This is a genomic window from Myxococcus sp. SDU36 (assembly GCF_030168875.1).
In the GTDB taxonomy this organism is placed as follows: domain Bacteria; phylum Myxococcota; class Myxococcia; order Myxococcales; family Myxococcaceae; genus Myxococcus; species Myxococcus vastator.
In genome coordinates this window covers 7,194,695-7,310,037 of the sequence record NZ_CP077414.1, presented here as the reverse complement: position 1 = coordinate 7,310,037, position 115,343 = coordinate 7,194,695, and the positions used below count along the sequence as shown (strand labels likewise).

The 115,343-nt window shown below is 69.5% G+C and carries 87 protein-coding genes, 2 pseudogenes and 1 CRISPR repeat array (1 of these 90 cut by a window edge); of the genes and pseudogenes, 38 read left to right on the top strand and 51 right to left on the bottom strand.

Features of this window, described 5'->3' with window-relative positions:
• The first annotated feature begins 423 nt into the window (after positions 1-423).
• From KGD87_RS29795 to KGD87_RS29780, 4 genes are all read left to right on the top strand, one after another.
• A complete protein-coding gene (locus tag KGD87_RS29795) occupies positions 424-2,076 on the top strand; it encodes a mechanosensitive ion channel family protein (protein WP_284664335.1) in 1,653 nt (550 codons plus the stop codon).
• A gap of 128 nt (positions 2,077-2,204) precedes the next feature.
• Positions 2,205-2,501: a hypothetical protein gene (locus tag KGD87_RS29790; protein ID WP_284664334.1), complete on the top strand. Its 297-nt coding sequence runs from the start codon at positions 2,205-2,207 to the stop codon at positions 2,499-2,501.
• 252 nt (positions 2,502-2,753) lie between these two features.
• On the top strand, positions 2,754-3,248 hold the full coding sequence (locus KGD87_RS29785; RefSeq protein ID WP_284664333.1) for a hypothetical protein: 495 nt from the start codon (positions 2,754-2,756) through the stop codon (positions 3,246-3,248).
• A gap of 3 nt (positions 3,249-3,251) precedes the next feature.
• Positions 3,252-3,779: a hypothetical protein gene (locus tag KGD87_RS29780; RefSeq protein ID WP_284664332.1), complete on the top strand. Its 528-nt coding sequence runs from the start codon at positions 3,252-3,254 to the stop codon at positions 3,777-3,779.
• Between the two features lie 16 nt (positions 3,780-3,795).
• Here KGD87_RS29780 and KGD87_RS29775 read toward each other — a convergent pair whose 3' ends face one another.
• Positions 3,796-4,869 (bottom strand): hypothetical protein, encoded by a 1,074-nt coding sequence (locus tag KGD87_RS29775; protein WP_350102617.1) that lies wholly within the window; start codon positions 4,867-4,869, stop codon positions 3,796-3,798.
• Between the two features lie 96 nt (positions 4,870-4,965).
• Between KGD87_RS29775 and KGD87_RS29770 the strand changes: the two genes are divergently transcribed.
• From KGD87_RS29770 to KGD87_RS29760, 3 genes are all read left to right on the top strand, one after another.
• On the top strand, positions 4,966-7,899 hold the full coding sequence (locus tag KGD87_RS29770) for a sigma-54-dependent transcriptional regulator (protein WP_284664330.1): 2,934 nt from the start codon (positions 4,966-4,968) through the stop codon (positions 7,897-7,899).
• Between the two features lie 456 nt (positions 7,900-8,355).
• A complete protein-coding gene (locus tag KGD87_RS29765) occupies positions 8,356-9,327 on the top strand; it encodes a COX15/CtaA family protein (RefSeq protein ID WP_284664329.1) in 972 nt (323 codons plus the stop codon).
• A gap of 86 nt (positions 9,328-9,413) precedes the next feature.
• A complete protein-coding gene (locus tag KGD87_RS29760) occupies positions 9,414-9,791 on the top strand; it encodes a DUSAM domain-containing protein (protein WP_284664328.1) in 378 nt (125 codons plus the stop codon).
• Positions 9,792-9,956: 165 nt separating this feature from the next.
• Here KGD87_RS29760 and KGD87_RS29755 read toward each other — a convergent pair whose 3' ends face one another.
• The 6 genes from KGD87_RS29755 to KGD87_RS29730 all read right to left on the bottom strand — a co-directional run bounded on the left by KGD87_RS29755 (position 9,957) and on the right by KGD87_RS29730 (position 17,929).
• Positions 9,957-11,111: a serine/threonine protein kinase gene (locus KGD87_RS29755; protein ID WP_284664327.1), complete on the bottom strand. Its 1,155-nt coding sequence runs from the start codon at positions 11,109-11,111 to the stop codon at positions 9,957-9,959.
• 164 nt (positions 11,112-11,275) lie between these two features.
• On the bottom strand, positions 11,276-13,096 hold the full coding sequence (locus KGD87_RS29750) for a serine/threonine protein kinase (protein WP_284664326.1): 1,821 nt from the start codon (positions 13,094-13,096) through the stop codon (positions 11,276-11,278).
• Positions 13,093-13,962 carry a DUF2381 family protein gene (locus KGD87_RS29745; RefSeq protein ID WP_284664325.1) on the bottom strand — a complete coding sequence of 290 codons (870 nt, stop codon included), beginning with the start codon at positions 13,960-13,962 and terminating at the stop codon, positions 13,093-13,095. Before KGD87_RS29745 ends, KGD87_RS29750 begins: the two co-directional genes overlap by 4 nt.
• Positions 13,963-13,989: 27 nt before the next feature.
• Positions 13,990-14,229 carry a DUF2379 family protein gene (locus KGD87_RS37105; RefSeq protein ID WP_502887967.1) on the bottom strand — a complete coding sequence of 80 codons (240 nt, stop codon included), beginning with the start codon at positions 14,227-14,229 and terminating at the stop codon, positions 13,990-13,992.
• Between the two features lie 595 nt (positions 14,230-14,824).
• On the bottom strand, positions 14,825-16,669 hold the full coding sequence (locus KGD87_RS29735) for a Z1 domain-containing protein (RefSeq protein WP_284664324.1): 1,845 nt from the start codon (positions 16,667-16,669) through the stop codon (positions 14,825-14,827).
• Between the two features lie 18 nt (positions 16,670-16,687).
• Positions 16,688-17,929, bottom strand: coding sequence for a hypothetical protein (locus tag KGD87_RS29730; protein ID WP_284664323.1), 1,242 nt, complete (start codon positions 17,927-17,929; stop codon positions 16,688-16,690).
• A gap of 461 nt (positions 17,930-18,390) precedes the next feature.
• Here KGD87_RS29730 and KGD87_RS29725 point away from each other — a divergent pair, with 461 nt between their 5' ends.
• Complete coding sequence (locus tag KGD87_RS29725; RefSeq protein WP_284664322.1) at positions 18,391-18,741, top strand: SMI1/KNR4 family protein; 351 nt, start codon at positions 18,391-18,393, stop codon at positions 18,739-18,741.
• A 207-nt stretch (positions 18,742-18,948) separates the two neighbouring features.
• On the opposite strand, the gene KGD87_RS29720 is transcribed toward KGD87_RS29725, so the two are convergent.
• The 16 genes from KGD87_RS29720 to infC form a co-directional block, all read right to left on the bottom strand.
• Entirely contained in the window at positions 18,949-20,466 is a 1,518-nt protein-coding gene (locus tag KGD87_RS29720; RefSeq protein ID WP_284664321.1) for an ABC transporter permease/substrate-binding protein, read from the bottom strand.
• Complete coding sequence (locus tag KGD87_RS29715) at positions 20,463-21,221, bottom strand: ATP-binding cassette domain-containing protein (protein ID WP_284664320.1); 759 nt, start codon at positions 21,219-21,221, stop codon at positions 20,463-20,465. Before KGD87_RS29715 ends, KGD87_RS29720 begins: the two co-directional genes overlap by 4 nt.
• Before the next feature lie 21 nt (positions 21,222-21,242).
• Entirely contained in the window at positions 21,243-22,196 is a 954-nt protein-coding gene (locus tag KGD87_RS29710; RefSeq protein ID WP_284664319.1) for a hypothetical protein, read from the bottom strand.
• Between the two features lie 67 nt (positions 22,197-22,263).
• Positions 22,264-22,935, bottom strand: coding sequence for a DUF4142 domain-containing protein (locus KGD87_RS29705; RefSeq protein ID WP_284664318.1), 672 nt, complete (start codon positions 22,933-22,935; stop codon positions 22,264-22,266).
• Between the two features lie 107 nt (positions 22,936-23,042).
• Positions 23,043-24,692 carry a mechanosensitive ion channel family protein gene (locus KGD87_RS29700; RefSeq protein ID WP_284664317.1) on the bottom strand — a complete coding sequence of 550 codons (1,650 nt, stop codon included), beginning with the start codon at positions 24,690-24,692 and terminating at the stop codon, positions 23,043-23,045.
• Positions 24,693-24,921: 229 nt separating this feature from the next.
• A complete protein-coding gene (locus tag KGD87_RS29695) occupies positions 24,922-25,653 on the bottom strand; it encodes a hypothetical protein (protein ID WP_284664316.1) in 732 nt (243 codons plus the stop codon).
• Between the two features lie 53 nt (positions 25,654-25,706).
• Positions 25,707-27,488 (bottom strand): hypothetical protein, encoded by a 1,782-nt coding sequence (locus KGD87_RS29690; RefSeq protein ID WP_284664315.1) that lies wholly within the window; start codon positions 27,486-27,488, stop codon positions 25,707-25,709.
• Positions 27,489-27,528: 40 nt separating this feature from the next.
• On the bottom strand, positions 27,529-29,451 hold the full coding sequence (locus KGD87_RS29685; protein ID WP_284664314.1) for a HEAT repeat domain-containing protein: 1,923 nt from the start codon (positions 29,449-29,451) through the stop codon (positions 27,529-27,531).
• 80 nt (positions 29,452-29,531) lie between these two features.
• A complete protein-coding gene (locus KGD87_RS29680; protein ID WP_284664313.1) occupies positions 29,532-31,712 on the bottom strand; it encodes a hypothetical protein in 2,181 nt (726 codons plus the stop codon).
• A gap of 215 nt (positions 31,713-31,927) precedes the next feature.
• Positions 31,928-33,595, bottom strand: coding sequence for a trypsin-like serine protease (locus tag KGD87_RS29675; RefSeq protein WP_284664312.1), 1,668 nt, complete (start codon positions 33,593-33,595; stop codon positions 31,928-31,930).
• A 127-nt stretch (positions 33,596-33,722) separates the two neighbouring features.
• Positions 33,723-35,942: a SpoIID/LytB domain-containing protein gene (locus tag KGD87_RS29670; RefSeq protein WP_284664311.1), complete on the bottom strand. Its 2,220-nt coding sequence runs from the start codon at positions 35,940-35,942 to the stop codon at positions 33,723-33,725.
• Between the two features lie 3 nt (positions 35,943-35,945).
• Positions 35,946-40,664 (bottom strand): alpha-2-macroglobulin family protein, encoded by a 4,719-nt coding sequence (locus KGD87_RS29665; protein ID WP_284664310.1) that lies wholly within the window; start codon positions 40,662-40,664, stop codon positions 35,946-35,948.
• On the bottom strand, positions 40,661-42,229 hold the full coding sequence (locus KGD87_RS29660) for a hypothetical protein (protein WP_284664309.1): 1,569 nt from the start codon (positions 42,227-42,229) through the stop codon (positions 40,661-40,663). The genes KGD87_RS29665 and KGD87_RS29660 overlap by 4 nt, the downstream gene beginning before the upstream one ends.
• The gene (locus tag KGD87_RS29655; protein ID WP_284664308.1) at positions 42,226-42,936 is read right to left on the bottom strand and encodes a DUF1175 family protein; all 711 of its coding nucleotides are present in this window, start codon (positions 42,934-42,936) and stop codon (positions 42,226-42,228) included. Before KGD87_RS29655 ends, KGD87_RS29660 begins: the two co-directional genes overlap by 4 nt.
• Positions 42,937-42,964: 28 nt before the next feature.
• On the bottom strand, positions 42,965-43,849 hold the full coding sequence (locus tag KGD87_RS29650) for a DUF2135 domain-containing protein (protein WP_163784203.1): 885 nt from the start codon (positions 43,847-43,849) through the stop codon (positions 42,965-42,967).
• A gap of 175 nt (positions 43,850-44,024) precedes the next feature.
• Complete coding sequence (infC, locus tag KGD87_RS29645) at positions 44,025-44,813, bottom strand: translation initiation factor IF-3 (RefSeq protein WP_350102615.1); 789 nt, start codon at positions 44,811-44,813, stop codon at positions 44,025-44,027.
• Between the two features lie 529 nt (positions 44,814-45,342).
• Here infC and KGD87_RS29640 point away from each other — a divergent pair.
• From KGD87_RS29640 to KGD87_RS29630, 3 genes are all read left to right on the top strand, one after another.
• Positions 45,343-46,404 carry an ATPase, T2SS/T4P/T4SS family gene (locus KGD87_RS29640; protein ID WP_284664307.1) on the top strand — a complete coding sequence of 354 codons (1,062 nt, stop codon included), beginning with the start codon at positions 45,343-45,345 and terminating at the stop codon, positions 46,402-46,404.
• 79 nt (positions 46,405-46,483) lie between these two features.
• Complete coding sequence (locus tag KGD87_RS29635) at positions 46,484-47,098, top strand: DUF938 domain-containing protein (protein WP_284664306.1); 615 nt, start codon at positions 46,484-46,486, stop codon at positions 47,096-47,098.
• A gap of 130 nt (positions 47,099-47,228) precedes the next feature.
• Positions 47,229-48,050 (top strand): TonB family protein, encoded by an 822-nt coding sequence (locus tag KGD87_RS29630; protein ID WP_284664305.1) that lies wholly within the window; start codon positions 47,229-47,231, stop codon positions 48,048-48,050.
• A gap of 18 nt (positions 48,051-48,068) precedes the next feature.
• Here KGD87_RS29630 and KGD87_RS29625 read toward each other — a convergent pair whose 3' ends face one another.
• The 7 genes from KGD87_RS29625 to KGD87_RS29595 all read right to left on the bottom strand — a co-directional run bounded on the left by KGD87_RS29625 (position 48,069) and on the right by KGD87_RS29595 (position 56,860).
• Positions 48,069-48,476, bottom strand: a complete 408-nt coding sequence (locus KGD87_RS29625; protein ID WP_163786827.1) for an arsenate-mycothiol transferase ArsC — start codon at positions 48,474-48,476, stop codon at positions 48,069-48,071.
• 296 nt (positions 48,477-48,772) lie between these two features.
• Positions 48,773-49,603 (bottom strand): hypothetical protein, encoded by an 831-nt coding sequence (locus KGD87_RS29620; RefSeq protein WP_284664304.1) that lies wholly within the window; start codon positions 49,601-49,603, stop codon positions 48,773-48,775.
• Positions 49,604-49,672: 69 nt separating this feature from the next.
• Positions 49,673-51,931, bottom strand: a complete 2,259-nt coding sequence (locus tag KGD87_RS29615; RefSeq protein WP_284664303.1) for a PAS domain-containing sensor histidine kinase — start codon at positions 51,929-51,931, stop codon at positions 49,673-49,675.
• A gap of 222 nt (positions 51,932-52,153) precedes the next feature.
• Positions 52,154-52,627 (bottom strand): thermonuclease family protein, encoded by a 474-nt coding sequence (locus tag KGD87_RS29610; protein WP_163787414.1) that lies wholly within the window; start codon positions 52,625-52,627, stop codon positions 52,154-52,156.
• Positions 52,627-54,438, bottom strand: a complete 1,812-nt coding sequence (locus tag KGD87_RS29605) for a lamin tail domain-containing protein (RefSeq protein WP_284668707.1) — start codon at positions 54,436-54,438, stop codon at positions 52,627-52,629. Before KGD87_RS29605 ends, KGD87_RS29610 begins: the two co-directional genes overlap by 1 nt.
• 26 nt (positions 54,439-54,464) lie before the next feature.
• Positions 54,465-56,594 carry a hypothetical protein gene (locus KGD87_RS29600; RefSeq protein ID WP_502887966.1) on the bottom strand — a complete coding sequence of 710 codons (2,130 nt, stop codon included), beginning with the start codon at positions 56,592-56,594 and terminating at the stop codon, positions 54,465-54,467.
• A gap of 74 nt (positions 56,595-56,668) precedes the next feature.
• A complete protein-coding gene (locus tag KGD87_RS29595) occupies positions 56,669-56,860 on the bottom strand; it encodes a hypothetical protein (protein WP_163782776.1) in 192 nt (63 codons plus the stop codon).
• Between the two features lie 131 nt (positions 56,861-56,991).
• On the opposite strand from KGD87_RS29595, the gene KGD87_RS29590 reads away from it, so the two are divergent.
• Together KGD87_RS29590 and KGD87_RS29585 are read left to right on the top strand one after the other, a co-directional pair.
• Positions 56,992-57,765 carry an alpha/beta hydrolase gene (locus tag KGD87_RS29590; RefSeq protein WP_163782777.1) on the top strand — a complete coding sequence of 258 codons (774 nt, stop codon included), beginning with the start codon at positions 56,992-56,994 and terminating at the stop codon, positions 57,763-57,765.
• Between the two features lie 10 nt (positions 57,766-57,775).
• Complete coding sequence (locus KGD87_RS29585; RefSeq protein ID WP_176420135.1) at positions 57,776-58,348, top strand: DUF2378 family protein; 573 nt, start codon at positions 57,776-57,778, stop codon at positions 58,346-58,348.
• 9 nt (positions 58,349-58,357) lie between these two features.
• On the opposite strand, the gene KGD87_RS29580 is transcribed toward KGD87_RS29585, so the two are convergent.
• The 4 genes from KGD87_RS29580 to htpX all read right to left on the bottom strand — a co-directional run bounded on the left by KGD87_RS29580 (position 58,358) and on the right by htpX (position 63,988).
• Complete coding sequence (locus tag KGD87_RS29580; RefSeq protein ID WP_284664300.1) at positions 58,358-59,521, bottom strand: ATP-grasp domain-containing protein; 1,164 nt, start codon at positions 59,519-59,521, stop codon at positions 58,358-58,360.
• A 150-nt stretch (positions 59,522-59,671) separates the two neighbouring features.
• Complete coding sequence (locus KGD87_RS29575) at positions 59,672-61,351, bottom strand: LysM peptidoglycan-binding domain-containing protein (protein WP_284664299.1); 1,680 nt, start codon at positions 61,349-61,351, stop codon at positions 59,672-59,674.
• A gap of 185 nt (positions 61,352-61,536) precedes the next feature.
• On the bottom strand, positions 61,537-62,871 hold the full coding sequence (locus tag KGD87_RS29570; RefSeq protein WP_284664298.1) for a porin: 1,335 nt from the start codon (positions 62,869-62,871) through the stop codon (positions 61,537-61,539).
• A 199-nt stretch (positions 62,872-63,070) separates the two neighbouring features.
• Positions 63,071-63,988: a protease HtpX gene (gene htpX, locus KGD87_RS29565; RefSeq protein WP_163782782.1), complete on the bottom strand. Its 918-nt coding sequence runs from the start codon at positions 63,986-63,988 to the stop codon at positions 63,071-63,073.
• A 527-nt stretch (positions 63,989-64,515) separates the two neighbouring features.
• On the opposite strand from htpX, the gene KGD87_RS29560 reads away from it, so the two are divergent.
• Positions 64,516-65,424 carry a peptidoglycan-binding protein gene (locus KGD87_RS29560; RefSeq protein WP_284664297.1) on the top strand — a complete coding sequence of 303 codons (909 nt, stop codon included), beginning with the start codon at positions 64,516-64,518 and terminating at the stop codon, positions 65,422-65,424.
• A gap of 14 nt (positions 65,425-65,438) precedes the next feature.
• The gene (locus tag KGD87_RS29555; protein WP_284664296.1) at positions 65,439-65,684 is read left to right on the top strand and encodes a hypothetical protein; all 246 of its coding nucleotides are present in this window, start codon (positions 65,439-65,441) and stop codon (positions 65,682-65,684) included.
• A 12-nt stretch (positions 65,685-65,696) separates the two neighbouring features.
• Here KGD87_RS29555 and KGD87_RS29550 read toward each other — a convergent pair whose 3' ends face one another.
• The 5 genes from KGD87_RS29550 to KGD87_RS29530 form a co-directional block, all read right to left on the bottom strand.
• Entirely contained in the window at positions 65,697-66,458 is a 762-nt protein-coding gene (locus tag KGD87_RS29550; protein WP_284664295.1) for a hypothetical protein, read from the bottom strand.
• Positions 66,451-67,659, bottom strand: coding sequence for an AAA family ATPase (locus tag KGD87_RS29545; protein ID WP_284664294.1), 1,209 nt, complete (start codon positions 67,657-67,659; stop codon positions 66,451-66,453). The genes KGD87_RS29550 and KGD87_RS29545 overlap by 8 nt, the downstream gene beginning before the upstream one ends.
• A gap of 69 nt (positions 67,660-67,728) precedes the next feature.
• Positions 67,729-69,408 carry an energy-dependent translational throttle protein EttA gene (ettA, locus tag KGD87_RS29540; RefSeq protein WP_284664293.1) on the bottom strand — a complete coding sequence of 560 codons (1,680 nt, stop codon included), beginning with the start codon at positions 69,406-69,408 and terminating at the stop codon, positions 67,729-67,731.
• A gap of 255 nt (positions 69,409-69,663) precedes the next feature.
• The gene (locus KGD87_RS29535) at positions 69,664-71,631 is read right to left on the bottom strand and encodes a serine/threonine protein kinase (RefSeq protein WP_284664292.1); all 1,968 of its coding nucleotides are present in this window, start codon (positions 71,629-71,631) and stop codon (positions 69,664-69,666) included.
• An 8-nt stretch (positions 71,632-71,639) separates the two neighbouring features.
• Positions 71,640-72,569, bottom strand: a complete 930-nt coding sequence (locus KGD87_RS29530) for a DUF2381 family protein (protein ID WP_284664291.1) — start codon at positions 72,567-72,569, stop codon at positions 71,640-71,642.
• Positions 72,570-72,761: 192 nt separating this feature from the next.
• Here KGD87_RS29530 and cas3 point away from each other — a divergent pair, with 192 nt between their 5' ends.
• Genes cas3 through cas7c form a run of 4 tightly spaced genes read left to right on the top strand, consistent with a single transcriptional unit; the run spans position 72,762 to position 78,428 of the window.
• Positions 72,762-75,032 (top strand): CRISPR-associated helicase Cas3', encoded by a 2,271-nt coding sequence (gene cas3 / locus KGD87_RS29525; protein WP_284664290.1) that lies wholly within the window; start codon positions 72,762-72,764, stop codon positions 75,030-75,032.
• A 54-nt stretch (positions 75,033-75,086) separates the two neighbouring features.
• Positions 75,087-75,761 carry a type I-C CRISPR-associated protein Cas5c gene (gene cas5c / locus KGD87_RS29520; RefSeq protein WP_284664289.1) on the top strand — a complete coding sequence of 225 codons (675 nt, stop codon included), beginning with the start codon at positions 75,087-75,089 and terminating at the stop codon, positions 75,759-75,761.
• Positions 75,758-77,563, top strand: coding sequence for a type I-C CRISPR-associated protein Cas8c/Csd1 (gene cas8c, locus KGD87_RS29515; protein WP_284664288.1), 1,806 nt, complete (start codon positions 75,758-75,760; stop codon positions 77,561-77,563). The genes cas5c and cas8c overlap by 4 nt, the downstream gene beginning before the upstream one ends.
• 1 nt (position 77,564) lies before the next feature.
• Positions 77,565-78,428, top strand: coding sequence for a type I-C CRISPR-associated protein Cas7/Csd2 (cas7c, locus tag KGD87_RS29510; RefSeq protein WP_284664287.1), 864 nt, complete (start codon positions 77,565-77,567; stop codon positions 78,426-78,428).
• Between the two features lie 540 nt (positions 78,429-78,968).
• Positions 78,969-82,415: direct repeats of the CRISPR family, unit length 37 nt; unit sequence GTCGCTCCCCGTGAACGCGGGGAGCGTGGGTTGAAAC.
• A 120-nt stretch (positions 82,416-82,535) separates the two neighbouring features.
• Here the strand turns inward: cas7c and KGD87_RS29505 are convergent.
• From KGD87_RS29505 to KGD87_RS29495, 3 genes are all read right to left on the bottom strand, one after another.
• Positions 82,536-82,865: a DUSAM domain-containing protein gene (locus KGD87_RS29505; RefSeq protein WP_284664286.1), complete on the bottom strand. Its 330-nt coding sequence runs from the start codon at positions 82,863-82,865 to the stop codon at positions 82,536-82,538.
• 63 nt (positions 82,866-82,928) lie between these two features.
• A complete protein-coding gene (locus KGD87_RS29500; RefSeq protein WP_284664285.1) occupies positions 82,929-84,266 on the bottom strand; it encodes a hypothetical protein in 1,338 nt (445 codons plus the stop codon).
• Positions 84,263-85,459, bottom strand: a complete 1,197-nt coding sequence (locus KGD87_RS29495) for a hypothetical protein (protein ID WP_350100286.1) — start codon at positions 85,457-85,459, stop codon at positions 84,263-84,265. The genes KGD87_RS29500 and KGD87_RS29495 overlap by 4 nt, the downstream gene beginning before the upstream one ends.
• A gap of 86 nt (positions 85,460-85,545) precedes the next feature.
• Here KGD87_RS29495 and tnpA point away from each other — a divergent pair, with 86 nt between their 5' ends.
• The 6 genes and pseudogenes from tnpA (at position 85,546) to KGD87_RS29470 (ending at position 88,371) form a co-directional block, all read left to right on the top strand.
• Complete coding sequence (gene tnpA, locus KGD87_RS29490) at positions 85,546-85,932, top strand: IS66 family insertion sequence element accessory protein TnpA (RefSeq protein ID WP_284662560.1); 387 nt, start codon at positions 85,546-85,548, stop codon at positions 85,930-85,932.
• Entirely contained in the window at positions 85,933-86,304 is a 372-nt protein-coding gene (gene tnpB / locus KGD87_RS29485) for an IS66 family insertion sequence element accessory protein TnpB (protein ID WP_095959537.1), read from the top strand.
• 58 nt (positions 86,305-86,362) lie between these two features.
• Positions 86,363-87,157: an IS66 family transposase zinc-finger binding domain-containing protein gene (locus tag KGD87_RS29480; protein ID WP_284664284.1), complete on the top strand. Its 795-nt coding sequence runs from the start codon at positions 86,363-86,365 to the stop codon at positions 87,155-87,157.
• Entirely contained in the window at positions 87,085-87,333 is a 249-nt protein-coding gene (locus tag KGD87_RS29475) for an IS66 family transposase (RefSeq protein WP_350100282.1), read from the top strand. Before KGD87_RS29480 ends, KGD87_RS29475 begins: the two co-directional genes overlap by 73 nt.
• Before the next feature lie 11 nt (positions 87,334-87,344).
• A pseudogene (locus KGD87_RS36980) lies at positions 87,345-87,815 on the top strand (IS66 family transposase); the annotation flags it as partial.
• Positions 87,816-88,089: 274 nt separating this feature from the next.
• On the top strand, positions 88,090-88,371 hold the full coding sequence (locus KGD87_RS29470) for a hypothetical protein (protein ID WP_284662566.1): 282 nt from the start codon (positions 88,090-88,092) through the stop codon (positions 88,369-88,371).
• A gap of 91 nt (positions 88,372-88,462) precedes the next feature.
• Here the strand turns inward: KGD87_RS29470 and KGD87_RS29465 are convergent.
• Both KGD87_RS29465 and KGD87_RS29460 read right to left on the bottom strand, forming a co-directional pair.
• Positions 88,463-89,458 (bottom strand): annotated as a pseudogene (locus KGD87_RS29465) (hypothetical protein); the annotation flags it as partial.
• On the bottom strand, positions 89,448-90,815 hold the full coding sequence (locus tag KGD87_RS29460; protein ID WP_284664282.1) for a hypothetical protein: 1,368 nt from the start codon (positions 90,813-90,815) through the stop codon (positions 89,448-89,450). The pseudogene KGD87_RS29465 and the gene KGD87_RS29460, both read right to left, overlap by 11 nt.
• A 388-nt stretch (positions 90,816-91,203) precedes the next feature.
• Between KGD87_RS29460 and KGD87_RS29455 the strand changes: the two genes are divergently transcribed.
• The 6 genes from KGD87_RS29455 to KGD87_RS29430 all read left to right on the top strand — a co-directional run bounded on the left by KGD87_RS29455 (position 91,204) and on the right by KGD87_RS29430 (position 97,554).
• Positions 91,204-92,136, top strand: a complete 933-nt coding sequence (locus KGD87_RS29455) for an ABC transporter ATP-binding protein (RefSeq protein WP_284664281.1) — start codon at positions 91,204-91,206, stop codon at positions 92,134-92,136.
• 24 nt (positions 92,137-92,160) lie between these two features.
• On the top strand, positions 92,161-92,907 hold the full coding sequence (locus KGD87_RS29450) for an ABC transporter permease (protein ID WP_284664280.1): 747 nt from the start codon (positions 92,161-92,163) through the stop codon (positions 92,905-92,907).
• Positions 92,908-93,029: 122 nt separating this feature from the next.
• Positions 93,030-94,703, top strand: coding sequence for a serine/threonine protein kinase (locus KGD87_RS29445; protein ID WP_284664279.1), 1,674 nt, complete (start codon positions 93,030-93,032; stop codon positions 94,701-94,703).
• Between the two features lie 95 nt (positions 94,704-94,798).
• Positions 94,799-96,007: a hypothetical protein gene (locus KGD87_RS29440; protein ID WP_284664278.1), complete on the top strand. Its 1,209-nt coding sequence runs from the start codon at positions 94,799-94,801 to the stop codon at positions 96,005-96,007.
• 14 nt (positions 96,008-96,021) lie between these two features.
• Complete coding sequence (locus KGD87_RS29435; protein WP_284664277.1) at positions 96,022-96,996, top strand: HEAT repeat domain-containing protein; 975 nt, start codon at positions 96,022-96,024, stop codon at positions 96,994-96,996.
• A gap of 27 nt (positions 96,997-97,023) precedes the next feature.
• On the top strand, positions 97,024-97,554 hold the full coding sequence (locus KGD87_RS29430; protein ID WP_284664276.1) for a hypothetical protein: 531 nt from the start codon (positions 97,024-97,026) through the stop codon (positions 97,552-97,554).
• A gap of 147 nt (positions 97,555-97,701) precedes the next feature.
• Here KGD87_RS29430 and KGD87_RS29425 read toward each other — a convergent pair whose 3' ends face one another.
• Positions 97,702-98,274, bottom strand: a complete 573-nt coding sequence (locus KGD87_RS29425) for a glutathione S-transferase family protein (RefSeq protein ID WP_284664275.1) — start codon at positions 98,272-98,274, stop codon at positions 97,702-97,704.
• Between the two features lie 102 nt (positions 98,275-98,376).
• Here KGD87_RS29425 and KGD87_RS29420 point away from each other — a divergent pair, with 102 nt between their 5' ends.
• The 4 genes from KGD87_RS29420 (at position 98,377) to KGD87_RS29405 (ending at position 103,134) form a co-directional block, all read left to right on the top strand.
• Positions 98,377-99,567, top strand: coding sequence for a hypothetical protein (locus KGD87_RS29420; protein WP_284664274.1), 1,191 nt, complete (start codon positions 98,377-98,379; stop codon positions 99,565-99,567).
• Positions 99,568-99,570: 3 nt separating this feature from the next.
• On the top strand, positions 99,571-100,881 hold the full coding sequence (locus KGD87_RS29415; protein ID WP_284664273.1) for a JmjC domain-containing protein: 1,311 nt from the start codon (positions 99,571-99,573) through the stop codon (positions 100,879-100,881).
• A gap of 63 nt (positions 100,882-100,944) precedes the next feature.
• Entirely contained in the window at positions 100,945-101,088 is a 144-nt protein-coding gene (locus KGD87_RS29410) for a hypothetical protein (RefSeq protein ID WP_284664272.1), read from the top strand.
• 120 nt (positions 101,089-101,208) lie between these two features.
• Entirely contained in the window at positions 101,209-103,134 is a 1,926-nt protein-coding gene (locus KGD87_RS29405; protein WP_284664271.1) for a DUF4135 domain-containing protein, read from the top strand.
• Here the strand turns inward: KGD87_RS29405 and KGD87_RS29400 are convergent.
• The 3 genes from KGD87_RS29400 to treZ all read right to left on the bottom strand — a co-directional run bounded on the left by KGD87_RS29400 (position 103,124) and on the right by treZ (position 108,196).
• On the bottom strand, positions 103,124-104,560 hold the full coding sequence (locus KGD87_RS29400) for a M20 family metallopeptidase (RefSeq protein WP_284664270.1): 1,437 nt from the start codon (positions 104,558-104,560) through the stop codon (positions 103,124-103,126). The genes KGD87_RS29405 and KGD87_RS29400 overlap by 11 nt on opposite strands.
• Before the next feature lie 127 nt (positions 104,561-104,687).
• Positions 104,688-106,031 carry a discoidin domain-containing protein gene (locus KGD87_RS29395; protein ID WP_284664269.1) on the bottom strand — a complete coding sequence of 448 codons (1,344 nt, stop codon included), beginning with the start codon at positions 106,029-106,031 and terminating at the stop codon, positions 104,688-104,690.
• A 305-nt stretch (positions 106,032-106,336) separates the two neighbouring features.
• Positions 106,337-108,196, bottom strand: coding sequence for a malto-oligosyltrehalose trehalohydrolase (gene treZ, locus KGD87_RS29390; protein ID WP_284664268.1), 1,860 nt, complete (start codon positions 108,194-108,196; stop codon positions 106,337-106,339).
• A gap of 237 nt (positions 108,197-108,433) precedes the next feature.
• Between treZ and KGD87_RS29385 the strand changes: the two genes are divergently transcribed.
• Together KGD87_RS29385 and KGD87_RS29380 are read left to right on the top strand one after the other, a co-directional pair.
• A complete protein-coding gene (locus KGD87_RS29385; RefSeq protein WP_284664267.1) occupies positions 108,434-109,579 on the top strand; it encodes an AAA family ATPase in 1,146 nt (381 codons plus the stop codon).
• A 136-nt stretch (positions 109,580-109,715) separates the two neighbouring features.
• Positions 109,716-110,096 carry a DUF5335 family protein gene (locus KGD87_RS29380; RefSeq protein ID WP_284664266.1) on the top strand — a complete coding sequence of 127 codons (381 nt, stop codon included), beginning with the start codon at positions 109,716-109,718 and terminating at the stop codon, positions 110,094-110,096.
• 128 nt (positions 110,097-110,224) lie between these two features.
• On the opposite strand, the gene KGD87_RS29375 is transcribed toward KGD87_RS29380, so the two are convergent.
• Complete coding sequence (locus KGD87_RS29375) at positions 110,225-111,055, bottom strand: M57 family metalloprotease (protein WP_284664265.1); 831 nt, start codon at positions 111,053-111,055, stop codon at positions 110,225-110,227.
• A gap of 538 nt (positions 111,056-111,593) precedes the next feature.
• Here KGD87_RS29375 and KGD87_RS29370 point away from each other — a divergent pair.
• Entirely contained in the window at positions 111,594-113,054 is a 1,461-nt protein-coding gene (locus KGD87_RS29370) for a phospholipase D-like domain-containing protein (protein ID WP_284664264.1), read from the top strand.
• Here KGD87_RS29370 and KGD87_RS29365 read toward each other — a convergent pair.
• A complete protein-coding gene (locus tag KGD87_RS29365; protein WP_284664263.1) occupies positions 113,051-114,463 on the bottom strand; it encodes an MBL fold metallo-hydrolase in 1,413 nt (470 codons plus the stop codon). The two genes, KGD87_RS29370 and KGD87_RS29365, sit on opposite strands and share 4 nt — an antisense overlap.
• A gap of 249 nt (positions 114,464-114,712) precedes the next feature.
• Positions 114,713-115,343: the end of a DNA topoisomerase 3 gene (locus tag KGD87_RS29360; RefSeq protein WP_284668706.1), read on the bottom strand. The gene runs 3,914 nt beyond the window's last position; only the last 631 of its 4,545 coding nucleotides appear in the window; its start codon lies off the right edge, out of view; its stop codon occupies positions 114,713-114,715.

Sequence of the window (115,343 nt, the reverse complement as noted above, 5' to 3'; positions counted from 1 at the left end):
CCCTCCTGGCGGGCTCGGTGCATGCCCCCGGCGCGGCCTCCAGCGCCGCCTCCATGGTGTCGTGGTGCGGTCCCAACCGCGCGGCGATGGCGCCCACCGGCCAACCTTCCGCGTGGTGCAGCCGGCGAACTCGGGCGCTTGCCTCAAGGCCAACCATCCTCGCACCTCCACATGCAGGGCAGCGCCGCCAGCGCGGGCCCCTTCGGGTACGCGCCAGGGTGGTGTGTTGCAAGAAGGGGTTGCCTCAGACGCCACGCTCGCCTTTTCCGCACTTGACGTGGGACCACCGCGAACAGCTCGCGGCCTTCCTGCGTGACGAGCAATTGAAACCGCTGTTCCTCATGGGCGCAGGAGCGCGGCGTGTTCGTTGGCGTGATATGCCACCGTCGCATGGGAATCTTCCGGCTTGCGGATACGGTCGAGTTGAACAACGCATGGCTCGTCGGCCTGAGCGTGACATTGCTGCTGCTCGCGCTCTGGGCCGTCCTCGTGGCCTCCAGTGCGCTGCTGTACCAGGGCATCCGGCTGGTGGGGGTGAAGGCGCTGGAGCAGGCGGCCGACACCCTTCGCAAGCGCGCCCGGCTGAGCGCCGCCCTCCTGTCCTTCGTGGTGGTCGTCGCTGGCATCGCCGTGCTGGGCATTTCCCTGTGGGCGAAGAAGGACCTGGCCCCCCACTTCAATGCCTTGCTCGCGGACGTGACGGTGGAAGGGCTTGCGGCCCTGGGGCGTGGAGCGGGGCTGCTGGTGCTGTTGCTGGTGGCCGTCCTGGTGCTGGAGCGAGCGGCGCGCCGGCTCCTGGTGCGGCTCGGACGCAGGTTGGACGCGTGGCAACTGCCCCCAGAACACAAAGCACATGCGCAGAAGGCGATGGAGCAGGGGCCCGGCTTCATCAAGCTGTTGCTGGCCTACTTCGCGGTGGGCATGGCGGTCACCTCGCTGCAGCCCCCGGCCGCGTTCGCGTGGCTCATTGACACCACCCTCTTCGTGCTGCTGGCCATCAGTGGTGGGCGCCTGGCGGTGTCCTTGCTGCACCTGATGTCTGGGCGGCTGGTCGGGTCCTGGGCGGCGAAGGGCACGGCCACGAAGTACGAGGAGTACTTCATGGCCCTCAGCCGGCTGCTCCCGGTGGGGCAGAAGAGCCTGGAGGCCATCGTCTACATCTCGGTGGCGACCCTCATCATCCGCCGGTTCCAGAACCTGGAGCCCTTTGCACCGTACGGGCCGGTGCTCATCCGCGTCATCGCCCTGTTCTTCGCCGCCAGCGTCGTCGTGGAGTTCGTCCGGCTGCTCATCGCCCGGGCATTCAAGGTGGACGGCTCCGACCTGGATGATGCGGCCCGGCGGCGCAACACCTTCGTCGCCCTCATCCAGAGCGCCTCCAAGTACCTGGTCTATTTCCTGGTGGGGATGATGGTGCTCAGCGACCTTGGCGTGGACCCCACCCCCATCCTCGCGGGCGCCGGCATCGTCGGTCTCACCGTGGGCTTGGGCTCGCAGGCCATCGTCACGGACCTGGTCAACGGCGTCTTCCTGCTCTTCGAAGACCAGATATTGAACGGCGACTACATCCGCATCGACGATACAGAGGGCGTGGTGGAGGAGATAACTCCCCGCGTCACCCGCATTCGCGACCGCTTCGGACGCCTTCACATCCTCCGCAATGGCGAAATCAAGAATGTCATCAACTACAGCCGAGGCTGGACGCTGGCGGTCGTGGACATGGCCGTGGCCTATGAGTGCGACTTGAAGAAGGTGATGGATGTGATTGGCCAGGTCTGCGAGCAGGTGCCCATGCTGTCGCAGGGCAAGGTGTCCGAGATGCCCAAGCTGCTCGGTATCGAGAGCATGGACGAGAGCTGGATGACCGTGCGCATTGAAGCCAAGGTGCAGCCAGGGACACACTTCGACGTGAAGCGGCTGCTCAACCGACTGCTGTTCGAGGCCTTCACCGCCAACGGCCTGGAAATCCCCTACCCCAAGGCGGTGGAATACGAGGGGGCCGCGTTGCTCCCCGCCACCTCCGCGCCGCCGCAGGAGGAGCCCCAGGCGCTCGCCGCTTCGGATCGGTACCGATAGATGTGGCGACCCAGAATTCGGGCGCTGCGTCGTGGGCGCATCAAACGAGAAAACTCCAGACATTGCCATTTTCAAGAGCGCGATGAAAGATGCGACGCGGCAATCCCTCTCTCCCTGGAGTCCGTCCCATGAAGAAAGCCTTCCTCGTCGCCCTGTCCCTGTCCTTTCCCGCGTTCGCGGCTCCCGACTTCGATTCGGAGGCGCTGTCGGTGGACGTGGACCCCGAGGAGCTCGTGAGCCGGGAGGATGTCGACGAGGCCGACCTGGGCCCGACGCTGCTCCCGTTCTGCTGGAACCTCAACTACACGTCGTGCTCCCGCCCAGGCACGACGCAGCAGTGTACGGACGGCATCTGGAGCGATTACGTCTGCACCTGCCGCCCCCTGGGCACGCGCAACGTCTGGGACTGCCCCGAGGTCCGCTGAGCGCGGGCGCCGTCCTCCTCAGGGGCCCCGGCTGACATTGACGCCACCCGCCCCCTGACATGGAAGTCGCGGCTTCCTCCAAGCGCGGCACGGCGCTCCCTCGGAGCAACCACGGCACGGGGGTTGCTCTAACGCATCCGCAACCACGCATCAGGGGGCACCGTGCATTCCTCGCAGTCCGTCATCTCACCTGACTCACGACTCCGGAGCTGGTCCATCCGCGCGGGGTTGCTCCTCGCCTGCGTTGCAACCGTGGCGACCTCCGAAGACAACTCCGTGCAGGTCACCCAATCCGGGGCCCCCTTCGCCCTCACGACCGAGCAGATAAAGACGACACGCCACGTCACGGTGCGCATCGCGCCCCAGAGTTACGAACTCTCCACCAGCTTATTCGTAACGACAGGCATCACGGCCCAATGGGTTCCCGACACCCCTGTCCCAGGTCAGAGGCCCACGCTCCAGGTGCAATGGCCTGTCGTGGAGCCCCACGGCAACTCCCATCGCGAACGCATTCTCCTCGCGGAGAACGACACGACCCCCGTTGAAGGAGCCGCGTACTCTCATCACGACATCCGTTGCGACGCCCGGCAGGAGTGCGTGTGGGAGGGGGAGCTGGAGTTCAGCATCGACAGCGAAAACCCGGGCACCGTCGACATGCAAGCCTGGAGCGTGGAAGTCTCAATCGATCCAAACAGCGGCAAGAGGTTGTCCGAGCGTGACATCTCCATCGTCATCTCGGAGCGCTGAAGCATGACCACCGCCAGGCGCCCCTCGCCGGGCAGCGCGATGCGGCATCCCATCACCCTCGCGGCGGTGGCCCTGCTCATCCTCAACGACCATGTGCTCAAGGCGCAGTGGCCGTCCTGGTGGACAGGAAAGCTGTCGGACGTGGCGGGGCTCGCCATGTTCCCGCTGCTGCTCCAAGGGCTGTGGGAGCACCTCGGCACGCGCAACCGCGAGGACTTCGAGCCATCCCGCGCGGTGCTCCACGGCTGCGTCCTGGTGACGGGGCTGTGCTTCTCCGCCATCCAGGTCTCCGAGCTCGCCGGAGATGGCTGGCGCCATGGCCTGGGCCTCCTTCAATGGCCCCCGAGAGCAACATGGGCCCTCCTCACGGACGCACCCCGGCTTCCGCGCGTGCTCCCCGTCGCGCACGTCGCGGATGCCGAGGACCTCCTGACGCTGCCCGCGCTGCTGGTGGCCCTGAAGGTGGGCGGTTCGCGGTGCGCACCGCGAACCGCGTCCCGCATGGGCGCGCCGGACAGCACCCCGGCTTGATACACGCGCATGGCGTCTACCGCATCCGCGTCCGGCCACCGCCGCCGGGCGCGGCGTGGACCTCCTCCAGCGCCTGCGTCGCCGCCTCCACCTCCGCGCCGAGCTGCTCCACGCTCTGCCGCAGCCCCAGCCCGGCGATGTCCTCTCCCGCGGTGTCCGCCGAGCGCACCCGCAGCACCTGCGCGTAGAGGCTCTCCAGGGTGTAGTAGAGGCGCATGTGCTCGGCCTCGAGCCGCGCCGCCGCGGTGGCCAGCTCCGCGCGCTGGCGCCGCTGCGCCTCCAGCGCGACCAGCGCTCCGGCCAGCCGCTCCCGCACCACCGCGTCCTCTTCCGAGGCCACCCGCGCCGCCAACGTGTCCCGCTCGGCGTCCAGCCGCTGGGCCTCATCCGGTGGCGCCAGCGCCCGCAGCTCCCGCTCGCGGCGCACCAGTGCATGACAACCCTGTCGCAGGGCCTCCACCGTGCGCTCCGGCGCATGCACCAGCTCGCGCAGCACCGCGGGCCCCTCGCGCAGGGCCTCCATCAACCGGGCGCAGAGGGCGTCCACCTTCGCCACCCGGGGGTCCGCATCCCCCACGGGCGCCCGCTCCGGCGTCCCGGCGTCGCGCGCGCGGGCCTCGTCACGCCGGGGACGCTCCAGGTGCTTCAACGATGCCAGGAAGAAGCCCAGGGCCACGAAAATCAGCCACCACAGCCGGCGGGGCTGCGCCAGGGCAATCAACACACACGTCATCGACGCCGTGACATAGGCGCCGCCCCGCGCCGGGTTGCGCGAGCGGGGGGACAGCACCTCCCGCTCGGCGCGGCGGGCGGCGCGCTTCGCCTCCCGCTGCCACTGCTTCTCCCACTTCCGGCGGACCTTCCGGGGCGGCAGCTGCCCGGTGCGGCGCACCCAGGCCTCCACCGCCGCGTCCTCACGCGCGCGGCCCTCCGAGAGCGCGTCCTCCAACCTGAGCAGGCGTTCATGTTGGAGACGGGAAGGTGGGGAAACCGGAGGCTGGGAACGTCCGCGAGGCACGGGGTGACGATAACGACGACACGCCTCCTCAGGGAGGGGAAGCGCGCCATTCGTCGCCTGCTGCATATGCAGCGTGCAACAAACGGAAATGCTCAACCGTTTGCATTCGCCCCGGGAAACTCCGTAGAGAATGTGCCCTGGCGGGGGGCGAAAAAGGGGGCAGGTGCCGTGGAGTTACCGGAGGAGAAGGGGGAGAGCGCCGGGTGGGAACCCGAGAGCATCCGCGCCCTGCGGGGTGAGCAGAGCCGCGCGGCGTTCGCACGCCTGCTGGGCGTCACCCCTCTCACCGTCTACCGCTGGGAGCTGCCGAGCGAAGCCCCCCAGGCCCGCCGTCCGCGTGGCCGCGTGGCGGTGGCGCTCCGCCAGCTCGCCGCGCGAGGCGGAGCCCCCACGCCCGCCGGCTCCGCGTCCCGGCGGCAGGAGCTGCACCCCGAGGAGCTGGCCCGCATCCTCTCCTGCGTCACCCACCTGACGCGGGCCGAGTGGCGAGCCGCGGAAGAAGAGCTGCTGTCGCTGCTGGCCTCGGGCCTGCTGCGCACCCCGGGCGCGCGGGCCATGGCCGCGGTGGGACTGGCCTATCTCCAGCGCTGGGGCCGCGAGGACAGCCGGGGCGCCTTCACCACGCTGCTGCCCCACCTGGCCTTCGCCGACGCCGGCATCCTCCCGGAGGAGGTGGAGCTGCGCGTGCTCGCCATGGCGGCCACCCTCTACGCGTCCCCGGACGGGAAGCTGTTCGACGCGAACAAGTCCGCCGCGTACGTGGCGCGCGCGGAGGCGCTGCTGGCCAACCACGACGACCCGGAGGTCCGCTGTCAGCTGCGCATGGCCGAGGTCGCCTGCGGCTTCTACCTGGGCGAGGCGGAGCGCATCACCCACGGCTCCGGGCGGCTGGCGGATGCGCTCGTGGGGGTGAAGGACCCGGCCCTGCGGCTGCTCGCCGAGGACGCCTGCGCCCACGAGGCGGCCCTGCGCGGCGAGGCCACCCTGGCCACGCGCCGCTTCCGCGAGGTGGCGCAGGGCGCGGCGCGGATGGGGTACGCCTTCCTGGAGGCGCGCAACCTGGCCTTCCTGGCCCAGCGCCGGCTGGACGAGGCCTGCGAGCCCTCCGAGGCGCTGCAGTTGGTGCGCCGCGCGCGGGAGGCCGCGTATGGCGGGCGCATGGTCCGCGGCTTCTCCTTCATCTTCGCCGCGCGCGCGGAGGCCGAGGCCCTGCTGCGGCTGGCGCGCTTCGCGGAAGCCGAGGCCGTGCTGGATGAAGCGGACGCGGTGGTGGAGGAGCTGCGCTGGACGCCGCTGTACCTGACGGTGACGCGCGCGCGGCTGTACCTGCTCAGCGGCCGGTACCCGGGACTGCGCAAGCTGGCGCGGCACCTGACGGCCTACGACGGCACCATCCAGCGGGCCCTCACCGGCGCCTATGCCCAGTTCGCGGAGTCGCTGGCCGACCTCGCCGAGGGCAACGCGCCTCGCGCGGCGGAGGGCTTCGCCGCAGCCGGGCAGCGCACCATGGAGCTGGGCGGCTGGCCCTACCTGCGCCGCGAATGCCTGCTGTATGAGACGTATGCGCGCGTCTACGCCTGCCAGCGCGACCAGGGCCGGGTGCTGCTGCGGCGGGCGCGCGCCTTCCTGGAGCGCATGCCGTCCGCGTGGCACTCCGCCCTGCTCCACCGCTTCGAGGCCTTGCTGCACGTCCTGGACGGGCGCACCGCGGAGGCCCGGTCGCTGCTGGAGGCCGCGCTGGGCACCTTCAGCCTCACGGGCGACTTGTGCATGGCCGTCTACACGCGCCACCTGCTGGCGCTGCTGGCGCGGATGGAGGGTGACCCCGCCGCTGGCGAGCTGCTGGCCGCCAGCGAGGCGGAGCTGCACCGCGTGGGCATGGTGGTGCACCCGCAGCACTTCGTGCACGACGCCGCCCGCGAGCCCCACGCCACCTCCCGCGACGCCGAGGGCGCCCCTCGCCTGGGCGCGGAGGCCCTGGTGGTGCCCTTCGAGCGGCTGTCGGTGCGCGGCATGGGCGCGCCCCTCATCCAGCGTGAGCTGCTGGCCGTGGTGGAGGGGCTCTTCCCCCACGGCGCGCCCCGGCTGGAGGAGCTGGACTCGCAGGGCCGGGCCACGCCGCTGGGCGGCGACGCCTCCGTGCCCGCAACCGAGGCCGTGGAGTTCGGGGACGGCTGTGGCCGGCGGCTCCGCCTGGGCGTCGCGGGCCACCTGCCCTCGGACGGCCGCGCGCTGCTGACGGCGCTGTCCCGGCTGGGCGGCTTCGCGCTGGAGGTCGCCACCCTGCGAGGCTTCGCCCCGGTGGACGTGCCCGCCCTCGCCAGTGACGACGCGGACGCGCGGGACGCGGACATGCCGGGCTTCATCGCCGCCTCGTCGGCCATGCGGCGGCTGCGCTCGGAGCTGGCGAGCCTGTCCTCCAGCCGCGCCACCGTCATCGTCACCGGCGAGTCCGGCTCCGGCAAGGAGGTGGTGGCGCGGGCGCTGCACGCCTTGTCCGCGCGCTCGCAGCGGCCCTACGTGGCCTTCAACTGCGCCGCGGTGCCCCGGGACCTCTTCGAAGGGCAGCTCTTCGGCTACCGGCGCGGCGCGTACACCGGCGCGGCCACGGACCACCCCGGCGTCATCCGCGCCGCGCACGGCGGCACCCTCTTCCTGGACGAGATTGGCGAGCTCCCCCTGGAGGTACAGCCCAAGCTGCTGCGCTTCCTGGAGAACGGCGAAGTCTTCCCGCTGGGGGAGATACGGCCGGTGGAGGTGGACGTGCGGGTGGTGGCGGCCACGCACCGGGATTTGGGCCAACTGGTGCGGGAGGGCCGCTTCCGAGAGGACCTCTACTACCGCCTCCAGGTGGTGCCGGTGCGCGTGCCCCCGCTGCGCGAGCGGCGCGAGGACGTGATGGCGCTGGCCCGGCACTTCGTCCGGCAGCTCACGCCCCAGGGCCTGGAGCCGCCGCGGCTGGGGCCGGACGCCATCGCCGCGCTGATGTCACACCCGTGGCCCGGCAACGTGCGAGAGCTGCGGAACGTGATTGAGCGGTCCATGGCCTACGGGCCGTTCCCCGCCGTGCTGGGCGCGGAGCAGATGCGCATCGCGGGCTGAAGTCAGAGGAGTTTCCCCAGCCCGCGATGCGCTCCGCCCTGTTTCCCCACACCCCTGTGGGAAGCGGCTCCAGAGGTGCGTGCCTCTGGAAGAACACACCCTCGGGTCGGAGAGGGGGGAAACTCCGGCCCGGGGTGCCGAGGCCACCGAAGCGACCTCATGCGAAAGGTGTGTGTCTCCGGCGCCCACCGCGGCACCGGATGCACTGTGGGAGGTGTTAAGCACCCGGCGTGCCAATGCCCGGGAGGGTGATTGACTCAAACGGAAATCATCCGCGCGCCCGGACAGGGGGCGGGCATATCCAATGGATGCACCCCGGCATCCATCTGAATCATTCCGGATACACTGGATGTCCAGCCGGCCCGCCAGCCGAGCAGCCTCGCTGATGGCCAGGGTGAGCGCCCCCGGGGCGTGTGGGACAGCGGCGGCGGTGGAAGTGGGTTAATGGGGAGCGCGATGATCCACGCTGCCTCGTCCCGCCGGTTCCAGGCCTTCGGCCTGGGGGTGCTCGCCTTCACGCTGGTCGTGATTCTGTGGGGCGCCTTCGTGCGCGCCACGGGCTCGGGTGCTGGCTGCGGAGACCACTGGCCGGTGTGCAACGGCGAGGTCATCCCCCGAGCCCCCAGCGTCCAGACGCTCATCGAATACACGCACCGGCTGACGAGCGGCCTGGCGATGATTCTGGCGGTGGCGCTCTTCGTCTGGGCCCGGAAGGGGCACGCCCAGGGCCACCCGGCGCGGCGCGCGGCGGCGTGGGCCCTGTTCTTCATGATGACGGAGGCGCTCGTCGGCGCGGGAATCGTCCTGCTGAAGTACGTGGCGGACAACGCCTCCGTGGGCCGGGCCCTGTGGATGGGCGTGCACCTGGTGAACACCTTCCTGCTGGTGGGCGCGCAGACGCTGGTCATCTGGTTCTCCCGGGGGCGGGCCCCGTTGAGCCTGCGGGGCCAGGGGCTGCCGGGCACGCTGATGGGCCTGAGCCTCCTGGGGCTGCTGGTGCTGGGGGTGAGTGGCGCCATCGCGGCGCTGGGGGACACGCTGTTCCCGTCCACGACGCTGGCGGAGGGGCTGCGTCAGGATGTTTCGGAGACGGCGCACATCCTCATCAAGCTGCGGGTGCTGCACCCGCTGCTGGCGGTGAGCATTGGCGCGTTCCTGATGCTGGCGTCACGGTGGGTGGCGCGGGTGCGTCCATCGGAGGACGTGCGGCGCGCGGCGTCCGCCATCACCGTGCTCTACGCGGTGCAGCTGGGCGCGGGCGTCACCAATCTGCTGCTGCTGGCGCCGGTGTGGATGCAGCTCGTGCACCTGCTGCTGGCGGACTTCGTGTGGATGGCGGTGGTGGTGCTGTGCGCGGGGGGACTGGCCGCGGATGCGCCCCGGGTGGTGGCGGAGACGTCGCCCGCTTCGCGCGCCGAGCCGGTCTGACGGCGTTCGCCGCTGTATTGGGGTCCTCCAGCCGCGCAACAGGCACGGCCAGATATCGCCCCCGCCGGGGCAAGAGATAACAAGGCATGGCGGATGAACTTGAATGGGAGCCAGTCCGAGCCCTGGCGCGGCGCGTGCGGGACGGTGAACGCCTGACGCTCACGGCGGACGTGAGGGACCTGCTGGAACGCACCGGGTCGGAGGTAGGCATCGGCGAAGCTGACGCGGCAGCAGCCCTTGGCACGGCCGAAGAGGCGGAAGCCCTTCTGCTGGAATGCGCGCGCCGCATCAAGGAAGGCTCCGACCGCATTGTCGACGCGCTTCATCGCGCCAGGCGCCACCGGAAGGCAGGAGACTTCGACAGCGCCCGCCAGGAAATGCGGGGGGTGCTCGCCGTCGAAGCGGTGCCGCTCTATCGCGAAATCGCGGAAGGCCAGCTCGAAGACATGGCAGAGGGTCCGTAATTCAGTTCTCTGACTTGATGCCAACTGCCCTGCTTTGGCGGGGAGTCGTCCTGAGTTGCCATTGGTTCCGTCCCACACATCGTCGGGATGTACGCGGAAGCCTCGCCTGCGGTGACACCGCACGCGCTGGCCGACACGGGGCGTTCGTGCCGATTTCGTGGGCCCCTAATTCGTGCTGAAGTCCTCCTGGATATCAGCGGCGCCACGCGGACGCCGGATACCCAGCTCGATGAACGCCTCACCCGCCTGCTTCGCGACGGAGCACAGCTCGGCTTCCGCTTCCGCAGTGCCATAGAGCCCGCCCTCCCCCAGCCAGCGGCACAGGTCGGCGGCCAGCTCGCGCGCGCTTTGATAGCGGGCGGCGGGTGACGGCTGAAGGAGCCGGCACAACGTCACGCGCAGCCCCTGAGGAAGCCCCTCCGTCAATGCCTCCAGGTCCACGCGCGTGTAGGTCGCCGCGCGCCAGATGGCGTCCTCCACCGTGGGCAGGCTCTTCGCCAGCCGAGCCCTCCGGATGGCCCGGCGGACGCGCACGCGCTGCCGGACCGACAGCGCGCCCTTCACGTCCTCCGTGAGGGAGTCCGGGGCATCAAGCAGGTTCTTCCCCGTCGCCAGCTCGAGCATGACGACGCCGAGCGCGAACAGGTCCGAGCGCGCGTCCACGCGGCCAGAGAGGAGCATCTCCGGCGAGGAATAGAACGCATCCCCCAGGGGACGGCGCACCGTGGACGCGACGCGCCCCGGCAGGCTCGAAAGCGCGAGGCCGAAGTCGGCGATTCGCACCGCGCCCTTCCAACTCACGAAGACGTGCGCCATGTCGATGGCCCGGTGAACGATATGGAGGGCACGGCCCTCGTCGTCCCTCGCCTCGTGGGCATGCGCCAGGGCCTCGGCCACCTTCGCGCCCACGTACATCGCGAACAGCGGCGAGAACCGGCGCCTGCCCGCCCCGGCGAGCGTCAACAGGTCTCCCACGCAGTGGCCGGACGGGTGCTCGGTGATGACGTACCAGCAGCCCTCCACCTTGTGCAGCCCGTGGACACGCAGAATCCCCGGGTGGTCGAGGAAGGTCGCCAGGCGCACCTGCTCCTCCAGCTTCGCCCGCGCGCGCTTGAGGCGCGACAACTCCTCATCCAGCGGCATGCCCACCGCCTTGAGCAGCACCTTCCCACGCAGGTGCCCCTCGAGCGTGCGGCGCCGCGCCAGGAAGAGGCTCAGCCCGTGATGCGCTTCCCCCAGGTCCGCGCGGAACTCGTACTGGAAGCCGCCCGCCGTGAAGAGAATCGCCCCGCGTGGAACCCTGAACTCGATTGCCGACATGCGCGCTCCTGCTTCCATTCGCGCGGCCGGGAGGGCCAGCGCACCGAAGGGAGGAGCTTACCCATGAGATTGGCCAGAATTGAACGACCCTCAGAGGTAGTGTCACCATGCGCGCCGGACCCGGCGAAATCGGACACCTACCCGCCACGTCATCCGCGACGCGCTCAGGGCCAGCGGAACACAGTCACTCCGGCCTGCGCGTTCCTTGCCTTCACGCGGCCATCCTTGACCTCGAGGACCGATTGCTCCACCACGAAACAGACCGGCTGCTCGTCCTGTCCTGGCAGCTTCACGCGATCATATCGAATGACGAGCGCTGGCGTCGGCAGCGAGGGGTCGCGCCCCAGTTTTTCGGACAGGTAGTAGGCCTTCCCGTAGAAGCGGGTCCCATGCGGCGTGTATTCCACCTGCCGCCGGATTTGTACGCCCTTGGGAACGATGCCCACCACTTCAGCGCCCGTGGTGAACCAGACCTCTTCGTCAGACTCGTACCGGGCGTCCAGGTTGAGGACAAAACGCTCGGGGATACTCCAACGGAGGTGTTCGCTCATGGCTTCCAGCGAAGCCTCCGGACAGGTGAACGGCTCGGGGCGGACCTGGGCTCCCGGGCAGCCCGCCGACAGGGCCGCTGCGAGCGAAAGAGACGCGCACTCCACGGCAATGGCAGCCTTCTTCTTGAGCGCGCGCGGCGGGCGTCCTTGAGTCGTGACTTCAGGCGACGGGGTCTTCACGGTTGAACCTTCCTTCTGGACGGCGGCGCTCGCCGGGCCCGGGACTGCCACGGGCGAGGGGCCAGAGCCAGGGGGTGACATAGCAGGGGCGGACACCGCGAGCGGCGCCGAATGGGCAGCCCCAGGTGGAGCGCTCATCACACTGGCGCGAGGTTCGACGGGACGCGTGGGCACCGCCCCCCAGAGCGTCGCGGCCAGGGCCAGGGCGGCGACGCCAGCGCCCGCCGCGAGCCACCTTCCAGCCCGGCGCGGAGTGGCTGCCTGGGCGCCATGCCGCTCGCCGGACGCCGGGGGATGCGGCAACGCGGACAAGGCGCCATGGGCCTCCAGCGCGGACCGCCGCTGCTCCGAGGGAGGATGCACCGGCACGTCATACCTGGCGACGGGGTCGGCCTGGAGCTCCGCGAGCTCGCGGCGCAGCGCCTCGGTGTCGACGGGGCGCATCCCCGGGGTCCGCGACAGCAGGCTCTCAACGAGGTCGCTCAACTGCTCCGGGACGCGACCGTTCACCTCCCGGGCCGGTAGGGGCTCCACCTGCGGATAGTTCAGGTCCAAGCGCGGGTGGAAGGCCGTGGGGCGCGGCTCGGTCAGCAGCTCATGCAGCATGACGCCCACCGCGAAGAGCTCATCAGCTACCTGGAAGGCATAACGGGCCCGGTGCTCGTCCCTGTGCTCGCGCAGGAACTGGAACTGCTCGGGCGCGCGGTAGCTGTCTGTTCCCGGCGGCAAGCCGTCATTCGTCAGGCGCTCCGCCAGCGCGTGGACCGCGCAACTGAAGTCAATGAGGATGGGTTCGCCGTCACGCTTCCGGACCAGGACATTGGACAGCTTCAAGTCGCGATGAAGGATGCCCCGGCCGTGCATGTATGAGAGCGCGGCGGCGAGCTTCTCGAAGACGGCCAGGAGCTCGCGCACGGTCGGGTGCTTGCGCTCCGCCCACTCCGCGAGCGTCCAGCCCTCCACGTAGTCCAGCGCGAGGTAGACATTGCCGCTCTCCGTGAAACCATGCCCCTGCACCCTGACGATGTTGGGGTGCTCCAACAGCAGGAGCGCCGTCAGCTCACGCATCGTCCGCGCATGGGTCTGCCGGATGTCGCCGCTGGCCTCCCGGTGACGCGCCACCTTGATGGCGCTCCGCCGGCCCTGCTTCTCCCCCAGGAAGACGCGCGCGAAGCCCCCTTCGCCCAGCTCCCTGACCACCTGCCACCCGTCAATGCACGCGCCTGGGTCCAGCTTGAGCGGCACCGGGGTCATGGCGTCCCTCCGGCGATGGGACGCTGGAACCGCACGTCCGGAATCACGATGCGGCGTCCGTCCGTCCCACGCACCTCCAGCGTGAGGACCTGATTCGCGTCATTTTCGGGCAACTCCGCGACCGCGATGACACGCTCCGTGCCGCTAGGCGGAATCGCCCCCGTCCCCACCAGCGCGAGCCGCGCTCGCAGGGGCATGCCGGCGCGCCCCGTGAACGCCGCTTCGCGCGGAGTCCAGACGGGCCGCTGCGCACGATTCTGGAGTGGCACATCCACCAGGATCCACCCCTTGCCCCTGTAGGACACGCCCCGATAGGCGCGCAGGCCCTGGGCACCATCGTCCTTCTCTGGGGTAGCAGCGGCCGTGACGCCGCCCTCCCCCATGTAGCCCCGCAGCAGGAAGTCCTCGGGCTTCGGTGCCACGTCCTGAGCGCCCGCCGGACAGGGGGCGACGGGTGGCTCGGAGCGCTGCACGTCGATTCGCGTGTCCACTTCGGCGGAGTCATTCACGAGCACGAAGGTCGCCCGCGCTGGCGCCGTGCCGTCGGCGAAGAACACGCCCACCTGCTGACGTTCGCCCTCCGCCAGGTCGGTCACGGGCTGGACGATGATGGAGCGCTCGCCCGCGTCCACGACGCGGATCCGCGCCTCGTCGAAGGTGAGCATCCGCTTCTGGATGGGCGACGAGAAGAGCAACAGCGTGGGTGTGTCCCGGGCGACCCGGACGATGGGGAGCGGTTCGTCGGTGCTGCCAGCGACTGTCACGGTCCGCTCGCGCCGGGTGCGCGCTTCTGGCATCGGCTCGGCCACCGCCGCGGCTCGCCACAGGAGCGCGCAGGTCAGAGCCAATCTGAACGGTTGGAACACGGGTAGGTGACCTCCAGAATGGTCAACCTAGCATCGGGAGCGCCCGCGCAGCCGCTTGATTTCCCAAGGACGACAGCACTGGAAGAGCCTGTGAACAGGGGGAACGTGGTGGCACGCCAGCGCTTCAAGGCGCCGGGGCGACGACGTCGCCCCGCTCGCATACGGCTCGTCGTTCATATCGTCCAGTTGGCCCTGTGCCAGTTCGCGGTAGTACGACACGACTTCGATAGCCAGCACGTCACGCATCAACTGGTTGGCCGGACGCATACCGACTCACGCCTCCAGCTCAGCCGCTGAATAGCCCACTCGTCGCGTCGCTCGCCGAACACGGCCCCCGTCCGCATGCAACCTCTCACGCCACGTCACCAGCCAGACGCTTACTTTCTACGCGCAGGCACGCCGTCCGACTTGCGTAGCCGCTCAATGCAACTCACGAGAGGCTCAAGGCCGCTAGCGCGCTTGTACGGCAGGGGCCCTGCATTTCCAGAGATACAATACTGCTCACGCCGCCTTCGATCAACGCGAATCCAAGGATGGGCAGAAGTTGCGTCAACCGTCAATCGACTAGCCTCATCAAGCGTGAGCGTCACCAAGCCATCAAGCCTACAAACCAATACAACAAATGTCGTCTCCAAACCAGAACCAACCTCCAAGAACTGCAAAGCCGACTCAGCACCAAATCCAAACAACCATGGACGCAATCGAGCAGTGGAGTGCTTAACAAGCAGTCCAACCCGATCATCCAGCACATAAAAATCACTCCTGCGTCCCCTGGGCAGGGATCTCAACGACACACCAGCAAGACGCTGCTCGACAACCAATCGAAACAGCACCAAGCCATGATACATGCCATACTCCGACATCATTTCGTATTCTTTATAAACTGAATCGAACCTTCGAATTTATAAAAAAGCCGCGCCTTTCCTGTCTTTGAATTAAAGAACACCTTCAAATGATGTACGGCAGTCGTAGAGTTCGCCGCATCTTTCTGGGAGTTTCCAAAGAAACCCTTCTTACGAGATATCTCCACGGTATCAGCATCATTATAGTTCGCAATATCAGTGGGACTATGGACTGCCACGGCCACATCAGCATTAGTTGTCGACGCAATGAAGTCGCGAAGAAACTGCGGGAATCCAGGCTCACCAATTCTCTTCACTAGCTTATTCATTTTCTCAGCGTTCGAAATCGAAAGTTTCGGAATCGTCGAGAGTTCCTGCACATAGGGGAATAGCGGGAAAGACATCTCGCCTCGGTTCAGGTCAACAGTCGATCGATCAATACTGGGACTCGATGCAACCGCAATCCGATTATCACCAATCCAAACAGGGGAACCCAGCTTCTTCCTAATGGCAGTGAGCGAGAGCCTATGAAAAACAAAACACCTATGCCAATCAACATACAACGCACTCGGCATAGTCAATTCAAAATACGAAAGATAATCACCTCGGCTCCCAAACATCCTTGCGCGCTGAATATAAGTGTCCTGCTGAATCTTATGCTTCACATCACGCGTAAAGAACATCGAGATGAGATTATCCAAAGTAACACCGCGCGAGACAATATTGCCTCCAATTATGATTGTAAATAGACTCGTCGGACTTGTCGCGGCCGACGAGTTATCTTTCCAGTCGCGCTCACTATTCAACACAACGATGGCATTTCGGCCGACATTCTCAACCACAAACCCCGCAATCTCGTCCGGGTCAAAATCCGGATAGAGTTCCCTTGCAATCTCCCACAACTGCTTAACATACTTATCAAAATCCTTACTATCCTTATCCGTAAGCGCATTGAGCGCCTTGTACATTGTGGACCAATCAGACTTGTGGTCCGCTTTCTTTCCGCTGGTATGAACAAGAAATGAGTAGTTCTTTTCTACATGCGGATGAACATGCAGATTCAGGTGCGCTACCGTCGCGAGAAACCTGAGAAGCGCGGCTCGTGCGTGCTTAGGGTCGCTGCCCTGATCGCTCAGAAGCTCGCGCCTATATTGCACCGGCCCGGCCAACGGAAAGAAAACATCCTGACCCGTATATTTTCCATGTGGCGGAAAATCAACCCAGGCCTCATTGTCATTGTTAAATGTATTATTAAGATCGAGGCGAGCAGGTGTCGCCGTCACACCAATGTACACACCGGTCGTCCCCAGGAGTTCCTGAATGAGTTCATTGATTGGGGTTCGCCCACCCTTATTGACCTTGGAGTTGGGCGACGCATAGTCAGCCTCATCATCTATAACGACAATGCCGCTAAGATTTCCAACCTTATCAATAAGGTTCTGCAAATCTCGAGCATTTTTCTTACAAAAAACAACGTGGGTTTGTCCCTTTATTTTAACTACAGGGTCAATAATTTCCGAAAAATTCCGAGCCCCTGGCGACAGTCCAGATGACTTGAATCGCGTAAGGTTCTGACCTAACAAATCGACACTGTCATTAAGCAAATGCAGCACGAACTTGTACCCGCTATCAACAAGACGAGCGGTCAAGCAAATCATCATCTCGGTTTTTCCGCTCTGTGGCTCACCATAAATCACAAACGACCTTGAACCTGCCTGCAAGTTGGCAACTGCGCTATCGACAGCCTGGGCAATCTGCTTTGTGCCCTTGCCTGCGCTCTTTAGACGGTTCAACTGTCGTCCATATTGGGAGGACTGTTTGGCCGTCTTGCTCTTGAACTTCGTCACATCGAATGTATCACCCATGACGTGTCCGTCTCCGGTCTAATGAATGGACTTCTGAAAACGCAGAACAACTTCCGTTCGCATTCTCGCATTAAGATCAGTGCGACCATTCGAGGGCGGCGGCAGATATCTGCGGTTTGCAGGCAGAATTCGACGATTATGCTTTAGGGGTGTTAACCCGTGGCGCTTTGCCAATGCGTCTAATCCAGAAGAATTCCTGATTCGAACTCCGCGAACAGCGCAATCCCCAATGACAAGAATCACTCTGCCGCCTGGAACCAAGACGCGGGAGAACTCACGAAAGACCCGATTCATATCATCTACGTATCGAAACAATAGCCGTTGCTGCCTTTGCGGAAGCGTTCCGATAGCGCCCATGGCCTTTGCTACGTCGTCGTAGGCATCTGCAAGCGCCTGCCCTTGCACCTCCGTTCCTATCAACTGGCTTCTGGTTCTGCGCAGAGAACTGAGCGGGTGCCCCTGCCAAACGAGTGTGAACTTGCTAGTCCTGATGTAGTCAATTGCATTCAGATACGGCGGCGACGTGACTATGGCATCGATCGAACTCGATTGTATATCTGCAAGATCACGGGCATCACCCCGACGGATTCTTGCTTCACTCAGGGGCCTGCCGCTTGCCGATTGCTCGACCGACTGGAGTGCTTGCAGCACCTTTTCAATCTCGCGAAGATAGATATTTAGAGGCCGCTCGGGCTCCTTTAACACCTTATGTGGCCGGCTGTGCGCAAGGTCGCGTGCCCAGGAAACGCCAGCCTCTTTCGTAATAATAAGTCGAGAGAAGGCAATCCACAATACCCGCTGAATGTCCGGCTCATCGATCTGTCCGATCGAATCAGCGAATGCGCGAAGTTGGCGACGGTTTGTGATGTCAAACCAATAGCGGACAAACTTTCGTGTCTCGTCATCCGCATCTTGCGGATAGGTTTCGTCACCGCGCAGGCTCTTCCACCTGTCGGATACTTGCTTCAAAATGCTAGCGGCGCTCATTCGGACAGCCGCAGCCGAGATGGCCGTGCACCATCCTTGAGCCAGCTGAACGGCAAGCGGATCCATGTCCATACCTATCGCTTCATGTCCGAGGATTCGCGCGATCACCGCAGCAGTTCCTGAACCCGCCATTGGATCTAGGACACGAAGGGGAGTTGGTGACTGAAGTTCATCCCACGGAATTGATGCCGCCATCCGGGCAGGAAAGGGATGGATCGGTCGCGGAAACGGCGAAGAACGCATAAGGTCCCATTTTGGGTCAGCGGCAATCATCTGTACAGTCCCTAACACTACTCGTACAGATGAATTGGGCGCGGTAACATCCAGCCGAAGGAGCATGGCGCCTACGCAAGGTCGACTGCGGAGTCTTCGAGTACTTGGACTCACCGACAGCGCACCAAGCTGCGGTGCGCTCTGAGCAGCTACGTCACGGGCCTCATATTGGCTGGGGAGCAGGAACATCGGGTTCTTGACGGCACGTCTGGCCCAGACGGCCGACCAACCTGAAGCCCTCCGGCAGCGGCTGCAGCAGTGTGCCTCCGGTGCACTTTGGGGTGAAGCCCAGCTGCGCGTCCGGCTGTCCCAGATGACGGAGGGCACCCGGCGGCGCCAGACAACGTACTGCCGGTGCCTCCGCTCGTGCATGACACCTTCAACGGAGCCTACCCGACTTGCTATAGCTGCGGTAGTGGGTGGAGCGCCGTGGGACCCAACAGGCCCTATATGGATTGACCATGACCATCGGGTCCCTGCTGACCAAAATCGTGCGTGCGCATTTCCCACATTCCCCTACGACAGCAGCGAGGATTGCGACCTTCGAGGCGCAGCTGGGCTGGCGACTGGATGATGACCGGCGCGCCTTCTACCTGCACTGCGATGGAGCGGAGTTGTTTAGGAGGCTTCCTGACGCGAGCTACGTAACCGACCGACGGCCGGTGTTCGGTGCGCACACCGGTGCCCGTGCGCAGCGTGGTCATCGCGCTCATCTGTTAAGGGCCCGCGTCGCCGAGCTACAGCATCCTCTCGCTGGAGGGGACTGCAGCATCGACTCTCAGATTGCGCCAGCGTGCCCAGGGAGCGAGTGAGGCCGCGTCTTTGTACCCACTCGTGGACTGCCAGGACTCCGACTTCGTCCTCGTGAACGTGGCGCATCCTGGCGGCCCGTACCCGCTATTCGATGCCTATCACGATACGTACCCCCGTGAAGTTCGGAAGATTGCCGACTCGTTCAGCGACTTTCTTGAACCTGCCCTCGCGAGCGGCAACCAACTCTGCTGGCTCACCGAGCAAGGCTACCGCGTCGAACGCGCCGCCATGCCCAGCCGCAGCCCCTGGGGCACCACCACGCGCTCCACGACGTCGAACAGGCCGCTGGCGACCAGTGCCAACGCCGCCGCAGGAACCGCGCCCTCCAGGATGAGCCGCACGTCATCCAACCGGATGCCCGTGAGAATGGGCTGGCCGTAGCCCCCTGCCCCCACCAGCGCGCCCAACGTGGCGGTGCCCACGTTGATGACCGCGGCCGTCTGGATGCCCGCCAGGATGGACGGCGCCGCCATGGGCAACTCAATGCGCCACAGCCGCGCCCGCGCGGGCAGACCCAGCGCCTCCGCGGACTCGCGAACCTCGAGCGGGATTCCCGCCAGCCCCGCCGCCGTGTTCCGGACGATGGGCAACAGGCTGTAGAGGAACAACGCGGCAATCGCCGGACGCGAGCCAATCCCCAGCAGCGGAATCATCACCACCAGCAGCGCCAGCGACGGCACCGTCTGGATGACCCCCGTCAACCCCAGCACGCCCCGCCCCAGCCGAGGCCGCCGCGCGGCCAGCACGCCCAAGGGCACCGCGAGCGCCATCGCCGCCAGCAGTGACACCCCCACGAGGAACAGGTGCTCACGCGTCCGCGTCCACACGCGAGCGGCCAGCCCGTCCCCACGCACCTCCGAGCTGACCCCCAGCGCCGTGGCCAGGAAGCCCGACGCCACACGCCCCTCCGACACGCGCTCCAGCCGGGCCCGCGCGTTGAGCTTCACCATGCCCTCCTCGGACACGCGGCCCTCCAGCCGAAGCATCGCGGCCAGGGCCTCGGGCGCCCGCGCCTCCAGGTCGTCGCGATACAGCAGCACCGCGTCATACGCGGGGAAGTGGCGCAGGTCGTCCTCCAGCACGCGCAACCCGTAGGCTTCAATCTCCGCATCGGTGGAGTACAGGTCCGTGAGCTGGAGCGACCCGCTCTCCAGCCCCCGGTACGCCAAATCATGGTCCAGCCCGCGCACGTCCCGCTGCGGCAACGCGTAGCTGTCTCGCAAGGCGGGCCAGCCGTCCGCGCGGTCCATGAACTCGTTGCTGAACCCCAGACGCAGCGAAGGATGGGCACGCAAATCAGAGATGCGCCGGATGCCCAGCCGCTCGGCCTCCGCTTCCTTCATGCCCAGCGCATACGTGTTGTTGAAGCCCAGCGGCTCGCTCATCCGCAACCCCGCCTCGGCCAGGGCCTCACGCAGCGCCGCGTCGTCCGGCAGGTGGCGCCCGGACAGCAGCTCCTGGCGCAACGTGCCCGTGTACTCGGGATACACGTCGAGCGCTCCCCGGCGCAGCGCCTCCCAGAGCACGGCCGTGCCGCCCAGCTCCCGCCGATGCGTGACACGCGCACCGGTGCTCCGCGCGAGCTGCGCCGCCGCTTCTCCCAGGATGACGGACTCAGTGAACTTCTTGGAGCCCACGCGCACCTCGGGCACGCCGTCCCCAGCCGCGGACGCCCCGCCACACGCGCACACGAGCAGCGACGCCAGGAGCCACACGCCCCTCACGCCTCGCCTCCCGCCCCGCCGCTGGGAAGGGGCCGCTGCGCCTGGATGAACCGGGTGACGAACGCGTCCGCGGGCCGCGCCTCCAAATCCGCGAGCCGCCCCTGCTGCACCACGCGGCCCTCCCGCATGAGCAGGATGCTGTCTCCCAGGAAGCCCGCCTCCGCCAGGTCATGCGTCACCAGCACCACCGTCTTGCGCAGCCGGGCGAAGATGCCGCGCAAATCACCTTGCAACTCGTGACGGACCAGGGGGTCCAGCGCGCCCAGGGGCTCGTCCAGCAGCAACACGTCCGGGTCCAACATCAACGCGCGCATCAGCGCCACCCGCTGACGCTGACCACCGGAGAGCTGCGAGGGGTAGCGCGCCAGCGCGTCCGTGGGAAAGCGCGTCAACTCCACCAGCGCCTCCAGCCGCGCGCGCGTCTTCGCCGCGGGCCAGCGCAGGTGGCTCGCCATGAGGGTGACGTTCTCCTCGCCCGTGAGGTGCGGAAAGAGGCCGCCCCCCTGGAGCGCGTACCCCACGCGATGGCGCACCGCGAGCAGCGCGTCGCCACCCACGGGCAGCGGCTCGCCATCGAAGAGGACGCGCCCGGTGTCGCACGGCAGCAGCCCGTTGAGCAGCCGCAGCAGCGTGGACTTGCCACATCCGCTGGGCCCCAGCAGCACCGTGGTGCGCCCTGTCGGCAGGCTCAAGCTGAGCGGATGCAAGGCCTGCAGGGCCCCGTAGCATTTGGAGACGTCCTGGAGCTCGTACACGAGGTGTCGTCCTTCGCGGCATCAAGGCAGGCTGAACGCGCCGTTGCAGACGGCGGGATACGGCGGCTCGGAGGCCAGGTGGCTGCACGCGGCGAAGAGCGCCCGGTCCTCCCACGTCACGGCCGCGGCCCACACGCGCAGCGGCCCCTCGGGAGAGGGTACCGTGAAGCGCGCGCAGCGCGTGTCCAGGTTCTCCAGCCGGCAGGGCACCTCCTCCACGGGCCCCGCGCCCGGCAGCGAATCCACCAACTCCGCCACGCTCCGCGAGCGCCAGCGCTCCGTCACCTGGGCCTGGGCCGGCTCATGGAGGCTCCACGACAGCGCCGCCCTTTCGCAGCGGATGCGCCCCGCGCGCGCCGTGGACGCGGCGAGCTGACAACCGTCCGGCACGGCCAGGGCCCGCCACGGCAGGCGCGGCGGGACGAGCAGCGCCTCGCGTCCCAGCGTCTCACCTTCAGGGCTGCCATTCGAGGCGAGGGACTCGAGCAGCTCCAGGCAGCGCGCCAGCAGGGGCCTCACGGGCGCGCGGACGACGCACCCGAGCTGCCGCACCCGCCCCAGCGCCCCGGCGACCGCGGAGGCATACCCGGCGGCGCGACAGGCCTCCGCCTCGCACGCCTCCACTCGGACCGAGGGCCACGGACTTCCCGCCAGCGGCAGTGCCTCCTCCACCACCGTGGCACCGGGCCCCAGCCGTTGACTGATTCGAGCCCGGGCCTCCTGCAGGGCCTGCTCGCGCGTCATGCCCTCCCGCTCGGTCAGCCACACCGTCACGCCGTCGCAGCGGTAGCGCCGCGAGTCGGCTCGGTCCGGAACCAGCGTGCAGCCCTCGAACAAGGCGCGGGCTTCAGGGAGGAAGGGCCCCACGGGCGTCGCCCCCTCGGGGGCCACGGGCGACACCCGAGACGCGGGCGCGGCGCACGAGCCCAAGGCTCCAGCCAGATACACCCACAGCAGCCTCGCGGCGGTCCTCATGCCGCCGGAGTTAGGCGTCCCCGCTTCGTCACGTCAACCCGGCGAGCCAGTCGACGGGACGGCGCGTTCACTCGAAGGACTCTTTCAGCCCCTGGGCCCGCTGCAGGTGACGGTCCGCGAGGTTGCCCGTCCTGTCGAGCATGAGGGTGAAGGCCCTGTCGTTCCTGTACGTCGCCCGTGCCTGCTTCACGAGCCGCAGGCCGCCCTCCTGGTCATCGACGACGCGCTTCAGGAAGGCCTCGTCGAAGTCCCGGCCCTGCGCCTCGCGGAGCACCTCCAGGTCTTGCTGGGCATACGCCACGGCCTGCACCAGGCGGGCGTCCGCGCGCTGCATGGACAGACTCGGCCCCGGGAGGAGCCCCCCGTCCTTGCTCCCCGAGCCGCCCATCCCCGCCGTGACCCGGGGCTGCGTGAGGTCCGCCACCACCCTATCCATGGACGACGAGCCGCCCCACGCCTTCAAGTCCTGGAGGTGCCGGCGGTGGTCCTCCACCAGCCGCAGCGCGAACTGCCGCACCTGCGGGTTGGCCGACTTCTCCAGCGCCAGGTTGCCCGCCGCGATGGCCGTCGCGTCGAAGAGGGCGAGCTGCGCCAGGAGCAGGTCCCGCTCCGACAGGGACTCACGCGTCTGCCCGGCCTGGGCCGCCTCCGCCCGGGCGGTGAGCCCCACCAGGGGGCCCGTGCCCCACAGGGCCGCCAGGAGCACCGCGCCGCCTGCTCTGCCAAGCCTTCCAGCCATGTCCACCTCCCGACGAAGCGATGTCCGAAGGTGGGCCTCACATGGCGCTCACGGCAAACACGGCCTGCCCGGCGGGGCCTCCCCGTGGGGCCCCGTGGACACGACGCTCAGTCCTGGCGCTTGGCCGCCACCATGACGTTGGCACCAGCGGGGCTGCCCAGCGGCACCACGCCCAGCGTGACGGCGGCGCCGTCCTGGACGTTCGCGTGGGTGGCCTCGGCGCGCAGCAGCGGCAGGCCATGCGGCTGCTTCTGGAGGAACTCGATGAGCTTCTCGCGGACGACGCACCGCAAGTCCCACGCCTTGCCCGAATCCGCCGCGCTCACCAGCGCGCGCAGCTTCATGGTCCGCTCGGTGCAGTCCGTCACCTGGAGCCCCGCCACCTTGCCGTCCCAGAGCGCGGCGCCGTCCGTCTCGCAGATGCGCCGCAGCTCGGCGCGCACGGCCGGCACGTCCGTCCGGAAGTCCGCGAAGATTTCCGCCGTGCCCATGATGTCCGGCGACACCTTGCTCCAGTTCTGGAAGGGCTTGTCCAGGAAGTGGCTCATCGGCACCACCAGCCGGCGCAAGTCCCACACCTTCACGACGATGTACGTGAGGGTGATTTCCTCCACCCAGCCCCACTCGTTCTCCACGATGACGGTGTCGCCAATGCGCACCGGCTGGGTGATGGAGAGCTGGATGCCCGCCAGCAGCGTGGAGATGGACTTCTGCGCGGCCAGGCCCAGCACCAGGCCGGCGATGCCCGCGGAGGCCAGCAGCGACACGCCCACGTTGCGCACCGCCTCGAACTGGAGCAGCAGCAGCGAGCTCGCCACCAGCACCACGGTGGACTCGATGACCCGGCGCATGACGGCCAGCTGCGTGCGCAGCCCGCGCACCCGCGCCACGTCCGGGCCCTCCGTGCCCACGCGGTGCTCCAGGAAGCCCGCCGCCAGCTTCACGAAGCGCATGAGGAACCACGCCAGCGACGCGATGACGACCGAGCGCGCCACCAGGTCCACCAGGTGCTGCGCGGGCGGAGGAAGCAGCAGCATCCGCGTGCCAGAGGCCACCACCGCCGCCGCCAGGGGGTGCCGCAACGGCCCCTTCCCCGCCGCCACCAGCTGGTCATCCCACCCCGACTGCGTCATGCCCGTCGCCCGCGCGCCCACGCGCAGCGCCACCGCCTCCAGCAGCCGACCCGCCAGCCACGCGCCCATCAGCAGCAGCCCCAGGCCCAGCCACTGCCACAGCTCCAGCACCCACACCGGCCGCATGAAGAGCAGCGGCGGCAGCTTCTCCAGCACCGGCGAGCCGTACAAAGTGAAGAGCGTGTCGATGGCGCGCACCGTGTCCTCGCTGACCACCCAGACAGCCCCCTCCGGGCGCTCCACGCGCTGCAGGCGGATGTCCACCGCGCCGCGCGGCAGCGGAATCTGTCCCAGCGAGTCGTAGACGGGGTCGGCCGCGTCCCCCTCCGGCTTCTGGCTGATGTTCGAGAAGTCCAGCCACAACATCCGGTCCAGCACGAACACCAGCCGCCGCGCCAGCCGCAGCCCCTCTTCGGCCTGCTGCTCCGGCGGCACGTGGGACAGCCACAGGTAGTGGGGCGCGCGCGCCGCGTCCCGCGCGTGGGCCGCGTCCAGGAAGCCCGCCGCCGTCGCCATGGGCGTGCGCCGGTCCACATCCGCCGGGGGCTCGCCCAGCCCTCCGTTCAGCGCGAACCCCGGCATGGGCAGCAGCAACATCAGGAGCAGGGCGAGGCGACGGCGCATGTCGTTTCCTTCGAGGATGGAAGGGAGATGATTGGCTTCCCAACAATCACGAACGACACGGGCTGTCCAGGGTCCACGTCACGCCGCGTCACGGCGGAGTGCCCGTGGGGCGGGCGAGCGGAGGCGCGCGGCTCCGCTGGGCACCATGGCGAGGCGCCTTGCGACATGACACGGGGCGGAGCGTCCCCCTCCGAGCGCTCCGCCCCGCATCCGTCCCCCCCGGCCTGCCTCAGGGCGTGCAGGCCCCGTGCGTCACGCTGGTGCACGGGTCGCTGGCGCCACACCGCGTCCAGCGCGCGCAGCGAAGCGCGTTGTAGTCCTCGAACGCCTGCACGCTCGTGGTGCGCCGCCCCTGGCTCTCCGACTCCAGGCACAGCTCGTAGTCGGTGATGGGAGTGTTGGGGATGTCATAGACAGTCTCATCCGCCGCCAGCATCCCGCTGGCGGTGGCACACTGCAGCGCGTTCGCGGGCGAGCTCGCGCGGACCTCCACCACGCGCCGGGCGCACAGGTTCGTGTCCTGGATGCCCACGGAGTACACGGTGCCGTCCGGGTCGCAGGTGTGCGCCGCCACGGACTGGCAGCTCCCGCTCACGCACACGGCGTTCGCGCGGCAGAACTGGCTGCTCCCTGAAGAGACGCAGCACGCCTCGCCCACCTCGCCGCAGTTGCGGCAGCGCTCGCCCGCGGCCTCCATCACACACGTCAACGTGCCATTGCAGGACGTGGTGCCCGCGCTGACGCAGCAAGCGCCGCCTTCGCTGCCACACGGCTCACAGTTGCCGCTGCGGCAGACCAGCCCGGCGTTGCAGCTGGCGGAGTCCGTCCTGCAGGCACAGCCGTTGGTTCCATACTGGCTGGGGGAGCACGACGAGGAGCTGCTCTGGCAACCGCCGCAGCCCGCCAGGATGGCCATGAACACCATCATCAGCCCTCGGATGAGGGAGAGGTTCGATTTCACGAGGAAGGTCCTTGTTTGTGGAAGCATGGAAGTCACGCTGGCCGGGACACGGCTCACGGGCTCAGCACCAGGTGGACGCGCTGGCCCTGCTCATCCTGGGCCTGCACCAGCACGCTGAAGTCATCGGCGAGCGCGAGCGCACTCAGGACGCGGTAGCCGGCCTTCTTCAGCTCCTCCGGCAGCATCGACTCCAACGGCGTGGCCGTCTCCCCGTCGGGCGAGGCGAGGAAGGGCACCTGCGTCTTGCCGTCCTCGGCGGTGGCGGTGCCCAGCACCCAGCCTCCGTCGTTGATGGCCACGGCCTTCGCGGCCACGACGCCCTTGGGCACGGACAGCCACCGGACCCCCTCCTGCTGCCGCGACCAGATGAAGGGACGGAGGCGCTTGTTCGAATCGAGCGCGGTGCCCGCGAACTCGCCCACGTCGTTCAGCGCGGTGACTTCGGACTCGCTGTCCAGCAGCACCTTCACGTCCTTGCCGTAGACGCGCGCGGCGCGGGGCCCCTTCTCCGTCTCCAGCGTCACCGCCACCTCCCCCAGCGCGTTGAAGAGGACGCGGCGCTGCGGCAGCTCGTCCAGGCCGGGGTGCCTGGCGGGCCCCACCTCGTCCACGCGGTAGAGGCTCTTGCCGTCGTTCGGGTCCCGCACCAGCAGCGTGCCGTGCGCGTTGGCCGTCACGGCCTCCCAGCCCTCCAGCCACTGCTCCGCGCCCGCCTTCACGTCCTCCGAGCGGAGCAGGAACGCGCTGGGGCCCTTGGCGTTGTAGGCCGTGCCGAAGATGTCCCCCGTCGAGTTGACGCCCGCCACGCGCACCTGCTCCGCGCCGAGCACCTCATTGAGCCAGTACGTCTCGCCCTTGCCCGTCAGCAGGACCTCCGACTTCGACTCCGCATCCTTGTACCGGGCAATCACCGCCCCACCGTTGAGCACGTGGACGGGGACGTAGAGCGAATCGATGAGGAGCCAGCGCACGAAGGGGAAGACATGCGTCACGCAGGGGTTCACGCGCACCTTCACGCTCTTTCGGACGCCGCCCGACGCGCCATAGATGACGGTGGGCCCCGTCCAATGAGGCGGCAGGCGCAGCGTGAAGCGCGCGGTGCGCTGGGCCTCGGGGACGCGCACGGGCAGCACGCCCACGCTCGCGTCCACGCTCATCAGGTCCACCAGGATGCCGCCGGTGGGCGCGGGGCTGCTGAGCCACACGTCGCCGGACAGCTCGCTGTACCCCCTGGAGGGGCAACGGCTGGCGGGCGTGACGACGACCATCGACGACAGCCGGGGGCGCGGCACGCCGCCGTAGGCGACGAACTGCTTCACATCGACGTCCTCCGTGAAGTTGATGTCGAAGATGAAGGTCTTGTAGCCGCTCACCTTCGCCCAGGAGCCGGGCGCCAGCGTCAGCTCCACGTTGTGGGGGCAGGCGGCGCTGTCGCAGTAGGGGTCATCCGCGCCGCGCACCTGGCGGGCGTAGGCCTTCAGCGTCCCCCGCACCCGCGTCACGTAGGTGGAGTCCCCCAGGTTGTAGCGGCTCGGCAGGGTGTCATCGAAGGTCCAGGTGATGACATTCCCGGAGCGCGAGCCAGACATGTGCAGCACCAGGTCCGAGTTGAGACCGAACTGCCGCGCCGGCACGTTGAGGTTCAGCGTGTTGGCCGCCTTCGGCAGCAGCCAGTAGCCGGTGGCGTAGTCATTGCCCTTCACGCGGATGCGCGCGGCGTTGAGCCGGATGTTCGTGCCGCGCCGCACGTCGTCCACGACGTCCGCGTGGGCGGCCTGCGCCAGGAAGAAGCCAAGCAGGGCCAGGGGCAACAGCCCGTTGAGACTGCGTTTCATGAGGACCTCGACTGCGGTGGGTGGGTTGAAGCGAAGGGGCTCAGCCGCCGCGGCTGGCCGAGGCCTGGGCCATCAGCGCCATGACGCGGGCCCGGGTGGCGGGCTGCTGCCCCGGGCGGACGGAGAGGGCCTGGAGCATCCGGAGGACGGCGGCGCTGTCATCCATGCGGGGGGTGAGGACGTTGAGCAGCGCGGCCTCGGCGCCCGGCGCGAGCTGCCCCGCGACGACCCAGCCGCTCAGGCGCTCCAGCTCGGGTGCGCCCAGGGCGCGGGCATTCAGCGCGTCCAGCAGCGCGCCCTGCACGGCGCGCTCCGGCTCGGACATGAGCGCGTCCAGCAGCATGCGCGTGGCGGCCTCCTGGGGCGCGGTGCGCAGGGCCTCCGCGGCGGCGGAGCGCACGCCGGGCGCCGTGTCACGCAGGTGGGGCGAGGCCAGGTCCAGGACGCGCTGCGCGCGGCTGTTGCCCAGCGCGCGCAGCGAGTGCTCCCGCGACTCGGCGTTGTCCGCGCGGGTCAGGGCGTCCTCCAGCGGACGCAGGAACTCGGCCACCTCCGGACTGCCCGTGGGCAGGCGCGAGGCGACGGCGCCCAGCGCGTAGGCGGACGCGCGCTCGGTGCCAACGTCACCGGCGGCCCGGGCCTCCGCGTTCATCCGCGCCAGCAGCCGGCCCGTCTCGGGCTCCGGCTCGCGAAGGAAGCCCGCGCGCTGCACCATCAGCCCGTGCGCGCCGGAGTGCTCACGGGCCTCCGGGGAGACAACCAGCTCGCGCAGCGTGGCCTGGGCCTCCGCGTGCCCCGCGCCGGCCAGCAGGTCGAGCAGCAGCTCGCGCATCGCGGGCGACTTGCCCTTCTGGCGGAAGAGCTGTCCCAGCTCACCGGCCCGGTGGGGCTCCAGTTGGAGCGCGGCGATGGCCCGCCGCGCGAAGGTGCCCAGCTCGGCGATGGCGCCGGGGTCGGTGGCGGACGCGAGCACCTGGAGCGCCGCGTCCACCGTCATCCCGTCCGCCTGGCTGGTCGTCAGCGCCAGCGCCTCGTCGCCCTCGAAGGCCACCTGAGACGGCGCGCGGACAACGGGCTTGTCCTCCGAGGCCGGCGGCAGCGGCTTCTGCTGGCGCGTGGAGAACGTCAGGCGCACCCGGACGCGCCGCGACATCAGCGGCCGGCCATCGGTGTGCGTGGCGTCCAGGATTTCGTCGTGGGACACGCCGGCCAGGAAGCCCTCCGGGTCCCGGTCGAAGTGCGTGAGCGAGCTGAGCGTCTGCCGGAAGGCCGGCGCGGTGGCGGCGGCCCGCAGGGACTGGTACCGCGCGCGGCGGCGCGTCAGGCGCGTGCCCTCGCCGTCGAACTGGAAGCGCGCCTCGACCTCGCCCGTCTGCGTGGACTCGACGGCGCTCCACTCGGCGTCATCGCGAAGCTGGGTGGGGAACAGCTCCGTCGCCAGCGTCTGCGCGAGCTGGCGGAACATGGGCGGCTCCGCGTCGGAGAACCGGACGGCCACCAGCGCGCCCCGGGCGTCCAGCTCCAGCCACGCCGACGCCGTCTGGGGCAGGTGCGCCTGCACGGTCGCGGCGTCGGGGAAGAGCGCCTGTCCGGAGAGCGTCGCGTCGTGCCGCTCCAGCCGCTTCACCGCCAGCCGCACGCGCGCGCCATTCGCGCGGACCTCCAGCGCCTGGAGCGTCAGCTCACCGTCCAGGCTCAGCGTGCCGTCCATCGTCTGGGGCGCGTCCCCCTGCTGCGGAACGGGGAGCGCCACGCGCTGCAGGTCGTTCCAGGCGAAGTGGTACGTGCGCTCCTCGCCCACGGTCCACCGGTAGAGCGGCAACCGGGAGGCGCTGACGGGCGCGTCGGCCGCCACGGCTTCCGGCGCGGCGGAGGAGAAGTAGGACCAGACGGGCACCGCGCCCGCGAGCAGCAGGGTGGTGGTCAGCGCGGCCGTGCGGACGGCGAGCCTCGAGCGACGCATGAAGGACTCCAGACAGTTGGGGAAAGGGGCCGCCGCGGTTGCCGGATGGGCACACCGCGGCGGCCAGGGGGTGACGCGGACTAGTAGACGCGGACCAGCGGCAGCGACCTGGACTCGTTGTAGATGTTCCAGGTGTTGCCGAAGCCGTTCCAGCTCACGATGGTGACCTCGCCCTTCAGGAAGAGCAGCTCACCGAAGAGCTTGATGCTGCCGTCCAGGAAGCGCAGCTCGATGTCCAGCTTCGACGACGCCCGCAGGAACAGCGTGTTCGGGTTCGTCGGGTGCGCGGGCGAGCTCAGGTAGAGGCCGATGTCGCCGTAGAGCGGCACGTTGACGCGGACGATGGTCAGCTCACCCCGCACGCCCACCTGGAGGCCCGGAATGCCGATGCCCACGGACGCGAAGCCCTTGACCGCGGCGAACGGGGTGATGGTGCCGTACAGGTCCACGCCCAGCAGGTCCTCGGCGCAGTTGCGGGTGACGGCGCCGCCGATGTTCATCTTCACGCCCGCCTCCGCGGACAGACCGCCCTGCACGGTGACGGGGACGAACACGACGACGAAGGTCGCGGAGGCCTTCGCGGCGTCACTCGCGAAGTAGGGCCTGCCCTCGTAGAAGGTGACGCGCAGCGGGTGGTGCTGGTCGTGGCTGTAGACGGAGTTGCCCAGCACGCGCGCGTTCAGCCTGAGGCGGATGCCGTTGCCCTCCGTGCCGGCCTCGCCGCTCACGTGCGCCACCTCGTGCCGCGTGGAGCTGAACACGTTCGCGTAGGCGTTGAACTCGCCGTAGAGCCGCACGTCGCTGTCGCACCAGGCGCCCAGCGTCTTGTTGCGCAGGCCCGAGCCCGGCTGGACGTACTCCCAGCCGGCCACGTAGTCGTAGCCACCGCCGAAGGTGGCGCCGCCCGCGTAGCCGCTGTCGCTGGACTCACCGCCGTGCCGCACCGCGCCCGTGGACGGGTTCGTCGGCGCGTCCAGCTCCAGGATGTGGGCGCCGTAGATGGCGATGTACTTCGCCAGCAACGACGAGGAGAGCGTGTAGTCCTTCTTGTCCAGACCCTTCAGCTTGAGCTTGTCCGCGTTGCGCACGAAGCTCTCCGGACCGAAGTCGTTGCCGGTCAGGAAGAGGCACGCCTGCAGGTCGGCCTCGCGGCGCGGGGCCATGGCGGCCTCCAGCATCGTCTTGTAGCGGCGGGGGCTCCAGTCGCACACCGTGGGGCCCTGGGTGTCGAGGCAGCCGTCCTTCTGCGCCTTGACCAGCGACTCCTCGATGGCCTGGTCCAACCCGTACAGCCGCTCCGCGGCCTGCTTGTCCAGGTCCGCCGTCTGGTGGTCGCGCGCGCGGAGGACCTTCGAGGCCAGCGCCCACTCCGCGTAGACGGCCTCGCGCTGCCGCAGCAGCGCGGTGAAGGACTCCTGCTCCACCTGGTAGTGGTTGAGCACGTCATCCGCGATGTGGTTGAACTGCTCGGCCTGCTTCTTGTGCCACTCGTCCGACGGGGCGACCCAGTTGCGCGCCTCCACGTTGTTGGCCAGCTTCGCCGCCTCGGACTCGAAGACGTAGCCGTTGATGCCCTTGGGGTAGGGGCCGGGCGTGAAGCGGAAGTACGCGTTCTTCGCCGTGCGCGCCCCGTCCCAGATGGGAGCCAGCTTCTCCTGGTCCCGGCTGTAGAGGACGCGGTCCGCGATGCCGTCCTTTTCGTAGGCCGCCTGGAAGAAGGCGCGGTAGTCGTCGCCGAACCGCCCCGCCTCCCGCTCGAAGCGGCTGAAGTCGAGGTACTTCTCGTCGACGAACTCCTGGCAGGACGTCACCTGGGTGCCGTCCTTCTCCCAGCCTTGAATCCGCGCCAGGTAGGCCTTCTCGTCCTTCGACAGGTTCTCCAGGTGCTTGCGGTAGAGAATCTGCCCCTTGAGCACCTGCCCCATGAGGCTCTGGTCCATGCCCTGGAAGCGCGTGCTCTTCGGGACGTGGGCCTCATAGGCCACCGTGCCCACCTTGCCGCCCAGCTCCTCGGGCAGCAGCGCCTCGCGCTTGGGAGCGGCCTCCCAGCCGGCCTTCCACTGCACTTCCACGGCTTCCTGGCAGTACGCGTCGTGGACGCTGCCGCAGCTGCTGGCGCGGTAGTCGACGTCCACGCACTGCTGCAACGAGGGCTTGGGGCAGTCCTGCGCGAAGCTCGCCGGCGCGGCCAGCACCGTCGCCGACAGGCCCGCCCAGCGAAGCTGGCGGCGTAGCTGTTTCGTGTGTTTCCGCTGATTCATGTAGCGCGTCGTCCTTGTTGAGGGACCGGCTCCGGGCTCGGCCCTGTGGGGGCCCAGAGCACGGCGCGTGCCGGAGGCGCTCCACCCGGGCTCCAGAGGGAGGCCACGGGGAACGCGGGGACACGCGGGCAACAAGGAGCTGCGGGGTGTTGTCTGCGAAGCTACGGGCGCGGGTGGCGGAAAAGGCCACCCGCGCCCTTCACGTCAAGGCAGTGCTACTGGATGCTCCACACCACGGTGCCGCCGCAGGTGCCGGACGAGTAGCAGCCGGCGCGAATCTGCAGGGTGGTGGCCGAGGTGGAGGTGTACGTCAGGCTGGAGCCCCGGCCGCCGCACGCGTCGTCATTGGCGGCCGCCTGCGTGGCGCCGTTGAAGAGCCTCAGGTAGGTGTCGCCCGTGAAGGACGCGCCCGTCAGGCCGCAGGTGGCCACGGTGATGGTCTTCCCCGCGGCGATGGAGACGCTCTCATTGACGGTGTTCTGCTGGGCGCTGTTGGTGTTGCTGGCGTTGAAGCTGAAGCTGCCCGTGGTGGGGCCGGTGGTGCCGCCGGAGGTGGTCCAGGCGACGCTGCCGCTGCAGCTCCCGCTCGAGTAGCAGCCCGCGTTGATGATGTAGTCGCCCGCGGCGGGGGCGACGTAGGTGAGGCTGGAGCCACGGCCGCCGCAGGCGTCGTCGTTGGCGGAGACCTCGGCGCCGGTGGCGTTGCGCAGGCGCAGGTACGTGTCACCCGTGAAGGACGCGCCCGTCAGGCCGCAGGTCGCGATGGTGAGCGTCTGCCCCGCCGTCAGCGCGATGGCGTAGTTGGTGGTGTTCTCCTGGGCGCTGTTGGTGTTGCTGGCCGAGTAGTTGAACGGGTTGCCCGGCGGCGGCGGCGGCGGCGGGGGCGGAGGAGGCGGCTCGGTGTTGCCGCACAGGCGCTGGCTGCCCGCGACGGAGCAGTAGTGGTCCACGGCGGGGCGCACGTAGGTGATGTCCTCGCCACGGCAGCCCGTGTCGGTGCACTGGTTCACGACGCGGCAGGAGCCCTGGTTGACGTAGTCCGTCTCGCCACGGACCAGGATGCCGGCCACGGTGAAGTTGTCGTTCTCGTAGACGCCCGAGCCCGAGTTGCCACCGAAGGTGTCCGTGTTGGCGATGAAGTAGTCCATCGTGCCGGAGCGGGCGTCACGCACCCAGCCGCCGTCGTCAATCTTGAACGGGATGCCGCTGCCGGAGCCAATCACGGACACGCCGGTGTTCACCGGCAGGGCGGCGCTGCCCGGACGGATGGGCGCCGGCTCGAAGCGCGGCGTGGCCGGACGGTCCAGCCGGGCGATGGCGTAGTCCAGGTTGCGGCCGTTCACCGTGCCCAGTTGGCGCGCGACGATGGACTGGCAGGAGAAGACGTCCTGCGTCGTCACCGTCTGCAGCCCCGAGGCCGACGTGCGGTAGAAGTTGAAGACGAAGCGGGTGTTCGAGCAGTCCGACGTGCTGATGCAGTGGCCCGCGGTGAGCACCAGGTCGTCATCGATGAGCGTGCCCGAGCAGAAGGCCGGGGTCGGGTCGCTCAGGAAGCGCTGCGTGGAGCACAGGTTGTAGGCGCTCTGCAGCGTGGACGCGTTGAAGGTGATGTTGTTCGGGTTGGAGGTGTTGAGCGCCGACGGGCGCATCAGCGCCACGGTGGACTTCTCGGCGCGCTGGCGCAGCGCCGCGGAGGCCGTGTACGCATAGACGTCCGTGCGGTGGTCGGCGCCGTAGATGACGTCCTGCTGCTCGGCGCCCAGCTCCGGGGACTTCTCATCCACGGGGTCCATTTCGGGAGCCGGTCCACAGGCCGCGACCGACACGGAACACAACAACGCGCCGAACAGCTTCCGGCGCAGGGGAATACGGGTGATGCGCATGGGCGACCACTCCTACGATGAGGGCCCGCCAGAACGGACGAGCAAGGCCACTCTACGCCTCCCTCCGACATCATTTCATGCAATTCAGTTGCAAACCGCATAGCCCGACAGGGCCATTAAAAATTTATTACTTGATTTCATTGCCGTAGGCCTTTTCGAGCAGAACGTCGCTGCGCGAGCCCGAGGCCTTGGCGGCTTCGACGTCCAGGCCCTCGCCATGGCCGCGGCCACGGCCCTCGAACAGCAGGGACGCGCCATTGAATGCCGCGGAGCGCGGGCACGACGGCAGCTTCAAGCCGGAGCGCAGCAAGTCACACGGCAGCGAGCGCGCGGTGTCGAACGTCGCGTCGCCCTCCGTCTGCGCGCGCAGATAGTGCACCCGCCCCGCCTCGAAGCGCAGCGACACCAGCCCGCGCCCCAACAGGCGCTCCACCTCGGCGCGGGGTCGCGCCTGCCGCCAGGGCTCCTGCCCGCCCTGGGAGAAGGTCAGCCACCTGCGCCACTTCAGCGGCGCCAGTCCCAGGGCCTTCGCGTCCTCGGACCGCACGCGCACGGTGCCGCGAAAGGCCTGGCAGTGCGTGGTGTCACAGACAGGGCGCCCCGGGTGACGGCTGTGGCCGTGCTGCTCGTTGTGCGCCACCACCCGCGCCAGCGCCACGCGAGGCTCGCCCGTCAGCGTCACGTCCTCGGCGGCCACCACGCCCGCCGCGTACTGCAGGCGCGTGGTGCGGAAGATGAAGTCGGAGCCGCGCCGCGCCTTCATCGCGCTGGGGGTGGTGGGGACGCCCGGCGGCGGCCGGTACGGCGGAGGCGCGGAGGTGATGAAGACGCCCGCGTAGTCACGCCCTCCTTCCGGACCGCCAGGGAAGCGCACGCGCCAGGGCGCGCCCAGGCACACCGCCGCGCCACGCTTCGTGAGTGAGGCCAGCGGCGCCCAGGCCTCCGCGCCCGCGCGCGGCACCCCCTCCTCCAGCGAGAAGCCCGCGCCGGCGCACCGCGCCTCCACGTCGCCGGCGGGCAACAGTCCCAGCACCTGCACACGCGCGGCCTCCAGGCCGGCCTGCTTGCGCGCGCGCGCCAACGCCTTGGGCACTTCGTCCGCGAACTGGCGAGGCATGGCGCCGGGCCGCACCACCACCGCCACCAGGTCCGCGTCCACGGCGGCAATCCAGCCGAACTGGGGCCGGCTCGCCGCGTCGCGCACGGTGCCCGTCTTGGTGGCCACGCCCGCCAACGACTTCGACGCGGGCAGCTCCGCCAGCGTGCCGCGCGCGGCGTTGTCCGCCAGCAGCGCCACCACCTCCGGCCGGGCCTCCGCCAGCAGCCGGTACGCCTGCGCCACGCCCCAGGGCGACAGGGCCCGCGTGGAGCGCAGCCCCGTCGCCTCCGCCATGTCCTCCGGCAAGCCCGTCAGCCCCACCGAGGCCAGCACCGGCCCCCACGCGCCGAAGGCCCGGGGCGCCGAGCCCCGCGCCTCCCAGTCCAGGAAGTAGCCATTGCACGAGCGCAGCAGCGCGGTGCGCGCGTCCACCTTCGCCGGCAACCCCGCGCCGCAGAGCCACTCCGGCACGCCCGGACGCGGCGGCAACACCGGGTGCTCCGCGCCCGCCGCGTACAGGAAGGGCTTGAGCACCGAGCCATACGGCAGCGCGCGCCGCACGTCCCCCTCCGCCAGCAGCACCTCTCCCGAATGGCGGCTCACCACCACCGTGGCGGGCCGGGCCTCGCGCACGCCCACGCCCGCCAGCTCGTCGATGGACAGCGGCGACGCCCACCGCGCGCCGTCCTGGCACTGCCGAAGCCTGCGCGACAGCGCCGGAGGAAAGCCCGAGGATTCGTTCAGGAGCCGCGCCAGCGCGCGCCGGGCCCGGGGCGTGTCCACCGCCGGCGCCATGGCCAGCTCCGACGCCGCGCGGGACAACGACAGGTAGGGCCCCTCCTTCCACGAGGGCAGCTCGCCACTCACCGCCACGGCGAAGGCTTCGTGGAAGAGGCGGTCCTCGCTGGACTGGGGACACGCCCACCACAGGAGCTGGTGTGCCAGCTCGTGTCGGAGCGCCAGCCGCAGCCGCTCATCCAGCACGCCCGGCGCGTTCTGCCGCAGCTCCACCCACCCCGGGCGCCCCTGGCCATTGCGCTGGGGCGTCAGCGCCGCGCCCTTCTGGAGGACGATGGAGCCAGGAGGCTTCGCCGGCGCGCCTCCGGCCTCCTGGACGTAGCGCGCCTCCAGCGCCGTCCAGGCGGCCTCGGCCTCGCGGCGAAGCCCGGCCTCGGGCGTCACGTCGCCGCGAGTGACGAAGGTCGGGGTGGCCGCGAGCAGCACGGCCACCGTGACGGCCCACCCCATGGACTACAGGTCGCCCAGGCGCTTTTTGGAGGGCACCACCTTCAGCGAGTCCGCGGCCGTCCGCCCGTGGATGCTGGCGGCGTACATGTCCTCGATGTGGGCGGGCGGCGCGGAGAACGTGCCGGCGAACTGCGCGCGCAGCACGTAGCCCACGGTGCGCGGGCTGTCGCTCCACCACGCCGGCTCCTCGAAGAAGAACGTCGCCCGCTCCGGGTCGAGCACGCGGCGCTTGAGCGCCTCGGGCACCAGCGGCAGCGAGTGCGGCGGCCCGCGGAAGGCCTTGTCCTCCTGGAGCGGCACGAAGCCCGCGGGCACCGCGTCCTCCACCACGTAGTACGCCGAGCGCACGCGGTTGTCGCCGCGCGCGTCCAGCGTCAGCTCCACGTAGACCTCCTCACCCTGGGACACGGTGTCGTCCGCGCCCAGCCGCACCTTTCCGCCCTCGCGCAGCACGTAGTAGGCGCGCTGGATGGACATGCCCTCCGCCTTCGGCTGCACGGCGGACAGCGGGGTGCGCGTGGTGGCGCGCAGCGTGGCCACGCCGTCGAAGCCGCCCACGTCCACGGTGCGCGTCCCTGGCGCCAGCACGGCCACCAGGCCCAGCCCGCGCGGGGTGAACTTCACCGGCGTCTTCACGCCCTTCACCTCGGGCGCCTTCATGCCCTGCATCGCCTTCGCGTCGCGCTCCAGCAGCCACAGCGAGTGCAGCAGCGCGGTGCTCCGGTCGAAGGTGGACAGGTCAGGCTCGGACAGCAGCTCCAGGATGCGGCGGCGCGCGCGGGTGATGTCCAGCGTGCCGAACGAGGCCGCGTGCGCGGCGATGGCCGTCAGGCCCACGCGCCGCAGCGGGAAGCGGAAGAAGGCCTCGGACTGCGCCAACGGCTGGCCCGGCGTGTGGGCGGCCAGCGTGGCGTAGCCCTGCGCGCTGCGCGTGACCAACGCATTGATTTGGGACTGGAGCGCGGGCTCCTTGATGACGCCGGCCTTCTCCGCGGCCAGCACCGCCAGGGCCAGCGGGTACAAGTCACCACCCTGGGCGCCCTGCACCAGCGCCCGCACGCGCGCGGCCTGCTTGGAGCCCTCCAGCCGCGCCAGCACGTAGGCGCGCGTGGCGTCGTACTCGGGCGGCAGGCCCTCCTGCGCCTCCAGCCAGCGAGCGCTCTCCACCAGGCGCGGGTCGGCGCGGTCCACCAGCCCCGCCTCGGCCGCGTAGGCCAGGCCGTCCAGCGCGATGAGCGTCAGCGGCAGGCTCGGCGTCTCATAGCCGCCGAACCAGGTGAAGCCGCCGCCCTTCACCGACAGGTCGAGGATGCGCGCGGTGCCCTGCACGGAGCGGCTGCGCGCCTCCGCCAGCAGCGCCTGCGTGTCCGTGTCCAGCTTCGCCAGCGCGCCCGCCTTCTGGAGCACCTGGTACACCGCCACGTTGGGCACGGTGGTGGACACGAGCTGCTCCAGGCAGCCGTAGGGGTACGTGAGCAGCTCGCGCACGTTGGACAGCGCCGCGTCCACGATGGACGGCTGGAGCACCAGCTCCACGCGCGCCAGCGTCGCCTCCTTGGGCGCGGGCACCTCCAGCGCGCCGCCGCCCCAGGCGCTCACCTTCACCACGTCCTCCACCGCCGCCGGCCCCACCTCGAAGCGCTTGAAGTCCTTCAGCGGGTCCTTGCCGCCGGCCACGTTCACGGTGAGCTGGGCCGCGCCCGTGGACGCGGCCTTCAGCGTCAGCGGGACCACCTGCTCGCCGCCCCTGGCCAGCTCCACCTTGTGCTCGAACTGGTCCGCCTTCAGCGCGCCCAGCGTCGCCAGCTTCACGTCCAGCAACTGGCTGGCCGGCGACTTCTCCCCCGCCGACAGGCGCACGGAGGCGAGCGCCTCGTCGCCTTCGCGCAGGAACTGCGGCAGCGCGGCGTAGAGGTTGAGGCCGCCGCGCGTGGCGAACTCGGAGGTGCCCTCGCCGAAGCGGCCGGAGGTGTCCGCCGCCACCGCCGTCACCACCCACAGCGTCTGGTTGGAGGGCAGCGTGAAGCGCACCGTGGCGCGGCCGTCCCGGTCCGTCACCACCGCCGGGTCCCAGTGCGCGGTGTCGCGCTCCAGGTCCTTCGTCTGGCGGCTGGGCGGCTTGATGGAGGCGAAGGCGTGGTCCGGCAGGCCCGCCATCTTCCGCGCCAGCGCCTCGCCGTAGCCGTAGCCCTGGAACTCCGAGGAGAAGAAGTTGGACACGTTGTTGCGCGCCGGCGGGTAGAAGAAGTCCAGCACCTTGGGCCGGAACTCGCTCTGGATGGCGTAGACGGCCTTGTCCACCACGCCCACGGACAGCTGCGCCACCACGCCGCGGCCCTCGTGGTCCACCACGCGCACGTCAATGCTCTGCTCGGTGAGCGGCGGGGCCTCCGCGCGGCGGGGCTGCAGCTCCACCGTGAGGGTGCGCTCGCGCGGAATCACCCGGAAGGCCACCGTGCGCTCCTCCCAGCGGCCCGTGGCCGTGGGGTACGCGATGGATGCGTACACCGCGCTGCCGAAGCGCTTCTCCACGTTGAAGCTGTGCACCAGCGTGCGGCCCGTCAGCTCCACCACCTGCGTGTCGTAGAGCGAGGCGCCCGACAGCGTCACCCACACCGGGCCCGCGTCACGGCCGCCCGAGCCCCAGCTGTCCGGCATCAGCGCCACCAGCTTCGCGGTGTCTCCCGGCGCCAGCGTCCCGGACAGCGAGGCCAGCGTCAGGTTGGGCACGCGCGCCACCGGCTCGTCCGCGCCGCCGATGACCAGCAGGGACTCCTCGCCCTGCCACGTCTCCCCGTTCTTGTCCTTCACCACCACGCGCGCCAGCACCGCGCCCACGTCCGAGGTGGGGACCTTCTCGCGGTGCGTGCCGTCCGCCGCCGTGGAGAAGGAGCGCTTGCCCAGGCTCTTCTCCGAGCCATCCGCCGCGCGCCGCACGAACTCCACCTCTCCCTGCGTCACGCCGTAGGGCTTGCCCGACAGCGTGGTGGCGCGAATCGCCAGCGTCGCGTCGCCGCTCTTGGCCACCACCGCGTCGGAGTAACGCGCCAGGCCCAGCACCTCCACCTTCGACAGGAAGAAGGCGGACGTGGCGTTGGCGAAGGTCTCCTGGTCGTCGCGCGCGCGCACGGTGAGCGTGTACCGGTACGGCAGCCGCTCCTCACCAGCGGCCAGCGCCGGCACGGCGACCTCGACCTCGGCCTCGCCGTTGGCGTCGAAGCCGCTGGCGCTGGACCACGGGTCGTCATAGGCGCCGCGCGCCTCCACGGAGGAGTACAGCCGCTCCGGCACGCTCAGCTTGCCCTCCGTGCTGGAGGCGCTGCCGTACGTCACGTCGCTGCCCTGGCCACCCTTGCCCGCGTCATCCACCCAGGCGGGCGCGTCCAGCAGGCTGCGGTAGAGGAACACCTCGTACTTCGTGGCGTCGGGCGTGCCACCGGCATAGCGGCGGGCGCGCACCTTCGCGCGCAGCGTCTGCCCGGGCACCACCGTCTCCGTCGCGGGCTCCATCTCCAGGTAGAACGTCGGCTTCACGTAGTCCTGCACGCGGGCCTCGCCCTGGTGCGGGTGCCCGTCCACCTCCGCCTCCACGCGCAGCACACCGGTGCCCAAGTCCTCGGGCACCTTCAGCGTGCCGTGGAAGGCACCGAACGCATCCACCGAGGCGCGCGTGGTGAGCGCGCGGCCCTCCTGCGAGACGAGCTTCACCTGCACCTGACGCTGCTTCGGCGTGAAGAGGCGCGCCAGGAAGGTGTCCGGCTGGCGCACCACGCCGCGGAACTTCACCTCGTGGCCCGGCTTGTAGATGGGCCGGTCGCTGTAGATGAACACGTCCGGCGCCACCGCCAGCGCGGAGTAGAAGTCCGTGTCGACAATGGCCGTGTCCCCGCCCGCCGTCGCCGTGGCGATGACGCGCGGCTCCGACACCTCCAGCGTCACCTCGCCCTTCGCGTTCGTCTTCCCCACCGGACCCTTGCCCTTGGGCAGGTACACCCGCACCTCGGCGCCCTCGCGCGGCTTCTGGTCCCGGCCCGCCACGCGCACCAGCACCTGGCCATCCGTCTGCTTGAGCTGCACCGTCAAGTCACTGACGACCAGCACCACCTGTCCCTCCACGCGGCCCTGCACCAGTTGGAGCACGTAGGTGCCCGAGGGCAGCGGCGCCAGCGTGACGCGGCGCTCCTGGAAGCCGCTGGGGCCGCTGGCGTTGAAGCCGGGGACATTGAAGTCCCGCTCGGCGCCGCCCAGGTCCAGGTTCAGCCACTGGCTGCGCGCCACCGTGAAGCCGGGCGGCACGCCCACCAGGCGCTCCGGACCCTCGGCCACCTTGGCCAGCGGCTCGCCCGAGCCCGCCGCTTGCGGGGGACGGGGCATGACGCCTCCCACCTCGTCACGGAAGGCGGGGTTGAGCGTGTCGAGCAGGAACATGCCCGGCGTGCGCACCGCGTTGAAGCCCCGGCTGAGCGCGCGGCCTGGGTTCTTCAGCGTGGGCGGCGTCTGGTACGCGCGCCGCAAATCTCCCTGGGCGCGGATGAAGGCGTCCAGGTTCTCCGGCTTGAGGACGCGCAGCTCGACGGGGCCCTTGTCCTCGAAGGCGACGTCCACCGCCACCGGCTCCTGGGTGCCATAGGCGCGCGGGACGGTGATGTAGAGCGGCTTGGCCAGGGCCACGCCGGACAGCATGAGCGCGGACAGGGCCGCCAGTCGGATGAAGCACTTCATGACCCGAAACCTCCAGGAACCAGCGAGTCGCCCTGCACGGTGCCGCGCAGGCCCAGGTACGGCAGCGACTCCAGGTCGCTCCGCGCCGCTTCGATTTCCGGGGGCGCCGCGCTCGGAATGGGCGCGTCGCGGCGGACCCGGAACTCGGACAGATAACCATCCATGGTGAGTCCGCTGAGCAGCCGGCCCGTGTTCACCCCGAAGGCCACCGAGGTGGGCACGCGCAGCCCCGCCACCACCGGGCCCGCCGCGTTGAGCATGTTGGGCTGCTGGCCCGCGCACGCCTTGCGCAGGCGCTCCAGCTCCGCGTCGTTGGACGCCAGCACCACGTGGTTGCAGTGGGTGCCGCGCACCAGCCGGTTGTAGCCACCGGAGAACAGACCCTCCAGCGCGGCCGCGTCGTCGGTGCGGCCCCACAGCACGGCCAGCTCCACGGGCAGCTTCGCGTCACCGCGCGGCGTCCACACCAGCGCCACCTGGCGCGTGCGCGTGGGGCCCTTGCCGCCGCCCTCCTCCCAGTACGCCTTGAGCGTCTCGGGCTCCAGCGACTCCGGCAGCTTGAGCTGGAAGGCCAGCAGCACCGGCGTGTCCTCCGGCACCAGCTTGAGCAAATCATCGGACAGGGGCGCGGCGTCCAGGCGCGCGGGGCCGTCCAGCAGCTCGCCCGCGATGCCCCGGCCCACCAGCCGTCCCGCCTCCACGCCGAACTGGAGCCGCGTCCCCGGGGCCAACCCCACCACGCTCGACAGGAGCTGCACCTCGCGGCCGTAGGCCGCAGCGTCATAGCCCAGCTCCACGTCCACGCCGTCCTGCGCCTCCAGCTCCGGCAGCTCCGCGCACAGGCCGTGGAGCACCGCCACCGGGTGGCGCGCGAGCACCAGCCTGTCGTTGAGCCGCCCCGCCCACAGCGTCTGCTCCGCCACCAGCCAGCGCTTCAGCTCATAGGTGCCCTCCGCGCCGCCGCCCGGGCAGTGCGGCGCCTTCATGCCGCCGCGGCTGGCGACCCCGTCCAGCGCCTCGTACGCGGACGTCGCGGCGCGGCCTGGCTTGGGGAGGATGAAGGCCGGCGTACTGGCGCGCGCGTCACCGGCGAACCACGTCACGCGGAAGGGGGCGTCCAACATCTGCCCCGCGAAGAGGTCCAGCACCGCGCCCTTGAAGCCCGCCTGGAGGTCCTCGCCGGTGGAGCCGAAGAAGGCGGCCCACGCGCCGACGAAGCCCTGGCCCAGCGGCTTCTGGAGCTGGTCGCGCAGCCACACGTTGGCCACCAGCGCGTCCCGCACCTTGCCCGGGTGGTGCACGTCCACCCAGAGGGCGGAGGGCGCGGCCGTGCCGGGCACGTCCAGCTCCGTCATCTCGGGCTCGGGCAGGCCTTCCACGCCCGCGCCCGCGCTGGGCGGGCCCTTGCGCTCACCGCCGAGCAGGTTCGTGACAGTGCCACCGCCGTCGCGGGACTCGCCGCTGCGCCGCCCCAGGAAGAAGGCTCCGGCCACGGCGCCGCCCACGAGGACGGTCACCACGCCGATGAGCAGCGCCTTGGGCGGGCCACTCTTGGGAGATGTCATGACATCCACTCCTTGAAACGGAAGAAGCCGAGGAAGGAAGCGTTCTGCGGCACCGGGCGCCACTCCAGCGGCGCCTCGGTGACCAGGTGGTGGAGGACGCCGGTGCGCACCGCGGCGCCCTTCTCCCCCGGGTGATAGACGACGCGCGCGGGCGCGTGGGCCCGGTCCTCCGGGCGCACCACCAACATCAGGTGGAAGATGGGGCCCGCGTCCTGCTCCTGGCGGAAGGCGAGCACGTCGCCGGTGCGCAGCGCTTCGCGGGTGGCGTCGTCGCGGCCCAGGCGCTGGAAGCTGTGCTGGAGCAGCACCTCCGCGTCCGCGAAGTCCGACGGGCGCCCCCGGCCGTCACGCCACAGCGGCGAGGACAGACGGTCCGGAGCGACCTGCTTGTACGCGGAACGGAAGGCGAAGCGGATGAGGCCCGCGCAGTCACGCTGGTCCGGATGCCACGCGGCGTCCTGCCTGCGGACCTGGGCCAGCGCCACGCGCGCCACCAGCCGCCGGAGCAGCACGTCGCGCGCCTCGGGCGTAGATGACGCCGCCGGCGCGGAAGCACGGGACGGCCCCACCGACGAGGACGCATGGGTCCGCGTACTGGCCGCGCCGGACGCGGACGGCGCGGACGCATGAGGCCGCACGCCAGCCGTTCCGTTCGCCAGGGGCGCGGACGCATGGAGCAGCACGAGCACGGGAAGGACGTGGCGCATGGACGTGAAGACCCGGACGACGGAGGCGTCAGTACTCACCGTCGCCGTTGGACTGGAGTTCCTTGAGGGCCTCATCCAGGTTCTTGGGCCACGCGGCGTGCTTCGGACGCGGGTCCTGCGAGGGCACGTACACCTCCGCCTGCCCGGCCCCGAGCACATTCACCCAGGCCAGCACGCGGGTGGTGCCCGGCGTGGCCAGGGGGATGCGCACCATGCGGCGAATCTCGCTCGGCGTGCCCTCGAAGAGCGACAGGTTCAGCGTGGCCACGGTGTGGGCCTTGTCACCGCTGGGCCAGTAGTTGGTGGCCACCAGGTACACGCCCTTGGGCGGCGCGCGGTGGATGTAGAGGTACGGGCCGTACGCGGGCTGATCGAAGTCACCGCCCTGCGAGTTGAGGAAGAAGGTGCCGCCGGAGGGGCTCGCGGTGTTGGCCCAGTACACGTGCGCCATCTTCTCCACGTCCAGGGTGCCGCCCTCGGCGCTGGCGTCGGTGGGCTCGTACAGGTGCAGGTCGGTGTAGACGCCGTCGGTGTCGCTGGTGAGCACCACCTTGAAGGGCACCGGCGGAATCTGCGCGTAGCTGGTGGCCTGCGCGCGCGCGGTGCCGGCCTGGTTGGTGGCCATCACCGTGACGACATTCTTGCCGCTGGCGGCGGGGAACTTGCGGCTGAAGCGCCCGCGGTACGTGCGCATCAGGTAGCGGTCGCCGTTGATGGACACCACCACCGGGTCAATGGTGGTGTCGCTGACGGTGCCCTCGATGAGCATCATCCGGTCCACCGTCCAACCGCCCGACGGCGCGGACAACGTGACGGCCGGGAGCGTCTTGCCCTTACCAATGGGCACGCCCTGTTGACGGGGATTGGCGGCGGGCGTCTGCGCCAGCAGCACGGCGAGGAGGACAGGCAGCATCACGCGTCCTTGATGGAAGGAGGTCCGCGAGCGTTCGCGGGTGGACAGACTGCGGCAGCAGTGCCCTCCTTTTCAAGTCGCCTGCCAGCCTCCTGGGCGGCGAGGCACACCTTCCCAGCTTTCGAGAGGCGCCACACGCGGTGGGAATCAAGACCCACCGCGTGCCGGCAATCCCTCAGGACGCCGTCGGGCTCTGCGCCTCGGCTGCTGCCGGCGCGGCCTGCGCTTCCTTCTTTTCCTCGGCCTTTTCTTCGGCCTTCACCTCGGCCTGTTCTTCGGCCTTCGCCTCGGCCTGTTCTTCGGCCTTTTCCTCGGCGCCGCCGCTGGCACCAGCTGGCTTGCCTGTGGCAGGAGCTCCCGGAGGAGGGGTCCGCTTGGCGGCGCTGGCGGCCTGACGAACGAGCTCGCGGGCCTTCTGCGCCACCTTCGGCGTGGGCGCGAGGATCATGAACATCAGACGCCCTTCCATGCGGGGCATCTGCTCCACGATGGCCACGTCCTTCAGGTCCTTGGCCACGTCGTCGAGGATGGCCGTGCCCTGCTCCTTGTGCGTGATTTCACGACCACGGAACTGGATGACGACCTTCGCCTTGTTCCCGTCCTCGATGAACCGGCGGGTATTGCGGACCTTGAACTCGTAGTCGTGCTCTTCCGTCTTCGGACGGAGCTTCACTTCCTTGAGCAGGACCGTGACCTGGGCACGCTTCGCTTCCGAGGCCTTCTTCTTCTCCTCGTACTTGAACTTGCCGTAGTCCATGATCTTGCAGACCGGAGGACTGGCCATGGGGCTGATTTCAACGAGGTCCAGCCCCTCTGTCCGGGCGCGATCCAGCGCCGCCTCGAGAGGCATGACCCCGAGCTGGCTACCGTCAGAGCCGACGACGCGGACCTCACGGGCACGGATACGGCGGTTGGTTCTCTGGTCGCGGCTCCCGCCGCGGCTGCTTCTCTGTTCGCGAATGATGGTGACTCTCCTCCGAATTGGGTTTCAGGCCTGCCCACCCAAAGGTGTGGCAGGCAGGTCCGCGACAACAAGGGACCGTACACACATGTGAAGCGCCCCGCCCTGCTTGGGACCCACGCCTGGCAGTGTAACCCGCGGGCGCAGGAGTACATCCCAATGCCCGCTCGCCCGGTAGGAAGGGGAGCCCTGGGTGAACTTTCCTCTTTGGGAGACGGTAACGCCAGAGATAACGCCCGAGCCGTCCACCTGCCGTGGAACCATGCCCCCAATGTACCCCCCAAGGGCCCTCTGGGGACGCCACTCCCGCTCGGCCCGGGGGGGGCGGGGAATTGCCGGGTGGGAAACAGACGGGCGTGGACGGAACGTTCCTTCCAGGCCGGACCCGGACCCGGAGTCATGGCAGGAGGCCCACGCCCCGCTCCGCCCACTCGCTCCCCAGGGCGGTGCGCGGGCGTGCCCGCGTCTCCGCGGCCTCCGTCCGGAACGTGTCCCGTGAGAGAGTCGGCCGTCTCCGCATCGGAGTCACACCATGAGTCCGCCCCCTCCGCCCATCTCCGCCGTGATTGCAGGACTGCTCGAAACGCTGGCCCGGGAGGACCGCTCCGTGGCCACGCCGCCCGTGGCGCGGACTTTCGATGAAGCCGCGCGGGCGCTCTACGCCATCGCCGGGCAGACGCGGGCCGCGCACTTCTCGGTGTGGGCGGACACGCTCGAAGACGGGCAGGACGCCGCGGGCATCAGCCTCTTCTATGACGTCCCCGACACTTCGGCGCGGCCGGGGCTGCTCGGCGCGGAGAAGCGCGGGGTGCGGCACGCCCTGGACCTGTCGCTCCACAGGCCGCTCACGGAGGCCATGGCGGCGCTCGCGAAACGCGGCGCCGATGCCCGGCGGCCCGACCGCGGCAGTGTGCCGTTCCCGTTCGAGGCCAGCAGCCCGGAGGTGGAGTTCCGGGTCCTCTTCCAGCCGGGCGCGCTGGGCCCGTGGGTCATCTCCGTGGCCCGGGACCGGCGGACGCGGGACGCGTTCCCCTCGTTCGCCTCGCTGCCCCTGTCCGCCGAGGAGTCCGGCTTCCTGTCGGAGCGCTTCCTCCAGCTCGACTCGCTCTTCCAGGGGCAGGGGGTGCTCTTCACCGGCGCGCGTGGCTCGGGGCGGACGACGTCGCTCCACGCGGCCATCGAGGCACTCCCGGATGGTGTGCGCGGGATGGCCGCGTTGGAGACGCCCCGCGCCACGGACCTCCGCTTCGGCATCGTCCAGCCTGGAGATGAGAAGACGATGGAGGGCACGCTCCGCGCGTTCCTGAGGCAGGACCCGGACGTGGTGTTCGCGGACGAGGTCCGCACGGACGAGGAGCTGCGGATGCTCATCAACGCGTCGCTGACAGGGCACGCAACGGCGGGCGTGCTCGAGGCCCAGACGCCCGAGGCCGCGCTCCAGCGGGTGCGCGCCGCGCTTCCCGACGTTTCCGTGGCGCCGCTCCTCGTCCATCACACCGTGGACGCACCGTCCGGCGCACGCACGATGGCGCTGTACCGCGTGGTGGAGGATGGGACAGGCCCGGGCCGCGTCGAGCGCTGGCGGCCTGACTGAACGCCGTGCGTCCGCTGGCCCACGCAGGCAGCCACCTGGCGCTCGCGTGGAACGCGGCGGATGTGCGAAACCCCAAGGGATGAAGCGTCACGCCCCGGCCACGGAACGCAATCGCGAGCCCCTGCTCGCCGTCCTCCGCGAAGTCCTCCCCGCCTCCGGCAGGGTGCTGGAGGTGGCCAGCGGCACGGGGCAACACGCGGCCTGGTTCGCCCGCGCCCTGCCCCACCTCGTCTGGCAGCCCACCGACGTGGACGCGGAGTCGCTGGAGAGCATCGAGGCGTGGCGCGCCGAGGAGGGCCCGCCCAACCTGCTGCCGCCGCGCCGGCTCGACGCGAGCGCGGAGTCCTGGCCGGAGGCGAACGCGGACGTCATCCTCAACGTGAACATGATTCACATCGCCCCCTGGGCGGCCTGCCAGGGGCTGATGCGGGGCGCAGGCCGGGCGCTGTCTCCCGGCGGGCTGCTCGTCCTGTACGGCCCCTACTTCGTCGAGGGCCGCGAGACGGCTCCCAGCAACCTGGCGTTCGACGCCTCCCTTCGCGCCAGGAATCCGGCGTGGGGCGTGCGGTCGCTGGAAGCCGTCACCGCCGAGGCCGCCCTGCATGGCCTGGAGCGCGAGCGCGTGGTGGACATGCCCAGCAACAACCTCACCGTGCTCTTCCGCAAACCCCGTCCCCCGGTGTCCCCACACTGAAGGCCGCCCGACACCGCGCCGGCGGAGTGCGGACCGCCGCACACGCCCGCGGCGCAGGCCCCCTTCACGCCCGGCACGCACGCCACTACCCCATCCCGTGGCGAGACGTGGGCGGGACAGGGGGAACACCATGCCGGACGCACCAGCGAGGGCCCGCGCGCCGGAGGCCGTGCTGTTCGCCTCGGCCCTCCCTGGCAACGTGACAGGCGCCCGGAGCCGTCAACGCGCGCTGGTGCTGGTGCTGGCCGCCGTCGGTCTGCACGCCGCGGCGCTCTTCGGCGCGGCCTCGCTGTGGCACGGCCTGCCGCGACGGCTCGAAGGCGAAACCACCCGGGGAGAGGTCCTCGTGCTCCGGCTGACCGCCAGGCCGCCTTCGGCGCCCGTGGGGGAGCTCACCGGGACGGCCCCCGTGGCCCCTCGCCCCCGGACCGCGCGCAGGCCTCGGCCCTTGCGCGCGCCCACGCCGGCGCGCACCGCCGCGGCACCACGCCCCCCCGAACCCGCGGAGCCGCTGTCCGTCGGGCGCCCCGCCGGCATCCCAGCCCACGGCCGTGACAGCCTGGCGGGCCGCGCCGTGGCGGGCATCACCCAGCGCGCCCTGGGGCCGGGCTTCCCGGGGCTGCTCGTGGAGCCGCCGCCCGCCACGGCCTCCGACAACCGCGAGGACGCGGCCCGGCGCTACTTCGAACAGATGTTCCGCGACCGCTTCGAGGACGTGCCCTACCCCCACGAGGCGCGGATGGCGGGCATCGAAGGGTCATTGGTGCTGCGCATCTCCGTGGGCGTGCAGGGTCAACTGGTGGCCCTGGGGGTGCTGGGCCCCTGCCCCCACCGCCTCTTGTGCGAAGCCGCGCAGGAGGCGGTGCGGCGCGCCGCGCCCTTTCCACCGCCGCCCCCGGCGCTCGGCGACCGGGTCACCGTCGAGCTGCCCTTCAACTACCACCTGCGATGAGCGCGCGTGCGGGCCGCGCTAGCCCGCGCGCATCCACCCTTCGCGCTCCAGCAGTCCGGCCACGCGGGCGGCCAGCTCGTCGCGGATGCGGTGGACCAGGACATCCGACTTGTCCTTGGGGTCCTCCAGCGGCCAGTCCTCGCGCTGGAGCCCCGGCACCTGGGGACAGGCCTCGCCACATCCCAGGGTGATGAGCCATTGCGCGTCCTGGGCCAGGTCGTCCGTGAGCAGGCGGGGCTTCACGTCGTGCAGGTCGATGCCAATGTCCCGCATCGCCGCGAGCACTTCGGGATGCACCTTGTCGCCAGGCTGCGTCCCCGCGGAGACGGCGCGCGCCTTCTGGGGGTCTACCATCACGTTGAAGAACGCCTCCGCCATCAGCGAGCGGCCAGCGTTGTGTACACAGGCGAAGATGACCTTGTTCATCAGACGTCCAACTCCATTCCTCAAAGGTTCACGCGCCCCTCCACGCGCGAAGCGACTTTCGGTGTGTTCAATCGCTTGCATATCTCACGGACGGCTGGCCGCAAAGGGAGTGGCCGGGCGGACGAAAGGCCACACACGCCTACCTTTGGCGGGCGCAATCCATTGCGCATGTGAAAAACGCCTGCAACTGCAACGCGGCGCGCAACCGGGAGGCATCCGCTGCGGCGGCGTCCCGGCCCGGCGCCCCCGTGGAACGGGAGGACTGGGCCGGGAACGCCCATGACACGGCGGAGCGGCTACTCCAGGCCCGCGGCCTGACCGTCCGCGCCGGCGCCGCCCAGCACGAAGCCGTCGAAGGCCACGTTGGCCATCAGCTCCACGCGCTCCTTGTGCTTCTTCAGCAGCGCCACGTTGGCGGCGGCCGCCTTCTTGGATTCCTCGGACAGCGGCTGCTCCTCGTTCGCGCGGGTCTCCTCAATCGAGTCCAGCGTCTCCTGGAGCTGCGCCCGGGCCTCCTCCAGCTGCGCGCGCTCCGCGTCGGAGAGCGAATCATCCGCCAGCCGCTTGTCGACCTCGGCCAGCTGCGTCGTCATCATCTTCCGGCCCTGCTCCGCCGCGGCGCCAAGCTGGTCCAGGCTGTCAGCCACCATGGAGGCATAGACGGTGGTGGTGATGCTCTGGAACTCGGCGGGCGACATCCCCTGCGCCTTGAGGCCGGCGATGTACGCCTTGCGCACGTCCGCCATCAGCCCCATGAAGAGACCCGCGGCGTCCATGGCCGCGTTGAAACCCGGCTTCTCGTCACCGTCGCCCGCGTGCTCGGCCTCGAACTCCTTGGACTTCACCTCGAAGGCCTTGAAGGCCGGCAGCGCCGACTCACGCACCGTCAGGTAGGCCAGCAGCCGCTGCTCGTCCAGCGGCAGCACCTGCCCCTCCGGAGGCGCCTTGAACGGATTGCTGGCGTTGAGCTGCGTCAGCTCCTGCTCCTGGGCCTGCATCGCCTGCACGGCTTCGATGCTGCCGCCGAACTTGTTCTTGGCCCAGATGCCACCCGCCAGCATCAAGCCAATGCCCGCCAGGATGAAGACACCGCAGCCGATGCCCAATCCGATGAGGACCTTCTTCATGAAACCCTCCAGGGAAGACGTGTCACCACGGACCCTGTGCTAGCCGGGCCGGGCCCCCTGGAGCAAGCGTCACGGTGTCACGGAGCGTTCGACGCCCGGGCGAGCGAGCTGCGCGGGCTGGCGGGGCAGGCGGGCCTGGAACGTGGTGCCCTCCTGCTCCGTGGAGTGGACGCGGACCACGCCGCCGTGGGCATCCACGATGTGCTTCACGATGAAGAGGCCCAGCCCCAGCCCGCCCCGGGCGCCCTTTCGCTCCGGGCGCTTCATCGGTTCGAACAGGCAGGTCCGAAGCTCCGGGGCAATGGGCCCGCCCGAGTTGTGGACGGTCAGCAGCACGTCGTCACGCAGCCCCTGCGTGCGGATGCGCACCGGGCAGTGCTCCGGGCTGTAGCTGAGCGCGTTGTTGACCAGGTTGGTGATGACCTGCGCCAGCCGGTCCGCGTCCCACAGCCCATGACCGTCTCCCCGGCACTCCAGCTCCAGCCTCCGCTCCGGGCGGGCGAGCCGGACCTCCTCCACCACCTGCCGTGTCAGCTCGTGCAGGTCCAGCCACCGGGGCTCCATGGGAATGCCACCGCCCAGCCGGGCCTGCGTGAAGTCGAGCAAGTCCCTCAGCATGCGCGTGGCGCGCTCGGCGCTGGAGAGGATGCGGCCCAGTCCCTTGCGGAGCCGCTCATCCAGGCCCTCCCGCCGCAGCATCGCGGTGGCGGACATGCTGATGGCGGAGAGGGGATTGCGCAGGTCGTGGCTGACGATGCCGATGAGGAGCTGCTCGAACTCCGCGCGCCGCTTCGCCTCCAGCTCCGTGGCCCGCCGCTCGGTGATGTCCTGCATGGCGCCCACCATGCGCACCGCGTGGCCCTCCGCGTTCCGGATCACCTGCCCCCGGTCGGAGATGACGGCCCAGGTGCCGTCCCCCCGCAGGAAGCGGTACTCGTCCGTCCAATGGCTCGCGCCCTGGTCGATGACGGTCCGCATGTCCTGGGCAATCCGCTCGCGGTCCTCCGGATGGATGTGCTCCGTCCACCATTCGATGTCCCGCCGCGGGACGCCCGGGGGCAGCCGGAACTGGACGGCGGCCAGCTCGCTCCATTCGATGGTCCCCGCGTCCAGGTCCCAGTCATAGATGACGTCGCTGGTCGCCAGCGTGGCCAGCCGGTAGCGCAGCTCCGACTGGCGCAGCACCTCCTCGGCGCGCCGCCGCTCGCTGATGTCCAGCGACACGCCCGCCACGCTCATCACGCTGCCGTCGGGCCCGATGACGGGTGAGATGCCTGTCATGAAATAGGAGCCCGCCATCTCCACCTCCAGGGTGAAGGACTGTCCCTCCTGGGCGCGCAGCGTGGCGGCCACGAGGTCCGGCCGGTCGCGGTACACGTCGAACGCGGAGCGCCCCACGTAGGCGCCTCGCTCCAGTCCCAGCGCGCTCAGCCGCTCGCCCTCGAAGAGGGTGATGATGCCCTGCGCATCCGTGGCCCAGAGGACGACGGGCAGTTGGGTGACGATGCGGCGCAGGTGCTCACGGGCCTCGTCCCGCTCGCGCTCCAGCCGCTTCGACTCGGTGAAGTCCGTGGAGAAGCCACACACCCCAACGACGCGCCCCTGCGCATCCGGGAGGGGGAACTTGAGGGTCTGGAAGACGCGCGGCCCGTCGGGGAGCGGCACGTACTCGTCGATGGTGAGCTGCTGGCCGCAGTCCAGCACCTGCCGGTCACTGCCAGAGAAGGTGCCGGCGACCTCCGGGGAGAACAGGTCGAAGTCGGTGTGCCCCACCACATCGCGCCGGAGCTTGCCGGAGGTCTTTTCAAAGCCGTGGTTCACGTAGAGGTACCGGCCCGCCATGTCCTTGGCGTAGATGACCGTCGGCGCGTGGTCGAGCAACTGATGCAGCCAGGCCCCCGTGGCGCGGGCGGTGCGCTCGTCCTCCAGGGAGGACTGGCCCACCGCCTCCGCCAGCCCCGCGTCGAGCACCTGGGCCAGCGCGCGCAGTCCCGCGAGCTCGGGCACCCAGCCCACGGACTCCAGGCTCTCGAGGATGGCCTCCTGCAGCGCGCCGTACTCGACCACCAGCGCGCTGATGCCGAAGCCCGCCAGGTAGCGCTCACGGCCATGCGCGCGGCCCAGAGCGCGGGCCTCCGCCAGCCGCTCCTCCGTGGAGTGGATTCGGAGCAGCGCCCCCAGCCGCCCCACGAGCGTGTGGAGTCCCCCCGCCTCCGTGCTCGCCAGGGGAGCGAGCGCCCCGAGCGCGGCGCCCACCCCCGCCAGCCAGCGCCGGGTGATGTCCTCCCTCAGGACTTCCAGCGCATCCGGCAGCGTGAGCGTCGCCATGACGCGTGGGCTCATGCGCGCGCCGTCGTGGTCGATGATTGCCCTGGCATGTCCTCACCAGCCTCCCAGCCAGGAACGCCCACCCTCACCATGCGGGCCGCGCGTGGCTGCTACCACTTGGGATACTTCCCTTCCCCCGGCCGGGCTGCCCGTCTCCGAGTCAGGCTCGGAGGATGCCTCGTGGAAGAGGCGGCCACGCTGGCGCCGCGTCCGTCAGGGGCTTCACCGCTGACAGGGCACGGGCGCGCAAGCCCCCCAGACGCCGCGCCTCGCCAGCCGGGCCTGCGCCTCCAGGGCCTCGAACTCCGCGCGCCTCGAACGGCCCGCGGGAGGAACGTGGAGCACGCAGGCATGGCCTCTCTCCACCAACAGCGTGTTCACCTCCCGGCCGTCCACGGACACGTAGGCAAGGAGCCGACCGAAGCGGTCCTCGCACGCCTCGCCATAGGTCAGCGTCACCCGCCTGCCGTCGACGAGTCCCCGGTTGAAGGCATGGGCCTCCGGACCGAAGCAGTCACCGCCCGCCCCCGTGCGCTCCGGTGCATCCGCGAGCAGGTAGCGGACACGCTCACCGCTCTCCAGGACGACCGTGTCCCCATCCAGGACCTCCGCCACGCGTCCCGAAGCGGGGCCGCAAGCGACGTCCGCGTCCCCCCCACCACAGGCAGCCAGCAAGCAGGCCACCGCGCCTTTCATCAAAGCGCGCATGAGCGGTTCACCCCTCCCGGCGTGCCCCGGTCGCCCCGGCCATAACGGGCCGACTCGGGCGTGGGGCAGAAGCTCCCGGGCCAGTCATTGCGCTGCGGGTCGCCGCGCCCGGGGTCGAGCTGCGAGGACACACCTGGGATGGCCGCCCCCGTCCACGACACATCGTCGAGCACGCGGCCTTCCACCGAGAGCTGGAGCTTCCGGCTGCCCGCCGTATTCGCCAGGTTGAAGTTGAAGGTGCCGAGCACCGCGGGCAGCCCGCCATTGCGGGACACATCCTCACTGCGCGCCAGGACCGCCCGGCCTCCAGCCCTGACGGCCAGACACAGCGCCGAGTCGAACGTCGAGCGGCCCCCGCCTTCGTTGGACAGCGACACCCCGTTGAGGTCCACGTCGCGCAGCGCGAGCACCTCCACCCACTCCCCCGTGGCGTCCGCCACCGCCTGGGGGTCCGCCATGAACTCGGTGAGCACGAGCGAGCCCGCATCAGGCACCCTGCGCGCCCGAGTCCTCCCGGTGGTCCGGTCAATACATCCGTCCTCGAGCGTCCCGGCATCCACGCCGCCATCAGCGGTTCCACCGTCGCCGTCGCCGCCCGGCGTGCCAGCGTCTCCCTCACAGACACGATTCCCACGGCCGGGTGTCCCCTGGTTGCCGCGCGAGCCATAGGCGGCCGTGGCCGCGCACCATGCGGAGGGTGCGTCATTCTGGACAGCGTCCGCGAGCGGCGCGGACACCTGCGTGGCCACGCCATCCACCGCCAGACTGTAGTCGGCCGCGTCGACCACCACGCCCCCGGCCTTCACCTGCAGCCGGCCGCCCGCGTTGCGCAGGTCCATGCTGAAGGTCGCCACGGGCGGAGGAAGCCCTCCGTTGAGGGTGGCATCCGTGCGGCGGGCCAGCACCGCGTACTCCCCCGCCGCGAGCGACAGGCACCCCTCCGCCTTCACGGTCGCCTCACCCGCCTCGGCGACCAGCGTCACGCCGTTGAGGTCCACGGGGGCCGTGGCCCGCAGCTCCACCCACTCCCCCATCGTGTCGTCGCCACGCGGGTTGGCCATGACCTCGGTGATGACCAGGTCTCCAGGCGCCGGCGGCAGGACGGGCCTCACCGCACCGGCGCCCGCGGGCCTGCACGTCGCCACCACGCCCGCGTCCTCCGGGACGCCCGCGTCACCCACGGGGCCACAGGGCGCGTTCGCGGCGCCAGGGCTGCCCTGGAACGCCCCACCGGCCCCCGCGTCGGGCGAGTCACACCAGCGGGCCAGGTCGTCGTTCCCCGCCATGTCCGGCACCAGGCGGCCGTCGTAGATGCGCGACACCCCGCTCTTCGCGGGCGCGGAGAGCGGGACCTCGTCCAGCACCCGCTCCCCGCACCGAATGCCCAGCCGTCCGCCCGTGTTCCCCAGCGCCCCCAGCCCGTCGCCATAGGCATGGTCGACATGCGCGGGCACCGGTCCGTCGCGCACATCGCCCAGCACCACGGAGTCCCCCGCCGCCACCGTCAGCTCCTCAATGACGGCGTAGGCCTTCTCCTGCGAGCCATCCGAGCGCGACGCGTAGAGCGTCAGCCCGTACAGGTCCACGGGCGCGCGCGTGGGGTTGTGCAGCTCCACGTACTCCTGCCCCGTGTCCGTCCCCACCGGGTCGTTGAGGTACTCGGTGATGACGACGTCACCGGGCAGCAGCCCCGCGCACGCCGCGTCCACGTCTCCGTCCAGGGGCGTCCCACCACACGCCCATGCGCCCGCCAACCCCAACAACCCGCCCCACCCCAAGTACCTGCCCCAGCCCTTCATGCCCTGCCCCCTCATATTCAACTTCGTCAAAAGCGCGTCTCCCATTCCAGGTGGAAGAGGTGGCGCGGCGGGTCGGGCGGCACACGCGCCACGCGCGCGTCCTTCAAGTCGAGCACCCACGCGTACCGGCCCCGGGCGGACACGGCGCTCGACACCCTCCACGCGACGTCCAGCGCGGTCCGCAGCTCCTGCTGGAGCCGGCTGCGCTCGGAGACGTCCTGGTCCTTCCACACCAACCGCCCATGCAACTTCAGCGACGCGAGCGGCTGGGCACGGACATCCAGCACGGCCTGCGCGTCGTAACGAAGTCCCTTCGTCTCCGGGGCCTGCACGCGCGCATGTCCGTACTGGAGCGAAATCGTCAGCCCCTTCGCGACGTCGGAGCGCACCCGGGCGGTGACGCCGTACCGCGCGCTGGCGCACAGGTCCTCCACCTCCTGCTCGGAGCGCGAGCCATCCGCGCACGCCCCCATTCCGCCCACGCCATTGTCGCGCAACTCCACCTGCAGCGAGGGCCGCAGCCAGGGCCGCACCTGAAGGTCCCCGCGCACCGAGGCGCGCGCGTGCAGCGTGCCCGCGCTCCCAGCCGCCGCCCCATCCGCGGGCAGCGTCCAGGCGTCCACCTGCCCCCGCAGCCGCCACGCGCCTTCGTCACGGTGGAGGTAGCGCAGCCGGGCGCCCAGCTCGTTGCGGACGCGCAGGCCTTCCAGCGCATCCGGGCCTGACGGCGCGCCGCTGTAGGGGTTGGCGAAACCGCGCCCGTAGTAGCGCAGCGACAGCTCCAGCTCGCGCGACGCCCCTGACAGCACGGTGCGCTGAACCGCACCAAAATCCCCGCCACCCCCTGGCGCGGCATCGAAGCTGCGTGTGCCTTCGAAGAAGACGTCCAGCGCGCCACGCCCCCACGCGGCGTCGAGCCCGAAGGCGCCAAAGGCACCGCCCGCCGGGTAGCGGGCGGTGGGCTGAAAGTCGAGCTTCGCCCCTTCCTGCCCCCACACGGGCCGAGCCACCCAACCGGTGAGCCCGACATGGCTCCGCGACGACAGCGCCAGCGTCGCGTTGCCACCGCCCGCCAGCTCCTGGAACATCCCCGGCAGCGTCCGCGCCGTGAGCTTCTCCCACCGGCCCTCCGCCACCCGCACCCAGACGTCAGGCGCCTTGCACACGCCGCCACGGCCAGACGACGAACACAGCGAGCGGTCCAACACCGCATGCCGCGCCAGCGCGCGGGACTGATACGAGCCGAAGCCGGTGAGCGACAGCGCGGCCCCCGTCCCCAGCGGGCCTCGCACCGTGCCCGCGATGCCCCGGAAGCCCTCGTCCCAGCGGAAGTCCGGGGTGACGTCCGACAGGCGTTCCTCTGGCTCGCAACCCGCCCCGCCCACCAGACACGCGCGCTCCAAGCCCGCCGGAGGACGCAGGTTGTCGTCGGGCAGGAAGCCGTCAGGCGACGGCAGCGCCGTGGTGTCCAGCGTGAGCCGCTGTCCGAAGCCCAGCCGGTACGTCCCGGCCAGCAGCGACGCGCGCGCGCCCGTCCACTGCACGTACAGCTTGGGCAACATGACGGAAGTCCCGGGCGCCTCCACCACGAAGGCACGCCGCCGCGCATCCCACCGCGGAGGCTCCAGCGTCCGCCGGGCCAGCGACGTCAGCAGCCCCACCCGAAGCCCCGCCAGCCCTCCCGCGCGGACCTGCAACGCCAGCGGTGGCGGCAGTCCATCCGACGCGGCGAAGGCCATCATCAACCGCGCGTCACCCGACAGCCGCCCCGGCGTCCGCACGTCCAGGAAGGGCGAGAGCCGCCGCGACGCAGCCTCCGTCAAAGCGCCACCCGCGGCGCTGCCTCCTCCCCGAGAGCGCAGCAGCGCATCCACGTCCGAGTACGTCAGCCCCGGCAAGCCGTAGAGCGAGGCACGCGACGCCAGCCCCAGGTCCACGCCCGTCCGCCGCAGGGTCAGCAGCGCGGAGAACGTCTCGGCGGAGATGGCGCCCTCTTCCACGAGCGCGAGCAGGTCCTGCGCGCCCACGGACTCGGGCTCCACTTCATACGGCGCGGCATGCGCGGGCAGCGCGCCCGCCGCCAGCCACCACCCCAGACACCATCCCACCCAGAGCACCCGACGCACGCGCCGCGCCTTGTGCATATCCGGGACCACGATTCCCTACAGCAGCCCCCTGCATGCGGGCCGTCCGGCACGCGGACGCGCCGTCCAAAGGCGGGACGCGCGCGTCAGGCCCGGCCCATGCGCGGGTCGACTTCCAGCAGGTCCGACGCCAGGAAGTACGCGGCCTCCGCGCGGCTCTGGGCGGAGACGTAACGAAGGCGTGACTCCTCGCTGCCATCCAAGGCCTCGCGCGCCTCGCGCAAGTCGCTCTCGGTGGTGAGCAGGAGGACTGCCAGATGCGGGTGTTCCAGCTCCATGCGGAACTCCAGATTAAACTGCTTTAAGCGCGGAATGGGAGCACCCCGCGGTCCGCCCGCCGTCTGTGCATCCCCGAGGCCAGCGCTTTCCGCCCTGTCACCGCCTCCAGGTATGCTGGCACCCGGTTCCCATGGGCCACGTCCACATCGTCCGAGACTTCCCCTCCCCCCAGGAGGGCTTCGCGCGTACCGTGCGCGTCTATACCCCCCACGCATACGATGCGATGCCGGGCCATCGGTTCCCCGTGCTGTACATGCACGACGGGCAGAACGTGTTCGCCCACCCCGAATCCGCCCTCTTCGAGACCTGGTGCGCCAACGTCGCGTTGGAGCACGGCGTGGGCGAGGGAAGCCTGGAGCCGTGGCTCATCGTCGCCGTGGATTCGGGCGAGGGGCGCGTGCACGACTATTCACCGTGGAATGAACCGCGCAGCCCGATTCACGCGCGCGGCGAGGCCTACTCCCGCTTCCTGGTGGAGCACCTCAAGCCGCTGGTGGACCGCACCTACCGCACCCGGCCGGAGCCGCGGTGGACGGGCGCCATGGGCTCGTCGCTGGGGGGCCTGATTTCGCTCTACCTCGGGTGCCGCCATCCGGAGGTGTTCGGCCGGATTGGCGCCCTGTCCCCCACCGTGACGTGGGGCGCCAACCAGCTCTTCGGCGCATGGACGGCGCACAGCCGCCGCTGGACGCGCATCTACCTGGACGCGGGCGCCCACGAGTACACGGACGCCAGCGGCGTGCCCGTCTACTACGGCGAATCCACGCGCGCCTTCTACGAGCACCTCAAGCACCTGGGCTACGCGGACCACGAGCTGGCGCTGGTGTTGGATCCACACGGCGGGCACCACGAGCGGGACTGGCAGCGGCGGCTGCCCTCCGCCATGCGCTGGCTGCTGGGGTGAGGCGCCGCACATGAAGCACCGCGGGGCGGTTCCCCTGGAGCAGCGGCTCGTCTACGTCCAGGTGGTGGAGGGCCTGCTCGAGCACGGGCTGCGCGGCGGCGTGTCGCCCCGCCTCAAGCACCGGCTGCGGCAGGCCGGCATCGACCTGGACCGGCCGCTGCTGCCGGGCTACCCGGTGCTCCTGTGGGAGAAGTGCCTGGACGTCATCGTCGAGGAGACCTTTCCGGGCCTGCCCCGGGAGGACGCCTTCCGCCAGCTCGCCGAGCGCCACGTGCAGGGCTACGGGCGCACCGTCGTGGGCCGCGCGGTGTATGGCGTCATGCGGCTCCTGGGCCCCCGCCGCCTGGTGCAGCGCCTGCCGCAGACGCTGCGCGCCACCGACAACTACACGGAGGTGGAGCTCACGGAGCAGGGCCCCACCACCTACGCCATGCGGATGAACTCGCGGCTGAACGCGCCCGGCTACGCGGAGGCGCTCTTTGAAGCCCTGCTGCGCGTGGGCGGCGCCGAGTCCCCCCGCGTGACGCGCCTGCGCGAGGACGCGGACAGCACCACCTACCAGCTCACCTGGACGGAGCGCTGAGCGCGCGCGTCAGGCCTTGTCCTGGATGAAGCGCACCGTGTCCCGCAGGGCGTCCATGTCCGTGTGGCGGGTGAGGTACATCTCCTCGCCCAGGAGGCTGTGGTAGATGCTCGGCAGCTCGCGGTGGAGGATGAGCGAGCTGCCCAGCTTCGCCTCCACGTCCGCGTGCGGGTGCCGGTAGCGGCGGGACTTGCGGCGCGCGCTGTGACAGACGTGGTAGCGCGGCGTGAAGCGAAAGTCCGCCACCGGGTCGCCCGTCACCACCCGCGCCCAGAGCCGGTACACGTCGATGTCACACGTGTAGTTCATCATGTCCACCATGAAGCCGCCGGGCGGCCGCAGGTTGGCCTCCAGCACCACGAAGCGGCCATCCGGCAGCCGGAAGAACTCCAGGTGGAACCAGCGCTCGCGCAGGCCGAAGGCGGCCACCACCTGCCGGCCCAGCACGTCCAGCGCGGGGGGAATCTCCTTGTGGCTCCAGAAGGAGATGTCGCGCTGCTCCACCACCGTCTCCATGCCGCCGTCGCTGTACTCGTGACTGAGGCTGAAGACGATGACGCCGTGCCGGTCCACGATGCCGTCGTAGGTGACGATGGTGCCGCGCACGAAGGGCTGCGCCACGTAGGTGGTGGGCAGCGGATGGGACAGGGCCGCGTCCACCTCCGCGTCGCTGGCCACCTTGAAGGTGTTGGCGGCGCCCACGCCCACGTCCGGCTTGAGCACCAGCGGGTAGCTCACGCGCGCGGCGAACGCCTTCACCTGCGCGGCGTCCCGGACGCGGATGAGGTCCGGGTGCGGCACGCCCGCTTCGTGGAACACCTCCGCCATGCCGGACTTGGAGCGCAGCCGGTGGATGTCCGCGGGCTGCAGGCCCGACACGTTGAAGTCCCCACGCAGGCGCGCCTCCACCTCCAGCCAGGACTCGTTGAGCGAGTCGATGCGGTGGATGCGGCCGTGCCGCCACGTGAGGTAGCCCGCCGCGCGGGTGAGCGCCTCCTCGTCCATCAGGCTGGGGATGAAGAAGTACTCGTGCAGGGACTCCTTCAGCTCGGGACGGAGCGACTCGTAGGACGCGTCACCGATGCCCAGGACCGTGACGCCCCGCTCCCGCAGCGCGGAGATGAAGTGGAAGTAATGCGGAGGGAAGTGGGGGGAGATGAAGACGAAGTTCATGGCTCCTCGGGGCACAGGCGACCATAACGCGCCGCGCGCCCGCGCCCAGTTCCTGACTGAACGCCCGGAGGCGGGAAGTCACTCCTTCCCGCCCCGGAGACGCCTGGAATCAGGGCTTCCCAGCTCCCTGCCCGTCACCTGGCGGAACGACTAGGCGTTCGGCCGGACCATCGACACTTCGAAGTGCCGCTGGACGACGTTGCCCGTGGTGGGGCCCTCCCGGTAGAGGTTGCCGGTGTCCTGGTCCACGTAGAAGCGGTTGTTGGGGTTGGTGTCCGCGCCGCGCTGCTCGTGGTTCGTCGCCGGGTCGTGGAACGTGTAGTACGTGCGGCCCTGCTCGTCCGTGCCGCGGCCCGTAATCACCACGAAGTGGTCGGTGATGCCGTCCACGTTGTCCGAGTTCCGGCCGGAGCGGTGGTCCACGCCCACGACGACGGGCCTGCCCGCGTCGAGCTGGCCGTCGATGTACTCACGGCCCCGGCGCGCCGCCGCGGCGTCCACCGTGACGCCGCCGTTGGGGTCATCACCCGTGGCCACCTGGATGCGGTTGTTCGGCCCCGTGACGGTGGCCCCAGCGCCCGCGGCCATCACCACCGCGGCGCGGAAGCAGGCCTTGTCGCCGGCGCGCTCCACCCTCGCCGCGTTGTACTGGCTGACCCACGGCGTGGCCGTCTGCACCGCCGGGCGGTCCGCGGCGGGCGCGATTTCGGCCGTGTCGTTCAGGTCCGTGGGCGTCGCGCCCTCGGTGGTGTTGGAGGCCGTGAGGTGCTCCGGGCGCGGGCGCGGAATGGGCACCTCGGCGGGCAGCTCGGTGGCGCCGGCCGTGAGGTTCTCCGGGCGCGGGCGCGGAATGGGCACCTCGGCGGGCAGCTCGGTGGTGCCGGCCGTGAGGTTCTCCGGGCGCGGGCGCGGAATGGGCACGTTTTCGACCGCGCCAGCGCCACCGCCGTCGCGGTAGCCGCGCGCGTCCAGGGCGCGGACCAGCGCCGTCTCACGCCGCGTCTGGTCGGCGCGCAGGCGCTGCTCGTCGTGGTTGAAGCCGGAGGCGCTGATCTGCCCGTCGTCCCTGCGGAACGCATTCACGCGCGCGTCGACCAGCGCCTCGGGCGTCACGCCACGCGGATCCTGCGCCAGCCTGGGCAGCTCGCGGTTGAGGAAGTTCTGCGCCGCGCGGGGCGACTGCGTGTGCAAGTCGTAGAAGGTGGAGGCCAGCAGCGCGTTGTTCGGGTCCAGGCCCGCGCGCTCGGCGGCGCGCTGGTACTGCGGCGTGACGCGGCCCAGCTCGCGGTTCCAGATTTCGTCCGCGTGCGACGGCGAGCTCGCGCCGCTCCCCTGATAAGAGAACGAGCCGCGGTTGTGCCTGGCATTGCCCGGGTCGGTGTGGCCCCCGAAGCTCGCCGTGAAGCCACCGTTCGGCGTGCGGTTGCCTTCCGAGGTGCCAACGACAATGGCGGACTCGGAGTTGGTCCCGCCCTGGCGGAAGGCCGTCAGGTCGATGTTGCGATAGCCATTCTGGGTGCCAGACACCCCAGCCGTGCCCGCCGGCGTGACGCCCTGCGCCACGGTGCCCTGCGCGGAGCCAGGCTCAAAGCTGTCACCGTTCTGTGGCGTCTCCGCCGGGCGGTTGGCCGGGCGCGGCATCGGACGCGGCGCGTTGGCCTCGAACCCATCGCTGGCGCCCGGAATGACGAGCGTCCTGCCCGCCTGGATGCGGTCCGGGTTCTGGATGTTGTTGGCTCGCGCCAGCGCATCCACGCTGGTGTTGTTGCGCCGGGCAATGGCGCTGAGCGTATCTCCCTGACGGATTCGGTAGGAGTTGCTGCCAGTCATCGACGGCTCCATGGGGGGCGAAGTAAGTCAGACGCCTCCATGATTTTCCGGATCAATGTCCGAAAGTTGCGCAAGCCGCGAAACAACAGCCTCAGCGTCCAAATCCAGTACCCCTGAACAAACCCTGACGCAACGCACCAGCCGCGGGGTGGTGACTGACACCCCGCGGCGGCAGCCTGCGTTGCTCAGTAATTGAACTGGAGCTGGACGCGCGTCACGTGTCCCTGCTGCTGGAGGTACGGGTAGCGGGACGAGGTGCGGTCCGAGATGAGGTAGGTGCCCGTCAGCTCCAGGGCCTTGTTGATTTGCCACTCGGCGCCCAGTTCCAGCTCCCGCACGTCGTAGAGCGGCGCGTTCGTCTCGAACTTCTTGCCGCCGTCATAGAGGGTGCCCCGGACGTAGGGGATGAGGGACACGCCCAGCACGCCGTCCAGCTTGTACATGAGCTGCGCATAGCCACCCCGGAGCTGGCGGCTGTCGATGAGCAGGCCATCGACGGGCCCCTCGCCCACCGAGGGACCGCGGCCCAGGTTGAACTCGGCCTGGAAGCCCAGCGGCTGTGGGTAGATGACCAGGCTGACGATGCCGCGTGCGTCCACCATGTCGGAGCCCCGGGCGAGCGCGTAGGGCACGCCGTCACGCGGCGAGGCATTGAGGTCGAAGCGGCCGTAGTAGCCACCCACGCCCGCTTCCACGTACTGCGAGCCGAACAGGAAGGGCCAGGTGACGCGAAGGACTCCATGCGGCGTGTCATTGCGCTCGGCGCGGTTGGCCGTCTGGCCATTGTAGACGCCGAAGCCGACCACGCCGTAGTCGCCCGAGCCCTTCAGGTTGTTGTCGACGAGGAACTTGAAGCGCTTCCGGATTTCGGCGGGCGCCCAGTAGAAAAAGACGCCCAGGTCGCGCTCGTCTTTGACGGCGCTGTTGATGGCGTCATTGCGGTCCAGCGCGAGGCGGTTCTGGCTGGACTGGAGGTTCTCGAAGCCGAACGGCACCTTGGACTGGCCCACGCGCAGCCGGAACTCCTTCTTCGCGTCCAGGAAGATGTCCGCGTACCAGTCCCGTATGATGGTGACGTTGTACTGGTCCCCGATGACCGACGCGAAGTCCGGCTGGAGGTAGATGGACACGCGGTCATGGACGTCACCGAACAGCACCAGGCGCGCGCGCCGGATGCCAAAGCCGGTGTTCTTGCCGAGGAAGCGGTCACCCTGGTCGTTCACCAGGGCGTCATTCACCCGGAAGCTGGGCAGCCGATTGTAGCGGAGCTGCGTGTAGCCCCGGATGCGGATGCGCTCGTACCAGGCCTGCTCCTTCTTCTCAGCCTCGGGCTTCGCCTCCGGCTCGGGCAGCGCGGCCTCGGGGACCGCCGTCGGCGTGGGCTCGGAAGCGGAAGACGGCTCGGTGGCGGACGGGGCCGCGGCCTCCTCCTGCCGCGCGTGGGCAAGGGGCGCCAGGAGCAGCGCGGAGCCGGACAACAGGACCTGGAGAGCAGCGCGGAACGAAGCAGTGGAGGTCATGACGGCGCGGAACTGCCAGCAAGGCGCGAAAGCGCGCCCGGGCTCGAGTTTGCGCTCCCGTTACAGGACGGAATGCACTGCCGCAACGCACGGGCCCGGGTTGTTGCCTCACCGTCACGGGCCGCTTCGCCGTGTCACAGAACAGCCCGGCGCATGTCACTCATTCGTGACATGCGCCGGTGTCACCGCCGCGCTCGCGTCAGCGCTTCCAGCTGCCGTCCATCAGGCGCTGGATGCGCAGCTCCAGCGGCGGGTGGCTGGAGAAGAGCGCCATCATCCCGCCGCCCCGGATGCCGAACGCCTGCATGTTGGACGGCAGCATCGCCGGCTCGCCCTGCTGCATGCGCAGCCGGTTGAGCGCCCGCGCCATGGCGCCCGGGTCCACCAGCTGCGCGCCGCCGTCATCCGCGCGGAACTCACGCCGGCGGCTGTACCAGGCGACAATCATGCTGGCGCCGATACCGAACACGATTTGGAGCACGATGCTGGTGATGAAGTAGGCCGGACCCGAGCCGCTGCTCTCCTCGCCATCCTCGGAGCGGCTGAGGAAGCGGTCCACGAAGAAGCCCACCACGCGGCTGAGGAAGATGACGAAGGTGTTGAGCACGCCCTGCAGCAGCGTGAGCGTCACCATGTCACCGTTGGCCACGTGGGCCACCTCGTGGCCGAGCACGGCCTCCACCTCGTCCCGCTTCATGCCATGGAGCAGGCCGGTGGACACCGCGACCAGGGCGCTGTTGCGCCTGGCGCCCGTGGCGAAGGCGTTCATGTCCGGGCTGTCGTAGACGGCCACCTCGGGCATGCCGATGCCCGCGTCGCGGGCCAGCCGGCGCACCGTCTCCAGCAGCCAGCGCTCGTCCTCCGAGCGCGGCGCCGTGATGACCTTCGCCCCCGTGCTCCACTTCGCCATCCACTTGGAGATGAGCAGCGAGAAGATGGCGCCGCCGAAGCCCATCACCGCCGCCATGATGAGCAAGCCCGGCAGGTTCAGCCCCACCCCGCGGCGGGCGAGCAGGTTCTCCACCCCGATGAGCTGCCCGACGATCGCCAGCATCGCGACCACCGCGAGGTTGGTCAGTACGAACAGTGTGATGCGCTTGGCGAAGCTTCCCTTCATGACGCTCTCTCTCCCTAGAAAAAACCTTGGGGACAACATTCAGCAGCGCGGGACGAATGCAAGCTTCCTCGGCCATTTATTGTCCCTACCGGACTAGAACAGCCTGCCGGCGGGGCACTTCCCAAGGTTGTTCCTTCAGGAACCTGAGATTTTCTCTATGAAACGGCCTTCCCGGGCGTTTTCCCGTCAAGCCTGATTGGCCGCCGGGCGGTGGACCGGGGGCTTGCCCGTGCCGCTTCACGCCAGGGGTGCGACCTGCGCGCCTTGTCTGCGACCCCGCCACACCCATGTCAGTCAATGACAAACCAGACGACGAAGGCAGAGAATTCCAACAACAATGAATGCCGCGAGTCCCATCTGCCCACTGTCACCTTGGCGCAACTTTTCCGTCGCGCCATGAAATGCAGCTCAATCATGAGCGCTCGCATGGATTGACACGCGGATTTGACGGAATCCCAGGCAACTTTCTTTGAGCGGTTGGGAAAATGGGTCCAACTCCATTCTTCTTCTCAGGGAAGAGTCCCCCCATGGTAGCCATTGCCCGCACCTCCGCTGCTGCGTCCAGCAGCGCGTCCCGTTCCGCCTCGCCCACGCTGCGCAGTGGCGCGCGCGGCGCGGCCGTGACGCAGCTCCAGAACAAGCTCCGGGCCGCGGGCTTCAATCCGGGGGCGTCGGACGGCATGTTCGGTCCGAAGACGCAGGCAGCGGTGCAGGCCTTCCAGCGTGCGCGCGGGCTCCAGGTCGACGGCGTCGTCGGGCCCAAGACGTGGAGCGCGCTCAACGCGGCGGGCGGAGCGGGCGGCTCGGGCCCCACGCTGCGCAATGGCGCGCGGGGTGAGCCGGTGCGTGCGCTCCAGCAGCGGCTCAACGTGCTGGGCTTCAAGTCGGGTTCGGCGGACGGCGTGTTCGGTCCCCAGACGCTGTCGGCGGTGAAGGCCTTCCAGCAGTCCCGCGGTCTGGTGGCGGACGGCATCGTCGGGCCCAAGACGTGGGACAAGCTGGGCATCAACGTGCAGGGCCCCGTCACCAACCCGGGCGGCGGCGGTGGCGGCCGGGTCGTCACGGGCTATGTGAACGGGCAGCCGCGGCAGATTTCGCTCTCGCCCGTCCCGAACGGCAAGGAGATGCGCTCGGACGCGGCGGCGGCGTTCAACCGCATGCACGCGGCGGCGCGGGCGCAGGGCATCACCCTGAAGGTGAACAGCGGCTTCCGCAGCATGGCGGAGCAGGAAGCGCTGTACCGCGCGTACAAGAACGGCACGGGCAACCTGGCCGCGCCTCCGGGCTACTCCAACCACCAGGGCGGCATCGCGGTGGACATCAACACGGGCGGCACTGGCACCTCGACGTACCGGTGGCTGGCCAACAACGCGAAGAACTACGGCTTCGTGCGCACCGTCCCGTCCGAGCCCTGGCACTGGGAGTACCGGCCCTGACACAGGAGAGAGACATGAAGAAGCTGCTCATGGCGGTCGCGGTGCTGGCGGTTCCCGCAGGAGTTGTCGGCGGCGGCCTGGGCTACACGCCCGTCGCCGAGGCCGAGTCATTCAATCTGGCCTGTACGTACACGTATTACAACGACGAGGCGCTCACGGAGTACGTGATGACGCTGCACTGCACCTGCGCGAACCCGGATTGCTATGCCACCGAGGACGTGACGCCGTTCTACACGGTGGACTGCCTGGACATCTGCTGAGCCTGCTTTCGGCTATCCAGGAACGGCCGGTCCCTTGAAGAGGGGAACGAGCTTGTCGTGGACCTCCGTCATGAACGCAGTGAGGCCGTTCTTCGCGCCTCGCTGCTTCAGGAGTTCCAAGGACGACTCCTCGATGCACTGCTGCTCGCGGTTCCAGTCATCCTGGGTCAGCTCCGTGAGCGCGCGCTTGATGTCGGTCTTCGCGCCGTGTTCGCGAGCGTCGAGCTCGTGCGACCTGACAAGAGGGTCAACGGACAGCCGCTCGCGGAGGCGCTGGAGACGGCCGCCCTCATCGGAGCCCTGTGGCTCGAAGCCCGCGAGCACCCATGCTTCGCGCTTTGGTTCCGCCAGGGCAATCACCACTTCGAAGGGCCACGCGCGTGAGGTCCTCGCTTGCTCCAATCCATCGCGCCTTGACGGGTCACCGTCACTATCGCGAACGAGCACCACTGCGTCCGGTGGTCGCTCCAGCGAAGCGAAGAGCAGCAGCACCTGCCGGGTGATGAGTGCATCGGGCCTCCCCGCCGCTCCCCCGAAATGACCGAAGGGAGGCTTGATGCCTCGGCGTGTGAGCTCCTCCCGGACCTTCTGCCAGCGCACGAAGCCATCCCCGGGCGTCGCGCCGACACCGCACCATCGGTAGAGCGTGTCACGGACTTCGGGCTGAACCCAGTCGACGTCTTCAGCGATGACGCGATTGGCGATGGTGCATGCGGTGCGCTGGTCCGCTCGGGCTTCGCAGACGACACCGAACGCATAGGCGGGCTCACTCATTCGGAGTGGCCTCACCCAGCTTTCCAATCCAGTCCTCCCCCACACTGCTCCAGAACTCGCCTGGGGCCATCAGGCCCTTCCACTTCTCGAACTCGGGGTGCGCGGTCAGCTTCTCGCACCGCGCGAACCCGTTCTCCGCGAGGAAGGTCATGCGAACCTCCTTCGGGTCGAGGTCGTTCAGGATGAAGGGGGAGTGACTGGTGGCGATGATCTGCAACTCGGGGTCGCGCTTCTGAATGGCACGTAGAGCCGCAATGAGGCGCGACTGGGCCGCCGGGTGGAGTGACAGTTCGATGTCGTCTAGGAGCACGAGTCGGGGTTTCGACGGGCCCATGAGCGCGGTCAGCAAGCCAAGCACCATCAGAGTGCCTTCGCCCGCCGAATCAGGAGCGACCCCCTTCGCGCCCTTCATGTCGAAGACGACCTGATTCCCCCAGAGCGTCCGCGTCTCGGGAACCTCGTGCTTCTGGTCGTCCAAGGCAATTGTGCGGACAGCGGTCTGCTCGACAGCGGCGCGCTCGATCCGAATCCGACGGACTGCAGGAACGATCTGCTTGAGGGCTTGCTCGATTTCGGTGAACACCTCGTCCTGGCTCAGCTTGAGATAGGCCAGCACGGACGCGAGGCCGCTTCCATCAGAAGACAGAGAAGGCACGGCTGCATCACTGTATGACGCAGCCGCAAGCATCCTTGGGATGAAGCGCAAGATGGAGGTCGCGCTGACACCCGCTAAAAACTGCGTCAGACTTGGCCGCTCCATATCCCAGTGGAAATCGATGTTAGCCAAGTCCTCTTTGGCCATTGCCAGCCAATTGCCGTTCCGTGGCTTCAAGCTGATCTTGAAGGGCGAGCCTGCCAACAGGCTATCTATCGTCAGCGAAGGCTGAATGGTCGGATTGGCAGGGACAGGCTCCGGAATACCAATGATGTTTACGGAGCCATCGACTGTTCCCCACTTACCCGAAACGCCGACCTCGATTGCCCCCGTGGTTCCGTGGGCTTGCACCAGCGGCATCCGCCATGAGGAGTCTCTCTTGGGAGCCGAGAACAAGTGGGTGGTGATCTCAGAAAAGAGGCTCAGCCCCTCAAGCAGCGTCGTCTTCCCCGACGCATTGGGGCCCACGAGGACGGTGAAGGGCTCCAGCTCCAAATCGAGCGAGCGGTACGCCTTGAAGTTGCGGAACTGGACCTTCTCGATCACGGCAACGCCTCCCGTCCCCCATTCTCCCCTCCCCTGGCCAGGGGAGGGAAGAAAGGTCCTACAAGCAGCTCAGCTCTTCGTAATCGGGCGGTAGCGGATGCGGTGCGGCTCCAGGGCCTCGGGGCCCAGGCGCTTCTTCTTGTCCGCCTCGTAGTCCTCGAAGTTGCCCTCGAAGAAGAACGCCTTGCTGTCGCCCTCGAACGCGAGGATGTGCGTGGCGATGCGGTCCAGGAACCAGCGGTCGTGGCTGATGACCACCGCGCACCCCGCGAAGCTCAGCAGCGCGTCCTCCAGGCTGCGCAGCGTCTCCACGTCCAGGTCGTTGGTGGGCTCGTCGAGCAGCAGCAGGTTGCCGCCGCTCTTGAGCATCTTCGCCAGGTGCGCGCGGTTGCGCTCACCGCCGGACAGGTCCTTCACCCGCTTCTGCTGGTCCTGGCCCTTGAAGGCGAAGCCCGCCAGGTACGCGCGGCTGGGCACCTGCCCCGCCTTGCCCAGGTCCAGGTGGTCCAGCCCGCCGCTCACCTCCTGGAACACCGTGTTGTCGCCGTCCAGCGCGTCGCGGCTCTGGTCCACGTAGGCCAGCTTCACCGTCTCGCCGATGCGCAGCTCGCCCGCGTCCGGTGACTCCACGCCCGTCATCATCCGGAACAGCGTCGTCTTGCCCGCGCCGTTGGGACCGATGACGCCCACGATGCCACCCGGCGGCAGCTTGAAGCTCAGGTCGTCGATGAGCAGCCGGTCGCCGTAGGCCTTGCGCAGCCCCTTGGCTTCGATGACGAGCCCACCCAGCGGCGGCCCGGGCGGAATGATGACCTCGCCCGTCGCGTCGCGCTTGTCCTGCGACTGGTTGAGCAGCTCCTCGTAGGCCGCGATACGCGCCTTGCTCTTGGCCTGACGGGCCTTGGGGGAGGCGCGCACCCACTCCAGCTCGCGCTTGAGCGTCTTCTGGCGGTGGCTCTCCGACTTCTCCTCCAGCTCCAGGCGCTTCTGCTTCTGCTCCAGCCAGCTGGAGTAGTTGCCCTTCCAGGGGACGCCCTCGCCGCGGTCCAGCTCCAGAATCCACTCGGCCGCGTTGTCCAGGAAGTACCGGTCGTGGGTGATGCAGACGATGGTGCCCTTGTACTCCTTGAGCGCCTGCTCCAGCCACGCGACGCTCTCCGCGTCCAGGTGGTTGGTGGGCTCGTCCAGCAGGAGCAGGTCCGGCTTCTCCAGCAGGATGCGGCACAGCGCCACGCGGCGCTTCTCACCACCGGACAGCTTCGTCACGTCCGCGTCGCCCGGAGGCAGGCGCAGCGCGTCCATGGCCATCTCAATGGTGCGGTCCAGCTCCCAGCCGTTCACCGCGTCGATGGCGTCCTGCAGCCGGCCCTGCTCGGCCAGCAGCTTCTCCATCTCCGCGTCGCTCATGGGCTCGGCGAACTTCGCGCTGACCTCGTTGAAGCGGTCCAGCGTGGCGCGAATCTCCTTCAGCCCCAGCTCCACGTTGCCCTTCACGTCGAGCGAGGTGTCGAGCTGCGGCTCCTGCGCCAGGTAGCCGACCTTGGCGCTGGGGTCCGGCTTGGCGACACCGAAGAACTCCGTGTCCACGCCCGCCATGATGCGCAGCAGCGTCGACTTGCCGGAGCCGTTGGGACCGATGACGCCAATCTTCGCGCCGGGGAAGAACGAGAGGTAGATGCCCTTGAGGATCTCCTTGCTGTTCTTGACCTTGCGCAGGTCCTGCATCGTGAAGATGAAATTCTGGGCCATCTGGGCCTTCCTGCTTTGAGGCGGAGTGAGGGGCTCTGCGGATACCAGGGTGCAACAGCGCACTCAAGGTGAGAGCGTCCCGGGCGCATGCATGAGGCAACGCGCACGGCCGTCTCGGGTCTCCCCAGGCAAGGCGCCTGCTCCCGTCCCGCCGACCAGTGCGCATCTGGACACTTGACGTCCCCGGCGATGGGATTCAGGGCCGTTGAACCCGCGGCTCCGCGCCCCGCCGGGGACCGTGGCGCGTCCGGCGCATCAAGGCCACTTGCCATAGATGACGCGCGCGTCCGCCCAAGGCAGGAGGACCGCGGCGCCAGGCTTGGAGCCACGCAACTTGGTCAAGCCACCATTGAGCGAGAGGGACACGCAGATGTTGAACGCCTGCCCGTCTGCTCGCACCGCGCGGGTGTAACGGACCACCACGGTCTCTCCCCCCGTCCACACCCTCCCGTAGAGCAGCGTTCCGTCCTGGATGCCAAAGATGTTGTCTTGCGACCGGGAGACAATCTCCCCGTCGCCCACCACGATCAGGCAACCGTGCCCCGTACGGAACTCGCGCCCCGCCGCCTCGCATTGAGGTCGGCTCATCGGGGGCTGCTTTACATCCACGTCGACGCCCAGTTCCTGATCGACCAGGATGCCCCAGGCCTTCATGTCCCGGACCGCTTCCTCGGGGCAACTCTGGGACGAGGGCCGGACCTGCTGCGCGGGGCACCCCATGAGGGCGGCGGACAGGGCCGTCGCCCCGGCGCACTTCGCGAGGAAGGCGCGGCTGGGGGTGGGTGGAGAGGTCCTTGGTGGCTTCTCAGCGGTGGGAGCGGGAGACGGCGGACGGTTGGAGGCACTCACAGAGGGACTTTCCTTCACGTCGGAAGACGGCTGGGGCGAAGACGCTACCGCACTGGCAGATGACTCGCGTGGGGAAGGGGATGGCGCTCGTGGCAAGGCAGGCGTCACTCCGGCGGGAGGCGCGGCTTCACGTCCTGCCCCGGCGTCAGTCTCAGCGGCGGGTGCCACTTGTGCGGACCGTTCACCGGCAGGAGAGGGAATGGGCAGTGTGTCATCCCCGAGGGGAAGCTCCGAGGGAGCGGGCTGCGCGCCCGCGTTGGCTGAAAGCGGCAGGGCGTGCGTCGCGCCCCGCGCGGGCGGCGTGTCCGTGTCCGTGTCCACCAGCCACGGGGAGGCGAAGGTGCCCGCGGCTGCGAGCGCCGTGAGGGCAAGCGCCAGCGCCGCCACGCGCCACCTCCTCCCGGACAGCGCCGCCGCTGCCCGGGCCAGGACGCCCCTGCCCACCGCCCTGGGCGGCTGCACGGTGGCCTCCCACGCCTCGCCGCGCCGCTCGCCCAGCTCCTCCAGCGTCTCACGCATGGCCGCCAGCGCGGGGCGCCGCGCCTCCACGTCGCGCGTCATCCACCTCGCCACCCACGCGCTGAAGTCCTCCGGCACGCGCGGGTTGGCCACGCGCGCGTCCGGCGGCGGCATTGAAGCGCTGTTGACGGCGATGCGCGGCGCCTTGCGCGCCTCCGCCGGAGTGGCCGGCTCCGCGTCCGTCAGCGCGTCATAGAGGCACACCGCCAGCGAGTAGAGGTCGTCCTCCGCCGGGAAGGCGTAGCGCGCCTCGGGGTTGTTCTGGTTCTCCTTGTAGAAGCTCACCGCCTCCGGGGAGCGGTAGCGCGTGGTGCCCGGTGGCAGCGGCGCGTCCGTCAGCTCATACGCCCCGGAGTACTCACCCGCCCCCAAGTCGATGAGGACGGGCTCGCCGTCCACCTTGCGCACCATGATGTTGGAGAGGGAGATGTCGCGGTGGCGCACGCCCCGCTCGTGCATGTACTCCAGCGCGTGCGTCAGCTTCGCGAAGAGGCGCGCCACCTGCTGGAAGGTGGGGCGCTGGCGCGCAATCCACTCCCCCAGCGTCCAGCCCTCCACGTACTCCAGCACCAGGTACCCGCGCCCATCCTGCGTGCGCGACCACCCCTTCACCTTGGCGATGTACGGGTGCTCCAGGCGCACCAGACACACCAGCTCCCGCAAAAGCCTCTCATCCGAGCGGTTGTTGTCCAGGCTGAACTGGCGGTGCTTGGACACCTTGATGGCCACGGGCAGGCCCGCGCGCACGCCCCGGTACACGTCGCCGTAGGCGCCGCCGCCCTTCCACTCACGAATCCTGCAGCCGTCCAGGCGCGAGCCTGGCTTGAGGAAGCCAAAGAGGTTCAGCGTCGACATGGGCTGCCCTATTCTCCCACGGGGGTTCCGTCCTGGAGCGTCACCCCTGGGATGACCAGGGAGGCACCTGCGCCGGCTGCTTCTATCACCAGCCGGTACGTCGCCGAGTCTCCCATCTTCTCCACCCAACCAAACTCCACCACGACACGGCCAGCGGCGCCGTGGGGGTGGGCTTCCAGCGCGAACCGCACGGCGCGCGCGGCCACCCGCTGGCCGGTGACGGCGTTCTCCAGCCAGGCCCTGCCCGGACGCCAGGACAGGCCGATGTCACTCCTGACACCCGCTTTGAACACGAGCCAGGTGTTCGCCAGGAAGCGCAAGCCTCCCTCAGACACGACATCCAGCCTGTCCGAGCTGGGGGGCACAGAGAACCGCGCCACCCGGACGCCTCTCTGCTCGATTTGTTGAGACAGCACCCAATCCGCCGGCCCCTTCATGGCCCCCTGTTCGCGCCGCTCGGCCAGGGCCGCCTCGCACGCGGCGCAGCGGGCCTCCAATTCCTCCACGCGCGCCTGGAGGAGCGCCAGCGCGTTGGCTTCGTGAAACACCATGACCTGGGCATCCACCACGTCCTCGGCGCTGGTCAGCAGGAAGACGGGCGCCGCCTGGGTGGACGGCCCCTGCAATCGCAGACGCAGCGCCACCGGCTCCGTCACGGACGCGACCGCACGGAGAGTGATGGAGCGACCTCCCACCGCCAGGAGCTCCACGGCTGTGCTGTCCGCCAGCCTCACGGACTGGGTGTCGATGGGCGCATCGAACGTGAGCGTCGTGGGGACGGCGGTGGAGATGCGCACCGGCTCCGCCTTCGCGGTGAGCACGACGTTCCGCATCCGGAGCCTGGGGGATTGCATGACCTCCGCCGGCGTACTCCATGCGGCGAGGGACCACAGCGCCAGTGCCAGTCCGGGAAGCCGTGACAAGGGGTGAAGCCTCATGCGCCCAAGCTAACAGACGCCTCTCGCCGCGCGTGCGCTGTCGAGCGCCATCCCACTCACCGCCCGCGAGCCCGCCCCGTTGAATTCAAGCTGCTTCGCGCTAAACTCTGTCCTCAACGCGGGTCCATCCGCACCGCTGCGGTGTCTAGCAAAACACCCGTCAGCGGCCATCCCGCGGGATTCCCTCTGCCCATGAATGGATTCGCGCATTCGACAGCCAATGCCGACCGCCGGGACTGGCATCGGCTCTCGGACCATCTGCTCGACACGGGGCGGCTCGCGGCGGACTTCGCCGCCGCGTTCGGCGCCGCGGCATATGGCGAGGTGAGCGGCCGGTTGCACGACCTGGGCAAGAACCAGCGTCCCTTCCAGGAGGAGCGCCTGAACGGGAAGCAGCTCCGGATCGACCACTCGACCGCTGGCGCCGTCGAAGCCGTGAAGCGGTGGGGCCCCTGGGGCCGACTGATTGCATATGCCATCGCCGGCCATCACGCGGGACTCGCGAATGGTCTCCCCGGCGAGAGCCAGACCCGCCGCTCGCTCAAGGAGCGGCTCGACTTGGACAAGTCGCGGCTCCTGCCCGGCTGGGAGGCGGTGCTGAAGCTGCCACCCGCGCTGCCCGACGTTCCGCTCAGGTTCCGAGACTCCAGGGCACCAGGCTTCACCCTGGCGTTCTTCGTCCGGATGCTGTTCTCCTGCTTGGTTGACGCCGACTACCTGGACACGGAGGCGTTCTACGCCAGGGTGGAGCAGCGCCAGGTGGAGCGCGGCCACGCCGTCACGCTCCCCGAGCTGCGAGACGTGCTGCGCGACTCCATGGCGCGCCTGGGAGTATTGGACAGCGACGTCAACCGCGTGCGCGCCGAGGTGCTCGCTCGCGCACGCGCGCACGCCCCATCCGCTCCGGGGCTGTTCTCGCTGACCGTACCCACCGGAGGCGGCAAGACGCTCGCGTCACTCAGCTTCGCGCTGGAACACGCCGCGCATCACGACAAGCGTCGGGTCATCTACGTCATCCCCTACACCAGCATCGTGGAGCAGACCGCCACGGTGTTCCGCGAGGCGCTCGCCCCTCACGGTGACGCGGTGCTGGAGCACCACAGCGGCTTCGATGACGCCGTGCTGGAGACCCAGCGGGCACGCGACAAGCGCCAGCTCGACATGCAGAGCTGGGACGCCCCCGTGGTCGTCACCACCGCCGTGCAGTTCTTCGAGAGCCTCTTCGGCGACCGCCCCTCGCAATGCCGCAAGCTGCACCGCATCGCGAACAGCGTCATCGTGCTCGACGAGGCGCAGACCTTGCCGCTCGGGCTGCTGCGCCCTTGCGTGGCGGCGCTCGACGAGCTCGCCCGCAACTATCGCAGCAGTGTGGTGCTCTGCACCGCGACGCAGCCAGCGCTTTGGGAAACAGGAGACCCGGTCCGCAGCTTCGCGGGCGGCCTCCCCGACCGCCCCGAGCGCGAGATTGCCCCCGCCCCGGCCGAGCTCCATCGGCGGTTGCGCCGTGTGCGCGTGCGCCACCTGGGTGAGACGACCGACGCGCAGTTGGTCGAACACCTGCGAGCGCATCCCCAGGTGTTGTGCATCGTCAACAACCGGGTCCACGCCAGACGTCTGTATCAGGCCATCAGCGACCTGCCCGGCGCGCGGCATCTGACGACGCTGATGTACTCCAGGCACCGCTCCGAGGTGCTGGACACGGTGCGCACCGCCCTCCGCGAAGCGCGCCCATGCCGACTCGTCGCAACCTCCCTCGTCGAAGCGGGGGTGGATGTGGACTTCCCGCTCGTGCTGCGCGCCGAGGCCGGCCTGGACTCGATTGCCCAGGCCGCCGGACGCTGCAATCGCGAGGGCAAGCGAGACTGGAATGAGAGCCAGGTCCTGGTCTTCCGCCCGGTGAGCCAGGACACCTCCCCGCCCCGCGAGCTGCGGGAGTACGCCGAGTCCGCGCGCGAAATCCTGCGCCAGCCGCGCTTTCGAGAAGACCCGCTGGCGCCAGATGCCCTCGACGCCTATTTCCGCCTGCTCTACTGGCGGCGCGACGGCGTCGACTCGCGGCTCGACGGAAAGGGCATCCTGAGCATGCTCGCGGGGCTGCGGACTGAGCTACCATTCGAGCAGGTGGCGCGTAAGTTCCGCATGATTGAGAGCCATCAGCAGCGAATCATCGTCCCCTGGCTCCCGGGCACCCGCGAGGAGCCGCCAGCGGTCTCCGAAGCCCTCGCGGCGCTGACGCGCGGCGGCTTCGTGGGCCCCAGCGCGCGCGTCCTGCAGCGCTACACCGTGCAGGTGCCGCTCGGTGCATTGAACGGGCTCTGCGCGGCCGGCGCGGTCCAGCCGTTCGAGGAGGAGCGCCTGGGTCGGCAGTTCATGCTGTTGAAGCAGCCTGAACGCTATCATGCGGCGTATGGGTTGAGCTGGGAGTCCCCGACGTTCATCGACCCCAGCAACCTCATGATATGAGCAGCGGAGGACGGCGTTGGGGTCCTCGCGGCGCCGCGCACCCAAGGGGGAAGGATGGCATACGGCATCAGATTGCGGGTCTGGGGCGACCGGGCGTGCTTCACCCGCCCCGAGCTCAAGGTGGAGCGTGTGAGCTACGACGTCATCACTCCCTCCGCGGCGCGGGGCATCCTGGAGGCCATCCACTGGAAGCCGGCGATTCGCTGGCGCATCGACCGCCTCCACGTCCTCAAACCCATCCGCTTCGAGTCAATCCGCCGCAACGAGGTGAAAGAGAAGCTCTCCGCCGTCAACGTCGCCAAGGCGATGAAGGCCGAGAGCACACGAGCGGCCAGACTCCATGTGGAGGACATCCGTCTGCAACGGGCCGCCACCGTGCTGCGTGAAGTGGACTACGTCATTGAGGCGCACTTCGACCTGACCGCGCGCGCCACCGAGGACGACAACGCTGGCAAGCATCTGGACATGTTCAACCGGAGGGCACGCCAGGGCCAGTGCTTCCACATGCCCTGCCTGGGCACGCGCGAGTTCCCGGCCAGCTTCGCGCTGCTCGAACAGGATGCGCCGCTGCCGGCGCCCGCAGGCGAGCTGGCCGGAGAGCGCGACCTGGGGTGGATGCTGCTCGACATCGACCATGCCCATGGCATGGCGCCGCGCTTCTTCCGTGCACGGATGCACCAGGGTGTCATCGACGTGCCCGCCTGGGACAGTGAGGAGGTGCGCACATGATGCTGGAGGCGCTCAGCCGTCTCTACCTCCAGTTGGCCGAGCGCGGCACCGTGCCGGACCCAGGCTTCAGGGATGAGAAAATCAGCTTCGAGCTGGTCCTCGCGTCGGACGGCACCCCCGTGGAGATCCGCGACCTCCGCATCCACGAGGGCAAGAAGTCGCGCCCGCAGCTCCTCCCCGTTCCCACATACTCCAGCAATACTCGCACCTCGGGCATCCTGCCCCATGTGTTGTGGGACAAGACGCCCTATGCCTTCGGCGTCACGGCTGTCGAAGACGAACGCACAACCAAGGAGCACGCAGCCTTCAAGCGACGCCAGCATGAGGTGTTGAAGGACGCGACCGATCCCACCCTGCGTGCCTACCTCGCCTTCGTGAATGACTGGAGGCCTGCTCGCTTCCGCGAGCTGCCCGGCTTCACCGAGGAAGCGCTGGACGCCAACTTTGTGTTCCGTATCGACGGTGAGAACACCTACCTGCACCAGAAGCCCGAGGCGCGGGTCTTATGGACGGCCGCGCTCACGCCAAGGGAAGCGCGCAAAGGACAGTGCCTCGTGTACGGCACGGAGGGGCCGCTTGCGGAGGGGCATCCCACCATCCGTGAGGTCGATGACGCCCAGACCTCGGGCGCCTACCTGATTTCCTACAACAGGTCGGCGTCCGAGTCTTACGGCAAGAAGGGAAACGAGAACGCCTCCATCTCACAGCAGGCTGTGTTTGCCTACTCCACGGCGCTGAACCACCTGCTCCGCAGAGAGCCGCACAACCGGCAGCGGTTGCGCATCGGCGACGCCACCGTGGTGTTCTGGGCCGAGGCGACAGGCGTGGCAGCGACCGATGCGGCCATCGGCTTGCTTTCAGTCCTGGTCCAGCCCACGAACGATGCTGAAGAGACCGCGAAGCTGCGCTCTGTGCTGGAAACCTTCGCCAGCGGCCAACCGATTGCGAGCATCGATCCGGACCTTCATCAGGACACGCGCTGCTACGTGCTCGGCCTCGCACCGAACGGCTCGCGACTGTCCGTGCGCTTCTGGATGACGGATACGCTGGAGCGGCTCGGCCAGCGCTTCGTCGAACACTATCGCGACCTGCGATTGGAGCCCGCGCCCCACCCGGCGCCTTCCCCATGGCGCCTGCTGCGCGAGACCGCGGCGCACGGGAAGAGCGAGAACGTTCCGCCACAACTCGCTGGCGAGCTGATGCGCGCCATCTTCACCGGTCAGCGCTATCCAGGCAGCCTGCTGGCGAACGTCGTGATGCGCATGCGCGCCGACCGCGACGTCGGCTTCACGTCCATCGGCCTGCGGGCCGCCATCTGCCGCATGTGCCTTGTGCGCGACGCGCGCAAGGGCGTCCACCAACAGAGTGAAGGGGGAACACCCGTGGGTCTCGACTCCGAAGAGCGCAATCCTGGCTACCGGCTCGGCCGGCTTTTCGCTGCGCTGGAGAACCTCCAGCGCGCGGCGCTGGGCCGTGACATCAACGCCACCATCCGGGAGCGCTACTACGGCTCTGCCTCCGCGACGCCGGCCAGTGTGTTCCCCCTCCTGCTGCGCGGCGCCACCCACCACTTCGCGAGCGTCAGGAAGGACAACCCCCGCCTCTCCTCGTTTCTAGAACGAGAGATTGCGCAGATCGTGGACGGCCTGGGCACCACCTTCCCTCCCAGTCTCCGGCTGGAGGACCAGGGCCGCTTCGCCATCGGCTACTACCAGCAGAAGTGCTATCGCCGTCCGGCGAGCGAAGCGGCCACGCCCGAGGGCGACACCACCGCCGACACCGACCAGGAAGAGGGGGAGTGACATGGGTGCCATCACCAACCGCTACGAGTTCGTGCTGCTGTTCGACGTCATCAAGGGCAATCCAAACGGAGACCCGGACGCGGGCAACCTGCCGAGACTGGACCCGGAGACCAACCAGGGACTGGTGTCGGACGTCTCCCTGAAGCGCAAGGTGCGCAATTACGTGGAGCTGGAGAAGGGCTCCGAGACAGGATTTGCCATCTACATGGCGGAGAAAGCCATCCTCAACGAGCAGCACGCCAAGGCCTACACGGCGGAGAACCTCAAGCCAGCGGCCAAGAAGCTCCCCAAGGCGAAGGAGAAGGCGGACGCGCTCACGCGATGGATGTGCGCCAACTTCTTCGACGTCCGGTGCTTCGGCGCGGTCATGACCACGGAGGTCAACTGCGGCCAGGTGCGGGGACCCGTGCAGTTGGGCTTCGCCAGCTCCATCGATCCAATCGTCCCGCTGGAGGTGTCCATCACCCGTATGGCGGTCACGAATGAGAAGGATGCGGAGAAGGAGCGCACCATGGGGCGAAAGCACCTCGTGCCCTATGGCCTCTATCGCGCGCACGGCTTCATCTCCGCCAAGCTGGCCGAAAGGTCGGGGTTTTCCGCCGAGGACCTCGAACTGCTCTGGCGCAGCTTGACGAACATGTTCGAGCACGACCGCTCCGCCGCGCGCGGCGAGATGGCGACCCGAAAGCTGCTCGTGTTCAAGCACGACAGCGCGCTCGGCAACGCGCCCGCACACCGGCTGTTCGACCTGGTCCACGTCCGGCGCCGGAACGATGATGCGCCTGCGCGCCAGTATGCCGACTACGTGGTCGACATCGCCCGCGACAAGCTCCCAGAAGGCGTCGCGCTGGAGGAGAAACTCTGAGCGCTACGCCCATTGGGGGTGGTCGGACCTGCCATGCCTTTCCGCGCGCTGAAGCGCGTCCTCCAGCGCCCTGACGGTGTCCTCGAATCCACCGGGCACTTCGATGGTGCCCTTCGGTCCTGTCTGGATGTCCGCTGGTGGCGCACCACTCCAGCAGGCACGATGCTGCCCGTCACCAGGCACTCGACGGGCCATTTGCATGTCAGCTCACCTCATGCTTGGGAGCAGTTCCACAACCCCGCACAATGATCGCATCGTCCAACGGTGATATCTCTTGTCGGAAGATGGCGAGCGGAAGACAGGGCACCACGACGCCCGGGGACCTCTGAACGTCGAGGGGCTGCTTGTCATGGAGTAGTCGCCCGCGAACCGCCCCCAGTGGGCGCTCCGCCGAGGGTTCGCGCTCTTTGAAATCCACAATAATTTCAATAAGTTGGATGCAGAAGCACGCGTGTCGAGGTCGGAGGAGCGTGGTGACGGAGGCAGGTTCGCGAAATCGGGCTGGATTCCGTAGGAAGATCGGTATGTTGGAAGTGCAGAGTCGCTCCCCGTGAACGCGGGGAGCGTGGGTTGAAACCATTTCCAGCAACAACCACCCCTAGGAGTCCCGTCGCTCCCCGTGAACGCGGGGAGCGTGGGTTGAAACCGGTAGGCACGGCACCCTGTCGTCGCGCGAGGCAGTCGCTCCCCGTGAACGCGGGGAGCGTGGGTTGAAACATGCCCTCACCTACGGCCCCGAGGCGGTGCGCCGTCGCTCCCCGTGAACGCGGGGAGCGTGGGTTGAAACCCAAGCGCCAGACGGGCACCGTGCTCGCGTCGGAGGTCGCTCCCCGTGAACGCGGGGAGCGTGGGTTGAAACTTGTACGCCTCGCTCCCCTCGCTGAGTCCCTGGTCGCTCCCCGTGAACGCGGGGAGCGTGGGTTGAAACCTGGCCACGGCGTGGGGCCGCCAGCGCAACGCGGGTCGCTCCCCGTGAACGCGGGGAGCGTGGGTTGAAACCGCCCGAATCCGGGCGATTCGTTCCTCATTGGCGGTCGCTCCCCGTGAACGCGGGGAGCGTGGGTTGAAACCGCGACACGGTTGGCGTGCGGCAGGAGGCCCAGCGTCGCTCCCCGTGAACGCGGGGAGCGTGGGTTGAAACTCGACGCGGGCACGAACAGGCGCTTCATGAACTTGTCGCTCCCCGTGAACGCGGGGAGCGTGGGTTGAAACGCGACACAGCGCCTCCCACGGCGGCGTCGTGTAGGTCGCTCCCCGTGAACGCGGGGAGCGTGGGTTGAAACGGGGCCCTGCTCCCCCAGGATGCGCGCGGCGGCGGTCGCTCCCCGTGAACGCGGGGAGCGTGGGTTGAAACTGGCAGAACAGCTCCGCGAAGGAGCGCGAGGCCGAGTCGCTCCCCGTGAACGCGGGGAGCGTGGGTTGAAACCCGGGCGGCACCGGCTTGCCGCACCTCTCGTCCGGTCGCTCCCCGTGAACGCGGGGAGCGTGGGTTGAAACCGTCTAGGTTGCACGTTTAAGGGCCGGGTAGTGGGTCGCTCCCCGTGAACGCGGGGAGCGTGGGTTGAAACGTCAAGCTGCCAGACGCGAACAACCACGCGGCAAAGGTCGCTCCCCGTGAACGCGGGGAGCGTGGGTTGAAACGTGATGCGCTCGTGCGTGGCAAGCTTCGTCTTCGTCGCTCCCCGTGAACGCGGGGAGCGTGGGTTGAAACATAACGCGAAACTCCTGAGTGAGAAGTGAAACGGTCGCTCCCCGTGAACGCGGGGAGCGTGGGTTGAAACGGGCACGACGCGCCGCCCGAGGACATGGGCCCTGTCGCTCCCCGTGAACGCGGGGAGCGTGGGTTGAAACGCCGCGCTGTGCACCACCGGCACGCCGCCCCTGTCGCTCCCCGTGAACGCGGGGAGCGTGGGTTGAAACCCGAGGGAGACACGACCACACAGCCAGCGGCGCCGTCGCTCCCCGTGAACGCGGGGAGCGTGGGTTGAAACATGGCGCGCAGGGTATCAGGCGGGGACGTCGTGGTCGCTCCCCGTGAACGCGGGGAGCGTGGGTTGAAACCTCTACCGTCACGACGAAAGGCGTCCCGTCCTTCGGGTCGCTCCCCGTGAACGCGGGGAGCGTGGGTTGAAACTGCCATACGCCACGCCCACGGACGCTTGACCGGGTCGCTCCCCGTGAACGCGGGGAGCGTGGGTTGAAACTCCCCCAGGGTGCCTGCTGTGTGAATCACGCTCGTCGCTCCCCGTGAACGCGGGGAGCGTGGGTTGAAACCTTCATCCGCTGCCAGCGGGATTGCTGGCAGTCCTGTCGCTCCCCGTGAACGCGGGGAGCGTGGGTTGAAACACCTCGTAGCCGTGCAGGCAGGTGGGCGAGATGGTCGCTCCCCGTGAACGCGGGGAGCGTGGGTTGAAACTTCGGGTCAGCGACGCGGCGCAGCACCAACTCGGTCGCTCCCCGTGAACGCGGGGAGCGTGGGTTGAAACCTGACAATCTCGTTGACGCTCACGAAGAGATTGTCGTCGCTCCCCGTGAACGCGGGGAGCGTGGGTTGAAACCAGTAAGCGGGCCGGGGCCGCTCGCCGTTGACCCGTCGCTCCCCGTGAACGCGGGGAGCGTGGGTTGAAACCAACTTCAACGTCCTTGACGTATATCGAAAGTGGGGGTCGCTCCCCGTGAACGCGGGGAGCGTGGGTTGAAACACCTGAAGCTCACTGACGTGGTCCAGGCTGAAGGTCGCTCCCCGTGAACGCGGGGAGCGTGGGTTGAAACAGGTGCGGGTAGACGGCGATGCCGCGGGGGGAAAGTCGCTCCCCGTGAACGCGGGGAGCGTGGGTTGAAACCTCGGGGAGCTCTGCGCGCTGGGGCAGCACGTGTCGTCGCTCCCCGTGAACGCGGGGAGCGTGGGTTGAAACCACTCCCACCGCTTCACGCTCGCGCAGCTTGTCTTGTCGCTCCCCGTGAACGCGGGGAGCGTGGGTTGAAACAGCTACCACCACCCGGACTACGGCGACACCTGGGGTCGCTCCCCGTGAACGCGGGGAGCGTGGGTTGAAACCCTCCGGCGCCAGCACCAGCAGGCCCGCCGCATACGTCGCTCCCCGTGAACGCGGGGAGCGTGGGTTGAAACTGCTCCGTGTACTCACGCTGCAGTTTGGCAGCGAGTCGCTCCCCGTGAACGCGGGAAGCGTGGGTTGAAACCACGCAAGGCCCCGGACGACACCAAAGGCACCAGTCGCTCCCCGTGAACGCGGGGAGCGTGGGTTGAAACTCGTCGGTGAGTCGGGACAAGTCGGCGGGCTGCGTCGCTCCCCGTGAACGCGGGGAGCGTGGGTTGAAACTTCTCGGCGGCCTTCAGGCTTCGGGCGTTCATGTGGTCGCTCCCCGTGAACGCGGGGAGCGTGGGTTGAAACCGACGCACCACACCGTCGATGGGGTCCGGCGCGCAGTCGCTCCCCGTGAACGCGGGGAGCGTGGGTTGAAACGAGGGCTCCTGGTCCGATGTGATTCGGTCCACCGGTCGCTCCCCGTGAACGCGGGGAGCGTGGGTTGAAACCTCACCGACACGAACGCCTCCCCAACACCTCGGCGGTCGCTCCCCGTGAACGCGGGGAGCGTGGGTTGAAACGAGGGAGAAGAGGCCGCCGAGGACCTGGAGAAGCGGTGTTGCTCCCCGTGAACGCGGGGAGCGTGGGTTGAAACTCGACGCTGAGCACCACGTAGCTCTGGTTGAAGAGGTCGCTCCCCGTGAACGCAGGGAGCGTGGGTTGAAACTCGACGCTGAGCACCACGTAGCTCTGGTTGAAGAGGTCGCTCCCCGTGAACGCAGGGAGCGTGGGTTGAAACTCGACAAGGACGGAGAGAGTGCCCAACTCCTCTGGTCGCTCCCCGAGAACGCGGGGAGCGTGGGTTGAGACTCGGCCACGGTGACTGGTGCGATACGGGTCCGCGTCGCTCCTCGTGAACATGGGGAGCGTGGGTTGGAACGCGGACGCCCTCGTGGCCCTGACAGGGCCAGTTGCCGCCTCGCGGGTGGCCTGTTCGACGTGTCCGTGTCGCGTGCCCTCCAGGCGACGCAGAGGGTCCAGTGTCCGTGGCCCGCTGGTGCTACGGCTCGTCCGCCATGTCTTCGAGCTGACCTTCCGCTATCTCGCGGTAGAACGGGACGGCCTCGACAGGGAGCACATCCCACGTTTCCTGCCGGGCGCGATCAACGTCGCCGGCCTCCTTGTGTTGATACATACGGCTCAGCGCCTCGGAGATTCTCGCGGAGCCGTCGCGGATGCGGCGCGAAACCTCGCGGAGCAGGTCCAACGCTTCGTCCCCCTTCCGCTGCCCCTCAGAATAGCGCATGCAGGCATGACAAGCGCCCATCCAGCCGCGGACCTGATGCGTATTCCCAGGATCGGATTTGAAAAGGTTCGTCGAGTCGCGCATGACCGGAGTCGTGCCCCCGCATGACGGGTGCCCCCGCAGCAGTCACGCTCGGCGACACCTCCGTCATGGCCGGTGCTGATTCACCGCCCGGAAGAACTGGGTGAGCGAGTACTCCAACAGCGACTGGCGCGACTGCATGTACCGGCGCGCACGGAGGAAGGGCAGCCAGACGCGCTTGCCCACGCGCACCTGGGACTCTTCCAGCTTCCGCCGCGGCACCCACGTCCCTCCCAGTCGCCGCACCAGCACGTCACCCAGGTAGGCACCCAACGCTGGAGCCGTGTGACTGTCGATGAGCTGCCGCTCGTACCGCTCCGGGAAGTTCTCCCGCCAGAAGTAGACGTCCAGGTCCGTGAGAGACTCAGGCGTCTCGTCCATGATGGAGGGCACCTTGGCGTGCAGCCCCGCAATGAGGCCTTCGGACAAGTCTCCGTAAGACATGAGGACGCGCTCTGAATTCTCCACCTCCGAGGGAAGGGCGGCTGGGAGCCACTCCTCCGGCTCCGGAGGCCGGAAGGCGTTGAGCTCAGCAATCTTCCGTTGCCGCTCGCTGATGGCGAACTCCGCCGGCAGCCGCGAGAGGAACGGCGCCACGTCCGGGTGAAAGCTCGGCTCGATGGGTACGAGCGCTGCGCTGCGCTCCCTCAGCGTGCGCAGCACCGCGTCGAAGTCGAGGTCCGGCCGCAGGTGAACATGGGCGCGGGCCTGCGCCACGCGCGCCTCATCGCTAGCGAAGTCGGCGGCGGTAGGCCATAGCACCAGGAGGACAGCGCCGTTGGGAAGCTCCTCCACGCGGTGCGCAGGCGCCGAGAGCATCCGCTCGCGGCCTACGCGCGCGACGAGCTTGGGGCCGAAGACGTTCAGCCAGAACAGCTCGTAGACCTTGTCGAAGCCATCTCGCAGAGTCGCTTCGTCATCGCGCCCAAAGTGGGGGGCGCCAGACAACTGATCATCAGCGGCACTATGCGCCATTGCAAACGGGCTCGGGTACCTCGCAGCCCAATCACGAACCATCTTCACGAACGTGCGACAGCGCTCCTGCTCATTGAAATACGACAGCGGCTGGACCTGCAGATTGAGGCTCAATGAAGGCTGAGGGGTCGTCAGTCCCAGGTATAAAGTCAGAGAGGAGAGCAGGTCCGAATCCGAGCGAAAGAGTTCAATGGACGTGCTCTTCCCCTTTCGTCCCTCATCCAAGGCCTTCCAGACCGAGGAGCGCGAGTATTTGCGTTGCCGCTTTCCCGCGATGGCGGTTGGCATCCAACCGCCCGCATTTTCCTCAAGGGACTGAAACAGGAACTCAAACTCGCGTTCGACCGGCACCTGACGCTCAAAGGAGCCCTCAAGGAAGAGTCGAAGGCTGTCCCCGGCGTTCAACGCTTGAAAGGTCGGTGCGTTCATTGGACCACGACCTCCACGCCTTCGACCTCCATCTTGGTTTTTTTCATGGCATCGACCAACGCTCTTGCGTCCAATGGCTTGAGTGCACCCCCCTCATAAACAAGTCGCACCCTCTGAACCTGTGCATCCGTCTGCATTCCAGGCCTACGGATACTCAGCATCTCGCCGTAATACCGCAGGGCACTGCTTGCGTCCGCAATCATCTGCGACGTGAGCTCCCCTCCCTTCAGGAGCTTCAGGTCCCGACTCTTGAGGCTGAACGTCTCCACGCGGGGCGTCGGGCCAGCAGGCGGCCCCTCTTCGATGACGAGCACGTCCGCGAAGCGCAGGTCCGCCTTCGCCACCCCCACATGCGTCTCGATGCGGGGCTGGTCGAAGTCCTTGAGCCACCGCCGCTGCGCCCGAGGGAGGGCCGCGTCCTCCTCCAGGAGAGCGACCATCTTCCGCTCGAAGGCCAGGCCCCGCGCGTACCGGTCACGCATCCCCTGGTAGCCCGCCCACTCCAGCGGCCCCTTGAGCGCCGTGCGCTGGCCGACCTCCGCGGTCCGGCGCTCCAAGTACGAGAGGTAGTCCGCCCAGAGCGCATGAACTGCGGCTCCCGGAGGCGCCGCTTTCCGCAGCGTCTCGCTGTGCTTCTTCAGGAAGCCCACGTCCATCGGCAGCCGTGCCCCCGCGGCCTCGGCCTCCGCCTGCCGAAGCTTCGCCTCCGCCACCTCCGCCGGGATTCCGGCCGCCTCTGGCGGAAGGGAGGGCCTGCCGCCGCCACGACTCCTCGCGACGCCGCCCCTTGTTGCGCTGGCACTTGAGGGCTCCCGATACCGCTCCGCCAACAGGGCCTGCGCCCTGGGCAGGTTGCCTCGGGCTGCATGCAGGGCCCTGACGCCAGCCGGCCCCTCCACCGCCGCGAAGAGCGCGGCCTCACGTTTGCCTCGAAGGAGTGAGAAGACGTCGCGGACCGCGTCGGGGCCGAACTGCACCTCCAACTCCTTCACGACGGCCTTCAGCGACTCGACATCCAGCGCCGAGAGCCGTCGCAGGCTCGCCCGCCCGCTGGACGTCGACTCCACCAGGGCACGAGCGCCCTTGCCCGCGGCATACAGCGCTACCATCAGCCCAGTCGGCGCCAGCTCGCGCGTGGCCTGCTCGTACTTGCCCCGCGCCAGCGAGTACGCCCCGTGCCCCGTGCCCACCACCAGGTGTCCCTCCGCCAGAGCGCACCGGGTGGGCGGCTGCGCTCCGCCAGGAGGTATGCTGAGGCTGGCCGCGGAGGTAGCGAGCCATGCACGGACTCAGGACGACGAAGAAGCGGGGCGGTTGGCGGCAGTGGACGCCTGACGAGGCACGCAGGGAGTTGGCGGCGTTGCAGAGGAGCGGGTTGCCGCTGGCCACGTACGCGCGGCAGCGCGGCGTCTCGGACCAGCGACTGCGCTGGTGGCGGGAGCGCCTCGGGGAGTGGGAGGAGGCGGCGCCCGTTAACGGCCCAGCGCGGTGGGTACCGGCCGTGCTGAGGGGGATGAGCGCTGCGCCGACGCTGCCCGCGGAAGGGAGTGCCGCGGTGGTGGTGAGGCTGCCGGGCGGCTGTGTGCTGGAGTTGTTGGACGCGGCCGCAATCCCCCCTGCCTGGGTCGCAGAGTTGGTGGGTGCGCTGGCTGCGGGGGGCGGGTAGATGCTGCTCTTGCCCCGGGCGGTGAAGGTGTACGTGGCGATGGCGCCGTGCAACCTGCGGCGCAGCTTCGATGGCTTGAGCAACGAAGTCCGCGAGGTGCTGGCCAAGGACCCACTGAGCGGCCACGTCTTCGTCTTCCTCAACCGCCGGAAGAACCAGGTGAAGCTTCTGCTGTGGACGCGCGGCGGCTTCACCCTCGTACACAAGCGCCTCGAGCGTGGCACCTTCACCTTTCCGAGCCAGGTGGCCCTGGGCGCCACCAGCATTGAACTCGACGTGCATGAGTTGGCGATGCTGCTCGAGGGCATCGACGTGCAGCGCGCGCGGACGTCGCAGCGCTGGGAGCCCCCGGGGCACTTGCGCTCGGCCTGAAGAAAATCTCCTTCGAGGGTGTGGCGCGGGCACGGCGGCTGGTTACCTTTCCCGCGCCTTGCCAGGTACCGCGCCCACCTCCGAGACGACGAAGAAGCCGCGCCGAGGCCCGGTGCTGGAGGTGCTCAAAGCGCTCCTCGCCGAGGGCCGCACCGAAGAGGTGGTGGCGTTGGTGGCCAGGCTGGTGTCGAGAAACTCGGAGCTGGAGCGGCTGCTTCAGGACGCCAAGACGAAGGGCAAGAAGAGCGAGGGCGTGTCCACCACGCAGCTGAAGCTGCTCCTGGGCGGACTGCCGGCGAACTCCGATGGTGACGTGGCGGAAGTGGATGCAAGACTTCGCCGCTCGTCCGGCATTGACGAGGAGCCTCCGCAAAAGGAACAAGCGCGGCCGAAGCGGACGCGTCCCGCCCGCCGCCCCATTCCGACGAATCTGCGCCGGGTGGAGAACGTCATCCCGGTGCCTGCACAGCAGCGTCCGTGCCCTCGGTGCGGCGAGGTGCGGAAGTGCGTCGGGCACGAGGTGACGGAGGTCATCGACCTGATTCCGGCGGAGGTCATCGTCCGGCAGGACAAGCGGGAGAAGCTCGCGTGCCACCTGTGCGAGGCGGAGGTGGTCCGCGCCCCGCTGGGCGAGAAGGTGGTGAGCGGCGGGAGGATGGGCGCCAGGCTGGTGGCCCAGCTTCTCGTGGAGAAGTACTACGACGGGCTGCCGCTGAGCCGGCAGGTGGAGCGCTTTGAGCGGCTGGGACTCGAGGTGGCCTCTCCACCCTCGCCGACCAGGTGGCCTGGGCAACCGAGGCGCTCCGGCCCGTGTGGCGCGCGGCCATGTCCAAGGTACTGGGCGCCACGGTGATGCACCTGGATGCGACGTCGCTGCCGGTGCTGGACTCGAAGAATGCGAAGGGCATTCGCCTGGGCGCCATCTGGGGCTATGTGGGCGCCGACGTGAAAGACTGCGGCACGCAGCACACCGCGCTGTGTCTGTACAACTCGACGGGCAAGCGGGAGGGCCAGCGCGAGGGGAGATAGGCCCCGCGCAGATGCTGGCGATGCGAGTGGGCCTCACGGTGGCCGATGCGGCCGGCCTCTTCGACGCGTCCTTCAAGCGGGCGGGCCTGCTGGAATGTGGCTGCAACACGCACGCGAGGCGCTACTTCCGGAAGGCCCTGGACGGCGGCGACAAGCGAGCCGCGCTGCCGCTGGCGGCCTTCAAGCGACTCTTCGCCATCGAGCGAAGGCTCCAGGCCTGTACCATTGACGAGCGGCGGCGAGGGCGGCAGGAGCGCAGCAAACCCGTCTACGACGACCTCATTGCCTGGGCGATTGCCCACCAACCCAATGAGCCGCCCTCCTCCCCGCTGGGCCGGGCCATCCGGTACTTGCTCAACCACCAACAGGCGTTGCGACGCTACCTCGAAGACGGCGTCATCCCCATCGACAACACCGTCGTGGAGCGCCTGCACATCCGCACCGCGCTGACGAGGAAGAACTTCCTCTTCGCCGGCAGTGACGCAGGTGGCGAACGCGCCGCCATTGCGTACACCCTCCTGGGGTGCTGCAAGCTGGCTGAGGTAGACCCCGTCGCATACCTGGCGGACGTCCTGCCCCGGCTGGCCACCAGAAGCTGTGCCTCCGCGACATGCCCGCGCTGCTGCCCGCGGAATGGAAGCGCTCGCATCCCGAAGCCGTGCGCGGCAAGGCGGCAGCCGCGCGCTGAGCGCCAGGGGCGCCTCGCGCCTCGCAGGCAGGCGTGGCCCTCTCGTATGGTCCTCGGCGGAGGACGGCATGCCGAAGAACCAGAGGAAGCTCCGCATCTACATCTCCGCCGACGCGCTCGCGCTGCTCAAGCACCTCGACTACCCATGCTCCGAGGAAGTGCTCGCCTCGGCGAAGCGAGTCGAAGGGCTCGAAGACGAGGGCTTGGACTACGAATTGAGCGGCACCCGTGATGACTTCGAGAGCCTCGCCGGCTGGGTTGCCGGTGATGCAAACCACGCCGACCGCCGCCAGAAGCGGAAGCTGGCCTTGCTGCTGGCCCTCTCGGACGCGCTCGAGTCGGTGCTCTGACGACTGACGACGCGCCGCTGGCGGCCCGCCCAACACTCTCTCCGCTCAGACTTCAAGGGCCTGCCGGGTGCGCTCGGGCGGAGGGACACACCACCAGGTGGTAGAAGCCCACCGGCACACCGAAGGTGAGAGAGTCAAAGGCCCCGGCGGAGGCGCTTCCCGGCGCGTAGTGCCGCGCCATCAACGCCTTCCACACTTCGTCGAGGGCGTCCTGGTAGGGCGGCGGAAGCTGCCCACGCAGCGCCATGAGCTCCGTGTACCGGGCCTCACCACTCACCGAGGTGCTGGCGAGCATGTCCCGGCCCGCGCGCCCCAGGCCGCGCAGCACGTCTCGGGCCTGCTCGCCCCGCTCCGGGAAGCCCTCCAGCGCCAGGCCCCGCCGCTTCAGCTCCTCGCGGACGGCGGCCATGGCCCCCAACGTCTCCCCCAACTGCTTGTCGCGCGCGAGAAGCTGCACCACCTCGCGCAGCTCGTCGTCGAAGGCCGCGTGCAGGACGAAGAGGGCGAGCACCTCGGCATACGGCACGCCGTACTTCTCCACGGACGTGACGAGGAAGGCCGCGCGCTTGCGTCCGAGGACTTCCGAGGCCCTCGCGTCCAGCGGCCCCAGGGCCCCCAGCCGGACGGCGTCCCAGTCCGTGAGGGACGCCACCAGCGCGGCCATGTCCACCCCGCGCTGCATGGCCACGAATTCGGCGGGCGCGGCACATGCCAGGAAGGGCGCCAGCACCTCCCGGCTGGAATCCAGGTGAGGCCACCCCAAGGGCACGGGCCGTCCCCCACAGGCGACGGCCCCGCCGCTGGCCACCGACTTCATCCCTGGCGCGCGTGCGCCCTCGTTCTCCTCCGCCAGGGGCTCGCGTCGAAGGCCCAAGGGCGCCGCTGCCCCGTCCTCCGTGGAGGCCAGCGCCTCCACAGGGTACGCACCTCCCGCCGCGCTCCTCGCCGCCTGGACGGAGGCGGGGAAGGGCCGGAAGGCCAGGGTGGCCCCATGGCTCGACTTCGCGGGCAGCGAGGCACAGCCCGCGCTCAGCAGCGCCACCACCATCGCCAGGCCGACTCCGCCACGCCGCCGCTCACCGGACATGGTCCACCCCCAGGCCCACGGCCGCGAACGCGCCCGGCCGCAGCGTCCCCTCCGCCGTTGGGAATAGCAGCGTGCCGCCCTGCCCCACCGCGTACAGCTTCCCCCCGAGGAAGCGCCACCGGGCCTCGCCCGAAACGAGATAGCGCGCCGCCGGTTGGCCCGTGCCCATCGCCAGGCCGCCCACCGCCACGGTGAGGCTCCGGTGGAAGGCCTGCGCTTCCAGGCGGCCTTCCACGTCCACCCGGCCCCAGGAGAAGGCCTCCGCCCCCATCGTCAGGCGCAGGTGGCGCCGCGCCAGCGTGCCCAGCCGCTCCGCGTCCCAACTGAGAATCACCTCGCCATAGGCCGAGTAACCCTCAGGAAAGGGCGCCTCCGCTTGCGGCAGGGAGGCCGGGCCCGCCACCTGGAAGCGGGCCAATTCGTAGTCCGGACCGAAGGCGCCCTGCCGGAAGCCTCCGCGCTGCACGCGCCCCTCCAGCCGGGCCCGCAAGTCCACCGTCGCCGTCAGCGCATCCACGCCCACACCCGCCACCGCGCCCCAGGCCCCGCCTTCGCCCGGGCGTCCGCCCCAGCCGCCCAGCAGTTGCAACTCGAAGCCGCCTTCGGGGCTCCTGCGCCGCACGAGCATGGCCGTGCCGTCCAGGTGCGCCAACGTCAGGGGCTTCGAAGCGCCTCCTGCCCTCCCCCAGTCATGCACCGCGGACAGCGACAGCAGGTACTGCAGGGGGAGGGGTGGCCGGCCGAAGAGGAGGTACGGCACATCCAGCGCGACTTCCGCGCCCACCAGCCGGGCGCCCAGCACGTCGGAAGCGAAGGCTTCCACGTAGGCGGGACCCAGCTTCCCCGTCACCACCGCCCCGGCAGGGTGGTAGTCGGGGTTGCCTCGGTTGTTGTAGCGCCGCACCAGGTGCCCGGACAGCAGCGTGTAGGACTCCAGGGCGCCCATCCACAGCGAGTTCGGCGCGTCCCCTCCTACCGTGAAAGCGCGCACCACCTGTCCCCAGTCGGACAGCGCGTCCCAGTCCGCCTTCCTCACGGAGCCCGCCCCTTCACCGCCGCCCCACAACCGCAGCCGCACGGGAGCCCCCAGGCTGAGGTTGAATACCCCGCGCTTCCTCACCACCACCCTGGGCTCCAACTGGACGAAGCCTTCGTCGCGGCCCACGCCCCTCCTGGGCAGGAGCGTCAGCGACGTGGCTTCCATGCGCAGCAGGTTCGCCCACTGTGAGCGCGACCCATGGGTTGCTGGTGACGCAGGTTCCTCCTCCCCCGCGGAATCTTCAGGGTCGGCGACCTCCTCCGCCCACCCCGCTCCGGGTAACACCAGCAGCAACACGATGGCCCAGCGCATGAACATCGACGCCTCCTGTGAAAGGCCCCGGAAAGGGCAATCAGGACAGAGGTTCCTCATTCGGTCCGACAGGGCGTCGGGCCGCGGCTCAATGCATTGCATTGAGGTCGTCATCGACACTCTGGCCGCGCCCGGCTCGAAAGGAGGTGACGGACGTCAAGCGTCAGGTTCTCCCCGAGGCCACTTGCCTCGAGAAGAGGCGCTGCGGCGCGTGAGGCTCCGCGCGGTCCGGTTCCAATGAGCTGGTTTCCCAACGCATCGCTCCGGTCCGTCCGCACGGGCGGCGGGGTCCCCCGCGCCTCCCAGCCCGCCAGCCCACCCTGTCCTCGCATCTGCCCGTCCCGGGCACACAAGCCGAGCGCCGCGCGAGCGGAGGTGTTACAGGAAGCGCGCCATGTCCGCCCCCGCTCTCGAACTCCAGGGACTCTCCAAGCGGTACGGAGAGTTCACGGCACTTCACACCGTGGACCTCGCCATCCGACCCGGGGAAATCTTCGCCCTGCTGGGCCCCAACGGCGCGGGCAAGACGACGATGATTGGCAGCGTCTGCGGCCTGGTGAAGAAGTCCTCCGGCAGCATCCGCGTCTTCGGCAAGGACCTGGACCAGGACCCGGTGGGCCCGCGCTACGACATCGGGCTGGTGCCGCAGGAAATCAACTTCGACCCCTTCTTCACCGTGGCCGAATCCCTGCGCATCCAGTTGGGCTTCTACGGCCGCCCCGCGGATGAGGCGCGCATCGACGAGGTGCTCACCGCCCTCAACCTGCACGCGAAGAAGGACGCGTACACCCGCGCGCTGTCCGGCGGCATGAAGCGCCGGCTGCTCATCGCCAAGGCGCTGGTGCACAAGCCCCGCCTCGTCTTCCTCGACGAGCCCACCGCCGGCGTGGACGTGGAGCTGCGCCGGGACTTGTGGACCTATGTACGCAAGCTCGCCTCGGAGGGCACCACCATCGTCCTCACCACGCACTACCTGGAAGAGGCCGAGGAGCTGGCCGACCGCGTGGGCATCATCAACGAAGGCCGCCTCCTCATGGTGGAGGACAAGGCCACCCTGCTGCGCCGCTTCGGCGAGCGCCGCGTCATCATCACCTTCGAGCAGCCGCAGCCGGGCCTGTCCGAGGCCGGCAAGCGCTTCACCGCCCGCCTCAGCGAGGACGGCCGCACCCTCACCTACGTGGAGCGCGACGGCTGCGCCCCGTCCGGTGAGCTGCTCCGCGCCCTCTACGCCGAAGGGCAGCTCATCTCCGACGTGGAGACGCGCCGCTCTCGCATGGAGGACGTGCTCATCGAAATCCTCCGTGGCCGCCCCCAGCAGGCCGCCTGAGCCCTCATCATGAACGTCCTTGGGATGAAGACCCTTCTGGCGAAGGAGGTCCGGCGCTTCATGCGAGTGCCGGGACAAACCGTCCTGTCGCCCCTCATCAGCACCACGCTGTATTTCATCGTCTTCGGCTTCTCCATCTCCAGCCGCATCCAGACGGTGGAGGGCCTGCCGTACCTGCACTTCATCGTGCCGGGGCTCGTCTTCCTCGGCATCGCCAACAACGCCTTCCTCAACAGCTCCTCCTCGCTGTTCATCACCAAGATTCAGGGCACCGTGGTGGACCTGCTGGTGGCACCGCTGGGGCCCGGTGAGCTGATGGCGGGCTTCATTGGCGGCGCCATGGTGCGGGGGCTCGTGGTCGGGCTGCTCACCTGGGCCGTGGCCACCCTCTTCACCGGCTTCAGCCTGGAGCACGCGGGGGTGGCCGCGTACTTCCTCGTCCTGTCGTCCTACGTCTTCAGCGTGCTGGGCCTGCTCGCGGCGGTGTGGGCGGAGAAGTTCGAGCAGATCAACTTCTTCCCCACCTTCGTCATGCTGCCCCTCACCTTCCTGGGCGGCGTCTTCTATTCCGTGCGCGAGCTGCCCGCGCCCTGGGACACCGTCAGCCTCTTCAACCCCATGGTCTACATGGTGGAGGGGCTGCGCTACGGGATGCTCGGCCGCAGCATCTATTCGCCCCTGGGCGGCGGGAGCATCCTCTTCGCCGTCGCCGTGGTGGCCACCGCGCTCACCTACACCGTGCTGCGCTCTGGCTACAAGATGAAAGCCTGAGCCCCCTGGAAGCCGGGCAGGCGCCGCACGCCTGCCTGCCTGCTTGCCTCCAACCTTGTGGGGTAATTCGCGACTGAGCAATTCCCACGAGGTAAGAAAGGGCGATATCCTGTCGAGCACACATGGCTGTGCCATTCGGTAAGTACGAGCTGCTGCGCAAGATTGCCTCTGGGGGAATGGGGCAGGTGTTCCTGGCCCGCGAACATGGGACGGGGTTCGAGCGGCTTGTCGTCCTCAAGCTCATCCTTCCCCACCTCGCGGAGGACGACGAGTTCCTCGCCATGTTCCTGGATGAGGCGGGGCTCGTCGCGCGCCTGACGCACCCGAACCTCATCACCATCCTCGACCTGACAGAGATTGAGGGGCGCCACTGCCTGGCGATGGAGTACGTGCAGGGCGACGACGTGCGCCGCCTGGACAAGACGTCCCGCGCGCAGGGCAAGCCGCTGCCGGTGGGGCTCATCCTCCGCATCATCGCGGACGCGGCCGCGGGGCTGGACTACGCGCACCAGGCGCGTGACGCCCAGGGCAAGCCACTGCGGCTGGTGCACCGCGACGTGTCGCCGCAGAACATCCTGGTCGGCTTCGACGGCGGGGTGAAGGTCATCGACTTCGGCGTGGCGAAGGCGGCCACCAGCAGCCAGAACACGGCCACCGGCGTCCTCAAGGGCAAGTACCCGTACATGTCCCCGGAGCAGGCCAGCGGGCTCGCCATCGACGCGCGCAGCGACTTGTTCGCGCTGGGCGTCGTCATGTGGGAGCTGCTCACCGGCAAGCGCCTCTTCAAGGGCGAGTCGGACATGATGACGCTGCGGCTGGTGAAGGACTGCCAGGTGCCGCGGCCGTCGCAGCTCAACCCGCGCCTGCCGCCGGGCCTGGACGAGGTGGTGCTCAAGGCGCTGGCGCCCTCGCCGGACCAGCGCTACCCGGACTGCGGCGCCTTCCGGCTGGCGCTGGAGGACTACACGCTCAACCTGCGGCTGCCCTCCAGCAGCGCGCACCTGTCCGCCTTCCTGCGGGAGCTCTACGCGGACCGCATCGCCCATGAGACGGACCCGGCGAAGCTGGACCAGCTCGCGGAGGACGCGGACCTGGACTCGCGCTCCAACTCGTCGCTCAGCGGCGTGCCGGGCGTGCTGGGGCCCGCCGGGCGCTCCTCCGCGTCGCGGGCCATGCGCGGCTCGCCCCATGGCGGCCCCGGAACGCGCTCACGGCACGCCGCCGCCGCCACCGCCGCGCCGCCGCTGCAAGAAAAGACGCGCGGCACCGCCCCCCTGGCCCGTCCACCCCCGGAGCCGCCCCGGCGCATCCCCTGGCTGCCAGTGGCCACCGCGGGGCTGGGCCTGCTCATCGCGGGCGTGGGCATCGTCTTCTTCCGCTCGCCCGCGGACGCCACCCCGGTCCGTCCGCCGGTGGAGGTGGCCGTGCCCCACCAGCCGGAAATCGCGCCCGACGTGCCGCCGCCGCCGCGCATCGACGTCGAGCCGGCGCGCCATGTGAACCTGCCCGTCATCACCGAGCCCCCCGGGGCCCGGGTGAGCGTCAACGGCGAGGCGCGCGGCGAGACGCCGCTGCGCCTGGAGCTGGAGGCCGGAGCCGCCCCGGTGTCGGTGACGCTGGCCCTCAACGGCTACGAGCCCGTGACGCGGCAGGTGTCCGCCACGGACGAGGAGCTGCGGCTGGAGCTGCGGCGCGCCGAAGGCGGCAAGCCCGTCACGGTGACGCCAGCGGCCGGGACGAAGCGGCCCCCCCACTCCGGCCAGGGCGGCGGTCTGGGCATCAAGACGGGTCGCTGAGCCTCGCGCGGGAAAATCCGCGAGAAATGATTTTCTGAGACAGCGCGCGCGCCGGGCCCTCAGGGGGAGTGGACCCCCTCACAGGCCCAGGCGCCATGACTCCAGAATCCATCCACCGTTCCGCCGCTCCCGCTCCGGGTCGTCGTGTGCCCAAGGCGCTGGCGTGGCTCGCGGGCGCGGCCTTGCTCGTGGGAGGCGTGGCGCTGCTGTCGTCGCGCGGCGACGATGGCGAGCCCTCCGAAGCCGGCGCCGCCGCCGCGGCGTCCCGGAAGGGCGCAGCCGGTGGGCGGGGCCACGGCGGCCGCGCGGGCGCGGGTGGGGCACAGGACGAAGAGCCGCCGCCCCCTCGCTTCGATGAGGCCGTGTGCTGGCGCGAGCTGGAGCGCTTCGACGCGGCGGTGACGCTGGAGAACTTCCGCGCGTGGGCCGCGCCGCTGCTCGCGTCGGGGGATTCGCTGGTGGCGGACTACCTGACGGAGCGCCTCACGGAGCTGATTGGCCAGGACCCGGACCGCGCGAGCGAGGTGCTGTCCTGGGCGCGCACCGCGGGGCCTGACGAGTTCAACGTCCTCCTGACGGCGCTGCGCGGCTCGGAGGCGGTGCACCACGCCCAGGTGGCCACCCAGCTCCTGGCGCAGGGCATGGACGCCACGCTCGACGGCGGACGGCGCGCGGGCATCCTGGCCGCGCTGGACACGCAGAAGCGCTTCGAGCCGGCGGCGCTGGACACGCTGACGTCCTTCGCGAAGGACCCCGTCTCCGGCGAGGCGGGCTGGGCCGCCACGCGCACCATCGCCCGCGTCATGAAGCGCGACTTCGAGGCGAAGGGCAACGCCGCGCCGTACATGGACGCGCTGCTCGCCATCGGCACCGAGTCCCCCGACGAGCAGATTCGCTACCTGGCGCTGTCCACGCCCATGCACGCCACGCCCGTGCTGGATGAGCACACCCGCGCCCAGTACGCGAAGGTGCTCACGCAGGAGGGCAGCCCGGACGGGCGCGAGGCCGCCGCGCACAACCTCTCCATCTCCGGGGACCCGCAGGAGGTGCTGGAGCTGTTCGCCCAGGCCTTCGCCCGGGAGCAGGAGACGTGCGTGCGGTGGGCCCTCTTCCGCTTCGCCGCGCGCGCATCCGGCCGCGAGGCCCTGCCCGTCATGGCCAACATGGCGATGGCCGACCCGCGCTTCCAGCCGCTCTACCAGATTTTCGAGCAGCTCTACGCCAGCGGGCTCCACGACTTCGTCCGGCTCTGGAACAGCCTGCCCGACCAGGACCCCTTCGGCTGCCTCGTCGGTCACGACTGAGCACGGGAGCTCCCATGAAACGCCTCTGCCTGCTGCTCACGCTTCCCCTCTTCCCCCTGCTGGCCACCGGCGCGCACGCGGCCTCCGCCGACGCGCAGCCCGCGCTCCGGCCCAGCACCTGCTCCGTGCGCGGGCTGATGGATGACCTCCGCCGCGGACTGGGCTCCGGCTCGCCGTCCTACCAGCGCTACCTGCGCACCCTGCTGCGCGAGGCCGCCGTCACGCTGCCGGACGCGGAGCTGCGAGACGCCTTCGCGCGGGAGACGGACCCCGTCATGGCCGAGCACCTGGCGGCGGCGCTGGTGGCCCGCGCGGAGCGGGAAGCCGACCCCCAGGCCATGGACGTGGTGGCCCAGCGCGCGTCGCAGGACGCGGACCCGGCCGTCCGCGCCGCCACGCTGCGGGCCATGCGGCGCACCGGCGCGCTGGAGCGCACGGGTGACTTGTACGAGCGCATGGTGCGGGACGAGTCACCCCAGGTGCGCCAGGAGGCGGCGACCAACCTCATCGAGGACAACGCGCACGTGTACGCCGGCCAGTACGGTCCGGCGGCCGACACGGCGGTGACGGCCGCGGTGGCCTCCTCGGACCCCGAGGTGACGGCGCGCATCCTGGACAACCTCTCCACGGAGAAAATCAGCGCGGCGTCCGCGGAGCGAATCACCTCCCTGCTGCGCAGCGACGACGCGAGCGTGCGCAAGGCCGCCGTCAACGCGCTGGGGGGCGTCCCGGCGGAGCAGATGCAGGGCGCCCGCGAGTCGCTGCTCGCCATGTACCGCGAGGAGCCGGACGAAGGCGTGCGCAAGGCGCTGCTCCAGAGCGTGGCCCAGCTCGGCTTCGACGGCGCGATTGCCGACCTCCAGCGCCTGCGGGACATGGACCCGCGCCTGGCGCGGGAGGCCGACGCGTGGATTCAGGTTCTGGGCATGGGCCTTCAGGAGTGGAGCCTGCTCCTGAGGGAGAAGCAGCGGTTGCAGCAGGCTCCGTGACAGGCAGTCCACTGAAAGGAACACCTCATGCATAGCAGCACCTGGAAGTCCTCACTGGCGGCGTTGGCCGCGGTGGCGCTCATCCCCGCGTCCGTGACGGCGCACACCGTCAAGGGCACCCACACGGGCTCCGTGACGGCCCTGACCCGCTACAGCAGCGGCACCTTCCACGGCGCGGTGGACATCGGCAGCGGTGGCCGGTGCAACTACTGGGGCGCGGAGACGGGCGTGGTCGGCTCCGTCTACTGGGCGGTGACCATCCGCACCACCGGCGTGGTCTGCAACGGCAACGGCAGCGGCAACCAGAACGAGGCGCGCCACGTCTGGAATAGCGGCTGGACGTTCCGCCAGTGGCACTTCATCAAGACGGCGGACTCCCGCAACCGCACGTGTGACCGCTGCCAGGTGGGCAACATCGGCGGCACCGGCAACTCCACCGGGCCCCACGCCCACCTCCAGCAGGACAAGCTGGGGACGAAGGACACGTCCTGGTATCAGGGCTACGTCAGCGTGGGCAGCTCCGTGACGCGCGCGAAGACCATCGGCGTTCTGGACTGACGCACCGGCCCCCGTGGGCCGCCAGGAGGCCCGGACACATTCCCTTTCGGAAGGTCCGGGCCTCCTGGCGGCCCACGAGGCCGCCAGGAGGCCCGGACACATTCCCTTTCGGAAGGTCCGGGCCTTCGGCCTCGCGCGGTGCGCCGCTCAGCCCAGCTTCATGCCCTTCGGGCGGGCCAGCAGCCGTTCGACGTAGGCCTCCAGCGCGGGACGCCCCGTCCGGCTCCCGAAGATGCGCATCCAGATGAACATCGAGCCCACCATCACATCCGCCGCGGTGAAGCGCTCACCGAACAGGTAGGGGCCCTGGCCCAGCTCACCCTCGATGACGTTCAGCACCGTCTCGAAGTCCGTCCAGCCCCGCGAGGGCCCCGTGGGCAGCTTCATCAGGTGGTCGCCCATGGCGGGCTCCAGCTGCGACGTGGAGTACACCATCAACGACAGGTAGCGCCCCCGGTCCGGGTCACCCGGCTGGGGCGCGAGCCCCGCGTCCGGGAACTTCTCCGCCAGGTAGAGGCAGATGGCCGCGCCCTCGAACAGCCGCGTGTCGCCATCCACCAAGGCTGGCAACTTCCCAGCGGGGTTGATTTTCAAGAACTCAGGCGACTTGTTTTCCTTCTTCTCGAAGTCGATGGGGACGATTTCATACTGCGCGCCGCACTCATCCAGCATCCACTTGGCAATAACGGCGCGGCTTCGGGGATTGAAATAGAGCTTCATCGTCGAACGTGACCTTTCCGGTGGTGGGCAGCCCTGCCTCCTATCAGAACAACCGCACGGCGAAGGACCTGCCGTCAGACTTCGATGGTGGAATCGATGCCCATGCGACATGCCCCCGACTGGGCCCGCTTCGCGAGCACACACTGGGAGCAGACCCCCACGCGGCTGCGGCTGGGCGCGCCGCTGGTGTCCCCCGAGCGGGCCTTCCAGGGGCTCGTCTCGGTCAGCGCGCCCTTCCGCCTCGGCACGCGCTTCCGCGCCCTGCCTGACGTGCGCTTCTTCGCGGACGCCGCCCGCCTGCGCGCGCCCGGCACGCTCCTGCCCGGAGAGGAGGACGCGGACGCCACCGCGTATCTCCAGCGCGTCAGCCGAAAGCTCGGCGCGGCGCGCGGCTTCCAGTGCTTCGTGGAGCAGCCGCTCATGCTGGACTACGCGCAGTGGGAGCGCGTGCGCGCCTTCGTCGATGGCGTGCTGGCGCACGTCGGCGTCCCCGTGCTGCCCATCGTCAGTGACTTGTGGCTGGGCCGCTTCGGCGAGCCGCCGCAGGGCGCCGCGCGCCGGGAGCACCATGCCCGCTTCACCGCGGTGCTCCACGGGCGGCTGCGAGCGCGCCAATGGACGAAGGACGCCCGCAGGGCGCGCACGGTGGAGGCCCAGGCCGGGGACGTGCTGTATGCGCCGTCCCACGTCTGGCAGGAGGAGGCGAGCGACGAGGGCGCGCTGGTGCTGCGGCTGTGGATTCCGGTGCGCGGCGGCGAGCCCCTGGAGGCCGTGAAGGCGCTGGCGGTGAAGCTCCTGGAGGCCCAGGGCGAGCAGGATGACACCGTCCCGTACCTGCCCTATCCCGGGACGCGGGGACGCACGCGCGTGCCCCGGCTGGCGCACGCGGCGAGCGCGCTGCGGGACGTGACGCACGGCCCGGACCTGCAGCAGCTGCTGCGCATCTCCTGGGCCCAGCGCGTCAGCGCCTCCGCGCTGGAGCCAGTGCCTCCGCCGCGCGCCCACGAACCGCTGGAAGAAGACGCCTACGTGCGCAAGACGCCTCCGGGCCGCGTGGTGCGGATGCAGGACAGCCCGGGGCAGTGGCTGTGGGCCGTCAACGGCCACGCCTTCGCCGGTCCAGGGCCCTTCGCGGCGCGCGTGCTGGACGCGCTGGCGCCGGGCGTCCCCGTGCGGGTGGGCGCCCTGTGCGGCCTGGGGCGAGGCGCGGCGCAGCGCGCGCAGGTGCGGACCCTGCTGGAAACCCTTCACGCGCTGCGCGGTATCGAGCGCGTGCCCTCGAAGGAGGCCTGACGCATGGCCCGCATCGACATCCAGCGACGGTTCGACTGGGACACCTTCGTCACGCGCTACTGGAACCAGCGGCCGGTGCTCTACCCGGCGGCGGGCGTCAGCCCCTTCATGGAAGCGGACGTGTTCGACGCGGCGCTCGGGGCCTCGCGCGGCGCCATGGAGCCGCCCACGGCGATCGAGGCGCGCACGGACGTCCAGTTCACCATCGACCAGGGGCAGCCCGTCCAGTTCGGGCCCTGGCTTCCCCGCGACACCGACGGCTCGCTGGACGGCTACGACACGCGGCTCGCGGACGCGCTGGGGACACGCCGCTACGCGCTCATCATCTCCCTGCTGCACGCCCATGGCTTCGGGCTCTGGTCCCGGGAGCGGGCCTTCTTCTCCGAGCTCTGGCGGCGCGTGGGGCTCCCCCTGTCGGGCGGCATCACCACGCTGTTCCACGGGAACTACGAGCACAGTCCGGTGGGCGTCCACCTGGACCGCTTCACCACGTTCCTCTTCGCCCTCCGGGGCCGCAAGCGGATGCGCTTCTGGGCCCGGCGTCCGTGGAGCATGCCCGTCACCACCCTGGTGGACTACGCGCCCTACCTGGCGGAGTCCTTCACCGCGGAGGTGGGCCCCGGCGACATCCTCTACTGGCCCGCCAGCTACTACCACGTCGGAGAGAGCGCGAGCCGGGACGTGGCCACCAGCGTCAACGTGGGCATCCCCGTCACCGGCCACCAGGTCCGCTATGACGTGGAGGACCTGCTGAGCGCGAGCCTCGCTGACGCACCGCGCGCTCGCGACGCGGCGCTCGGCCAGGCGCTGGTGCCGGGCGTGCTCGACGGCGACGGCGTGCTGCCGCGGGAGCTGCCCGTCGCCCTGCGGCAGGCCGCCAACACCTTGCGTGAAAACAGCCGCGACGCACGAACCCAGGCCCACCTCCGCGCCCTGTGGCTCAACCGGCGCTCCGCGGGCGGCTTCGAGCCCCCACCCCCTCCCGCGCGGCGGCGGCCCCTCAAGGACACAGACATGATTCGCGGGAATAAAAGCTTCCCCATCCTGCTGGAGAAGACAGGCACGGGGTGGTGCTGCTCAGCCAACGGCAACGCGTTGCATGTTTCAGGCCTTCAGCAACCGGTGAGTAAACTTATCGCGATACTGAACACGGCACGCACGGTGAGCGTGGGTGAGCTCCTGCACCCTTTTCCCTCGCGGGGAGCCATGCCGCTCCGCGTCTCGAACCCGCTGCCCGTGACGCGAGCGGGCATGCGTCGGATGCTGGAAATTCTACTGACATTTCGAGCCATCCATAAAGACATCTCAACTTGACTCCGGGGTTTTGCTTGCTTTACCTTGCTTGAGCAGTCTGACCCCAGCGTGTGGAGGATTCCCATGATGAAGGCGAAGACGAAGGCGAAGGCGTCCAAGCAGACCAAGAAGCTGACCCAGGTGCTGCAGTCGCTGGACAAGACGGTGAAGGCCGCCGGTACCGGGAACGCGCCCGCGAGCTGCTCGCGCTGGATGTACTGCGTCTAGCGCACGCGCCACTGGCGCTTGCGCTGATGCCTCACACGCGCGTCCCGGCCTCGCCGGGCCGCGCGTTTCTATTTTCGCCCCACGCCGGGCCAGGGCTGACTGATGACGCGAAGGGCGCATGTGCTGCCATCCCTTGCACCAACACCTCCAGCCGCCCCACTCTGCTTTCCTCCGCGGACCCGCCGCCTCCTGGAGGCCGTCCGCAAGGGCCCCGAGGCCAGCGGCTGCTTCCCGCCCATTGTCCGGCCCGGCCCCGAGCGGGTGCTGCGGGTGGCCCGCGCCTTCCAGGGCGCCAGCGACGCCGCGCGGCTGGGCGCCCTGCTCTCACAGCCCGCCTTCCAGCCGCTGGTGGACTTCTATGAGGCCCTGGGCGACGGGTGCGACGCCATCGCCCGGCGGCACCCGGGCCTGTTCGGCGCGCGTGTCGTGCGCCTCGGCAACGCGGCGCTGTTCGGCCCGGTGCTGACGGATGCCTTCACGTTGTGCGCCGCCACCCCGGCGGCACAGGGACCCCACCCAGGGCTGCTCCGCCTGAGGGACGGGTTCCTGGCCTTCTTCGGCCTCTTCGCGAAGCGGCTCGCGCGGGACATGAAGTCCGGAGTCTTCCGCCGCGCGGGCTTCGAGGGCCCCGTCACCCGGCTCTGGACCAACCCAGAGGAGACGCACAACGGGCGCCAGCACGTCCTGCGCGTCCAGTTCCGCCGGGGCGGCGCGCTGGCGTACAAGCCCCGGCCCGCCAGCGGTGAGGCCCTCTTCCTGGCGGAGCCGGAGCGGCGTGGCCCACGCGCCTTCTTCGACTGGGTCAACCACCTCCCGGCGGCCTCGGGCGAGGTGCGGCTCCCCACGCTGCGCGTCCTGCGCGGACGAGGCAGGGACGCCTCCGCGTACAGCTGGCAGGACTGGATTGAACGTCCCCGCCAGTGGGGCGTCCTCCGCGCTTCGCCCCAGCTGAAGCTCCACGGCTGCCAGCTGTCGCCCCCCCAGGCCGCGCGCTTCTGGCACCACGCGGGCGCCCTCACCGGCACGTGCTTCGCCGTGGGCGCGGCGGACCTGCTGGGCAGCAACCTGGTGGTGGGCGTCCGGCGCGGACAGCGCGAGCCCCTGCCCTACCTGGTGGACCTGGAGCTGTTCTTCAGCCCCGTGCGCCGGCTCCCGGAGACAGGGCTGATTTCCGACGGCAAGCGGCGCGGCAACCACCACGTCGGCTTCGAGTGGCGCGCCTGGTGGTGCACCACCGGCGGTCCGCTGCTGTGCTTCTTCCCCGCCCGGAGCGGCGCGCTCCAGCTTCGCCCGCGCAGGCGCGCGTGGGCCCGGGAAGAGGCCCGCTCCGTGGTGGCGGACACGGACGGGAACGTGGGCTACGCGGCGCACCTGCTGCCCTTCCTGCGCGGCATGTTCGACGTGTGGACCCGGCTGCTGCTGGAGCACGAACGCGTGACGGCCTTCCTCGCGCGCGCGGCGCGGCGGCACCACGTCCGCGTGCTCGTCAAACCCTCGGCCGTGTATGACGCGCCGCTGGAGCACATGATGCTGGCGTCCCAGGGCCAGGTGCTCGAAACCAGCGACCGGGGCCGCGTGCGCTTCAGCCCGGAGGAGCGCGAGCAGCTGGGCCGCTATGACGTGCCGTACTTCTTCCGCAAGGCGGACGGCGGCCCCCTGCTGATGATGGACGCGCCGCCCACGTCCACGGCCTTCCGGCCCGTGGGCGAGCAGCAGTTCCTGGAGTCCACGCCGCCTCCCGCCCCCCACATCCTGAGCGGAGCGCAGCTCGGCCTGATGAACCTGGGCGTGGCCCTGCGGGACGCGGTGGACGCCGTGGCCCAGGACGTGCGCCACCGCGTCCAGGAGGCGCCCCAGTGGGGTGTGCGTCTGTCATTGGAGAAGGACGGCCGCACGGGCGCGGTGTCCTTCGACTGGCCGGAGACGGGCAAGCGCCTGACGTTCTCCTGGAACCGCCGCGCCGTGCGCCTCACCGACGAGGCGCTGGACGCGCCGCCCGCTCCCCGGCGTGGGAAGCGGGCCCGGCGCGAGCGGCCTACCGCTTGAAGTGGTCGGCGATGACGCTGGCCACGCAGCAGGTGAGCTTCTTGCCCGTGGGGATGTGGAGGAACTCGTTGGGGCCGTGGGCGTTGCTGCCCGGGCCCAGCAGGCCGGTGATGAGGAACTGCGCCTCCGGGAAGCGCTCGCCCAGCATGCCCATGAAGGGGATGGTGCCGCCCTCGCCCATGGCCATGGCCGGCCGGCCGAAGTAGGTGGCGGACGCGGACTCCACCGCGCTCGACAGCCAGGAGGCCAGCGGCGGCGCGTCCCAGCCGGTGCTGGACTTCTCACCCTTGAACGTCACCGTCGCGCCGTACGGCGGCTCCTCCACCAGCGCCTGCGTCAGCGCCTCCATGGCCACCTTGGGGTCCACGCGCGGCGGGATGCGCATGGACAGCTTCACCGTGGTGAAGGGCCGCAGCACGTTGCCCGCGCTGCTGAGCGCCGGCATGCCGTCCACGCCCGTCACGGACAGCGCCGGACGCCACGTCCGGTTGAGCACCAGCTCCGCGCCGTCGTCCGACATGGGGCGGGTGCCGGGCACCCAGGGGAACTTGGTAAAGACCTCCTCGCCCAGCACCTTGGCCGCCGCGCGGGCCTGCTCGCGCCGCGCCTCCGGAATCTGCGTGTGCAGGGCCTCCACCCGCACCTTGCCCGTGGCCTCCTCCTCCACGCGCGACAGCACCTGCCGCAGCACGCGGAAGGACGACGGGACGACGCCGCTCGCGTCTCCGGAGTGCACGCCCTCCGTGAGCACGTCCACCCGCAGGTCGCCGGCCACCATGCCGCGCAGCGACGTGGTCATCCACAGCTGCTCGTAGTTGGCGCAGCCGGAGTCCAGGCACACCACCAGCGACGGCTTGCCGATGCGCGGCGCCAGCGCCTCGATGTAGGCCGGCAAGTCGTAGCTGCCGCTCTCCTCGCACGCCTCAATCAGCACCACGCAGCGCGCGTGCGGCAGGCCCTGCTCGCGCAGCAGGCGGATGGCGGTGAGCGACGCGAAGGCGGAGTAGCCGTCATCCGCGCCGCCGCGCCCGTAGAGCTTGTCGCCCTCGCGCACCGGCGTCCACGGCGTCAGGCCCTCGCGCCAGCCCGTCATCTCCGGCTGCTTGTCCAGGTGGCCGTACAAGAGGACGGTGTCGTCGCCCTTCGTCCCGGGCACCTCCATGTAGATGACCGGCGTGCGCTCGCGGCCCTGCTCGTCCTTGAGGCGCACCACCTCCAGCACCAGGCCGGGCAGGTGCGGGGCCTGCGCGAGGCACCAATCCGCGACGAGCTGGACGGCGGCCTCCATGTGGCCGGCGCGGGCCCAGTCCGGGTCGAAGGCGGGCGACTTGTTGGGGATGCGGATGTAGCGCTCGAGCGCGGGGAGGATTTCCTGCTCCCAGATGCGGTCGGACGTGTCGGTGGCGGTCTGGACGTTCATGGCCATGTCGGACCGAATCCAGAACACGGGAGAGGGGCCCCTGTCGACAGGGGGAATCCACCACTGGAGCTGAAAACGCCCCACCCCGGCGCTCCTGGGAGCACCGGGGCGGGCGTCAGCCGCCGTCAGCGGCTCACTGCTCCGCGGGGATTTCGCGCACGGACAGCCACTTGAAGTCCACGTCGGTGGCGCTGTCCCAGCGGAACACCGCGATGGGGCCGCCCCAGCTGATGGGCATGGCGTTCACCGCGCCGCCGCAGTGGCTGGCGTCGCCACCCCAGCTGCCCGAGTCCACCATGTCGTAGACCTTCTTCCAGGTGACCTTGTCGGCGTTCTCGTTGAGGTACATCTCCAGGCGCACGGCGTCCTTGCCGTTGACCTTGGTGTTGCGCATCACCGACTTGAAGCCCACCCAGCGGCCGCGGAGCGCGGACGTGCCGGACTTGTACGACGCCTGGTTGTACGAGACGTGCCACGTCTCCTTCTGCCAGCGGACCCGGCCGTCATAGTGCAGCGAGCCCTTGTAGCTGCTGCCCTCGCAGCCGGAGTGGTTGTCGTTGTGCTTGCCGCCGCGCGCGTACCACGCGAAGTTGTCCGAGACGTCGGACACGGAGTTGACCTTGATGAAGCCGGTCATCTCGATGTTCCGCCAGTCGTTCGCCGCCTGCATGTAGCCGCGGCTGGCCAGCACGTCGCGGTCATACGTCGGAATCTTGGACGCGCTGTAGCCCGTGGAGGTGAAGACGGACATGCGCACCTTGCTGTTCTTCATCTTCCAGGAACCATCCGAGTTCCGCGTGATGGTGTTCTGCGGGTCGAAGCGATTGTCGGACGTCGCGTTGTCCGCCAGGAACCACTGCTCGCCGCCCGACTTGGTCGGGTAGATCATCGTCACGCCGAACTTGTCCTGGGTGGGCGTGGGCTCCGGCTCGGGCTCCGGCTCCGGCTCCGGCTCCGGCTCCGGCTCGGGCTCCGGGACGGTGGCGCCGGAGAGGGCCGCCATGTCCGTGATGCTGCCCCAGGTCGTCTGGGTGCTGCCGTAGAAGGTGACGCGCACGTAGCGGGCGTTCACCGTGGGGAAGGTGACGCGCTCGAAGTCAATCCTCTTCCCGGAGGAGATTCCCACGAAGACGCGGGTGAACGTGGTCCCGTCCGTCGACGTGGAGATGTCGAAGAGGTTGATGCGCTCGTTGCCACGGAACCAGGAGATATCCAGGCCGTTCAGCGGCTTCACCGAGCCCATGTCGGCGCGAATCCACTGGCCCGCGCCCAAGGCCGACCAGCGCGTGGCGCTGTTGCCATCAACCGCCATGGCGGGTGGGGTGGGTCCGTCGTAGGAGCTGGCGGTGGCGGAGACGAAGCCTCCAGCGGCCAGCGCGGGCGTCGCGAACGCGCTGACGGCCAGCGAGAACGCGGTGACAGACGTGCGGAAGCGCTTCCATCCCCCCCGGGACGAAGTCGAGTGCTGTCGATTCAAGTGACTACCTCAAGTGAGACCGCGAGCTCGCGCGGCACCTCGGAGCGGCCAGGAGCCGCTCCGGAGCGCCGCGCTCCCCCCGCGGCGCGTGGACTTCCATTCCCTGGCCGCCCGGAAGCAAGCCCCCACACCAACGCACGAGGGCTTCCTCCAGGAGCGGCCAGAGGTGTTACCGACTCAACGACGGACTGCGGGCCCCAATACCCTTTGCGTCAATATGGAATTCCCACGGCATTTCTTGAGCATGTTTTCAGCCATGCCCGCTCGCTCTGCAGTGAAACGCACGATGAAACACCGCGCGTTTCTCAGTCTTTTGCGGGAAGTCTTATCACAGCCAGAGCCGAACCCTCCAGTCGCACGGTGTCTGTCTTCAATGGCTTCAATTTTTCGGAGCCGCCGAAGCAGGCGTCTTCGGTCCACAGCACCAGCTCCGAGCCGGCGGGCACCGGATGCTCCAGCGCGCCGCGCAGGCTGAGCACCACCTGCAGGCGCTGGCCGCCCCCACGCCGCTCGAGCACCAGGGCGTCCGGCCCCAGGGCCCGGGCCGCATAGGAGCCCCGCCCCGTCTCGCGCAGGGCGGGCTCCGACGCGCGCAGCCGGAGCAGCTCCCGGTAGAGCGCTCGCACGCCCGCATGCCCTGGTTTCTCCGCCTCCGCCCAGTCCAGGCGGGAGCGGGTGAAGGTGTCCTCCGCCTGCGGGTCCGACACCTCCGCGCCCGCGAAGCGCGCGAAGCCGGCGAACTCCTTGCGCCGCCCCTCCGTGACGAGCTTGCCCAGCGCCGCGTTGTGCTCGGTGAAGTAGAGGAAGGGCGTGCTCGCGTTCCACTCCTGCCCCATGAAGAGCAGGGGCGTGTAGGGAGACAGCAGCAGCAGGCCGCTCATGGCGCGGAAGGCCGAGGGGCTCACGTCATGCCCCAGCCGCTCGCCGAAGGCCCGGTTGCCCACCTGGTCATGGTTCTGGATGCAGTGGACGAAGCGCCAGGGCGCGAGCCCGTCCGCCTTCGTGCCCCGCGCGTGGCCCAGGTTCTTCGACGCCTGCCCTTCGTAGAACCAGCCCTGGTTCAGCGTGCGCGCCAGGTCCTCCGTGCTGCCCGTGTAGTCCTGGTAGTAGCCCTCGCTGTCGCCCGCGAAGGCCCGGCGCAGCTGGTGGTGGAAGTCATCCGCCCACACGCCGTCCAGCCCCAGGCCGCCCTCCGACGCGGGGCGCAGCAGGCGCCGCTCGTTGCGCTCGTCCTCGGCGATGACATGCACCTGCCGGCCCGGGGCGCAGGCCCGCGCCCGCTCGGCGATTTCGGTGAGCAGGTGCGGCGTGCCGTCGTCGATGATGGCGTGCGCGGCGTCCAGGCGCAGGCCGTCCAGGTGGTAGTCGGCAATCCACATCTCCACGTTGGCCAGCACCTGGGTCCGCGCGTGGGCGCTGCCTTCACCGTCGTAGTTCACCGCGTCGCCCCACGGCGTGTGGTGGCGGCCGGTGAAGTAGTGCGGTGAGTACACCCGCAGGTAGTTCCCATCCGGTCCGAAGTGGTTGTAGACGGCGTCCATCAGCACCGCGAGCCCGTGCGCGTGCGCGGCGTCCACCAGCCGGCGCAGCCCCTCCGGACCGCCGTAGTCCCGCAGGGGCGCGAACAGGTTCACGCCGTCGTAGCCCCAGTTGCGCCGCCCCGGAAAGGACGCCACCGGCATCAGCTCCAGCGCGGTGATGCCCAGTTCCTTGAGGCCGGCCAGGCGCGGGATGAGCGCCTCGAAGGTGCCTTCGGGCGTGGCCGTGCCCACGTGCACCTCGTAGAGGACCAGCGCCTGGGGCGCCACGCCCTTCCAGCCCGCGTCCGTCCAGGCGAAGTCGGCCACCACCACCTCGGACGGCCCATGCACGCCCTGAGGCTGCGAGCGCGACCACGGGTCTGGGAAGGGCCCCTCGCCGTCCACGCGCAGCTTGTAGCGAAGCCCGGCGCCCTGCCCCTCCAGCACCGCGCCGAAGCAGTCGCCGGGCTCCGGCGTCATCGGCAGGACGCGGCCGGGGTTGCCTTGCGCGTCGTGCAGCACCACCTCCACGCGCTGGTGGCCGGGCGCCCAGAGCCGCCACCGCACCCGCGCGTCCGCCTCCACCCACGCCCCCAAGAGAGGGGCCTTCAACCGCGCCGCCAAAGACTCATCCGCTGGACCCATGGGCGAGTCCTTTATTACGTCACCCCTGTCCTTGAGGAGCACTCCGTGCGGCCGGACGCGACCGCCTCGCGGCGGATGTTCACGGGCAGGCATGGTGCCCGGAAGGAATGGGGACCGGCCGACGGTGTTCGCGACGACACGCCGTGCGCGGGCGCGCGGCCCGCCTTGTCGGCCCCGCCCACCGCCAGGATGATGCGCCCTCCGGCGGCCACCCGCCCCTGCTTGGAGTCCCCTGGAATGAACATCACCCACCCTGGCCTGGAGCCGCTGCCCGAATCGCCCGACGAGGACGTGCGCGCGCGCGTCGCCGCCATCGAGGTCCTCTCTCCCCGCGAAATCGACGAGCGGCTGTCGGACCTGGGCTACCGGGGGCAGCCGGAGGCGCGCCGCGCGGCGTCCGTGCTGGCATACCGGCACCTGCGCCGCATCCGGCACCTGCACCTGGAGGGGCTCGCCCCCGAGCCGGGCATGCGGGAGAACTGCCTCTTTTTGGGGCCCACCGGTTCGGGGAAGACGTTCCTCGTGGAGCTGCTGTTCCGCGAAATCCTCGCCGTGCCCACCGTGCTGGCGGACGCCACGCAGTTCTCCGAAACGGGCTACGTGGGCGACGACGTGAGCACGCTGCTGTCGCGCCTGTACGAGGCCGCGGACCGGGACGCGGCCTGGGCCGGCTGCGGCGTGGTGTGCATGGACGAGTTCGACAAGCTCGCCACCAGCCGCTCCGACAGCCGCTTCGCCGGCCAGCAGACCACGAAGGACGTCAGCGGCTTCGGCGTGCAGCGCGGCCTGCTGCACATGCTGTCCGCCCCCAGCGCGGACTTCCCGCCCGACTTCGGCTTCACCAGCCGCCAGCGGCCCGACACCATGGAGCTGGCCTGCGTCACCTTCATCGCCTGCGGCGCCTTCAGCGGCCTGGGCGCCACCGCGGAGGGGCTGGCGCGGAGCGAACACCTGGGCTTCGGCCGCGAACCCCTCCCGGCGCGAGCGGAGAGCATCGCCACGCGGGTGACGGAGGAGCAACTGGAGCAGACCACCGCCTTCGCGCGCTACGGCTTCATCCCGGAGCTCATCGGCCGCTTCAACCGGCTGGTCTCCTTCTCACCCCTGGACGCGGCCACCCTGGGCGACATCCTCCAGCACAACGTGCTGCGTGCCTACGAGCGGGAGTTCGAACAAGAAGGGCTGCGCCTGCAGGTGGCACCCGACGTGCGGGCGTTCGTGGTCGCCCGCGCGCTCAAGCGGGAGACAGGCGCGCGAGGGCTGCGCACCACGCTCGCTCCCTTGCTGGAGCGGGCCGCCTACGAGCACTTTGGCCACCAGGGCAACGACGGCACGCTCCGGCTGACGCTGGAGGCCGGCGAGGTCCAGGCCCGGCTCGCGTAGCCCCGCCGCCTTCCGGTCAGCGGACCCGGCGCCCGGCCGCGGCGGCGCTGACGTGCCAGGGGGGCAGGCCCGTTCCACACCCCGCACGCACAAGCCTTACGGTTTTGCTGGGCAACGGAATCCGGAGGGCAGACACATGCATCACACTCGGGAGATACCCAAGGAAGGCTGGGGGGAGTACCTCGCCTTGCTGAGCAATCTGGAGCGCGACCACTGGGTGCGCATCGAGACGGAGAGCGCCGACTTCGGCGACCAGCCGCTCGCCGGCAGGCTGCCGCTGGTGGAGATCGCCCTCGAGCCGAAGGGGAGCGACAAGGGCTCCGTGGAAATCATCGTCGGCCGGCCGGGCGGAGAGGTCACCCACCGCATCCTCAAGCCTGACCACATCTACGCGGACGAGAGTGACAGCGGCGAACTGGAGTGCCTCGACATCGAGGACGCGGACCACGTGAAGACGCTCATCTTCTTCGAGTCGGCCCACGCGGCCGAGGAGCAGGGCGTCGGCGCGCCGTCCTGACGGCGGGCCCCGCGCGAACGCGATGAGGCCGGAAGGCGCCCCCCCGAGCAAGGGGTGCCCTCCAGCCAGCGCGCCCCTCCTGACCGGGCCTCACGGCACGGCCAGGGTGGCGGTCCTGCATCGTGGGACTACGGGTACAGCGCGCGAGCGCCCTGCTTGTCCAGGGTGGTGAGCACCAGGTCACCCGTCTGGGTGCCCGCGCACTGCGGGTAGTGCATGACGGACGCGCGGTCATACGTCGTCGTCAGCGCGCGCCACGCGTTGTCCTCGTAGCAGCCGCTGCCCGTGGAGCGGGTGTGCTCGTGGCGGAAGCCCAGCACGTGGCCCAGCTCGTGGCGCATGATGCCCGCCAGCGTCCAGGGCGAGATGTTGCCGAAGGCGGTGTTGTCCACCAGCACGTTGCGGCCCGAGCGCCCCGAGTTCGGGAAGAAGGCGCGCGCCAGGTACTGGCCGCCCGAGTTCACCGGACGCACGTCGAAGAGCACGTTGTTGTTCGAAGCGGTGCAGGCCGTGTCCTGCGCCGTCACGTGGGTGAAGTTGACGTTCGCGGTGGCCTCCCAGGCCGCCGTGGCGCTGTTCATCGCCGTCACCACGCGCGACTTGTTGCCGGAGAAGGTGCTGCTGACGCAGTACGTGAGGTTCCGCGCCTGGGTGGCGCTCCACTTCACGTCGCCGGTGGGGGACTTGGTGGAGCTGGTGTTGTAGACGGCCAGGCCGCCCCGGCTGGTGCCCGTCTCCGCCGCGACGTTGTTGTCGAAGAAGGCCCGCAGCTCCTCCTCGCTGTCCAGCGCCATGTCGCCGTCGAAAATCAGCTTGCCCTCGGGGTCCTCGTACACCGAGGCCCGGAACTCCTCCCACGTCATCTTCGGCTGCTCGGCTTCGGAGGCCTCCGGGCCACCACACGCGGAACCGAGAAGGGCCACACCAGCCACCAGCGCAACGGAGCGGAACTTGAGCATCTTGGGGTTTCCTCTGACGCCTACTTCGGGGGACGCACCGGCCGCCCGGCGATTCCGCCAGCCGCGGCCTGGAGCGCTCCGCCCATGAGCAACCGCCGCGCCAAGCTGACGCCCAGAGGACAAAGCAAGACTTCAGGACATTACATGGACCGGCGACCTTCCATGTTTGAAGTCAAACGACGTAAAAAGTCCTGACGGCGCGCCCGGCAACGTGGCGTCGTCACGGAGGAATCGCCTCCTTCGAGGGAGCCGCACCCAAACCAGACAGTGCTGTCTGGTTATCGGTCACCTGCCCCGTGGATCAGGTCCGCTGCGCCCGGGGAGAAGACCACCCATTGCAAAATGCAAGACATTGGCAAAATGCATTCCCAGACAACCTGCGTCAACCCCCTCACCGCAGTAGGGCGGGATTCATGCAGCGCCGGAACACGGGGGGCAGCGGCCGCGGGGGCGTTGGTTCCCGACGCCCTGGGGCGCGGAGGACTGCGCGTTCCAGGAGGGCGTGATAGGCGGAAGCGGGAGGACCCCACCGTTCGCCATGCACCTGTTCGACATCCCCGCGTGGTTGGAGGTGGCCTGGCCCCACGTGGTGGCGGCGCTGACGGTGCTCATCAGCGCGGTGGCCAGCGCCCACGCGGTGCTGCACAAGCGGGACGTGCGGGCCGCGGTGGCGTGGGTGGGGCTGGCGTGGCTGGTGCCGGTGCTGGGCGGAGTGCTGTACCTGCTGCTGGGCATCAACCGCATCCGGCGACGGGCGCGTTCGTTGATGCTGAAACAAGAGCATGGCCGCTTCCCGCCGTCGCCCCAGGTGGCGCCCATGAAGGCGGAGGCGGTGAGCATCCCCCACCCCGGGGCCGCCCCCCTGGCCCCCCTGGTGCGGCTGGGGGACGCGGTGGTGGGCCGGCCGCTGCTGCCGGGCAACCGCGTCACCGTGCTGGAGTCCCGCCGGGACGCCTACCCGGCCATGCTGGAGGCGATTGCCGCGGCGCGTACGACGCTGTCGCTGTGCAGCTACATCTTCGACAATGACGTGGCGGGCCGGCGCTTCGTGGAGGCGCTGGGGGCGGCGGTGAAGCGGGGCGTGGAGGTGCGGGTGTTGGTGGACGCGGTGGGCTCGCGCTACACGTGGCCGCCCATCCTGGGCCGGCTGCGGCGCGCGGGCGTCCGCGCCGCGCGCTTCCTGCCGTCGCTGATGCCCTACCGGCTGCCCTTCGCCAACCTGCGCAACCACCGCAAGCTGCTGGTGGTGGACGGGCGCGTGGGCTTCACGGGTGGCATGAACATCCGCAAGGCCTTCTGGCCCGGCGAGCACGCCGCGGTGGACCTGCACTTCCGCGTCGAAGGCCCCCTGGTGGGCCAGTTCCAGGAGACCTTCGCGGAGGACTGGGCCTTCACCACGCGCGAGCGGCTGACGGGCGAGGCCTGGTTCCCGCCGCTCACCGAAGCGGGCACCGTGCTCGCGCGAGGCATCGCGGACGGCCCGGACGAGGACCTGGAGACGCTGCGCACGGTGCTGCTGGGGGCCCTGGCCACGGCGCGGACATCGGTGCGCATCATCACGCCCTACTTCCTCCCGGACACGGCCCTCATCACCGCGCTGAGCGTGGCGGCGCTGCGCGGCGTCCAGGTGGACATCCTCCTTCCCCTGAAGGGCAACCTCCCGGTGGTCCAGTGGGCCACCTGGGCGCAGCTGTGGCAGGTGCTGCGGCCGGGCTGCCGCATCTTCCTCACCGCACCGCCCTTCGACCACACGAAGCTGATGGTGGTGGACGGCGTGTGGTCGCTCATCGGCTCGGCCAACTGGGACCCGCGCTCGCTGCGGCTCAACTTCGAGTTCAACGTGGAGTGCTACGACGCCGCGCTGGCCACGCAGTTGGAGGGCGTGGTGGCCGCGCGGCTGCGCGACGCGCGGCCCCTCACGTTGGAGCAGGTGGACGCGCGCGCCCTGCCCATCCGCCTGCGGGATGGGCTGGCGCGGCTGCTGTCACCGTACCTTTAGAGCAGGGCGCGGCGGACGCGCCAGAAGGTCTCCTTGGCGGCGCGGAAGCCCCGTGAGTCCTGGGGCAGCAAGGTGCGCAGCAGCTCCGCGGACTGCGTCTGCAGGGGCCGCACGCAATGCGTCTCCACCTGGGCGCGCAGGAAGCCCAGCGGGTCGCGCCTGCGGTAGTCCGCGAAGTAGGTCCGCAGCTCGTTGCGCGTGCGCGCCTGCCCGTTGTCCGCGTACTTGGCCACGTAGGGACTGAAGTCCGGGTAGAGCCGCCCCGCCCCGAAGTCGCCGTGCAGCGTCGTCTTCATGAAGTTGCCGATGAGCAGGTCGTCGAAGACCTGATAGCGCACGGCCGTCATCAGCGAGCCACGCGGCACCTCGAAGGTGATGCCCCGGTGGAAGCGGCGCTTCTGGAACGCGACGACGTGCTCCCGGCCGCCCACGCGGAAGCGCAGGAAGTCGAGCGTGCGCCCCAGGTGCTCCACGCCAAGGAAGTAGGTGGTGAGCGTCTTCACCTCGTCCGCGTCCAGCGGCTCGCTCCAGTCGTCCCCGAAGGCCTTGGGGTCCACCGGGTGCAGGACGCGCTCCGGAGGCTGGATGCGCTCTGTCTGACCGCGGATGAAGTCGTGGCGGATGAACGCGGGCAGCAACGAGCAGGTGCGCGACTCGAAGCCCCGGCCGTAGTCCTCCAGCCGGGTGGTGTACTCGGAGGCCCAGCGGCTGTCGGCCCGCTGGTACTTGTGCATGGAGCTGAAGGGGATGAAGTAACGCGCCCCGTAGAACTCCGCCTGCCGGGCAATGGTCCGCCCCACGGGCGTCTTCGCCGCGGCGTGGGGCGCGATGCGCTGCCCGTCCTCGGTGAAGAAGTTCATCATGTCCGCGTCGCCATACCCGGACAGCGCCAGGAGGTACGACTCCTGATACCCGCTGACCACCTTGCGCACGAAGCGGCCGGCCCCGCGGTCCCCCGCATCGTTGAGGTTGACCAGCAGCCGCCCGTCCATGTCCACCAGCAGGACGGCGTCCTGATTCACGTCCGGCAGGCACATGACGCGGATGCGCGGTGACAGCTGCGTCCACACCCGGTCCACCAGCACGTGCACATTGAAGCCCTGCTCGCGCAGGTCATCGCGCATGCGGTTGCCGAAGTGGTTGGGCACCAGCAGCGTGCGCGCGCGCAGCACGTCCAGCGACTCCATGCTCAGGTGGTCCGGGTGGCCATGGGACAGCCACACGTAGGGACAGGCCTGGATGGCCGCGCGCTGCGCCGCCGGAATCTCATGCGACAGCGTCCAGCTCCCGAAGTACGCGCTGCCGTCCGTCCACGGGTCGGTCACCAGCACCGGACCGTGGTCGTGGCAGATGAGCGTGGCGTTTCCAATCGTCTCGAAGCCCAGGTCCATCGCGTGCCCCCTCTTCATCCTGCGTCCGCTCGCAAGTCCGCCGGTTTGGTCGGACCAACGTGGCGATGGGCGAACGCCGCCTGCACTGCCCGCCAGCGCGGTGAAGAAGATTCGTTGCCTGGACGCACGCTCCCCGTTCCTGCGGGCGTGTGGACGCGGCCCCTTGCGCCCCGCCCCGCGGACTTGCCCTGGCATCCGCGTGGCGCGAGGGGGGAAGCGCCCTTCCCTTCGTGGGAAGGACGCCGCCTCGTGCGCGGGCTTCCGGGCTCAGCTCCTGCGCGCCACCAGGGAAAGAATCTGCGCGCCGTAGCGCTCCGTGAGGGAGGGCCCCACCCCGTGGATGGCCATCAACTCCGAGCCATTCTCCGGACAGGCCGACGCAATGGCCTCCAGCACCCGGTCGGTGAGGATGCGGAAGGCGGGCACGCGCCGCTTGCGAGCCTCCGCGAGCCGCCAGGCTTTCAAGGCCTCCACCATCTTCGCGGAGGGCTCGGCCGTGCGCCGCGTCGCGGCACCGCCATGGGCGCGGACCGTGCGCTTCTTGCCCGAGGACCGCTTCGCGGTGCCCGCCTCCGCGCCCTGGCGCCGCTTGCGCTTCGCGGCCTTCTCCAAGGGCATGGGCAGGAGCACCTGCTGGGGGTCCACCGCGCGCGTGCGCCGGCCCGCGTCCGTCAGGGCCAGGCGCTGGAACGAGATGACCTGCCCGTCCTTGTCGAACGAGTCCACCGCCAGGCGCGTCAACCCAGCGCGCACCAGTCCGCCCACCAGTCGCTCGAATTCACGCCGTGGCAGGGCCTCTCCGAACAGCTCACGGTGGAGCCGCCCGGTGGCCTGTCCGTCCCGCTCCTGGAGCGACTCCAGGATGCGCTCCAGCCCGTGCCGCTCCGCGGAGGTCGGC

Excerpts from the sequence above, each read along its gene's own strand:
- KGD87_RS29620 (WP_284664304.1), bottom strand. The coding sequence starts at position 49,603 with ATGAAGAAGGTCCTCATCGGATTGGGCATCGGCTGCGGTGTCTTCATC.
- KGD87_RS29560 (WP_284664297.1), top strand. The coding sequence starts at position 64,516 with ATGGTAGCCATTGCCCGCACCTCCGCTGCTGCGTCCAGCAGCGCGTCC.
- KGD87_RS29710 (WP_284664319.1), bottom strand. The coding sequence starts at position 22,196 with ATGAGGACCGCCGCGAGGCTGCTGTGGGTGTATCTGGCTGGAGCCTTG.
- KGD87_RS29780 (WP_284664332.1), top strand. The coding sequence starts at position 3,252 with ATGACCACCGCCAGGCGCCCCTCGCCGGGCAGCGCGATGCGGCATCCC.
- KGD87_RS29410 (WP_284664272.1), top strand. The coding sequence starts at position 100,945 with ATGATGAAGGCGAAGACGAAGGCGAAGGCGTCCAAGCAGACCAAGAAG.
- KGD87_RS29665 (WP_284664310.1), bottom strand. The coding sequence starts at position 40,664 with ATGAAGTGCTTCATCCGACTGGCGGCCCTGTCCGCGCTCATGCTGTCC.
- KGD87_RS29725 (WP_284664322.1), top strand. The coding sequence starts at position 18,391 with ATGACCATCGGGTCCCTGCTGACCAAAATCGTGCGTGCGCATTTCCCA.
- KGD87_RS29375 (WP_284664265.1), bottom strand. The coding sequence starts at position 111,055 with ATGCTCAAGTTCCGCTCCGTTGCGCTGGTGGCTGGTGTGGCCCTTCTC.
- KGD87_RS29755 (WP_284664327.1), bottom strand. The coding sequence starts at position 11,111 with ATGTCGGCAATCGAGTTCAGGGTTCCACGCGGGGCGATTCTCTTCACG.
- KGD87_RS29380 (WP_284664266.1), top strand. The coding sequence starts at position 109,716 with ATGCATCACACTCGGGAGATACCCAAGGAAGGCTGGGGGGAGTACCTC.
- KGD87_RS29765 (WP_284664329.1), top strand. The coding sequence starts at position 8,356 with ATGATCCACGCTGCCTCGTCCCGCCGGTTCCAGGCCTTCGGCCTGGGG.
- KGD87_RS29575 (WP_284664299.1), bottom strand. The coding sequence starts at position 61,351 with ATGACTGGCAGCAACTCCTACCGAATCCGTCAGGGAGATACGCTCAGC.
- KGD87_RS29625 (WP_163786827.1), bottom strand. The coding sequence starts at position 48,476 with ATGAACAAGGTCATCTTCGCCTGTGTACACAACGCTGGCCGCTCGCTG.
- KGD87_RS29530 (WP_284664291.1), bottom strand. The coding sequence starts at position 72,569 with ATGAGGCTTCACCCCTTGTCACGGCTTCCCGGACTGGCACTGGCGCTG.
- KGD87_RS29570 (WP_284664298.1), bottom strand. The coding sequence starts at position 62,871 with ATGACCTCCACTGCTTCGTTCCGCGCTGCTCTCCAGGTCCTGTTGTCC.
- KGD87_RS29685 (WP_284664314.1), bottom strand. The coding sequence starts at position 29,451 with ATGCGTCGCTCGAGGCTCGCCGTCCGCACGGCCGCGCTGACCACCACC.
- KGD87_RS29460 (WP_284664282.1), bottom strand. The coding sequence starts at position 90,815 with ATGTTCATGCGCTGGGCCATCGTGTTGCTGCTGGTGTTACCCGGAGCG.
- KGD87_RS29630 (WP_284664305.1), top strand. The coding sequence starts at position 47,229 with ATGCCGGACGCACCAGCGAGGGCCCGCGCGCCGGAGGCCGTGCTGTTC.
- treZ (WP_284664268.1), bottom strand. The coding sequence starts at position 108,196 with ATGGGTCCAGCGGATGAGTCTTTGGCGGCGCGGTTGAAGGCCCCTCTC.
- KGD87_RS29425 (WP_284664275.1), bottom strand. The coding sequence starts at position 98,274 with ATGAAGCTCTATTTCAATCCCCGAAGCCGCGCCGTTATTGCCAAGTGG.
- KGD87_RS29605 (WP_284668707.1), bottom strand. The coding sequence starts at position 54,438 with ATGAAGGGCTGGGGCAGGTACTTGGGGTGGGGCGGGTTGTTGGGGTTG.
- KGD87_RS29385 (WP_284664267.1), top strand. The coding sequence starts at position 108,434 with ATGAACATCACCCACCCTGGCCTGGAGCCGCTGCCCGAATCGCCCGAC.
- KGD87_RS29365 (WP_284664263.1), bottom strand. The coding sequence starts at position 114,463 with ATGAAGAGGGGGCACGCGATGGACCTGGGCTTCGAGACGATTGGAAAC.
- KGD87_RS29555 (WP_284664296.1), top strand. The coding sequence starts at position 65,439 with ATGAAGAAGCTGCTCATGGCGGTCGCGGTGCTGGCGGTTCCCGCAGGA.
- KGD87_RS29760 (WP_284664328.1), top strand. The coding sequence starts at position 9,414 with ATGGCGGATGAACTTGAATGGGAGCCAGTCCGAGCCCTGGCGCGGCGC.
- KGD87_RS29590 (WP_163782777.1), top strand. The coding sequence starts at position 56,992 with ATGGGCCACGTCCACATCGTCCGAGACTTCCCCTCCCCCCAGGAGGGC.
- KGD87_RS29500 (WP_284664285.1), bottom strand. The coding sequence starts at position 84,266 with ATGAACGCACCGACCTTTCAAGCGTTGAACGCCGGGGACAGCCTTCGA.
- tnpB (WP_095959537.1), top strand. The coding sequence starts at position 85,933 with ATGCTGCTCTTGCCCCGGGCGGTGAAGGTGTACGTGGCGATGGCGCCG.
- KGD87_RS29790 (WP_284664334.1), top strand. The coding sequence starts at position 2,205 with ATGAAGAAAGCCTTCCTCGTCGCCCTGTCCCTGTCCTTTCCCGCGTTC.
- KGD87_RS29675 (WP_284664312.1), bottom strand. The coding sequence starts at position 33,595 with ATGCGCATCACCCGTATTCCCCTGCGCCGGAAGCTGTTCGGCGCGTTG.
- KGD87_RS29650 (WP_163784203.1), bottom strand. The coding sequence starts at position 43,849 with ATGCTGCCTGTCCTCCTCGCCGTGCTGCTGGCGCAGACGCCCGCCGCC.
- ettA (WP_284664293.1), bottom strand. The coding sequence starts at position 69,408 with ATGGCCCAGAATTTCATCTTCACGATGCAGGACCTGCGCAAGGTCAAG.
- KGD87_RS29585 (WP_176420135.1), top strand. The coding sequence starts at position 57,776 with ATGAAGCACCGCGGGGCGGTTCCCCTGGAGCAGCGGCTCGTCTACGTC.
- KGD87_RS29635 (WP_284664306.1), top strand. The coding sequence starts at position 46,484 with ATGAAGCGTCACGCCCCGGCCACGGAACGCAATCGCGAGCCCCTGCTC.
- KGD87_RS29505 (WP_284664286.1), bottom strand. The coding sequence starts at position 82,865 with ATGCGCGACTCGACGAACCTTTTCAAATCCGATCCTGGGAATACGCAT.
- KGD87_RS37105 (WP_502887967.1), bottom strand. The coding sequence starts at position 14,229 with ATGCGTCCGGCCAACCAGTTGATGCGTGACGTGCTGGCTATCGAAGTC.
- KGD87_RS29445 (WP_284664279.1), top strand. The coding sequence starts at position 93,030 with ATGGCTGTGCCATTCGGTAAGTACGAGCTGCTGCGCAAGATTGCCTCT.
- KGD87_RS29440 (WP_284664278.1), top strand. The coding sequence starts at position 94,799 with ATGACTCCAGAATCCATCCACCGTTCCGCCGCTCCCGCTCCGGGTCGT.
- KGD87_RS29615 (WP_284664303.1), bottom strand. The coding sequence starts at position 51,931 with ATGGCGACGCTCACGCTGCCGGATGCGCTGGAAGTCCTGAGGGAGGAC.
- KGD87_RS29705 (WP_284664318.1), bottom strand. The coding sequence starts at position 22,935 with ATGGCTGGAAGGCTTGGCAGAGCAGGCGGCGCGGTGCTCCTGGCGGCC.
- KGD87_RS29550 (WP_284664295.1), bottom strand. The coding sequence starts at position 66,458 with ATGAGTGAGCCCGCCTATGCGTTCGGTGTCGTCTGCGAAGCCCGAGCG.
- tnpA (WP_284662560.1), top strand. The coding sequence starts at position 85,546 with ATGCACGGACTCAGGACGACGAAGAAGCGGGGCGGTTGGCGGCAGTGG.
- KGD87_RS29420 (WP_284664274.1), top strand. The coding sequence starts at position 98,377 with ATGCGACATGCCCCCGACTGGGCCCGCTTCGCGAGCACACACTGGGAG.
- KGD87_RS29370 (WP_284664264.1), top strand. The coding sequence starts at position 111,594 with ATGCACCTGTTCGACATCCCCGCGTGGTTGGAGGTGGCCTGGCCCCAC.
- KGD87_RS29595 (WP_163782776.1), bottom strand. The coding sequence starts at position 56,860 with ATGGAGCTGGAACACCCGCATCTGGCAGTCCTCCTGCTCACCACCGAG.
- KGD87_RS29640 (WP_284664307.1), top strand. The coding sequence starts at position 45,343 with ATGAGTCCGCCCCCTCCGCCCATCTCCGCCGTGATTGCAGGACTGCTC.
- KGD87_RS29535 (WP_284664292.1), bottom strand. The coding sequence starts at position 71,631 with ATGTCGACGCTGAACCTCTTTGGCTTCCTCAAGCCAGGCTCGCGCCTG.
- KGD87_RS29455 (WP_284664281.1), top strand. The coding sequence starts at position 91,204 with ATGTCCGCCCCCGCTCTCGAACTCCAGGGACTCTCCAAGCGGTACGGA.
- KGD87_RS29660 (WP_284664309.1), bottom strand. The coding sequence starts at position 42,229 with ATGACATCTCCCAAGAGTGGCCCGCCCAAGGCGCTGCTCATCGGCGTG.
- cas7c (WP_284664287.1), top strand. The coding sequence starts at position 77,565 with ATGGGTGCCATCACCAACCGCTACGAGTTCGTGCTGCTGTTCGACGTC.
- KGD87_RS29435 (WP_284664277.1), top strand. The coding sequence starts at position 96,022 with ATGAAACGCCTCTGCCTGCTGCTCACGCTTCCCCTCTTCCCCCTGCTG.
- cas8c (WP_284664288.1), top strand. The coding sequence starts at position 75,758 with ATGATGCTGGAGGCGCTCAGCCGTCTCTACCTCCAGTTGGCCGAGCGC.
- KGD87_RS29735 (WP_284664324.1), bottom strand. The coding sequence starts at position 16,669 with ATGGGTGATACATTCGATGTGACGAAGTTCAAGAGCAAGACGGCCAAA.
- KGD87_RS29750 (WP_284664326.1), bottom strand. The coding sequence starts at position 13,096 with ATGACCCCGGTGCCGCTCAAGCTGGACCCAGGCGCGTGCATTGACGGG.
- cas3 (WP_284664290.1), top strand. The coding sequence starts at position 72,762 with ATGAATGGATTCGCGCATTCGACAGCCAATGCCGACCGCCGGGACTGG.
- KGD87_RS29690 (WP_284664315.1), bottom strand. The coding sequence starts at position 27,488 with ATGAAACGCAGTCTCAACGGGCTGTTGCCCCTGGCCCTGCTTGGCTTC.
- KGD87_RS29430 (WP_284664276.1), top strand. The coding sequence starts at position 97,024 with ATGCATAGCAGCACCTGGAAGTCCTCACTGGCGGCGTTGGCCGCGGTG.
- KGD87_RS29610 (WP_163787414.1), bottom strand. The coding sequence starts at position 52,627 with ATGAAAGGCGCGGTGGCCTGCTTGCTGGCTGCCTGTGGTGGGGGGGAC.
- KGD87_RS29450 (WP_284664280.1), top strand. The coding sequence starts at position 92,161 with ATGAAGACCCTTCTGGCGAAGGAGGTCCGGCGCTTCATGCGAGTGCCG.
- KGD87_RS29655 (WP_284664308.1), bottom strand. The coding sequence starts at position 42,936 with ATGCGCCACGTCCTTCCCGTGCTCGTGCTGCTCCATGCGTCCGCGCCC.
- htpX (WP_163782782.1), bottom strand. The coding sequence starts at position 63,988 with ATGAAGGGAAGCTTCGCCAAGCGCATCACACTGTTCGTACTGACCAAC.
- KGD87_RS29730 (WP_284664323.1), bottom strand. The coding sequence starts at position 17,929 with ATGATTGCCGCTGACCCAAAATGGGACCTTATGCGTTCTTCGCCGTTT.
- KGD87_RS29700 (WP_284664317.1), bottom strand. The coding sequence starts at position 24,692 with ATGCGCCGTCGCCTCGCCCTGCTCCTGATGTTGCTGCTGCCCATGCCG.
- KGD87_RS29470 (WP_284662566.1), top strand. The coding sequence starts at position 88,090 with ATGCCGAAGAACCAGAGGAAGCTCCGCATCTACATCTCCGCCGACGCG.
- KGD87_RS29580 (WP_284664300.1), bottom strand. The coding sequence starts at position 59,521 with ATGAACTTCGTCTTCATCTCCCCCCACTTCCCTCCGCATTACTTCCAC.
- KGD87_RS29680 (WP_284664313.1), bottom strand. The coding sequence starts at position 31,712 with ATGAATCAGCGGAAACACACGAAACAGCTACGCCGCCAGCTTCGCTGG.
- cas5c (WP_284664289.1), top strand. The coding sequence starts at position 75,087 with ATGGCATACGGCATCAGATTGCGGGTCTGGGGCGACCGGGCGTGCTTC.
- KGD87_RS29415 (WP_284664273.1), top strand. The coding sequence starts at position 99,571 with ATGGCCCGCATCGACATCCAGCGACGGTTCGACTGGGACACCTTCGTC.
- KGD87_RS29400 (WP_284664270.1), bottom strand. The coding sequence starts at position 104,560 with ATGGCCATGAACGTCCAGACCGCCACCGACACGTCCGACCGCATCTGG.
- KGD87_RS29670 (WP_284664311.1), bottom strand. The coding sequence starts at position 35,942 with ATGGGGTGGGCCGTCACGGTGGCCGTGCTGCTCGCGGCCACCCCGACC.